The sequence below is a fragment of the Zunongwangia atlantica 22II14-10F7 genome (assembly GCF_002094855.1).
Classification (GTDB): Bacteria; Bacteroidota; Bacteroidia; order Flavobacteriales; family Flavobacteriaceae; genus Zunongwangia; species Zunongwangia atlantica.
In genome coordinates, this window is sequence record NZ_ARYN01000001.1 from 346,029 (window position 1) to 461,371 (window position 115,343).

The window sequence follows — 115,343 nt, forward strand, 5'->3', positions numbered from 1 at the left end:
CATAATCCCCTTCAGCAATAAGATTTTTTACATTAAATTTTGGTGGTACGGCATATTCTACCTGCATCCATTTTCGAATTGTTTCTTTTCCTTCAAGTACCTGATCACCAACAAATGTCCATTTCGAATCTTCTGTACAATAGTTTAAAAAAGCTTCGTGATCGCCATTGCTAATGGCTTCATTTGCTTTTAATAAGATTTCTTTGTTTTCCTTTATCATTTTCAATTCCATTGTGTGAAGAATTTAGTCGGTTGCTATCTAAGAAGGTTACAAATTGATTTTTCCAATATTTTGGATAGAGAGATCACTTCAGAATAAAACAAAAAAAGGCTGGTTAAAAAACCAGCCTAACAACAAATCTAAATTTTGAATAATCTATATTAAAAGATTAGCTTAAAGCTTCTTTTAATTCTTTTGCAGCAGCTGCAGGATCTTCAGCTCCGTAGATTGCTCCCCCAGCTACAGCTACAACAGCACCAGAAGCTTTTACTTTAGCGATACTGTTAATGTTAACGCCACCAGCGATAGAAACAGGAACTCCAGCTTTAGAAGCTTCTTCGATTAACACATCGATAGAGTATCCTGGTTTTGCCTGCTCATCTAAACCTGCGTGTAATTCTACAAATTCTACACCTAGTTTAGAAACTTCCTGAGCACGTTTAACACGGTCTTGTACACCAATAGTATCTACAACTACAGCTCTGTCATATTTTTTTGCAGCTTCTACAGCACCAATAATCGTAGCATCGTCTATAGATCCTAAAATGGTAATGTAATCTGCTCCTGCTTTAAAAGCCATTTCAGCTTCTAGAGCACCTGCATCTGCAGTTTTAAAATCTGCGAAAACTTTTTTATCAGGAAAAGCTTCTTTCATTGCAGTAATAGCGCTAAGTCCTTCACTTTTAATAAGTGGAGTTCCTAGTTCGATAATATCAATATAAGGAGCTACTTTGGTAGCTAGGGCAATAGCGTCTTCTGTTTTAAGCAAATCGATTGCTACTTGTAATTTAGTCATAATCCTCTATGTTTAATTTATGTTCTTCTATTATTAATTTATTCCATGTTAGCGTGCATTTCCCACAATTGCTCGGCGCTACTATCAGATTGCTTCCATAGATATTGGATAAGTGCATCAAATAGTAATAAGAATCCTTGTTCAAAAAGGCTACCTGCGTATTGTTGAGAAATTTTATTAGCATGTTCCTGTTTTCCTGCAGCAGGAATTACAACAGTATAATTTGAAAGTTTTGCTAATGGCGATGCATCGTTTGTGGTAAAACATGCAATTTCAGCTTCGTTTTTGGAAGCCGTTTCTGCGGCATTTAAAATCGATTTTGTAGTACCAGAACCAGAAACAGCAATTAGCAAATCGTTTTTACCAATAGCGGGAGTAGTAGTTTCTCCCACAACATGCACTTTATATCCCAAATGCATTAAGCGCATAGTAGCTGCTTTTACCATAAAACCGGTTCTACCAGCACCAATAAGAAAGATTTGCTTGGCATCTTTTATAGGAGCTTCTAACGGTGCAACACTATTAAAGTTTAAAGCATGATAAAGGTTTATATGCTCGTTTAGAATAATATCGTAAGCAGATTGTATGCTAAGATTTTGGTTGTTTTCACTACTATTACTCATACGAAAATCGTCTTTTAAATAATTCCGTTTGTTTTTGGAGCAGGCAAAATTAGGAGAAGAAAGACCTCTTATTTGTATAAAATCTGGTAGATGTGTGGTACAATTTGCCTAGAGGTGATAAATGTTATGTGAAATTAGCTAGTTTTGTGGTACTTTTTGGAAAGCAGCTGTTTTCAAGAGGCTAAATGATGTAGATTATGCTAAGTAATAAAGTATTATATATTCGAGATTTAATAGATTGTCCTCCTTCTTATCTGGACGATCCTGGGCGTAGGGAGTTTTTTGAGATTGTATGGCTTAAAGATGAAAAGGCTTTGCACGTACCACAGCATTCTTTCCAAACTTTACACGGAGATTGGATTTATCTTATCCCGCCATATCGAGTGCACCAGTTAAATAAAGCGGGTAAAAAAGGTGTTTTACTTTCTTTTAAAAGAGAATTGTTAGAAGACGACCTTAAGGAGTTTTTATTGGATGTCTTCAGGATGTTTAATATCCAGGGAGAATTTTCTTGTTTGCAGGTAACCGAGCAAAGTTCTAAAGGATTAAATTCGATCTATAATTTACTTTCAGAAGAATATCAAAAAGATGAGATGAACCTTTTAATGATAAAAGCATTGCTGAAGGTTTTCCTACTGCAGCTTATTCAGTTAAAGGAACAGCATTTTACACAACACGACATCAACGAAAAGCGTATTTATGAATTTATGCTTTTGTTAGAAAGCCATTATCTAGAAGAGCGCGACACTGCTTTTTATGCTGAACAATTAGGTATTAGTGCCAAAAGATTAAACCAGATTTTAAAGGGAAAATTAGATAAAACCGGGCTGCAATTAATTCATGATCGATTAATTCTTGAAGCAAAACGCCAAATTATTCATAGTGAAAATACGATTAAAGAGATCTCTTTCAATTTAAGATTTAAAGATCGCTCGTACTTCAGTAGATTTTTTAAGCAACATTCTGGCATGACGCCACAAGAATTTCAGGAAAGTGTAAAACGTCATGTGATTCAGCATGAAAATACTTTAATAAGTTAAAAGCTCAGTGCTTTAAAAAGAGATAAAATTATTAAAATGCTGAGGAAATGTAAATTAATTGTTTCTTTTATGCTATTTTAATGTTAAGAAGTTAGAATTCTTTATTTTTGAACCCATACTTTAAAAATTGCTTATGAAGTGTGGTTCACCTTATTCATTAAGGCTATTACTACTTAGTTTTATTTTTTGTCTTTCTCTTAATGGTGCTTTTTCACAATCTAGTGAAGAAAGTAGCAATACTACTTTTCAGGATTGGCGATTTAAATACGGAGAAAAGGGATTTGAGTTTAGATCTGGAGATGATAATTATCTTCTTCAAATCCAGAGTAGATTGCAGTTTAGATTTGCCACACCAAGTGATCGTGATCCCATTAGTTTCGACGATTTTAACGATAATAAAAATAACGTATTTAAAGTAAATAGATCTCGATTAAAAGTTGGTGGGCATGCGTTTAAACCCTGGTTAAAATATTATTGGGAGTACGAACTTGGCCAGTCTAATCTTTTGGATTTTAGAATCATGATCGAGCGTTGGGAATGGCTAAATTTAAAAGTAGGGCAGTGGAAGGTCGAGTTTTCCAGGGAACGAAGAATTAGTAGTGGAGCACAGCAAACTGTAGATCGCTCTATTTTAAATCGTGCTTTTACGGTAGACAGGCAGCAGGGAGTAGAACTTTACGGAAGATTAAGAACAAAAGGCGCTTTAGATTTTAATTACTGGGTTGGTGTATTTACAGGAAGTGGCCGCGGAGCTCGTGAAAACGACGATAGAAACCTAATGTATTTTGGCCGTTTGCAATGGAATATGCTTGGCGAAAATCTAGGTTTTAAAAGTAGCGACCTAAGCATTCACCAAAAACCAGCAGCTATAATTGCGTTAGCCGGAGTTACAAATCGGAGTCAGTATACTCGATTTTCGTCTTCTGGAGGAGGTTTTTTAGAAACTTTTGAAGAATTAAATCCAGGGCAGTATCGTATAAACCAGGCCAATTTAGAAACTGCATTTGTTTACAAAGGCTTTAGTTGGCAATCTGAACTGCACTTAAAAAATATTGATGATCGTGTAAATGCCCAGGAAACTACATTGAACGGTTATTATTTTCAGGCAGGATATTTGGCACATCAATCTATCTCGTGGTGGCCAAAACCTTTAGAAATTGCAGCCCGATACGCCAATTATACGCCTAACACAAATCTTGATTCAAATTTAGACGAATTAACGCTTGCTTTTAACTGGTTCTTTAAAGGGCATCGAAACAAATTAACGATGGAAATTTCAGAATTTGATCTTGAAACCGAAGATATGGGGATAAAAGACGAGTTTAGATTTAGAATTCAGTGGGATATTTCGATTTAAATTTTAAGAAAACCCCGCCAATATGCTAAAATTGGGCATTTGAGACCGGAATTTTTCTTGAAATGTCTTTTAAAGTGGAATATTATTTTATTTTCGCCTGTCTAATTAATCTTTTAAATAAAAACAATATGAAAGAATTGGTAGAAAATATCAATGAGACATTTGAAGCTTTTAAAACTGATGCTGAAGCGCAGTTAGAATCTGGAAACAAAGCAGCAGGAACACGTGCAAGAAAAACTTCATTAGCTTTAGAAAAGCTTTTGAAAGAATTCCGTAAAGAATCTATCGCAGCTTCTAAAAAATAAAACCAAAGCCTCTCTTCCGAGAGGCTTTTTTCTTTCCTTGGTTTGCTAAGATTATAAGTTTCTACGAACTTTTTTATAGATAATCTATTGCAAACTTTTAATAATCTTAAGTTCTTTTTTTACCTGAAAACCAATAAGAGTTGCCAAAGCGATAAAAGTAAGTATAGAGGAAATTAAAATATAGGTGTAAAATCCGCCTGAAAGCTGTTGCTTAAAAATGGGAAGTAATAAAACAAACCCAAAAATATAAGTAGCAAATAATAGCGGCGTCCATAGGTAATGGATAATCTTTCTAGACTTGTAGTAACTTATCAGTTGTTTGTTAAAGTGATTCATACTTTGGTGAAGCGGGAAACCAGCTTTTTTAAAACCGCTTAAATATTCCATCATGATTCTAATACAAATGCAGCCAATCATAAGGCCTAATCCCCAAAATGCTCGAGTATTTTTATATGCTGAAACATACACAAAAAACGCAATTAAGATAAGTACGGTAATTCCCAAAACAACTTTAGAAATTTGTTGTTTACGCGCTATATTTTTCGATTTTGCAATAATAACTTCGATATTTTTAGGTTGAGATGGCGTTTTATGTTGTTGCCATTGGTCTTTTATATGTTGAAAATCATTCATTTTTTACACATTTTGAAAGTTGATCTTTAATTCTATGAATTCTGGTTCTTACTGCTGAATGATTTATTCCAATAACTTCAGCAATCTCCTTTTGTGGTAAGCCTTCCAGTTCTAATAAGATGATCGATTTATTTTCTGCGGAAAGTTTATCGATGCAGCGGTACATACTGGCAAATTGATTTTCGATTTCAGAAACTTCTGAAGCTTCGTTGCTTGCAATTTCGATTTTTAAAGATTTATTCTTTTTCTTCCGCAGTTCCTGTAAACAGGTATTTACCGTAATTCGATAGATCCAGGTCGAAATATTAGAATCTCCTCTAAAATCTTTTAAATACTGCCATACTTTAATAAAAACCTCTTGCGCCATATCCTGGGCCAAAGCTTCGTTACCACTAAGATAGCCTAAGCAAAGCCGAATCACTTTTGGGTAATTTTCATCATAAATTTTCTGAAATTTCAGCTTTTTACTCATTGGTATCTAAGGCGATTTTAATTTGATCGTTTAACCATTCCGGCTGATCGTACATTATAAAATGCATCGAATTTTCAGCAAAATTAAGCGTATAGTCTTTTAAGTTTTTGTACTGGTTTTTATAATTTTTCTCAGCAGCTTCTTTTCCGTAGGGAAGATTGGCGGCAAGAATATAAACCGGAATATCAATATTCGATAATTTTTGGCGTAAATCTAATTTCAAGAGATCGGTATAGCCATAAACATAGGTTTTACGATCGGCTTTTAGCATATCTACAGCGATCTTTTTCTGGCCCTCAGGATCTATACTCATATTTTTAGCCATTTGGTGGGCCATTGCTTCAAAATCTGTTTCGCTCATACTTAGTAATTGCTTATTGTAAGGCGAATCATATTGTATAGCATCGCTATCGTAATCTGGAAACATCAAAGCCCCCATGGCAGGTAAAGCATCTATCAAGATTAATTTATTAATATTTTTATCTTCTGAAGCGAGCCACAAACCCAAAGTACCACCCATACTATGACCTAAGATTGTAAGATTTTTAAGTTCATTTTTTATGATATAAGCTTCAAGATCTTTTTTAATTGTTTCCAGCCATTGGGTTTGGATCGGCGTTACATCTCCAAAACCGGCAAAGGTAAAAGCGTGTATCTGGTAATTTTTAGCAAGTGTTGGGATCATTTCGGCATAAACATTTGCTGTGCTACTAAAGCCGGGAAGTAATAAAATTGGTTGGCCTTCACCGTAAACATCTACTTTAAAGCTATTTTGTGCTGTAAGTTGAACGCTGGCTAAAAATGCAAAAAGGCAACATATTGTTTTGAAATTTTTCATTATTCTTGGATTTAAAGTTTGCCTTTAGATGCATAAAATTGATAATGTTACGTGGTAAATTCAATAAAAACGAAAAAAAATGAAAATGCTTTCAGGCTAATGACGGCGGTTCATTTGAAGATTTAAAGTGTGAAAAACACAATTATTAATACGCTATTTTAATGGTTAATTTTTGTTAAATTATTAATAAAAGTATATATTTGACTGTAAGTTATTAATATATGCTTGTTTAGCGCCGTTAAAAGAATTGTTTCTGGTTTAATTTATTCCGATGTTTTTTAGAAAATCAAATAAGCTTGTTATTAGGGACGATTTACATGCCTGGGACTCTCTTAAGGCAGGTGAAACCGAAGCTTTAGGCTATTTTTACGATAAGTATGTAGACGATTTAATTGCCTATGGTTTTTATCTAAACCTGGATAAAGCCAGAACAAAAGATTGTATTCACGATATATTTCTGGATATTTTTAAATATCGCGAATCGATTTCTGGAGTTAACAATACAAAGTCTTATTTAATTAGTTGTTTCCGAAGAAAAGTTTTTAAAGACAAAAAACATCTAAGGATTATTCATATTGGAGAGAATAACCCAGATATCATCCATCGCCAAATCGAGGCAGAACAACCTGTAGAAAATAAGATTATTCATTTAGAATCTGAATCTCAGCAATTTTCTCATTTTAACTCGGCTTTAAGCACACTTACAGATTATCAGACGCGAGTTTTAGAGATGAAATTTAAAGAAAATAAGAGCTACACTGAAATTGCTGAAGAGTTAAACATCTCGGTAGAATCGGTTAGAACACAACTTTACCGGATTCTTAAAAAACTAAGAAAAACCGCAATTATATTGGTAGCCTGCTTAGAATTTATCTTATAAGCTCATTTTACTGGCGCCGCCAGAGGGTATAATGCTCTGTGGTTTGCCTCGAAATTGAAAATTTATTTCCAACGAATGCCTTAAGGGCTTACCCCCAAGGTATTTTACCAATCTAATTACTTCAAAAAAAGATGACCGAAATTATACAATTTCAGTCTGTATTTTATGAGCCATTTTCTGGTGTCATATAGCCAGTTTTCCTTAAAAAAACCTTCAATTTTCTTATAATTTCGATAGCTTTCTAAAGCTTTCTTTTTGTGAATTTCATTTTTATAAGCTTACCAAAATTAAAATTTCATAAAAAAAATAAAATATTTTGTCTATGCTTTTAAATAATGGCGCTCTATTATAATACAGCACCCATAATCTAACATTGTTTAAATGAAAAAGAAATCAAATTTTTTCTTTTCAGAAGAAGAAAAGGAAACTTTAAAACGAGATATAATAGGTTCGGCCGAATCTGTTAAATCGAGGGAGCGGAATGCAAAAATTAAAAAAGTTTTTGGGTATGCGGCTGTTGCATGTGTAATAGGAATAATAGCTACAATTTTTTATTCCAGAATTCCAGAAAAAACAGGTTCAGATATCGAACGTTTTGTACAGGAAAGTAGTGAAGGTGTAAATTTTAAATCAGATCAGGTAACCATTCTTTTAGAAGAAAATCAAATAAATTTAAGTGAGGATTCTACCGAGGTTGCTTATTCTGCAAACGGAGATCAATTAACCCTTGGTAACGGAAAGTCTATTCAGCAAAATGTAAATTCTAAGAATAAGTCAGTATTTAATACGATCATCGTTCCGTATGGAAAACGTGGAAAATTAACATTGTCTGATGGTACACAGGTTTGGTTAAATTCTGGCTCACGATTGGTATATCCTTTGGTTTTTAGTGAAGATAAAAGAGAAGTATATCTGCAGGGGGAAGCAATTTTTGATGTAGCGCATAATAAAGAAAAAGCTTTTAATGTACTTTCAGATAATCAGGAAATTTCTGTTTTAGGAACTGTTTTTAATGTTTCTGTATATCCAGGAGATGATGAGCAGCAAACAGTGCTTAAAGAAGGTAGCGTTGTGGTAACATACAAAGAAGAGAAAAAGCAGCTACAAATGGTACCAGGAGATTTTTCTGAATATAATATTAAAAGCAAAAAGATTACAACGAGAAAAGTAGATCCAGATGTTTATTTTTCATGGAGAAATGGAGAGTTAACCCTTAATAGAACAGATCTAAGTAGTATCATAAAAAAGCTTTCTAGATATTATAATGTAGAGATTTTGATTAAAAATGAAGATCTGCAAAACGAAACATTTTCAGGAAAATTAGATTTAAAAGAAACCTTAGGGGATGTTTTAAATACGATAAAGAATACCAGTGAATTTCAATACGAATATAAAAACAATGACACACTAGTGATTAATCGATAAAAACTAAAACTATGAAGTAAACCATTACCAGCAAAAAAATGGCCACAGGTGCGCCAACACCGTATGGCCGTAAAAACAACTGCCTTAGGGCAATAGTATTAATCTAAATGCAAAAATATGAATTTTTTAACTGGATGTACGTTAGAGAAATCTAAACTTTCCATTCTAAGCATCAGCATGTTTATTATGAAATTAATTTTTACGCTAATTTTTGTAGGACTAACTACACTGAATGCTAAAAACACTTATTCTCAAAATAAGATTGATATTGAAATATATCAGGGAACTTTAAAGGAAGTTTTTCAGCAAATAGAAAAAAATACCGAGTTTATTTTCTTCTATAAAGATGGAACCTTACCTGAAAAAGATAAGTTTACAATTAGCAAGAAGGGAATAGCGCTGAATAAATTTTTAGATGATTTATTAGCCAATTATTCTGTTGGATACAAAATAGACGATCGCCAGGTTACGGTGTATAAAAAAGTAACCGAAAATAAAGAAAAAGCGATTCCACAATTCACAGTTTCAGGAACAATTATAGATGAGACTGGCTTACCCTTATCTGGGGCAACTGTAGTAGAAAAGGGAACAACAAATGGTACACAGGCAGATTTTGATGGTAACTTCTCTATAGAAGTTGCAAATGAAAATGCAACATTAGTGGTGTCTTTTGTGGGTTATGCTACTCAGGAAGTTTTAATTGGAGGTAAAAGCGAAATCGATATAGTTCTAAAGGAAGACACCGCTGCTTTAGACGAGGTTGTAATTGTTGGTTATGGTGTTCAAAAGAAAGAGACGCTTACAGGAGCCGTTTCTGGAGTTGGAGGAGAAGAATTAGCCCAGGCACCAGTAACCAACATTAGCCAGGGAGTTGCGGGTAGAATCCCGGGTGTTGTGGCTATATCTAATGGTGGTGAGCCTGGTTATGATGGCGCAACACTACGTGTTAGGGGGTTAAGTACTTTTGGAAATGCGGCACCTTTGGTTGTTGTAGATGGAGTACCTGGTAGATCCTTAGAGCGAATAGACCCAAGTACGATTAAAAATGTTTCTGTACTTAAAGATGCATCTGCCGCAATTTACGGTGCGCAGGCAGCAAACGGGGTTATTCTTGTTACTACAAAGAGAGGAAAAGTAGGCGCTCCTAATATTCAGTTTTCATACAATCACGGGATTGCTAAACCAACGGTAATTCCAGATATGGCTAATGCTGCTGAATATGCAACCTTATTGAACGAGGTAGATGATTATAACGGTATTGATAGAAGGTTTACAGATGAACAAATCCAACTTTATCGTGATGGTTCAGATCCTTGGAGATACCCAGATACAGATTGGTATGATGCTACTTTAAAACCATGGTCTGCACAAACCTATGGAAATGTATCTATAAACGGAGGTACAGAAAAGATGAATTATTTTGTAAGTCTTTCGCACAGATATCAGGATGGATTTTATAGAAATAGTGCAACCAATTATAATCAGTACGACCTTAGAACAAACCTGGACTTCAACATCAACGAATATCTGGATGTTTACATAAATACAACCGGACGTTTTGAGGATAGAAATTATCCAACCAGAACAGCCGAGAATATTTTTAGAATGCTAATGCGTTCGCGACCTAATTCCCAGGCTTATTGGCCAAACGGGATGCCAGGTCCAGATATCGAATACGGGGATAACCCGGTTGTGATTTCTACAGATGCTACGGGATATAGCCGTGATAAGAGATATGTATTTAATTCAGATTTTGGCGTTAATTTAAAAATTCCTGGTGTAGAGGGATTAACCTTTAAAGGAAATGCTTCTATCGATAAGAATTTTAGATTCGATAAAGATTGGGTAACACCATGGTATTTATATACCTGGGATCAGCAAAGTTTAGATGATGACGGGAATCCTTTATTAACAAGAGGTAAAAAGGGTTATGACGATCCTAGATTAACTGAAACTATGGATGATTCTCAGCGAATTTTACTACGTGGTATTTTTGATTATACAAAAACTTTTGGAGAAGATCATGATGTAAATGTTCTCGCTGGTGTAGAACGAATTACTAACAAAGGAGATTCTTTTTGGGCGTATCGTAGATACTTTTTATCTGACGCCATAGATCAGTTATTTGCTGGTGGACGTGATGAAATGAATAATTCTGGTTCTGGTTTTGAAGAGGCTCGTTTAAATTACTTTGGAAGAGTAAACTATGCATTCAGTGAAAAATATTTAGCTGAATTTGTGTGGAGATATCAGGGATCTTACATTTTTGAAGAGTCTGGTAGATTTGGATTTTTCCCTGGTGTATCTTTAGGTTATGTAGTTTCTAAGGAAAACTTTTGGGAAGATGCTGTTCCTTTTATCAGTTTTGCTAAGATTAGAGCATCCTGGGGACAAACTGGTAACGATGCTATAAGTCCGTTCCAGTATTTAGCTAATTATAATTTAAATAATCTGCTATATATTAATAACGGAGGTAATACACAAAGCCAGGCACTTTACGAAGGAGTAATTCCTAATAGAAATGTAACCTGGGAAACTGCAACGCAAAAGAATATTGGTTTAGATTTAGATTTTCTAGAAGGTGATCTTTCGCTAACTGTAGATTATTTCCATTACTTAAGAGAAGATATTCTTTGGGCCAGAAATGCTTCAGTTCCTAATACCACAGGATTATCACTTCCAGACGAAAATATTGGTAGATCTCAAAACCAGGGATTCGATTTCAATATAGATTATCGAACTAATATTTCAGATCTACGTTTAAATATTGGATTAAACGGTGTGTATTCTAAAAACGAGATTTTGTTCTGGGATGAACCACAGGGAAGGCCAGAATATCAGCAATCTACAGGAAGACCAATTGGCGCTGGATTATATTATAATGCAATAGGAATTTTCCAAACTCAGGAAGAGATAGATAACTACCCACACTGGGAAGGAGCAAGACCGGGAGATATCATTTTTGAAGATTATAATGATGATGGAGTTATCGATGGTAATGATAGAGTTAGATACGATGCCAGTAGAGTTCCTACCTTCACAGGAGGTTTAAATATCTCATTGGATTATAAGAATTTTGATTTGGCTGTTCTTCTTCAGGGAGCTGCAGGAGGTTACTTCTATGAAACAACAGAATCTGGTGATTTTGGTAACTATTTACATAGTTTTTATGATGATCGTTGGACGGCAGAAAACCCTAGTAATGAACATCCAAGAACTTATAATAGAAACGGAGAATATTGGGTAAATCAACAAAATACCTACTGGTTGCATAAATCAGATTATATCCGTCTAAAAAATATTGAATTAGGATATACCTTACCAGAGTCTGTAACTAATTCGATTTTAGTGAAAAACTTTAGAGTTTATCTAAGTGCCTTTAACTTATTAACGTATAGCCCGCATATCGAAGATTACGATCCAGAGAGCACCAGTGGTTCAGGTTATAACTACCCGTTAAATAAAGTAGTAAACGTAGGTGCAAGCATAAATTTTTAAATAGAATATTATGAAAAGAATAAAACTATTAATACTCTCATCTGTTTTGTTATTAATGTCCTGTAGTGAAGACTTTTTAGAAGTTAAACCACTAGGGCAATATTCAGATGCAGCAGTTTGGACAGATGCCGCTTTAGTGAATGCTTATGTAAATGATATTTATCTTGGCCAGCAATACGGTTTTCAATTAGAAATGTTAGCTTCTCTTAGTGATATTTCGATGACTAAAAGGGCAGAGGTAAATCCTATTTTAAATAGCGAGATTAGCCCAAGTTATGTTAGTATTTTAGATCCTGCTCACTGGCTTACCAGTTTTAGAAATATTACATGGAATAACCTTTACGATAATATTCGTTCTTGTAATGTGTTTTTTGAAAGAATGGCAGAGTCTGAATTAGAGGGCGAAGAAGTAGATCGATTAGCAGGTGAAGTACATTACTTAAGAGCAAATTTCTACTACTGGCTTATGAGTTTTTATGGAGGTGTGCCAATCGTAGATAGAGCATACGGGCCAGATGACGATTTTATGATCGCTAGAAATACTTTTGAAGAAACCGTAAATTTTATTGTAGCAGATTTAGATGCTGCAGCGGCAGCTTTACCACTTTCAGGGGATAAAGCCCGTGCTACAAGAGGCGCAGCACTAGCATTAAAATCCAGAGTTTTACTTTATGCAGCTAGTGATCTTTTTAACTCTAACGCCACTTGGACAGATGGTTATGCTAATCCAGAATTAATTGGGTACACTGGTGGTTCTCAAACACAGCGTTGGCAGGCGGCACAAGATGCAGCGAAAGCTGTTATCGATTTGGGAGTTTATAATTTATACGGAGGTACCAGTCCTGCTTCACCAGAAGAAGCAAGAGAAAATTACATCAATCTATTTTTAAATAATGGAAATGAAGAGGATATTATGATCAGCTTCTATGATGATATTAACGACGGAGACTGGCAGGCACCAAGCCCTGGTAGATTTTACGGTCCAAACGGTTATCATAACTGGGGTAACCACACACCAACACAGCAACTTGTAGATTCTTACGAAATGATCGACGGAAGCGAGTTTAGCTGGAATGGCCCAGAGGCCGAGAATCCTTATGAAAATCGAGATCCTCGTTTTTATGCAAGTATTTTATATGATGGTGCAGATTGGAGACAACGCCCAGATGATGTGATCGCTGCAGATCCTGAAGGTATCGTGCAAACCGGTTATTTTGAAAATGCAGACGGAAGTTTTACCGCAGGTTTAGATACAAGACAAAGCCCTATCGAAGATTGGAATGGGACATACACAGGTTATTATTTAAGAAAGTTTATCGATCCTTCGATCGACCATCAATATGAAACGCAACGTTTGCCATGGCGCCAGATTCGTTATGCTGAAGTAATTTTAAACTATGTTGAAGCAAGTTTGGAACTAGGTCAGGAAGCTGAAGCAAAAACATATTTAAATATGATTCGTAATCGTGCAGGAATGCCAGAGGTTCCTGCAGGTGAATCTGGAGAAGCTTTAATGGATCGTTATCGTAACGAAAGAAAAGTAGAACTAGCTTACGAACAACATCGTTATTTTGATATAAGACGCTGGATGATTGCCCCACAGGTAATAGAAAACGTTGAAGGTATTAGAATCGAACACCAGTATGCTAGTGACGATATAGACTACGAAATTATTCAGGTTCAAAATAGAAACTGGCAAAATAAATCTTATTTATTACCAATTTTATTAGATGAAATGAATAGAAATGATCTTTTAATCCAAAACCCCGGATATTAGTTTTAAGTTAGTTTAAGTGAATTTCTAGAATAGTTCCATTTTTTCTGAATCGCTTGATTTCAGTTAAATGGAATTATTCTTTTTTTGCAAAAACCAAGTTTAATTAACCAATAAAATAAACCAATGAATTTTAATAAAACTGCTGTTTTTCTGGCCTTAAGTATTTGTAGTTGTTTTCAACTATTCGCCCAGCAAACAGAAACGATATACCTCTCTGGTACCGATAAAGATCATCGCGTAGATTGGGATTTTAAAATTGATAAAGGTCGTAAAAGTGGAGAATGGTCTAAGATTGCCGTTCCTTCAAACTGGGAGCTCGAAGGTTTTGGGATTTACACTTACGGTCATGATTGGCGAAGACTACGACCAGAATCTGCCGCTATTGGCCAATATAAGCATCAATTTTCTGTACCAAAAGAATGGAAATCACAAACGATCGAGCTTGTTTTCGAAGGAGTGATGACAGATACCAAAGTTATGGTAAACGGTAAATTGGTTGGGCCGGTTCACCAGGGCGGTTTCTATCGATTTAAATATGATATTACCAGCTTTTTAAAGTTTGGCGAAGAAAATTTGCTTGAAGTTGAGGTTAAAAATGCTTCAGATAATGATACTGTAAATAGAGCTGAAAAAGATGCCGATTTTTGGGCGTTCGCCGGAATTTACAGACCTGTTTACTTAGAAGTAAAACCGAAAGAATATATAGATCGTGTAGCGATCGATGCAAAAGCCGATGGTTCTTTTAAAATGGATGTTTTTACTGAAAATATTAAAAAAGGAAGAACTATTGAAGCTAAGATTAGCGATTTAGAAGGACAATTTTTAGGAAGTGTTTTTTCTGCTGAAGCAGATAGAAAGTTAGAGAAAGCTACATTAAACTATCAGACTGAAAATCCACAATTATGGTCTCCAGAATTTCCCAATCGTTACCAGGTTGAAGTAAGCCTGAAAGATGGTGATAAGGTTTTGCATAAGATCACTCAAAAATTCGGATTTAGAACGGTAGAGTTAAAAGCCAAAGATGGTTTTTATGTAAATGGTGAGAAAGTGAAATTTAAAGGTGTAAACCGCCATAGTTTCTGGCCATCTTCAGGGCGTTCAGCAAGTAGAGCGCTTAGTATTATGGATGTCGAGTTGATGAAAGACATGAATATGAATGCGGTTAGAATGTCGCATTATCCACCAAGTCAGCATTTCTTAGAAGTTACTGATTCTCTGGGGCTCTTTGTAATCAATGAGCTTACCGGTTGGCAGAATGCATATGATACCGAGGTTGGAAAAAAGTTGGTAAAAGAATTAATTATTCGAGATGTGAACCATCCTTCAATCGTGATTTGGGCCAACGGAAACGAAGGCGGTAATAATTACAATTTGCTCGAAGAATATCCAAAATATGATATTCAGGATAGAACCGTAATCCATCCCTGGAATACTTTAGGAGAAACCAATACGCTGCATTATCCTTCTTACGATTATGTTTATAATGCACTTACCAATGGCGATAAAGTGTATTTTCCTACCGAATTTTTACACGGATTGTATGACGGTGGTCACGGTGCTGGTTTAGAAGATTTTTGGAATATTATGCAAGAAAGTCCGTTATCTGCCGGAGGATTCCTATGGGTTTTTGCAGATGAAGGTGTGGTGGGAACAGATAAAGATGGCTTTATTGACGTAAAAGACAAAGAAACCTGGGCGCCAGATGGGATTGTAGGGCCATATCGTGAAAAAGAAGGAAGTTTTTACACCATTAAAGAAATCTGGTCTCCGGTGTATATCGATAAAATGGATATTACGCCTCAATTTGATGGAAAGATGAAACTGGAAAATCGTTACCATTTCACGAATTTATCGGAATGTGAATTTGAGTGGCAACTTATTAATTTTCCAAAACCAAATGCTTCAGAAATCGAAAATGAAATCCAAAAGTCAGGAAAAGCAAAATCACCAGATATTGAGCCAGATCTTACGGGATATCTTCACCTAGATCTTCCAGAAAATTGGGAGCAAAGCGATGCATTATATTTAACTGCCACAGATCCTCATGGTCGTAAGATCATGACCTGGTCCTGGCCGGTAAAATCTCCAGAGGAAACTGCAGAGACTATTGTTTCAGGAACTTCAGAAGCTTCTGCAAGCGCTTCAGAAAAAGATGCAGTACTTACACTTTCAGCAAACGGAGTGGAAATTAGTTTTAATACTGAAAACGGATTAATCACTTCAGTAAAAAATGAAAAGACTCCGGTATCATTTAATAACGGGCCAAAATTAACCGATGAGAATAGTAAATTCAAATCCCTGAAACATTACCAAAAAGGCAATGATCAGGTAGTAGAAATGGAATACGAAGGCCCTATTCGAAAAATGGTGTACACCATGCAGGCCAATGGCTGGTTAAAATTAGATTACTCTTATTTCTTAAGGGGGCGAAAAGATTTTATGGGAATCAATTTCGATTATCCTGAAGAAAAAGTGAAAGGCGTAAAATGGTTAGGAAAAGGACCATACCGAGTTTGGAAAAACCGAATGAAAGGTCAGAATTTTGCCGTACACCAAAAAGATTATAATAATACCGTAACAGGATCTGATTGGGGGTATCCAGAATTTAAAGGATATCACGACAGGATGTACTGGGCGGTTATCGATACTGAAGAATCGCCAATTACCATAGTTTCGGCAACAGATGATGTTTTTCTTCGATTGTTTACGCCAAAGGATTCGAATAACGAAAATACAAATCCGGCCTTTCCTGAAGGAAATATCTCTTTTATGGATGCGATAAGCCCAATTGGAACAAAATTTAAAAAGCCTGCCGAGCTTGGACCACAGAGTCAGCAAACCGAATTTCATCATCGTGATGATCACCAAAGACTATGGGGAGCGACACTATATTTTAATTTTGGAACTAAATAGGTTTCCAGAAAATAATAATTGAAAATCGAAAAAGGGAGGTTTTAGCCTCCCTTTTTTATTGCTTAAAATATCGAATTTCAACTTTATTGGTACCGCCAAAGGCTATAATACCCCGAGACTTGCCCCAAGGTACTTTACTTTTTCTTCTTAAGTATATAAAAATCTCGCATTAATCGGTCCTTATAACCAGATTTTTCAGGATGTACCTGGTTTAGATCGTATTGCTCTATTTTTTGAATAGAATAGTCTGAAAATTCTTCCGTAGAGATCGTATCTGTTACGTTTAGAAGTAATCCAAACTCACTTTCTTCCGGTAAAAAAAGACTGTCGTTTTTAACCAATATTGGTATAGGTTTTCCGTAGTCCCAAATAATTTCAGGGCCAAAAGAATTATATTCATATACCTGAAATTGGTTATTTTTAGCCTGCTTTTTTAATTCAGCAAAAGACTTATAATTTGGATTGTCTATAAAAATATCGATTAGCGGAAATCCAAAAACAATTACCGCACATATAAAACCTACCGTGAGATAAAATATATTAGAAAATCTGTTTTTTCTGAAGTAATAAAATATCGTAATACCAATACCAAAAAGAGCAATAGAGGTAAGGGCATACCATAAATAATAAATTCCGTCTAGATCTAAAATGAAAAACGCAGCGAATGGAAAAGCAATTCCGATGACGGCAATAAGTCCAAAATTGAAATAAACCACCCACTTTTCTTTCATTTTTAAGCCTGAAAAATTACTGAACAGATATTCGATATAAAACGACGTATTTAGCGCCATTGGGATAAGAACCGGCAAAAGATAACGTGATTTTTTTTCAGGAATAATCGATAACAGAATCACTGAAAGTATCGTCCAAAGAATCGCAAATTTGTAAGCTTTTTTATTGCTGACTCTGTTTTTTAAATACGGATAAAGTAATGCCACGAAAGACGGAATCGTCCAGATACCGCTTTGTGTAAAAAAGCTCCAGTAGTAATAAAATGGGCGAATATTATAACTTCCCCAATTAGCTGCTTCGTCTTTGGTGATTTCTAAAAATGCTACAGGATCGGCTAATCTTACGTAAACAAACCACCATAATCCTACTCCTAAACCAAGCACTAGAAAAACGACTAAAGCGCCCCATTTTTTTCTAAAATCCTGAAATTTATAAACAATTGCATAAGCTATTACAAAAGGTAAAAGCAATGCGTAAAGCGAAACAGGACCTTTACTAAGTATCGAAAAACCAAAGAAAATTCCGGCAAAAATAACGTTACGCCATAACTTTCTTTCGTCTCTAAAAAACTGAAAAAGGAAATAAATAGTCACCATCATAAAGGCATGCGTAAAAATATCCCATTGGCCGTTTCTACCAGAAAAGATGATGTAAAAAGAACTTACGGCAATAAGTGAAGCCATAAATGCCTGTTTGCGGGTAATATTTATTAATGCTGAAAATTTATATAGCGAAACGGCGAGTAATGTTGCTGCGCAGGCGGCAGGCAATCGTAAAGCCCATAGATTTTCTATTCCAAATATTTTTGCTGAAATTGCCGTTAGCCACGTAGGCAATGGCGGTTTTTCATAACGTGGGATGTCGTTTAAGGTAGTAAGAAGCCAGTGATTTAGATTCAGCATTTCTCTGGCCGAGCCAAAGTTGCGGGCTTCCATAATATTTACATAAATGGCATCCAGATTAAAAAAAAATATAAGAATACAAATACCAACAAGGGCAAGCAGATATCTATGAAATTTAGGTTTCATTTAATTGTCGTTTAGACTTTTGGCTTAAGATAATATTTCTTACGTAAACTACACTTCCAAAAATATGTCCTGTAAATAAAACAGGATCTTTTCTAATAATGGCGTAAATTAAAATAAGACTGGCGCCAATTAAACTTAAAATCCAAAACCCTAATGGGAGTAAGCTTTCTTTTTTCTTTTCAGAATAAATCCATTGATAAAGAAACCTAAGATTAAAGATTATTTGCGCAACAGTGCCAAGTAAAACCAGCCAGATGGGGATGCTTTCGTTACCAAAGAAGCGTTGTAAATCTAAGGTACCGTTGTTGTAGTTGTAAAGTACTACAAATGCGGGAAAAATATAAATGAAAAGCTGAAAAATACGCTTCATTTTATCCCATTCTCCCTGTAATTGTAAATTCCGAATATAAATATAATAGGTGATCGCCTGGCCAAACATGATCGAAAAATCATCGCGTAGATCGCCATAAACAAAAAGCAAAAAAGAAGCGACTAAGCTAAATTTCCAGAACAGGCTTGGTGTTAAAACTTTTTTATGTTTTTCAGAAAGGATCCATTGTAAAAGCAGCCTCCCAGAGAAAAGTATTTGTGCAGCAAAACCTATGGTATTTATTAGCCACTGGCTCATGCTTTTTTGGCAACGTTATAATTGATGTATTTTTTCTTCATCCATAGATAAGCAAAACAATCTACTAAAGGACCTAAAAGTCTATTCCATAAATGGAATTTTGCTTTCCCGGCAATTCTTGGGTAGTGTCTTACGGGAACTTGTTTTACCGTTCCGTTTTGCAACATGATCATGGCCGGTAAAAAACGATGTAGACCTTTAAACATTGGGATTCGTTTTGCATAATCTGCTTTGATGATCTTTAAAGGACATCCGGTGTCGTTCATTCCATCATGCGTAAAACTTTTACGAATACCATTAGCGATAAGCGAGGACATATTCTTAACAAAAGAATCTTTACGATCTGCTCGCCAACCCGTAACCAAATCATATTCACCTATATCCTTCATTAAAAGGTTAAAATCTTCAGGATCTGTTTGTAGATCTGAATCGATATAACCAATAAGCGGAGTATCAGCATAATCGAATCCGGCTTTAATAGCAGCACTTAGTCCGCAATTCTTTTCAAAAGAAATAAAATGGAAAGCTTCATTGCGCTCGCAAATTTTTTCGATCATCGATAAACTATTATCTGAAGAACCGTCGTTTACCAATAAGATACAGGTAGGCTTAACTGCAATTTTAAGATATGTTGATAATTGTTGCTCCAGGCGTTCCAGGTTTTCCTCCTCGTTGTAGATGGGAACAACGATCGTAAACTGATATTCCATAGTTTATAAATTGATTGCAAATGTATCTTTTAAAAGAAAAAAATAACAAGGTTATAACAAGAAATATCGTTTTTTAATGATAATCATTGTACTTTGCCGCCGCAAATTTTCAGATTATTGATAATTTTAGACTTTAAATTATGAAAGTTTTGGTTACCGGTGCAGCCGGTTTTATAGGTTCTCATGCTGCTGAAGCATTAAATAAAGAAGGTTACGAGGTAATTGGGGTTGATAATTTTTCAGACTATTATGATGTAAAACTGAAAGAATTAAATGTGGAGAGCCTTTGTAAAAACAATATCAATGTTAAAAAAGTTGATCTTAGAATTGCCGAAGATTATAAGGATTTACCAATAGATTTTGACTTTATAATGCATTTTGCAGCGCAGCCGGGAATTTCAGCAACCAGTACTTTCGAGCAGTATCTACAAAATAATGTGATTGCAACTCAAAATCTAATTGAGTTTGCTCACCAAAATAAAAAACTAAAGCACTTTTTTAATATTTCAACTTCTTCAGTTTACGGTTTAGAAGCTACTTTCCCTGAAGATGCAGCTGCACAACCGGCTTCATTTTATGGTGTAACTAAATTAGCTGCAGAGCAATTGGTGTTAGCTGAATCCAGAGCCAAGCGATTGAACAGTAGTTCACTTCGATTATATTCGGTTTACGGGCCTAGAGAACGTCCTGAAAAATTATATACCAAATTAATCGCCTGCGCTTTTAATAATGAAAAGTTCCCATTATTTAGCGGAAGCGAAAAACATCTAAGAAGTTTTACTTATGTTGGGGATATTTTAGAAGGAATACTTTCAGCAGTAAAAAAACACCACGAGATTAATGGAGAAATTATTAATCTTGGAACAGAAGCCGAATATACCACTCAGGAAGGAATCGACTATGTAGAAGAGCTTTTAGGTAAAAAGATCGAACTAGAGATTAAGCCAAGACGAAAAGGTGACCAATGGCATACACGCGCCAATATCAATAAAGCTAAGAAAATTTTAGATTACCATCCAACCACAACTCTGAAGGATGGTTTACAGCGACAGATAAACTGGTATAAAGCCAATTTTCTATAATTTAGAATACTTTTCTAAAAGCTGCTTTGCAGCGATAAATGGAGAGGTTTTTTTATCGAATATTGCCTGTAATTGTTCTTCTAAAGCTGTTTTTATTTCAGGATTCTGATAAAAAGACTGTTTTAGCTGGTCGTTTATGCTTTGTAAGAGCCAAAACTTGCTTTGTTGCTTTCTATTTTCTTCAAAATAGCCATTTTCTAAGGTCTTTCTTTCGAAAGATCGGATAAGATTCCAAATTTCAGGGATACCCTCATTATATAAAGCACTGCTGAGTAAAACTTCTGGCATCCAACCGCTTTCTTTTGTTGGATAAAGATGTAAAGCTCTTTTAAAATCTAATTTTGCAGTATTTGCGGCCTTTATATTTTCACCATCTGCTTTGTTGATCACAATAGCATCTGCCATTTCCATGATTCCGCGTTTTATGCCTTGTAATTCATCACCTGCACCGGCTAATTTCAGTAATAAAAAGAAATCGCACATACTGTGAACGGTAGTTTCGCTTTGCCCAACGCCAACTGTTTCAATTAAAATCACATCAAATCCAGCGGCTTCACATAGCATAATGCTTTCTCTTGTTTTACGCGCAACTCCGCCAAGAGAATCGCCAGATGGGCTAGGGCGTATAAATGCCATGTCTTCTCTCACCAGATTTTCCATTCGGGTTTTATCGCCCAGGATGCTCCCTTTAGAAATGCTGCTACTGGGATCTACCGCAAGAACCGCTACTTTTTTGCCCAATTTGAGTAAATGACTGCCAAAACTTTCAATAAACGTACTTTTTCCCACGCCCGGAACTCCGGTAATTCCTATTCTTATCGATTTTCCTGCGGAAGCAATGGCGCCTTCGATAATTGCTGAAGCCTGTTCATGGTGAGTTGGATTATTGCTTTCAACCAAAGTGATCGCTTGTCCTAAGGCTGTTTGACTCCCCTGAAGCAGCCGATCTAAAATTTTGGTATGATCCTGTTTTTTCTTACGAAGGGATTTAATTTTTTCCGCAGCGCTAATGCTAACATTTGCTGAAGCAGGAATGCTATGACTCTGGGAGATGGCAGATTTTTTAGAAGGCTTCTTCAAGCTAATACTTATTTATGACAAATTTATGAATACATTTTTTGAATGCGAATTTTACGAATGGTATATTGATAGGGAATAATATTAAACATTCGAAAAAATGAAAACTTTGTATTCAGCTAAGGTAACCACTGAAGGTGGTAGAAAAGGCAGAACCATTAGTGATGATGGAATATTAGATCTACAACTTTCAATGCCTAAAAGCCTTGGTGGTGAAGGTGGAGATTATACAAATCCAGAGCAGCTTTTTGCAGCGGGATATTCTGCATGCTTTGGTAGTGCTTTAGAAATGATCGCTAAAAACTCTAATGTAGATTTAGGGGATTATAGTGTTACCGTAACAATTGATCTTGGGCAAAATGAAGATAAAGAATTAGATCTTTCTGCTGTTTTGGATATTTATATTCCAGATATCGATGTTGAAACTGGAGAAGATTTAATAAATGAAGCTCACGAGGTTTGTCCTTATTCCAGAGCGACAAGAGATAATATCGATGTGACTTTAAATCTTTTGATCGACGAAGATTAATATTCGATAAAAACCGACTTAATTATTTGAAGAGGCTTCTATCGTAGGAGTCTCTTTTATTTTTATAGGCACAGCAACGCTAGTGCGATCCCAGGCCAACGCCATAAAAACAAAATCATTGGCTTGCTCAAAATAGATAGTGAATTGTTCTACCGTTTCCTGTAGATTATTAGAAGGAACTTCAACGATTAGAGCATCAAATTCGGGGTCGCGGTATACTTTTCCATCAAGATCGATTCCCCAGGGATACATTTTATTATTAAAGATAATTTCCCAGCTTTCTTTTTTAGGAACCGTCCACAACGTGTATTCTCCTTTTGCCAATAAACTACCATCTACCATAATGTCCTTGTTGGTTTTAAAAGTGGTAGCTTCGTTAGCGCCAGTACGCCAAACAGAATCGTAGGCTACCAGATTTCCAAAAATTTCACGTCCCTTTTTATATGGCCTGTTATAAAAAACTTCTAAAGTAAGGTCGTTATTGGTGTAAGATACCGTATCCTCTGGGCTGTATGCTTTAGTATTATAGCGAACAACAAAAAATATTACAGCGATCACCAAAAGACTGATTCCTAAAATTTTAAGTAGTAACTTCAGGCTATTATTCATAAGATTATATTTGATCTATATTGGGCAAAAAGCATGCAGATTTTAAAGTATTAAAATAAGGATATAATTAGATTTCTACATTTTTATTCAGAAAAAATATACTTTTTGCAACATAGCGAATTTTGATTCGTCTTTAAAGTGAACAACAACCAATCAAAAAACCATTTTGTTACAACATCAGTTAATAGAAGATTGTAAGAATAACAGCCGCAAAGCGCAGCTTAAGCTTTACAATAAATACTGTGAAGGTATGTATTATATGGCATTACGGTTTATGAACGATACCCAGGAGGCTGAGGATGCGATGCAGGAAGCTTTTATTAAGGCTTTTGCAAAACTGCATCATTTTACCGGAGAGGTCACCTTTGGCGCCTGGCTTAAAAGGATCGTTATAAACAAATGTCTGGATAAGCTTAAAGCTAAAAAGCTAGAACAGGTGGCGATGAACGAGCAGGTTCTTGGAATCGTCGACGAAGAGGAGAACTGGAATGTTAACGACAGCATTACTGTTGAAGACATTAAGCAAGCGATTAGCGAGCTTCCAGAAAAGTATCGCTATCCTTTAATGCTATTTTTAGTTGAAGGATACGATCATGAAGAGATTTCAGAAATTCTGAATATTAGCCAGGTGGCTTCCAGGACGCTGGTTCACCGTGGAAAGAAAAAATTGCAAGAGAAAATCAGGAATCTTGAAGAACAATCGGGAAGAATGAACAGACAAACAAAATTGTAGGTAAGCTGTTTAGCTAACAGAAAACCACACATAAAAATTTGAGATATGGGACAGGATATTAGAAAAATGCTGCAGGAGGATAAAGAAAGCCGAAAGTTTAAAATGCCAGAAGGACATCAAGTGAGATTTGAAGATCGATTGAATAAAGCCTTTCCAGAAAAGAAAAAGTCTGCAGGGCGTAAATGGTTTTTACAGATCGCCGCGATACTTGTGGTAGCGCTTGCAGCGGGAGGATTTTTCTACTTCAATTCGGGTAATTCAGTAGATCCTTATGGAACTCAGGTTGTAGAAACTTCAGAAGAAAATCCTTTAGAAGAGAAAGAAAAGAAAACGGAAAATTCAGCAAAACAATTTCAGCTAAGTGATGTGTCGCCTCAGTATAAAAAGATTGAAGATTATTATATGGCGAGCCTTAATATGGAGTTGGCAAAACTAGATGTGAATAACGAGAACAAGGAACTTATCGATTCTTTTATGAAACAACTGGCAGAGCTGGATAAAGAATACAAAAGATTAAATAACGAATTAAATGAGTTAGGGCCTAATGAACAAACCATCGAAGCCATGGTCGCTAACTTACAGCTTAGGTTAGAGTTGTTGTTCAAACTAAAACAAAAGCTAAAAGAAATTAAAGAATCAAAAGACAACAGTTATGAAAATGCACAAGCTTAATTATATTTTATTATTCCTTTTGGGATGCGCTATTAATGTATCAGTTTCTGCACAGGATATGATGCAACGAAACTATAATGTGAATAGTGATGTTATTGTAGATGTAGATGCTAAGAATACCAATATTATCATTGAAAGTTGGGATAAGAACAGCGTAGCGATCGAAGCTTTTATAAATGATGGTGTTCCGCAGAACGAAGCTACTAAAATGATGGATAGTTGGAAATTAACTACCAATGGGAATAAAAATAAGGTTCAGATCTCATCAAAATCTGATATGAATGTAAATTGGGATGTAGATATTAATGAAGCTGAACTTAACGATGCCCTGGCGCAATTGCCAGAGATTATGGGGCCAATAATGAATAATTTGGTAAATCCAATATTACAGAACATTTCTGAAAATCCTTTGCCTCCAGATCTTTTCGAAAATATGGGAGCTATAAATTTTGATTATGAAGCCTATCAGGAAGAAGGGGATGCATATTTAGAGCGCTACGAAAAGCAGGTGGATAAAAAGTTTGGAAAAGACTTTGAAAAGAAAATGGAAAAATGGGCTGCAAATTTTGAAAAGAACATAGAAGGAAATAGCGAAGAATTCGAAAAAAGTATGGAAGAATGGGGAAATTCTTTTGGAGCCAGCATGGAGAAATGGGGAGAATCCTTCGGAAAAAAAATGGAAGCCTGGGGAAAGAATTTTGAAGAAAAAATGGCCGCTAAAGAAGAAGCGGGTCAAAATATGCCCAACGTGATCGTAATAAATCGTAATAAAGAAGGCACTAAAGCTCAAAAGACAATTAAAATAAAAGCCCCTAAAAATGCACAAATACGCCTTAATGTGCGATATGGTAAGGTAGAATTGGATAATGCAGATAATCTTATGGCAGAATTATCTCACGCTAATTTTAAAGCGAATAGAATCTCCGGGAAAGATACTCACGTTAAGGTTTCGTATACTCCCGTTAAGATCTCAAACTGGGATTACGGAGTACTAAATGCTTCTTATTTACCTAGCTGTGATATTAATGCAGCCAGAAGTATAAAATTGATTTCGAATAGTAGTGACGTAAATATCAATAGATTGAGCGAAGTTGGGATTCTATCTGGAACTTTTGGGAATTTAGCGATCAAAAATTTAGGCGGGAGTTTTAAGAATCTTGATATTACCTTAGAGAATAGTGATCTTAAATTGAAGTTACCACAGTCTGCTTTTAGGTTTAATTATAACGGGAACCAGAGTGATGTAGAGTATCCAGGAACTTTAAAAGTAGATAAGACTTCTTCTTACGATAACGAGATTCTAAAAGGATACTATAAAAGTTCAAATTCTGATGCTCAAATCAGTATTTCAGCAAGATTTAGCGATGTGTTGCTAAATTAGAACGCAAAGATTACTTTTGGCGAAAATGCAATTTATGAAAGCTAATTTCGCTGAATATATTTCCGGGTTAACTGCAGGTTTTACTCCAGTTGTTGGAGGAGATCTTAAACAGGAAGATTTTATTGCCATCGACCTGTCTGCAAATAACCCGGAACTTTTAAAATTAGAGCAACTTTCTTCTGAAGCCTTTTCGGTATTTATAAATCATAATCTTAAAGTGGCTGGTAAAAAGGTCGCTTTTGGTGGTTATAACGAAGTGAGAAAACTTTATCAGCGTAGCCAGCTTTTCAATAAAAATGTAGATGAATTTTTAAACCGAAATATTCATATTGGTTTGGATATTTGGACTGCGGAAGGAACCGATGTGCTTGCGGTTTTAGATGGCGAAATTCACAGCTTTCAGGATAATGCTAATTTTGGCGATTATGGTCCAACAATTATTGTGAAGCATGCGATTGAAGATGAGCAGTTCTATTCACTTTACGGTCATTTAAGCAGAAAGTCATTAGAAAATCTTCAAGTTGGTCAGGAGGTTAAGGCACAGGAAAAAATAGCCGAACTTGGCGCTGCGCAGGAAAATGGTGATTACGCACCACATTTACATTTTCAGATCATTAAAGATCTTCAGGAAAATAAAGGAGATTATCCCGGTGTAGCTTCTAAAAAAGACCTGGATTTCTATCTTGAAAATTGTCCCGATCCTAATTTGTTGCTGAAGATTTAATTTTTAGGAAATTTATTTCTTTTTCCGTTTAGTGATTAATGCTATGACTGCTCCGGTGACGATTCCCATGGCCAGCGCATTAAAAACCTGCATAAAAATATACATTTTCAAGCTATGCATCATTTCGGCATTTTCTGGAGTCATGCCTTGTCTTTCGGAAAGAGTAATCATATTCTGAAGATATTCCGGACTAATAACCGTCACCGCAAAATATTGAATAAGCGGAGTAAGAACGGTAATCACACCCGTTAAAACCACACCGCTTATAAAACCCTGCTGCCATCCAAATTTTTCATTTTGGAAATATTTATCACGCTTTTCTTTTAAAGCTGCGTAGTAAATTAAAAAAGCGATTACCGCAAAAAATAAGGAATAAACTCCCTGTACATCGATATCTTCATCATGCCAACCCATGAATTTTTCAAAAGCGATCCAGATAAGTTGAGCAATCACAAAAGTGACTCCCCATTTAATTTCTACCTTAAATTTTTTCATTGTGGGTAAACATTTTTAGAGAAACAAAAATAAGAAAGCCATTGCTAAGATTGGATAGTTACAGATAGAATTTTGGACTATTGAAGGATTGGTAGGTTAGTTTGTTTTGCGTTGTAACGCTATCTTTTATAGAGATAATTGGAAATACTTTTAAATAAAAAAGCTGCCTTTTGATAAAGACAGCTTTTCTTAGATTCGATCTATAATTTATTGGCACCGCCAAAGGGTATAATATTCCGAGGCTTGCCTCGAAATTAAAAAATTTTTTCTAGAGAATGCCTTGTGGGCTCACCCCGAGGTAGTTTACTAAGCCTTTTTAACGACAACCCATTCGCCACTTTCGATTAGCGGAATTGCCTGCTTATATTTTACAGTTTTATTTTCGCCTTTAGTAACGTGTTTAATAACAACTCTATCGTTACGACCAATTTTTGGCTGCTCACGAGTGATAGTTTCTGTTACCTGTGGACGCTGAGGTTGCTGTGCACCGCTAGCAGCTTGTCCTGCTGCACGGCTTTGTGCTGCACGCTCGTCAAGATTCTGAATTTCTTCTTTGGAAGCTTCAATTTTTTCCTGGCGACGTTTTCTGGCCTCGTGAATATTGGTCATATTTCCTTCAGGAATTTCTCCTTTAAATAGGAAACCAATTACATCACGGTTTACATCTTCTAACATCGCTTTAAATAATTCGAAAGCTTCGAATTTATAAATTAATAAAGGATCTTTTTGCTCGTGTACCGCTAACTGAACACTTTGTTTTAGTTCGTCCATCTTACGAAGATGCGTTTTCCATGCATCATCGATAATGGCTAAAGTGATATTCTTCTCGAAATCCTTGATCAATTGCTCACCTTTTGTTTCGTAAGCTTTTTCAAGATTCGTAACTACCTGAAGTGTTTTTTGCCCATCTGAGAATGGAACCGAAATTCTTTCGAAATTATTGGTTTCATCTTCATAAACCTGCTCGATCACAGGATATGCTCTGGCTGCACTATTCTTCGTTTTTTCCTGATAATGTGCGTAAGCCGCTTTATAAACTTCGCCAGCGATCTTTTGAGAATTCATTTTCCCAAAGTCATCTTCAGAGATTGGCGAACTCATAGAGAAGTAACGAATTAATTCGAATTCGAAATTCTTGTAATCGTTGGCTTGTTTATTCGTTTCAGAAATTAATTCAGAAATATCGAATATCATATTGGCAAGGTCTACACGTAAACGCTCACCAAATAAGGCATGGTAACGACGTTTGTAGATCACTTCACGCTGCGCATTCATCACATCGTCATATTCTAACAGACGTTTACGAATACCAAAGTTATTTTCTTCAACTTTTTTCTGCGCTCTTTCGATAGATTTAGAAATCATCCCATGTTGGATCACTTCGCCTTCTTCAAGACCCATACGATCCATAAGCTTGGCAATTCTTTCAGATCCAAACAAACGCATTAAGTTATCTTCCAACGATACGTAGAACTGAGAACTACCTGGATCTCCTTGTCTACCTGCACGACCTCTTAACTGGCGGTCTACACGACGAGAATCGTGACGCTCTGTACCAATGATTGCTAAACCACCGGCGTCTTTTACTTCTTTAGAAAGTTTAATATCGGTACCACGACCTGCCATGTTGGTTGCGATGGTTACGATACCACCTTTACCAGCTTCAGCAACAATATCTGCCTCTTTTTTATGCAATTTCGCATTTAAGACATTGTGAGGTACATTTCTAAGTTTAAGCATTCTACTTAAAAGCTCAGAAATTTCTACGGAAGTTGTACCAATTAGCACCGGTCTTCCTGCTTTAGAAAGATCGGTTACATGGTCGATTACCGCATTATATTTTTCACGTTTTGTTTTGTAAACAAGATCGTCTTTATCGTTTCTGGCAATAGGTCTGTTTGTTGGAATTTCAACAACATCAAGTTTGTATATTTCCCAGAATTCTCCAGCCTCGGTCACCGCAGTACCCGTCATACCCGAAAGTTTACGGTACATCCTGAAGTAATTTTGAAGCGTTACCGTAGCAAAAGTTTGCGTAGCATCTTCAATCTTTACATTTTCTTTCGCCTCGATCGCCTGGTGTAAACCATCGCTATAACGACGCCCGTCCATAATACGACCGGTTTGCTCGTCTACGATTTTAACTTTGTTATCCATTACCACATATTCGGTATCTTTTTCGAATAGGGTATAGGCTTTTAAAAGTTGGCGAAGGGTGTGAATACGTTCACTTTTTACACTATAATCGCGGAAAAGTTCTTCTTTTTTCTCAGCTTCTTCTTCTTTAGAAAGGCCAGCATTTTCGATTTTGGCGATTTCCATACCAATTTCGGGCATTACGAAGAAGTTAGGATCATCCTGTCCAGAAAGATATTCGATACCTTTATCGGTAAGATCGATCTGGTTATTTTTTTCTTCAATAGTAAAATACAATTCGGCATCAACCTTAGGCATTTCGCGGTTGTTGTCCTGCATGTAATGGTTTTCTGTCTTCTGAAGAATTTGTTTTACACCTTCCTGACTTAAATACTTTATTAAAGCTTTATTCTTCGGAAGTGCTCTGTAAGCACGTAAAAGTTGCAGTCCGCCTTCTTTTTGGTCACCTTCAGCAATTAATTTTTTAGCAGCCTGAAGAAATTCTGTCGCCTTTTTACGCTGAATTTCATAAATATTGGCAACAGCAGGTTTTAACTGATCAAATTCGTGTACATTTCCTTTAGGAATAGGTCCTGAAATGATAAGTGGTGTACGAGCATCATCAATTAAAACAGAATCCACCTCATCGACGATTGCATAATTATGTGGACGCTGTACCAGGTCGTCTGGTGCATGAGACATATTATCTCTTAAATAGTCAAAACCAAATTCGTTATTGGTTCCGTAGGTAATATCTGCATTATAAGCTTTTCTACGTGAAGCCGAATTAGGGCGGTGATAATCAATACAATCTACGCTTAAACCATGAAATTCGAAAATTGGCGCCATCCAGGCACTATCACGTTTTGCAAGATAATCGTTAACTGTTACCAGGTGAACCCCATTACCGGTAAGCGCGTTAAGATAAACAGGAAGTGTAGCCACAAGTGTTTTACCTTCCCCGGTTTGCATCTCTGAAATTTTACCTTGGTGCATTGCTACACCACCAATTAACTGCACATCGTAGTGAACCATATCCCAGGTTACCGGTTTACCGGCAGCATCCCATGAATTGTTCCAGATAGCTTTATCGCCTTCAAGATTCACATAATCTTTATCTGCAGAGATCTCACGATCAAAAGCAGAGGCTGTAACTTCTAAAGTAGGATTGGCTGCAAATCGTTTTGCAGTTTCCTTTACAGTAGCAAAAGCTTCTGGTAAAATTTCATTTAAAACACCTTCTGAAATTTCGTACGCCTTATCTTTAAGTCCGTCGATTTCAGCATAGATATCTTCTTTACGCGTAATATCATCAGATTCTTCAGCTTCTTTTTCAAGATTTTCAATCTGTTGATTTACATCTTTTAAAGCTTCAGATATTTTTGATTTAAATTGTGTAGTCTTAGCGCGAAGCTCGTCCAAACTCAATGCCTCAAAATCTGCTTCGAGCGCTTTAATTTTATTTACAATAGGTTGTATTTCTTTGACATCCTTTTTGGATTTGTCGCCAACAAATACTTTTAATACAGATTCTAAAAAACTCATAGTTTTTCCATTATTAGGGGTTCAAAGGTAAGCAAAAAAAAAGCCTCATTAATAAATGAGACTTTTAACTTTATGCGTACAAATGTGATTTAATATTCATCTTCATTCCACAGATAATCATCATCTGTTGGATAATCCGGCCATATTTCTTCGATAGAATCATAAGAGTCACCTTCATCTTCAATAGCTTGTAGGTTTTCAACTACTTCTAGCGGTGCTCCTGTTCTAATGGCGTAATCAATTAACTCATCTTTGGAGGCCGGCCATGGTGCATCACTTAAATAAGATGCTAATTCTAAAGTCCAGTACATTAGTTAATCGGGTTTTTAATTTCTGCAAAAATAATTTTTTTACTGAAATACCCAAGAAAAAAGTCTGTTTTTTAACCAATATTGTTAAGAACATAAGCAAAAGCGCCAAAAGCTTAGTAAATACGGCAATCTTTCACTTTTAATCTGCTGAATTTCTAGGATTTTTTTGGAATCCATTTAATTTCTTCAGCCTGCAGTTGTTTAGTCAATAGTCGTGCCAGCACGAAGAGGTAGTCAGAGAGTCGGTTTAAGTATTTTAAAACTTCTTCATCAAAAACTTCTTCGTTGTATAGTGCTGTACTTAAGCGTTCTGCGCGCCTGCAAACGCATCTGGCGATGTGACAGAATGACACGCTTTGATGCCCGCCTGGTAAAATGAAATGAGTCATCTCTGGAAGTTCTTCATTCATTCTATCCATTTCGGTTTCTAATAAATGAATATCCTCTTCAGAAATTCGCGGAATATTAAGGCGAGATTTGCCATTTTTTAAGGTTGCTTTTTCTGGATCTGTTGCCAGTATAGAGCCTATGGTAAAAAGTTTATGCTGAATTTCAAGTAAAACTTCCGCAGTAATAGTATCGATTTTTTGATCTCGAATAAGACCAATATGGGCGTTAAGTTCGTCTACAGTGCCGTAACTCTCGATGCGAATATGATGTTTAGGAACGCGGGTGCCACCAAATAATGCAGTAGTGCCTTTGTCTCCTGTTTTTGTATAAATTTTCATTCAGTAATTTTTTCAGAAGAACTTTAAGAAAAGCGAAGTTACAAAGTTAAGGGAGCAATTATTTGGTTTCTTTCTCTTTTTCTTCTTCTTTTTTGCGCGCCTGATATCTACGGCGAAAATCTAAATTTTGGCTTCTTCTTTTTTTTCGTTGCTTGGCGCCCATTGAAAACGCAAGTAATCCAACTGCAATAATGATAAGATAAATATAGGTTTCCTGATCTAGATCGAACACAAGCTTAAGATTCTAAGTTATGCTTACAAAGTTAAGATTTTATAGAAAGCAAATAGCTGTAAACTCTTAGGAGTTTATTTTTGAAATTGAAAAAGTTTTGATAAGTATTATAAAAAATAGCCTATTTGGGAATGCTGAAAAACAGTTCTACTCACTACTCACCATTTCTTTTCTAGTATCACTTTCAATCACTCCGTCACGAAGTCTTATCACTCTGTGCGCGTGCTCTGCAATATCTTCTTCGTGAGTTACCAGAATAACGGTATTTCCGGCTGCATGAATTTCATCAAAAAGATTCATGATTTCTACGGAAGTTTTAGAGTCTAGGTTTCCCGTAGGTTCATCGGCAAGGATGATAGAAGGTTTATTTACTAAAGCTCGTCCCACCGCTACACGTTGGCGTTGCCCACCTGAAAGTTGGTTGGGTTTGTGATCCATACGATCGCCAAGGCCAACATTATTTAAAACCTCTTCAGCTCTCTTTTTACGATCTGCCTTAGAATAACCAGCGTAGATCATAGGTAATGCCACATTATCCAACGCAGTAGTTCTTGGTAAAAGGTTAAACGTCTGGAAAACAAAACCAATTTCTTTATTTCGAACTTCGGCAAGTTCGCTGTCGGTCATCTGGCTTACATCTTTTCCGTTTAAAATATAAGAACCACCGGTTGGTGTATCCAAACATCCCAGTAAATTCATTAAAGTTGATTTTCCTGAACCCGAAGGCCCCATAAATGCTACGTATTCGCCGCGATTTATATCCAGATCGATACCTTTAAGTACTTTTACAACTTCCTGTCCTAAAGGGAAATTTCGAATAATATTTCGAATTTCGATAACCTTATTGCTCATAGAAAATCAATTTATAAAGGTATGACGCTAAGATTTTGTTTTTGTTACAATCTAATTTTAAAATGTTCTTTTGCCTGTTCTTTTCTGAAGAAAACCAAGCCTAAATAAAACGTATCTATCGTAACCTGAACTTTTGGATGTTTCTTGATCTCTTTCCAGGCATCTTCCATTTCTTCGGAAAGGTGAATGTCATCAAAAACAAAAACCGAATCGTTATGCGCAGTTGGCAGCAATGTTTCGAAATACTGAAGTGTAGCCGATTTTTGATGATTTCCGTCAAAATAAATAAGATCGAATTTTGCCGAATTTGAGAAATTAAATAGATACTGCTGAAATTCACCAATTTTGAGTTCAATATTTTTGAACCTGAATTTATCGAATTGCTGTTTGGCGATATTCGCGGTTTCGGGGCAACCTTCTATGGTAGTTAATTTCACGTTTTCTGCGGAAGCAATAGCAGCTGACGCAATTCCTAAACTGGTGCCAAGCTCCAAACAGTTATTTAGCTGAAGATACTGAGTGATTCTGAATAAAATTTTTGACTTTTTTGAAGTAATTCCGGCGACTTTGGCAATTTTAGAGATCTTTCTTTGATTGCTTTTAAAGATTCGGCTACCCGCACCAAAATCGGTTACCGTAATCTCATTTTGGTTATTTAAAAGCTCCTTTTTATAGTTTTTGATTTTGGAATATTCCGCATACTTTTTTTTATCGTAAAAACAATTGGTCACCAGGTCATAAACAAAAGGCGAATGCAGTCCGTGCTGATTTTGTGACGAAAAAAGGAATTTTATATAAGCTTTTAGTTGATGCAAGGTTTAGTTAGAAGTTTATGTTTCAATGATCAATAAACAATGATTATTAATCAATTTTAATTTTTTAGCAGCTACAAAAAATCAGTCTAAAATTATATAATTTCGATTCTTAAGAAGCATCGCTCATTTTCAAATTAATTCAAAATTCAAAATAATATGTTTATACTCTAACAACGAAGTGGTTTTGATCCAAATACTAACTCTCCATTTTCTCCATTAACTCGAACCATCTTTCGGTTTTTGTTTCGATCTGTTGTTCGATATCTTTAAGTTCTAATGAAGTTTTATCGATTTCTTCTCCGCTCATCTCCTCAAGGAATTTTTGCTGTACGGCTTCTTTTTTCTTTTCGAGTTTAGCGATCTCTTTTTCTAATTTTTGATATTCCTTTTGCTCGTTATAGCTCAGTTTTGTTCCTGTGCTACCGTCTTTCCAATCGTTTTTGGAGGTTTTATCGCTGGTTTCTTTCTGCTCTTCAGGAGCATCTAAGCTTCCCTCATAAGCACGGTAATCTGAATAATTTCCGGGGAAATCTTCAATTTTTTGATTTCCGGGGAAAACAAATAAATGATCTACGATCTTATCCATAAAATAACGGTCGTGAGAAACCACCAATAAACATCCTGGATAATCTAGTAGAAAACTTTCTAAGACATTTAGGGTAACAATGTCCAGATCGTTGGTGGGCTCATCTAAAATTAAAAAGTTTGGATTCTGAATCAAAACCGTACATAAATACAAGCGTTTTTTCTCGCCACCACTTAATTTTTCTACAAAATCATATTGCTTTTTACGGTCGAAAAGAAAACGCTCTAATAATTGCTGAGCAGAAATTTGCCGACCTTTTTTAAGCGGAATAAAATCACCGAAATCCCGAATTACATCAATAACTTTTTGTCCCGGTTTTACTTTTATCCCGTTTTGCGTGTAATACCCAAATTTAATGGTTTCCCCAACCACAACTTTACCCGTGTCAGGTTTTAGTTTTCCGGTAAGAATGTTTAAAAATGTTGATTTTCCGGTTCCGTTCTTTCCAATAATCCCTGCACGTTCTCCTTTCTGAAAATTATAGTCGAAATTGTCGAAAAGCGTCTTATTCTCGAAGCTTTTAGAGATGTTATGGAGCTCGACCATTTTACTGCCAAGGCGTTCCATATTAATTTCCAGTTGTACCTGGTGGTCTTTACGGCGTTTAGAAGCTTTGGCTTTTATTTCGTGAAAATCGTCGATTCTGGATTTCGATTTTGTGGTACGAGCCTTTGGCTGGCGACGCATCCAGTCTAATTCTTTTTTAAAAAGCTGCTTTGCTTTTTCGGTATTAGTATTTTCCAGTTCTATTCTGGATTCTTTTTTATCTAAGTAATAGGAATAGTTTCCTTTATAAGTATAAAGCAGACCTTCATCTAATTCTACGATCTCGTTACACACGCGTTCTAAGAAATAGCGATCGTGAGTCACCATAAAAATGGTAAAGTTTTCTTTTCTAAAGAATTCCTCTAACCATTCGATCATATCTAGATCTAAATGGTTAGTAGGCTCGTCCATAATAATAAAATCAGGTTTTTTGAGCAGCATATTAGCCAGTGCCAATCGCTTTTTTTGTCCTCCTGAAAGATTTTTTACTTCTTTTTGTAGATCTTCTAATTTTAGCTGAAAAAGGATTTGTTTATACTGCGTTTCGAAATCCCAGGCCTGTGCTGCGTCCATATCCTCAAAAGCTTTTTGATAAGCTTCAGTATCTGAAGGATTTTCTAAAGCAGCTTCGTAGCGTTTGATAATTTCAAGCGTATCATTTTCCGAAGAAAAGATGGTCTGTTCAATAGTTAAATTTGGATCTAAGTCAGGTTCCTGAGGTAAAAAAGCGGTCTTAATATTCTTACGGTATACTACATTTCCTTCATCGGGTGTGTCAAAACCGGCAAGAATATTTAATAGGGAAGTTTTTCCAGTGCCGTTTTTAGCGACAAAACCAACTTTTTGACCTTCGTTAATTCCGAAGGATATATTAGTAAATAAAACACGTTCGCCGTAAGACTTTGCAATATTTTCTACAGAAAGGTAATTCACAATTGATCAGTTTATCCGCAAATAAAGTTAAATTATCGAGATTGATGTTAATTATTTTATTATTAATCAGCAACAATTATATTTGTTAAAAATTCGTGAAGCTCCCTATGCCGAGATTTTTAGTATTCTTAGTGCTTACACTTGTATTACTGTCGACCTCATGTATCTCTACAAAAAAGTTATCCTATTTACAGGAAGACAAAGCTAGTATCGATAGTATCGTTGAAGTGCACCGTTTAAATAAACCTTACCGGATACAGATAGGGGATCTTCTTAGTATTCGAGTAAAAGCATTAGATCAGGATATCGTTGGGATGTTTAACCCAATAGATGAAGGGAATGCCAATGCTACCGGAGAAGAACGAATGTATTACGATGGTTTTTCTGTAGATGAACATGGAAATATTCGTGTGCCTACTTTAGGGGAAGTTAATGTAATGGGGTATACAGTTGAAGAAATTAGGGAACAAATAGAAGAGCGACTCCTATCCGAATATTTTAAACAGGAAGCGAATATTTTTGTTACTGTAAAACTTGCAGGTATTCGTTATACGACGATTGGAGAAATTGGAGCAGGAAGTAATGTGCTCTATAAAGAGCGAGTGACTATTATGGAGGCTATTGCTAATGCTGGTGGAATTAGCGATGTTGGAAATCGAGAAGATGTAAAAATTTTGAGACAATATCCGCATGGAGAAGAAGTCCATCATATCGATTTGACTAATCTCGACGCTGTTAAAAGCGAATACTATTACATCCAGCCAAACGACTTAATTATTGTAGATCCATTGCCACAAAAATCATTGGGATCTGGAACAACGGGCTTAGAGAGCTTTAGAACTATTGCTACGGTGGTATCCTTATTATCAACATCAATATTGTTATTTACCAGGCTATAATGGCACATGAAGACGATCACATATCAGATGTAGGTTCAACTTTCGATTTTAAGGGATTTGTTCTTAAAGTAATTAGTTACTGGAAATTAATTTTGTTTTCTATCACGGTGAGTTTAGCCGTAGCTTATTATAATAACGTAAGGAAATTACCGGTATATCGTTTACAGAATTTAATCTCTATCAAAGACGATCAAAATCCCTTTTTTACCAGTAATACCAGTTTAACTTTCAACTGGGGAGGAACTTCAGATAAAGTCAATACTGCAATTACTATTTTGGGTTCAAGAACGCATAATGAAGAGGTTGTAGAGAAACTGGGGTTTTATGTAGATTATAAAGAGGATGGAGAATACCAGCGAATAGATGCTTATGGTAGCACACCTTTTGATGTTATCGCAGATACTAGTAAGTTTCAGGCACTAGGTGTGAATTATACCATTCAGGTTGTAGATGAAAATCGTTTTACGATATCTGCTGCTATTCCAGACAATTTTACTGTACAATCTTATGGTTCGAAGGATAAGGAGGGAAGGAGTGTTTCTTTAACAGAATTCAACGAGCAATTCGAATTTGGACAGAAAATAACTACTCCATTTCTCAATGCGGTAGTTAGGCGTAATGAGAATACCCTTCAGGAAGGGAAGAAATTCTACATAAGTTTTTTGAATTTTGATTCTGCCGTTTCCAGATATAAAAATGTTTCTGTGAAGCCAGAGTCTAATGGAGCTTCAGTTTTACAACTAGCTCAGACTGGGAACAATAAAGCAAGAATTGTAGATTATCTTAATGGTTCTGTTAAAGTGCTTAGTGACAATATGCTTGCAAGAAAGAATCTTTTTGCGACCAAAACCATCGCTTTTATTGACAGTAGCTTAAATGTAAAGTCAAGAGAACTAAGATTAGTAGAAAGCGAGCTGAATTCTTACAAGAACGATAATGAGATATTAGATATTTCTGCTGAAAGTCAGCAATTATCCTCAAAATTATTAGAATTAGATTCCAGGAAAGAAGAGATTGCACGTCAATTATCTTACTATAGAACTTTAAAAACCTACCTGGAAACCAGGACAGATTATTCAAATATTCCAGCGCCATCTGTAGCAGGGATTAGTGAAGGTAGTATTTCTTCAGCTGTGGCGAGATTAATTACTCTTGCTGAAGAACGCAGTAATTATCAATATACCTTGAAAGAAGGAGCACCCATTTTTGCTGATATAGATCGACAGATAAATAGTGTGAAGTCTGTTTTACTTGAAAATATAAATAGTTCCAGAGGTCTTTTAGAAGAAGAAATAAGAGAGGTGAATGGGCGTATTTCGAATGCTGAAAAACAGATACGGGAACTACCTAAAGAAGAACAAGACTTACTTAAAATTCAGCGTAAATATAATATTAGTGAAAGTACTTACAATCTTTTTCTGGAAAAGCGGAATGAGGCCGGACTTATAAAAGCTGCAAATGTAAGTGACGTACTTATTATTGATAAAGCGAAAGATATAGGTGGAGGAAAGATTGGTCCTAATACTCAGCTTAATTATGTAATGGCAGTTATGGTTGGGGGTGTTATTCCGCTAACCTTTGTTTTCTTATTAGTTTTCCTTAATACTAATATTCATAATGCCCAGGAAGTAGAACGATTATCTCCCATTCCTATTCTAGGAATGATTGGTAAGAGTAAAATGGATAGTAACCTGGCAGTTTTTGAAAGTCCTAAATCCTCTATTTCAGAAGGTTTTAGGGGACTGCGATCCAGTTTACAGTTTATGTATAAAAAGCAGGGAGTAGAGGGGGCGAAAACATTATTGATTACCTCTTCGGTTTCTGGTGAAGGAAAAACTTTTTGCGCGATGAATATGGCAACGGTTTTTGCTATGAGTGAGCGCAAAACCATCTTAGTAGGTCTCGATTTACGTAAACCAAAGATTTTTGATGATTTTGGACTGAATAACGATCTTGGGGTAAGTAATTATTTGATTCAGGATGCTACTTCGGAAGATATAATTCAAGAAAGTAAAATTCCTTTTCTGGATGTAATAACATCAGGGCCTGTACCTCCAAATCCGTCAGAGTTATTGATGAATGATCAGATGGAATTACTTATACAAGAGCTGAGAAAAAAATATGATTATATCATTTTAGATACTCCACCAATCGGTTTGGTAGCTGATGCATTAAATTTAGTAAAGCATGCAGATGCAACTATTTATATGGTTAGACAGGATTATACGAAAAGAGGAATGCTAGAGTCTATAAACCAGAAGTATGCTAAAGGCGAAATAAAGAATATAAGCTTTGTGCTTAACCATTTTGTGCATAGAGCAAAATATGGCTATGGTTACGGATACGGCTATGGATACGGCTATGGATACGGCTATGGATACGGCTATGGATACGGCTACGGATATAATCGTTACAATAATGGTTATGGAGAGGCTCCATCTACAGCATCGCAGCTAAAAAAATCTTGGACAAAGTTTAAACGAAAGTTTGAGTAATATTTTGAGTAATTAGTGAATAGTAAATAGATTTATTTGTTGTGGATCATAAAGATTTGGATGTTTGGAAAAAGAGTATGGAGCTTGTTGAGCATACTTATAAAATTACCTCAAGTTTTCCTGCAAGTGAAATGTATGGTTTAACAAATCAACTTAGAAGAGCATCGGTTTCCGTTGTATCAAATATAGCCGAAGGATCCGGGAGGAAATTTGATAAAGAATTACTTTATTTTTTGAATGTTTCCTTGGGATCTTTAGCTGAACTTGAAACTCAAATTGAGATAGCATATAGACTTAGTTTTATCTCGGATGTAGAAGATACTTTCCAGTTAGTAACTGAAACACGAAAATTAATAATTGGTTTTAGGAATTATATAAATAAACGCCAAAACACTGATGACTAATCACTAATAACCAATTAACTGAAGCTATGAATGATGAATGGTTATATGAAATTTCGCCTAAGCGTAAATTAATTGATCTTAATTTTAAGGAGATCTGGCGGTATAAGGATCTGTTGGTCTTGTTTGTTAAGAGAGACATAACCACTGTTTATAAACAGACAATTTTAGGTCCGCTTTGGTTTTTTATTCAGCCGTTATTTACTTCAGTTATATATACTTTAGTTTTCAATAACATAGCTAGTGTATCAACTGGAGCCGTGCCTAGTTTCTTATTCAATCTAACAGGTATTACGGCATGGAATTATTTTAATCAATGTTTTACCAGTACCTCAAATACTTTTAATCAGAACGCAGCATTATTTGGAAAGGTCTATTTTCCAAGAGTTATAGTTCCTCTTAGCAAGGTTATCGCCGGATTGGTGAAATTTGGAATACAAATATTGATATTGATTGTCTTTTACTTTTATTTTATTCTCAAAGGAACTTCTATTTTGCCAAATAGTAATATTGTATTATTTCCGGTTTATGTATTGTTAATGGCTCTAATGGGCTTAGGTTTTGGAATGATCATATCAGCAATGACCACCAAGTATAGAGACTTAACGGTGCTTATAGGCTTTGCTACCTCTTTACTTGTTTATATTTCGGCAGTTCCTTACCCTTTAAGTCAGGTAAAAGAGAAAATGCCAGATATTGCCTGGGTTGTCCAATTAAATCCGCTAACTCAAATCATAGAAGGTTTTAGATATATGATTTTGGATGAAGGGATTTTTGATCTAACGTCTTTTGTCTATACTGTTGTAATTAGTGTATTTATCTTTCTGATTGGTTTGATTGTATTTAACAAAACAGAGAAAAACTTTATAGATACGGTATAGACATGAAAGAAATTCCTCTATTTTACTGGTCTTCTATAAAATTCGAAGGCAAACAGAAAGAGAATTACGGTGATCTATTAAGTAAATATTTGATAGAAAAAATATCAGGGAAGAAAGTTAAATGGGTGCACCCTAAAAAGCAGGCCTGGTATAATTATAACAAAAAGAATTTTTTAGGTATTGGAAGTATTCTTGCTCACGCTACTAAAAATAGTATTGTATGGGGGAGTGGTATAATAGATCAAACTCATCCTATTGAGAAAGCAGATTTTAGAGCAGTAAGAGGTCCAAAAACCCGAGCACGACTTTTAGAACTTGGTTTTGATTGTCCAGAAGTTTACGGTGACCCTGCATTGTTGTTGCCGGAATTTTATAGCCCAGAAGTCAGGAAGGATTACAAGATAGGGATTGTTCCCCATTATGTAGATTATCGTGAAGTCAAAAATAAATATGGTAAAGATCCAGAAGTAAATGTAATAGATCTGCTTACAGATAATATAGAAAAAACTACAAAAGAGATTCTTAAATGCGAAAAGATAATTTCGTCCTCCTTACATGGAATTATCGTCGCACACGCCTATGATATACCGGCGGCATTTATAGAGGTTTCTAATAAAATTTTTGGTGATGGTGTTAAATTTCAGGATTATTTTTTATCTGTAGGCATAACAAATGCTACTAAAATGATAATTTCAGATACTGAATTAAATACCTTTGAAGGCGAAAATCTGGAATTTCTATTACCAAATGCTGAGGTATTAAGGAAACGAAAAACTGATCTTCATAATAGTTGCCCTTTTTAAAATTAAGACTTGAAATTATGAGTGTAATTCTAAAGGCTGAAAATATTTCTAAACAATATCGCTTAGGGATTGTTGGTACAGGTACTCTAAGCCATGACTTAAACCGTTGGTGGCATTATATTCAAGGAAAAGAAGATCCTTATTTGAAGGTAGGTGCTGTAAATGATAGGTCCGCTAAGGCAAATGAAGATTATGTCTGGGCGCTTAGAGATATCAATTTTGAGGTCAAAACAGGTGAAGTATTAGGCATTATTGGTAAAAACGGAGCTGGAAAATCTACATTATTAAAATTACTCTCTAGAGTAACATCCCCAACCACAGGAAGCATAAAGACTAAAGGAAGAATTGCTTCTCTTTTAGAAGTAGGAACCGGGTTTCATCCAGAGCTTACAGGTAGGGAGAATATCTATTTGAACGGTGCGATTTTAGGAATGACTAAACCTGAAATCAAAGCCAAAATAGATGAAATAATTGCTTTTTCTGGATGCGAGATGTATATTGATACTCCCGTTAAAAGGTATAGTAGTGGAATGCGTGTTAGGTTAGGTTTTGCAGTTGCCGCGCATTTAGAACCCGAAATTTTAGTAGTTGATGAAGTTTTAGCCGTCGGCGATGCCGAGTTCCAAAAAAAAGCACTTGGCAAAATGCGAGATCTTTCTACCGGTGAAGGTAGAACCGTACTTTTTGTAAGTCATAATATGGCGAGTGTTCAGAATTTATGTACCCGTGGGATAGTTTTGGAGAATGGGGAAATATTTTTCGCGGGTAGAATAGAAGAAGCCATTGGTAATTACCTATCATCAAAGGATCAAAAATTCAGCTTTAGTAGTTCTGGAAGAGTTAAAAAGTCAGATAAAATATGCATTCAAAACCTTAAAATTCTAAATGAATTTAATACTGAAATAGAAACAATTTTATCTGGAGAAACACTATGTTTTGAAATTAGATTGATTGCAGCTGAAAATCTGAATTCATTGCATATAGGCCTGGGATTTTATAGTAATGAAGAAATCCCGCAGTTTCATTGTTCAACAGAAACTTTAAATCAACCTTACTTCAATATTCAAAAAGGAGAAAATACTGTTTATTTAGAAATACCAAAATGGCCTTTAGCTTCAGGAAATTATTATCTTAATATTTATTTGAGATACGAGAATGAAACTATAGATTACATAAAAGAAGCAATTTGGATAAAATCTGAAAAAGGAGATTTTTATAACACAGGTTTTTTACCAAGCTGGAATAAAGGGTTTATGTGCGAATATGAGTGGAAATAGGAAAATATTACATTTTCTATCAGCGTCAGATAGAATAAATTATGGAGATTTACTTTTTCCAATAATTTTTAAAAAGATGTTGGAGATTCATAAAATTGAAGTAGACTTTGATAATTATGGTATTGTAAATAGTGATCTTTCGCATTTTGGCGCGTTGCCAACTAAATCTTATAAAAAATTCCAAGAGGCAGTCAACAAGACTAAAGGTAATATAATTGTTGGTGGTGGAGAAGTTTTCTTTCCTAATTGGAGAACACTTTATTCTTTTATTAACCCATACTATGCATATGTATTAAAATTTAAAATTTTCAGAAAATTAGATCAAAAAATTAATTTGCCTAAAATATTATTGTCTAAACATTCCTCTATAATTCCGTTTGTGCCGATAAAAGGAAGTTCTGAACTTTTTTTTAATTCGGTTGGAGGTCGTTTTTATGGAGAAAGTAAACAGAACGTAATTGTCGCTAATTTGTTGAGAGAGGCTAATTTTATAAGCGTAAGAGATAAAAGAACTAAAGAATCATTGAATACCTACAACATCAATTCCGTTTTAGTGCCGGATTCTGCAATATTGATGTCGGAATTATTTTCATTAAATTTTTTAAAAAGTAAAATTTCTGAAGTTTCGAATTTAGAAAGGAAGAAGTATTTGTTTTTGCAACTTGGAATAAACAAGGGGCCAAAAGAAATAAATGAGTTTGCAAACCAATTATTGAAACAAGCAAGTAACATGGATTTAGATATTATTTTATGTCCTATCGGAATGGCTCCTAATCATGAAGATCATAGAATTTTAGAGGAAATCAATAAAGTATCTAATCGTTTCAAAATGATTATTCCAAGAGATATCTATGATATTATGTACTTGATCGCAAATGCTAAGATTTTTATTGGAACAAGTTTGCATGGAATAATTACCGCTCAAAGTTTCAATATTCCTTTTGTTGCACTTAATAAAAAGATAGAAAAAACTCAGGTTTATATAAACACTTGGATGCCATATTACCAAAATTATATTTTAGATTTTGATGAAATCAATCAATTAGAGATCTTATTAAATAAATGGAATTCTAAAAATTTAGAAGATTATACAAGAGAACAGAAAATGTTAGCAAACAAAAATTTAACTACTATTTTTTCAAAATTAGTTTGAATTGAGCTTTTCCTTTAAAATAAATATAGTCATTGTTACATACAATGGTATTAAATGGATAGACAAATGTCTTCAGTCATGTGGAGATTATCCCGTCATTGTAGTAGACAACAATAGTTCTGACAACACTCTAGGTTTTATAAAAAAAAAGTATCCTACTGTTCATATTATAAAACAAGATAAAAACTTAGGTTTTGGACAGGCTAATAATATAGGTATTTCATATGCTCTTAATCATGGAGCAGATTTTGTTTTTCTGCTTAATCAAGATGCTTATCTTTCAGGAAACTGTCTCGAAAAGTTAATAAAAGTTAAGAGCCGAAATTCAGAATATGGTGTTCTAAGTCCTATTCATTTGAATGGAGAAGGAACACGAATTGATTCCAAATTTTCAAAGTATTTATTAAATAACGAAGATTTTTATTCAGATCATATTTTAAATAAACCTTTGAAGAATGTTTATGATTTTCCTTTTGTAAATGCTGCTGGCTGGTTGATTTCCCGTGAATGCTTAGAGACCGTGGGGGGATTTGATCCTATGTTTTTTCATTATGGTGAAGATGATAACTATTGTCAAAGGTTAAATTATCATGGTTTCAAATTAGGAGTTGTTTCAGAAGTATTTCTAAGGCATGATAGAATTCAAGAAGGCAACCCTATAAATACTAAATCACTTTTATATTTAGAGAGAAGATACAAACTGGAATATGGAAATTTAAAAAGAAACGATTTCGAAATCCAATTCAAACATAAAATTCTAGGATTGAATAAATCAATTTTAAAAAATACTTTATTTTTTAAATTTAAAAAAAGCGCTGAGCTCAGAAAGCGATTAAAGTTAGTTTACAAAATTAAAAATGAAATTGCAGTCAGTAGAAATATAAATGCTGTTGAGGGCGCAAGTTATTTAGAATTATAACGAAAAAAGGTAAACATTTCCGGCGAAAAATAATTTGTCCATTTATGGTACTGTCAAAACAAAATAGATCGAGACTAAAACAAAAGCTGATTCGCTATAGAAGATTCCAACAAAAGAATGCAATACTTATTTTTAGTGAACCAAGAGGAGGAAGTACTTGGCTTATGGAAGTTTTAATGGAAAATCCGAAGGTAATTGTTAATTGGGAACCGTTTCATAAGAATTTCGGAGTTGTACCACGTAGTTTCGAGTGGGGATGGTTAGCTACTAGCAATAATATTAATAAATCTCAATTAATTCAATTTTTGCAAGATGTTATTTCATTTCGTTTTGCTAATAATTGGCTAGTTAAGTATGCATTATTTAAAAGAATATTTACGGCATCTTATGTTCTAACTAAGTTTGTAAGGGCTAATCGAATACTTCAGTTCGTAACTAAGAACTTAAACTTAAATCATAAGCCAATTTATATTTTAAGACATCCAATAACTACATGTATTTCCCAGTTGAAAACTTTCAATAAAATGGAATCATATGAAATGTTTATTCCCTGGTATGAAACGATGCAATTAGCAGATTACGATATTAAGAATAAAAACTTAACTTATTTTTTGGAAAGTTTAGAAACCCCTATCGAACAAAAAGTTGCTTACTGGTGTCTTAATAATAATGATAATATTTGTAAAATAGATTCGAATGATTTTTACACGGTATTTTATGAAGATATCGTTATTAACCCCGAAATAGAATTTGCTAAAATGTTTGAGTCAATTGGTTTAAAAGTATTTGATGGCTTCGAGAAGTTTAATTTTAGGAAAGCAAGTGCAAGTGATTATCAAAAAAATTTTAGAGAAAATCCTGAAGAACAATTAAGAAAATTTCAGAAGTACATTACAACCGATGTTTTAAATCGAGTTCAAGCAATTCTGGATATTTTTGGAATAACTGTTTATTCAGCATTTCATCATTTACCAATTAAAAAATGAATTATTCTTTAATTTCTGTAATAATACCAACATTTAATAGAGGACATCTTTTAGGACAAACGTTGGAATCTATTATATCTCAGGAATATAAATATTGGGAATGTATCGTAGTAGATGATGGATCCAACGATTATACTAGTGAATTAATGGAATTTTATTGTCAAAGAGATTATCGAATTCAGTATCACCATCGTCCTGACCATAAGCTTAAAGGCGCAAATGCATGCAGAAACTATGGATTTCAAATTAGTAAAGGAGAGTTTATAAATTGGTTTGATAGTGATGATTTAATGTTTCCAAATAATTTAAAGAGTAAAATTATAGGGTTTGAAAGTGAATTAGATTTTGTAGTAGGTAACAGTCTAAATTTTACTGAGGATAATATTGAATTTAATAGGCCGTTCGCTCTTGATTATTCAAAACCAATTTCAGTAGAATCTTTTCTTAATTTCGATATTGGGTGGATAACTAATGATGTATTGATAAGAAAGCGAAGTATTCCTATAAGTTTTAATGAAAATTTAAAAAGTGGACAAGAATATAATTTTTTCGTTAGGTATTTACATTTTACAACAAAGGGTAAGTTTTTAAAAAAGGATTTAGCTTATAGAAGAGTTCACCCCAATAGTATCCAATGCAAACTCCTTAACAATAATATAACAAGAATAAGACAGCTATTATATAATGAAATACAGTTAATATATGATCTTAAAGAGCTCGCAAGTAATGATAACTTAAAACGTAGTATGAGAAGGATATTACGCTTGTCTTATGAAATCAGAACATCTAATAAAATTAAAAGTTTAGATTTCGATTTAATTAAGGTGTTATTTGAATTTAACTATTTTATATCCTTGTTTTATTATGTCTTATGGTTACTTATTAACTTAATTAGTGGTAAAGGTTATTTTGCCTTAAAAAAAGCTTTAAAAAAACTGGATGAATAACAGATTATCAATAGTAATTCCATGTTATAACGATGGAAAATATATTGAGCAGGCAATCGACTCTGCTTTGAATCAATCATACTTAAATAAAGAAATTATAGTTGTTGATGATGGATCGGACATGAGAACCAAGAAAATTCTATCTCAAATTAAAGCAAAAGTTGATAAGTTAATCGTTCAGGATAATCAAGGTGTGGGAGCTGCGAGAAATACTGGAATTAGATCTGCTAAAGGAGATTATATTTTGATATTAGATGCTGATGATTATTTTGAGCCAAATTTCGCTAAAGAGGCCATTGATATAGTGAATGTTTATGATGAGGTAAAATTAGTGTCAAGTTGGAGTAGATGGTTTTTAGATAAGGATAACTACAGAATTTTTAGACCTCAAGGTGGAAACTTGCAGGATTATCTATTTCAGAATAGAGCTATGGGATCGGTCTTGTTCAGGAAAGATTGTTGGGAATTGGCAGGAGGTTATGATGAAAAAATGACTGGTTATGAGGATTGGGAATTTTATATAAGATTGCACCAAAATGGTGGATATACTTATATTATTGAAAAGGTATTATTTCATTACAGAAATAAAGCAAAATCTAGAAATAAGAAAGCAACAATCAATAAGAATGAATTGTTAAAATATATTTTTTCTAAAAATCATAAACTTTATAAAGATAATTTTAATGATTTATTAGATTGGTTTTTCTCTTACAATGATCAAACATCCAAATCTATAGAGAAATCTAAGAAGAGTAGTATTATAAAAAAGATAGTTTCAAAATTCAAGTACTTTGCACAGTTAATAATTATCTAAATTACACTAACTGCACTATGATTAAATCCAAATTAAAAAAAATATTAAGCCTTAGTATATTCTCCATATATACAGGATATAAGTTGAAAAAGGTCAAAAAAATCAGGGAAAGAGAACAAAAGTCAGCTTTTAAAGAATACTTGAGTAGAAAGAATATCACAAAACTTCAGATTGGTTCTGGAGAGAATATTATAGAAGGATGGCTTAATACAGATCTAAATTTTAGAGCTAATATAGCTTATCTTGATGCAGGGAATGATTACCCCTTTGAAAATGAAACTTTTGATTTTATTTTTTCAGAACATTTGTTCGAGCATTTAGATGAAAACCAACAATTGATTATGCTATCAGAGTGTTTCCGAATTCTTAAAAAAGGAGGAGTGTTAAGGATAGCGACGCCATCTATCGAATTTTTGTTTGAAATTTATAAAAATCCAGAGAAAACTGAGAATGTAAAGTATATTGAGTGGGCAATGAAACATTCTCCACATCTGAGAGAAGTTCAAAAAATAATGCCAGATAGGAGGTATGATCATATTAGTGTGATAAATCATTTTTTTAAAGCATGGGGACACAAAATGATTCACAATGCAAACTCATTGATAAGTTATGGAACTCAAGTGGGATTCATAAATATTGAAGAAAAGGATGTTGGGAAAAGTGATTTTAAGGAACTCCAAAACTTGGAGAGACATTTTAAATTTATTCCAAAAGAAATGAATGAAAAAGAAACAATGATTTTAGAATTTCATAAAAATTAATTTTCGGGTATTTTGATCTCATAACTAGTAATAAGGATTTGTGAAAATTTTCTAGAAATTTTAAACTTATTCAGAAATGAAGTTTATTGAGAATTACTAAAAAATATTGCTAGAGAATTTTAGATGTAAGTAGATGATAGATAGTGGGCTAGTGTCTATTATAATGGCAACATATAATAGAAGTAAATTTATTAAAGAATCGCTTTTCGCCATACAACAGCAAACCTTTAGTAATTGGGAATGCCTAATTATAGATGATGGCAGTATAGATCACACTGAAAGTGTAGTTAATGATTTTATAATAAAAGATAATCGCTTTCGCTACTTAAAAAGATCAAATAGATATAAGAAAGGGTTACCTGGTTCCAGAAATATGGGGATTGATTTATCTAAAGGCAAGTATATTATTTTTTTTGACGATGATGATATTCCTCACCCAAAAAACTTAGAAATATGCTTAGCACATTTCTTACCAGAAATTTCGTATGTACGTTATTTAAGATCGGTTTTTTATGGAGATTTTAATTATAATTTTTCTGAAAACAAAGAATATGATGTTTCTGTTTTAAACCGATCAGTAATTCAGGACATGGTTATTCAAAAGATTCCTTTTAACTCTTGTCAGGTAATGTGGAGAAAGAAATGTTTTGAAGGAAATAAATTTAATGAAAGCTTAATGTTTGCTGAGGAATGGGAGTGTTACAGTAGAATTTTGATGCAAAAGGAAATCTCAGGAGTATCACTAGAAAAAGTGTTATTCTATGCAAGAAAACATGAAAATTCTAACACTGGCGAATATTTGAGCAAAAATAAACTTCGTTTAAATTCTAAAGAAGAAGCTTGTAGACAAGTAATTTCAAATTTAAAACAAAATGGTTTATTTAATAAAACGGTTCAAAAACACTTTTTGCAGTTAGCCTTTAGGATAGGAAGTTTTAAAGTTCTTTCTCATACTTTGCAAAAAGGGGATTATAATTATTTAGAACAGATCAAATATCTCACAGGTTTCCTTATTTATCCAGTACTAAGGAAGCTAAAATCTTAGCAATCCTTTCTCCAGTTTTTCCATCCCAATATTCAGGAATTCCACCTTTTTTCCAATTCCCTTGTAGCAATTTATTCATCGCATCAGGTATTGCATTTGTATCTGTTCCTATAAGTTCATTAGTACCAATAGAAATGGTTTCTGGTCGCTCGGTATTGTCTCTAAGTGTTATACAGGGAATTTCCATAACTGTAGTTTCCTCAGTAATCCCACCAGAATCTGTAATCACACCTTTAGCATGTTTTACTAGGTAGTTAAATTCCAAATAGCTTAAAGAAGAAATTATATATAGATTTTTAGCCTGAATACCTATAGCTTTTAGTTTTAATGCTGTACGTGGATGTGCAGGGAAAATTAGAGGTAAATCTTTACTACTTTGAATTATTGCTAATAGAGTATTCTTGATATTTTCTTCTTCATCAACATTGGCAGGTCTATGTAAGGTTAAAACTAAAAAACTATTAACAGTTAAGTTAAGGTCTTTCCAAATTTTTGGCTTTTTAAGCTTGGTTTGGAATTTCAGCAAAGTATCTATCATTGTATTTCCAACAAAGAATACTTTATTAGGATCTTTTCCCTGTTTTATTAATAGTTCAGAGGCTTGTCTGGTGGTGGTGAAAAAGTAGTCTGCAATGGCATCAATTAAAATACGATTTACTTCTTCAGGCATAGTCATATCTCCAGATCTAATACCTGCTTCCACGTGAGCGACTTTTACCTGCATTTTTTTTGCTGTAATCGCACAAGCCATGCTTGAAGTTACATCACCTACAACAATGCAAAGATCAGGTAAAAAAGTAGTTGTTAATAGTTCTTCATAGCCCTTCATGATAGCTCCAGTTTGGTAAGCCTGGCTGCCACTACCAATTCCTAAGTTGACGTCAGGTTCTGGGATTTCCAATTGGTCAAAAAAACTATCGCTTAAGTTTTTATCATAGTGCTGTCCGGTATGAATTAATCTAATTTTGAAGCTAGTAGTAAATGCATGCATTAAAGCTGCAATTTTAACAAAATTAGGTCTGGTACCTGCAATGATGTCTATTTGCATTGTGGATATAGTTTTTTCAAATATACTTGAAGTTAATCTAAGCTAGTTTATATATTTGATTTTAGTTTACCAATTTTAATCCTAATGAAAAGAATTTTAGTTATTGCCGAATCAATTGATGTTAACGATAGCAGTGGTACGAAAGGTAGAGTAGCTTTAATAAATAACATGGTTAAAATTGGATATGATGTGCATGTGTTTCATTATACACGGAAGAATATTCAAATTCAAGGAGCTAAGTGTATTGCAATTAGAGAGATTAAATTTAGTTGGAATTACTTTTTTAGTAGGTTAGAAAGACAACTGCGCTACAAATTAAAGATCGATCTACATGAAATCTTTGAGAAGATTTGGGGTTTTTCATTTACATTATTTAATGATAGGGATAGTATTATAAAAGCTATCAAAAATATAGATTTTGATCCCGATTTAGTTTTTACTTTTAGTAAAGGAGGGAGTTTTAGACCACATCATGCCCTTTTAAAATTACCTAATTTGCAGGATAGATGGGTTGCATATATTCACGACCCTTATCCTATGCATTTATATCCTAGACCTTATGCCTGGGTAGAGCCAGGTTATTTAAAAAAATGGAGATTTGTTAAACAAATGTCCGTCAAAGCTGCATACCCAGCATTTCCTAGTGCGTTATTGAAAGACTGGATGGGAAGCTATTTTGCAGAGTTCAGTCAAAGGGGAATAGTAATACCACATCAAATTGATAAAAAAACTATAGAAAGTAAAGAGATTAATATCCTTGATTGGAACTCCAAAAAATTTAATATACTTCATGCTGGTAGTTTGCTTCATGCCAGATACCCAAGAGCTCTATTAGTTGCTTTTGAAACTTTCGTGTCAAGTTTAGATGAAATTTCTCGATCTCAGTGTAGATTAGTTTTTATAGGCAGTGCTAATAATCACAGGCAGGTTTTGCAGGATTTCAGTCAAAGAGTGCCTGAAATAAAATTTTTAGATTATTCGGTACCTTTTGATACTGTTTATAAAATGCAACAGGAAACTTCTGTTAACGTTATTTTAGAAGCGAAGTCAGAGATAAGTCCATTTTTACCTGGGAAATTTCCGCATTGCATTGCAGCTAATAAACCCATATTTTCACTAAGTCCTGCATTAAGCGAAGTAAAAAGATTGTTAGGTGAAAATTATCCTTATTGGGCCGAAGTGGATGACGAAAAGAAAATTTTTCAAATGATTAGAACGGCTTATCAAAATTGGAAAGATGATAAAGGATATTTAAATAGGAGTGATTTGGAAGATTATTTGTCAGAAAAAAAACTCAAAGAAAAAATAGATTCACTGGTTAATTAGATACGATAAACTTACACTTATCAATAATCATATTTAATTGAGTACTTTTAGTTTCTTTCCAAAACGATTTAGGTTTTTCAATAAAATTATTGTAAACAAAGATGCATTTTTCAAGGCGGGATTTATATTCGATATCTGATATCTTCTTGAGATAATGAAATAACTCTTCAGGCGTATTAAATTCAGCATAATCAACAAAACTGTTTTTTGGGAAGATTTTATATATACTATTATCTTCGCCCGCATAATATATAGGTAAACAATAATTCTCTATACTATCCCAAATTTTTTCAGTAATATAATTTTCTGCGATTGTATTTTCAAAACATAGATTAAATCTGTATTTACTTAAAATTTCTTTTTTTCTTTCTACCCAATTTTTATTACGAGAATCTTCTTTAGAAATTCCATTAGGCCAACCTTTTCCATAAATTTCTAAGAATCCGTGCTTATACCCGAATAATGCGATTTCCGATCTTAATTTTATTAAATCAACATTTTTTGAGTTTATGATTAATTTAGAGTGTTTCCCTCCTTCATAAAACGACATTAACGCTACACACTCTTTGTTTTTATTAAGATTAGCCTTTGGGTTTAAAGGCAAGCTATTTTGAAATCGTTTTTTTTGATAAGTAACCTGATTTACAAAAACAGATTTTGTATAAACATTCATTACATGAATCTTAGAAAATAGATGGAATAGCCTAAAACTTTTTTGCTTCGTAGAAACACGTGGTTCATTAGTCCAAATTAAAAACTTCTTGTTTCTAATCACTAAATCTGGGTTTCTTAAAATATGTTTTTCACTTGAAGTAATTATAATCTCTGCTTCCTTAGGTTGCTCTACGAATTTTAAACTTTTATTTAAAAATAAATAATCATTTAAAATGAAATTTTCATCGAAGGGAGTGTATTTTAAAGAATCAAGTTTGTAAACTTTTATCATTTCTAATTTGTTTGTCCTAATTTAGCTATTATTTAAACTCCTATATATTTTGAGAATTTTAATGGTTTCTATTTTTTCTTCCCATTTTTTTAATTGGGTTAAACAATTAGAAAATAGCGGTCATCAAATATACTGGTTGGATGTATATGACTCAAATACCTACATTGAAAAAATTAGTTTTGTAGAACAAATTATAGGTTGGCGATATAAATGGGATTTTAAAGGTCGTAATTATTTAAAAAAAAATCATAAAAAACTTTATCAGAGAATTTCAAAGTTTAACGAACGTGATCTTGAACATTTTTTCGAGAAGAAAGTAAAGGAAATAAAACCAGATGTTGTTCATTCATTTTCTATGCAAAATGCCTGCTATCCTATAAAAAATGTGATGCTTAAATATTCAAAAATCAGATGGATATATTCTGCTTGGGGTAGTGATATGTATTATTACAATCGTATGGGGGCTTTTCTAGAGGCACAAAAAGTTTTAGGTCAAATAGATTTTATGTTTTCAGATTGTGAACGAGATTATAGAATTGCAAACGAAAATTCTTTTAATGGAATTTATTTGGGTAAATTTCCTGGTAGAGGTGGCTATGATGTAAAAAAATATAGCTTGTATCTAAAATCATTTTCTGATAGAAATGTTATTCTTATCAAAGGATACCAAGGAAAACATGGTAGATGTATTGAAGTTTTGAATTCTTTACTTTTAATAAAATCAGAATTATCTAATTTCAAGATTATCGTTTTTGGCGCGTCAGAAGATGTAGTGGATTTTGTGGATAAGTCTGATATAAAAATAAATCTTGATTTAGAAGTTTTTGGGAAAATAAGTCATGATAAAGTAATGGAGTTAATGGGAGCAACTAAAGTTTATATTGGGAATAGCCAGTCTGATGGGATTCCTAATAGTTTGCTAGAGGCCATCGTGATGAATGCTTATCCCATTCAATCAAATCCGGGAGGAGCCACTGAAGAATTGATTAAAGATAAGGTAAATGGAAGAATAATCAATGATCCGTTAGATACAGAACAAATAGCCTTAGTCATCAAAGAAGTAATTAATTATTCATCTTTAGAGTGGGCTATTTCATATAATTCAAAAAATATAAAACCAGAGTTAGAAAGAAAGTTTGTAGAAAAGAAAGTTTTAGAGGCTTATACCAAAGTGGAAAAACTGATTTTTCAATAGGATGATAGTTATCAATACGCCACATATCGAAAAAGATATCAATGAATGTATTGTTTCTTCGGATATCGAATCAAAGAACAGTATTAAAAAATTATGGTTTAAAGTTTCAAATTTCGATGAAAATTTGATCTTAACCGAACATTCTGATGCTTTTGTTATCGGAGTACTTTTTTATGCTCTTGAATGTGGGGAGAATGTTCATGTAAGAGGAAAAATATCTCAAAAGCTATTGCATAATATCAATAATTATCTCATAGATGCACTTTGTTTATCAAATTCTAATTTTAAAAAAATAAAGCTTACATCAGATCAAATATCAGGTAGCAATTTATGCATCCAGGATGTTGCAGCAACTGGTATTTCTTGTGGAGTAGATTCGTTCTCTACATTTTACAGACATTTTCAGGAAGACAAACCATTTAAAATTGAATATTTAACGTTTTTTAATGTTGGTAGTCATGGTGATTTTGGAGGAGAAAAAGCAAGAGGAATTTTTAATGAGCGTTTTGAGCAGGCAAAAGAATTCGCTAAAGATATAAATCTTCCAATAATTAAAATTGATTCTAATTTAAGTGAATTTTTAAAATTAAACTTTTTACAAACTAATACTCTTAGAAACGTAGCTTGTATCCTTTTGCTTCAAAAAGCTATTAAAAATTATTATTTAGCTTCTAAAAACAGATATGATTTTTTTAAGCTAAATCCTAAGGATAATCAGGATTTTGATACTTTACTTCTACCGTTACTATCAACAGAGTCCACAACCATACATTCTGCAGTTTCAAATCTTAAAAGAACGGAACGTACCTTATTTATTTCAGAATTTCCTTTAACGTATAGGCATTTAGATGTGTGTACAAATCCCAATGCTTCCAGTAATAAGAATAATTGCTCTGTCTGCTCAAAATGTATGCGAACACAACTTACTTTTGATCTGTACGGAAGACTAAGCCTTTACGAGCCTGTTTTTCACCTGGAAAAATATTTCGGAATGCGAGATAGCTATATTGCACAAGTGTATAATTCTAGAAATCTAGATCCTTTTAGTATAGATCTATTTGAACTTATTAAGGAAAAGAATGCGTTAAAACCTAAACATATTATACTAGCTAAATATATTGTTTTAAAGAATGCTTATACTGCTATAAAGAAGAATGTCAAGAAAACTCTAAATAGAAAATGATCTCCATAATCTATCCATATCGCAACCGTGATTTAAAACGAGTTCAGCGTTCTTTTGAATCTCTTAAAAATCAAAGTGTTCAGAATTTTGAGGTGTATTTTGTGGATTATGGTAGCGAGCCGGAAACTTCGGTAAAAGTTCAGGAGTTATTTAGCGATTATCCAAGCATAAAATATTCTAATCATGCAACTCGATTTCAACCATGGAATAAGGCAAAGGCTTTAAATTCAGTAATAAAAAAACTAGAAACCAAATTTTGTTTTGTAGCCGATATCGATATGATTTTTCATCCTGAATTTGTAAAGACGGCGATCTCATTACAAAAACCAGAGCAGTCAGTTTATTTTAAAGTCAGTTTTTCTGAGTCGGGAGATAAGCTCGATGGTATTAAGCCAGAAGATTTTGATCAATTTCGTCATAGTGACCATCATGCAACCGGTCTTACTATGTTTTCTGTAAAGGCTTTAAAAAGTATAAACGGATTCGATGAATTTTATCATCTATGGGGAGCTGAAGATACTGATATTCATGTTAGATTAAGAAATGCAGGATTTAAAGTCGAATTCTATGAAGAAGAAATCTTGATGTTACATCAATGGCATGAGAGTTATCGGGTTTCAGAGAAAGCAGGGCTTAATGCGGAATTTCAGATTAAAAATATAGTTCAACTAAATCATCAGCATCTAAAATATGCTGAAGAATATGGTATTACCAAAGTCAACTCAGACGGATGGGGTAAAGTAATGACAGCTAAACAAGAATCAGAATTGTTAAACTGTTCAATAAAAATCAATCTAGATGATGAAAAAAGAACTATTGAAAATCTGATATACGGGATTTTTTCTTCACAATCTGATGGGATTTTTAAAGTGAAAATCTCTGAATCAGAAAATAAGGAAGAATTTAAAAACAGGCTAAAAAAACTGGCAGGTAAAAAGATACCCGAATTTTATACAATGAAAGAAATTAACGATTTGCTTTTAATGCATATCATCTCATTTTATAGGGATCGTCCTTATATTTTTCAGATAGCAAAAGATTTAAAATCAATTACTATAGCTATCGATTTTCGCTAATTTTTGATATAATTTTATATTCTTTTCAGCGATAATTTTAGGTGAGAAGTTTTCCTGAAGATGTTTTCTGGCATTTTCTCCTAGTTGAGTAGCCAGTTGATTATCAGACAAGAGATCTAGGATTTTTTCAGAAAACGCCACATGATCTTTAGGATGAAAAGTAAAACCGGTCTTTCCATCGATCATAATTTCATTTGCCCAACCTATATTCGAACTAATAAATGCTTTTTCTAAGGCCATAGTTTCTAACCAGGTCATAGGGAAAGCTTCAGCAAAACTAGGTAACACAACCACATGTGCTTCCTTGATTAATTCCTGTATTTCATCATAGTTTAAAATACCTCTATAATCCAAATGTCTTAACGCACTTTTAGAAAGTTTTTTCCTGAATAAACTTAAGGTTGATTCTTTTTCAACAATATCAATAACGTCTCTGCCAGCTAAAATAAGTTGAGTTTCAGGATTTTTTTCTATAATTAGATTGAATATTTCTGCTAATTCTAAAACACCTTTTTTCCGAATGATGCTTCCAAAGTATAGAATTGTATTAGGTTTGATGTTCTGGTGATTTGGTATAAAACGATCTAATGGAATTAGGTTATGTATAACTTTACATTCCTTATTTAACTCAAATATTTCATTAGTTTTTCTGCCAACAAAATCACTTACTGCAATTATTGCATCTGCGTTTTTATAAGCTTTTTTTTCAAAAAATCGATTTTTTGCTTTTTGTTTTCTTCCTTCCAGATGGCAAAAATAAGCGTCAGAACCATGCAATTTTAGAATTATCGGGCATTTCAATTTCATAAAGGCTGAAATTCCTGTCCAATCGGGTATTTCTATACAATCAATTTTTTCCTGCTGAATCACAGAATTTAAATAATTCTGCAAATGTTTTCTATAAAAATAAAATCCTCCGAATTTATAGTGGCGTCTTTTAATTTTATAAATTTTCAGATGATCATTTTCAGTAACCGATTTTTCATCCTGATCATAAATAAAAATACTGATTTTAATTCCGGCTTTTAAAAGTGCCTGTGCTAAATGATAGATGCTGGACGCGATGCCACCAGTTGGCTGATTGTTTTCAGGATATTCTGATGTTAAAAAACCTATATGCATTTAGCTAATTTCATTTAAAGCTTTCCAGATTCGCTCTGAACTTTCATTTGCAGGATGCTTGTTTATTTTTCTAAACCATTCGCTTGCTTGCTCTATTGTTTCAATCGTATCTTTTTCTAGAGATTTTAAAATTATAGATTCAATATCACTTTCAGAGTTTATCCAGTAAGCTACTTTTTCAGATGGTTTCGAGCGAAAATGGATATATTTATAAATGCTTCTGGTATCCTTTTTAAGATTCGTTAGATCTGGATTGTAATTTATGTAACCGCAAGGTTTTTTATAACTCACAAAATCGAAGATCATAGAAGATGCTACGTTTATTACCATGAAAGTATTGGCGATAATCGATGTTTGCAATGCTAGATCTTCTTTGGTTGGTAATATAGCATTCCACTGCGATCCTTGTTGCTTCCATAAAGGGTCTATAGAGACAATTTCATTTTTATATTCTTCCAAAAACCGGTCATAGCGGTCTGAAAAATCTACCGGACATTTTCTAAAAATAATTCCGATGTTCTTACCAGAATTATTCAAATTTCTTACTGCTTTTGCAACATCTCGCAAGTATAATTCGTCATGCGGAGCCGTAGTTATATCATCACCAGAATAACACAAATACTGGCGTTCAGCATCTAAATTGTATTTTTTGTAGAAGATAGATTTGGAATCAGCTAAACCTTGAGTAAAGTGTGGTTCAAACTGCGGAGTTCCGGTAACTTTAATTTGTTTTTCTGAAATTTCAGAATAATATTTTATTAATTCTGAAGCCATAAAATCGCTCCAAACAAAATAATAATCAGTTTTAACTACTTTGGTTGCTTTAGGTAAATTATCCCAGGAAAATATAAAAGTAGCCGTAGGTATTCCCAAATCTTTTGCAGCCAGTAAAGGAGCTAAAGCATTTACCGGACGCTGATTGGTACAAAAAACAACATCTGGTTGTTCATTTTGTAAAGTTTCAATGCACTTTTTATATAAGGTCTTTCCTCGTTCGATATTGGCAAATTTTTCCCTAAGTTTTATCAGTTTTTTTTCTCCTGAATATTTCTTAGCTAGGAACTGAACGACTTTCCATTTCAGTTTAGCCTTAAGAGAGTTGAGATTTGGAGGGAATTTGTATTCCTGATAAACGGATTCATTAAATTTTGTAGTAAAATGATCTAATTCGGCCTCAATTTTAGCTCGTTTATACAAATCGGTTAAAAAATGAGGCTTACCTTCCAGTTTTAGCTCATTTAAACCAATTTTCGAAAGTTCAAAAGGCGTTTGATTCCAAAACGTAATATCCCAGCCTTTTTCTTTTCCCAGATTTGTGAAATTGGTGAAAGCAAAGTTGCGAAGTCCCACACCATCAGGTAACAGAATTAAAATTTTTTTACTCAAAATCGTCGAATTTCGATATTAAAAGGGCAGTATTTACCCATTGCCAAATATAAAAACTGTTTTGGTTATTTCCGTTAAGATAGCTTTCCCATTCTCGCTTAAGCGATCTTTGATCAAACCACTCACTAAAAAAAGAATGCTCTAAATGTCCAATTTCAGTAGTAACCCAATCTTTTAAATTGTTTCCAAGCCATTCTCTTTGTGGTGTCTGTAACGGTCTTTTAGGAGCGAAAGAGGTGTTTTTCGGGATAAACTCCGCAGCAATCTGTCTTAAGGTATGTTTTGTTGAATTTCCACATATTTTATATTCATCTTTAGCTGAAAATGCTAATTCAACCAAACGGTAATCCAGAAAAGGTTCTCGAAGTTCTGTACTAAATGCCATCGAAATACGATCGTTAAACCTTAAAGCCCTGGGAAGTTTTGTATAAAAAAGATCACGATATTGTGTATTCTGAATATGGCTTTTAAAAGGTGTAGGATATTCAGGTTGTAGCGCCAAAGCTTGAAATTCTTTTTCAATTACTTCTTTTTTGAAAGCCGAACTTCCTTTTTTTAAGCCTTGAATAGTCTGATTTTGTTGATTTAAGTAATAATCATATCCTGCCCATTGCTCATCTATTCCCTGTCCGTCAAGCAAAACTTTAATTCCTTGTTCTGCAGCATTTTTGAATATTTTAGAATACGCCAATGTTGGGATTCCACCAAAAGGTTCATCTTGATGTTTCGAAATTCTAAGCGCTAAATCTTGAATTTCGTTTACTGAGAGCTTTACTTTTTGCAGAGGTTTGTTAGTTTGCCTTATCATTTCCTCCACCCAGGGCAGTTCATCATACTTTTTATTTCCGGTGTAAAAAGTAAATGCATTAATATCTGCATCTGGCCTAAACTGGTCTACTAAAGCTAAAAGTAAACTACTATCAACACCGCCGCTAAGGTTAAATGCTAAAGGAACATCTGCTCTAAACCGCAATTTAATGCTGTTTTTGAGCAATTCCAGATACTCTTCCTTTAAATTGATTAGGTTTTTTGTAGAATTTCTAGATTTAATTCTTTCCTCGAAATTGTACCATTTTGTAGTCGTTAAAACTTCAGAAGAAAAATCATAATCTAAATAATGCCCTGCTGGTAGTTGTTTTATTCCCGAGTAAAAAGTTTCATCAGGCATCCCGTAGGATCCATATAAAAAATAAGAACTCCAAACTTTTTTATTTGGTGCTGTTCTTTGATGAAGATTTAAAGCTTTTATTTCACTTGAAAATCTGAATTTGTTTTCTTCGGAATAATAAAATGGTTTTACGCCAAATCGATCTCTGGCAGCAAATAACTTTTTATTTTTAGTATCCCAAATCGCAAAACTGAACATTCCGTTTAAAAGCTGAAGACAATCTTTGCCGTACTGAAGATATAAAGCCAAAAGAACTTCGGTATCTGAAACTGTTTTAAAATTATAATCCTGAACTCGACTTTTTAATTCTTTATAGTTATAGATTTCTCCATTAAATGTAAGTATAAATCGACCTGAAGGATCTTTAAATGGCTGATTGGCATTACTGCTGGTATCGATAATTGATAAGCGGTTATGCCCAATACAAGCAAAGCCCTGATCTTCAAAAAAACCGGTATGGTCTGGGCCGCGATGTTTTTGCGCAGCAAGCATTTCTTTTAATTGAAAAGCAGAATTACCCTTGCTTGAAATGATTCCGGCAATACCACACATTACTTCAGCTTTTTAATTAATTCTTCGGCTTTTTTCCAATCTTCCATGGTATCCAAATTTACGTGAGGATCTTCAGTGGTATCTATAAAACCGGTTTTATTTCCGAAGAACGAATTCTGCGCTAAAATGACCTCAGTTTTGGTGATATAAATAGCGCCGTCACGATGATAGGTTTTTGGTAAATCTTGTCTTCTCGAAACGATTTGTTCTCTTTCTACTGTTAGCTCTAAAGTTCCATCATGATCACTAAATGCCCAATAAGGATTATATTCATGTGGAATTTCTCTTACCGAGATTAAACTATCGTAATTGCCAGCTTTAAATTTTGTAATAGCATCATCTATTAAATTTTTTCTGCGGAAAGGAGTAGTGGGTTGCAACAAACAAATAGCATCAATATTTTGGTTGTCTTGTGATAACTTTTGAAGTTGCTCTTTAATTACAGCAATACTGGTAGTATCATCTTGTGCGAGTTGAAAAGGTCTTTTGTAGTTTTCAATAGCATATTTTTCTCCTTCCTGAAGAATTTGTTCATCTTCAGAATTAAGGAAAACTTTAGATAGATAATTACTTTCCAGAGCACTTTCAATCGTAAAAGCGATCAGTGGCTTATGGCCTAAAGTTTTTATGTTTTTACCGGGAATACCTTTACTGCCACCACGGGCAGGAATGATGCCTATTATATTCAAAAATTACAATTAACTATGGGTTTATTTAAATCTCTTTGCTCTTTATTACGAATATAGTCTATAATCATTCCTTGTTCAAAATTCTCGTAAATTTCCTTTAAAATAGAAATATTAAGATCTTTTACTCTTAACTCTTTTCCCGATTTTGGTTGTTTTATTAAGTCAATTTTTCTCGACTTATAATCTTGCAGGATTTTAGGTAGTAATTTTCCGGCTTTTAGAATCACTTTATTGCCAATAGCATGCATATCGTCTTCTACTTCAATTTCTGGTCGAATCTGGCAAAGAATAGCACCGGCATCAACTTTTTCTGAGGCAATATGGATCGTAGCGCCAACGCATTCTGGCTCTTTATAATAAAAAGGAAATAAATTGGTAGCCGATCCTTTATAATAAGGAGAAAGACCTAAGTGTAGATTAATAAACTTGTTAGGGAATAATTCTAGAATATCTTTCTTGATAATGCTCGTGCCAAAAAGAATAATATAATCTGGATTAACCTCTTTTAGTTTTTTTTGAACTAATTCTGAATTAATTTTGCCATGCTCCAGGGATAATAATTCTACATTTTTAGGAAATTCGATGTCTTTGAAAAATTGGTTTTCAGAGTTTTCTCGTAGTTTGAAATGATTTTTCCAAAAAACATCATCTTCGTCATTTAAACCATCATTTTTAGTGATTGAAACACTCTTTTTTTCACCAACAATTAATTGAAGAGAAGTATGTTCAGCTAATTCCTTAGCAATGTATTTGTGACGTTTTGCATCACTGGTAAATAGCACTGTTTTCATACCAATTTCTATAAGTTGGTTTAGAAAATAATTTGTTTTCTTTAAATAGGTTTCCTTTACCTAAAGGAAGATCGTTCGCATCGTATCTTGAAATTAATAATGGATCTTCCTGTAAGTCTGCTGTTAACGCCCTTTCCATAGTAAACCCTATTTTAAAGTCATTTTCTCTGGCAATATTCGAAACTTTTTGACAGGCGCTAAAAGAGCCATAAGGATAGCTTATAGCATCAAGTTTATGACCCAATAAAGAATTAAAAAATAATTGAGAATCTTTCAAATCCTGAGAAATAATCTCCTCATCAAACTCTCCCAAAGGTATATGTTGGTGAGCATGCGATCCCAAATTATGACTTTTGTCTAAATCAATAAGCATATCTCTAGTCATATATAATTCTTCAAAAATTTTGGATTCATCAAAATATTCGTGGAATAGCGGATCGATAAGCGATCCTAATTCTTTGAAATTAAGTTTGAAGTTTAAAAGATATTTTAGCTTAGCTGTATCAGCATCATCATAATTATAATGCTTAATTGCTAATAGATTCTCTTCCGGGGAAAGTTTTGTGGCGGTTCGGCTATTAATAATCTCTGAACTTAGTACCGATCTTAGCAAATGAATTTTATGAACCATTGATACTTTTTGCTCACTGAAATTCCAGCTATTTACAAAAAAAATAAAAGGAATCCCCATTTCATCCAATATGGGTTTTGCGATTTCATATTGTTCTTTTAAGCCGTCATCAAAGGTAATTAGGATATAATTTTTTTGAAGTGGTTGCTCCATTTTTTGCAAAAGCTCAGGTTGACTAATAAATTCTCCATACTTTGATAAAGTTTCCAGTTGCATTTTAAACTGAGAGGGCGTAAAACCAAAAATACTGGGATATTTTGCTTTAAAATCAGTTCTGATATAATGATAATTGCCAACACAAAGCATCTTAATACGTAATTGTTTTGCTGAAACTAAGTTCGGTTTTAGCTAAAATATCAGCTATTTTTTTACCTGCTTCACCATTTCCATAGATATTGGAAGAAGTGAGATTATTTATTTCAATAGATTGTTCAATGGCTAATTTAATTTCAGATTTATTGGCTTCTACATCAATTACATTTTGCGCTCTTAATCTACGGTTTTGGCGATTACCGATATTCACAACCGGTACGCCAAGGTAAGCACATTCCCTAATGCCAACACTTGAATTTCCTATCAGTGTTTTTGAATGTTTCAGAAGTACTAAAAAATCCTGTGGCTCCATATTTTTAAAAAAATGAATATTCTTAGGCTTCATTTTTTCACGATAAGATCTAATTCCGTTACTGGTGCCATCTGAGCCTGCATCTACATTGGGCCAAAACCAAAATGTAGGAAATCCTAATTCATCTACCGCTTCTAAAGTGGCTAAAATTTGATTTTTAGATTCGTGATATTCGGTAGTTACCGGATGTTGCATAACAACAATATAACCATCTTGGAAGTCGATTTCAGGGCCAACACCTCCATATTTTTCAATAGGATTAAAATATAGATCTGAAGCATTAATTTCTCTAGCTAGATCTATCGATGGGCAACCGGTATTGATCACTTTTTCAGGATTTTCTCCTAATTTTATTACACGATCGCGCGCATCGTCGCTGGAAACCAAATGTAAATCTGCCAGTTTTGTATTGGCATGGCGTACTTTTTCATCGATATTCCCGGTAACTTCACCTCCCTGAATATGAACCAATGGAATATTTTGGTAAGAAGCCGCGATAGAGGTAGCAATAGTCTCAAAACGATCTGCAATGGTAACTACGGCATCTGGTTTTAAATTATAAAAAACATTGGTTAATTCCATTAAACCCAATCCTGTAGTTTTAGCCATGGTAGTTGGGTTTTCACCCTCGAGCACCATAAAAACTTTAGAACTTATTTTAAATCCATCTTTCTCTATAAAGTCTACAGCATTCCCATAACGATCTAGCAAAGCAGAACCGGCAATTACCAGCTGTAATTCCAAATCTTGATGCTGGTCGATCGCAGCCAAAGCAGTTTTAATGCGGCTATAAGAAGGCCTTGCTGTTACTACTACGCAAATCTTTCTTTTTTGCATATTTTATTTTTTAGTGCAGACTTTCTTCAGTTAGAAAATCCCATTTTTTTAAAGGCTTTTTCAGTTTTTGTCCTATAATTTCTTCAAATTTTGAAGCATTAATTCCGCAGCCTTTTGGTTTTTTACTCTCTAAATCCTCAAATTTTAAGATATGATTTTCGGGCAGATCTTTATTTACGGCCAAAGATTTCTCGAAAATACTTTTAAGATCTTTAAATTGAGTATTTTCATTTTTATCGATCGGGTGATTTTTGGCTTTTTCGATGGCTTTTATATTTTGAACCATCTCTGCTACCTGATTTATTTCTATTGAAGATGAACTATCTGGGCCAAACATATTTTTATCAAAAACAACGTGAAATTCAAGAATTTCAGCTCCTAAAGCGGTAGCAGCAATGCAGGTGGAAGGATTTGCAGAATGATCTGAAAATCCAACAGGAGCCTGATAACGCTCTTTTAATTCTGAAATAACATTCAGCCCATAATTTTCTGGAGTTGTTGGGTACGAGGTCGTACATTGCAGAATCGAGAACTCAATTTTTTCCTTTTTTAGAAAATCAACTGTTTCGTCAAATTCAGCAAAAGAACTCATCCCAGAACTTAAGATTATCGGTTTGCCGGTTTTAGCAATTTTTTTCAGTAATAAAAAATTATTGACTTCCCCAGAGCCGATTTTGTATCTTTTTACACCTAATTTTTCTAACTGATCTACAGCTAAATTGCTAAATGGTGAGGCCAAAAACTCAAGATTATTCGTTTCGCAGCATTCTTTTAGGATCTGCCATTGCTCAAATGTGAACTCCATTCGTTTCCAGTAATCAAAACGGGTTTTATCTTGTTTGGAAAATTTAATTCTGAAGGGTTCCTGCAAGCTACTTTCAGCTTCTGCAATATGCATTTGAAACTTTACGGCATCAACTCCGGTTTTAGCCAAAGCTTCGATATAACTAATGGCTAAACCAAGACTTCCTTCGTGAGCCTGCCCAATTTCAGCGATGATATACATTTTTATACTTTTAAAACGATATTTATGGCTCCTGCCATTAACTCTTCTTCCGTAAATTTATGATAATCCTGATGCAATTTCAGGTTTTTGAACTTTTTATAGGTTGCGCTGTCTTTTTTGGGAACATCATAATTTAGATATGCCACTTCTAGTCCACATTTTTTAAAAATCTCAAGATACTCGGGAAGTCTTAACCTGTTATGATAATCGAATTTGGTCATTCTTGTCTTCCATTCTTTTTCAGAAAACTTTAAAAAATCCTGCATACTAAGCGAAGCATCCACATATGCCCTATGATCGCTAGGTGAAATTAGATGAACAATCAAGGAGTTTTTGGGCATTTCTGAAGCAAATTTTTTATGCATTAACTCAATGTCCTTCGGAGTAACATGTTCTAAAACATACCTTGAAAAGATAACTTCACTTTCGATTTTAGCTGATTCTATGATATTTTTTTTGGGGAAGTAATGAATGTCTTCAGGTAAATTATAGTCATCTAAAGTAGATAAATCAATATTCGGGTTTGTTTTAGCTACAAAATAGGTGTTGAAATCTTTTATGGTTTCAGCCGAATAATGATCGTATAAGTCGTACGTATAGATCGATTTGGCATTTCCCTGGTATTTTAATAAATATGGCATAACGGGAAGCCATCCGCTACCAATTTCAGTAATGCTTTTGTTATCTAAACTCGAATTGATTTCAGCTAAGATCTTTGAAATAACATTCATCGCTCCAATTCCTCTATTAAGCTTTAAATCGAAATTATTGCTATCCATTTTTTGCTGAATAATATGGTAGCAATAAAATCCCCATTTAGAGGGAAGTTTATCTAAAAAGTAAAGAAGCGAATTTTTGAGCCTGAGTTTTACAGACATTACTTTATTTTTATGGCAAGATAGCAAAGAAGTTTAAAATGGAGTTTTACATTTGCTGAAATAAGAATAGAGATGATTTTTTTAGTTCATAATCAGGCAAAAACTTTAGTTTTCTGTAAGAAAGAAGGGAAGGAGCTTAGCCTAAAAGCCGGAACAATTACTGATGCTTTTTGGGAATTGGCCGAGCTTTGTCCTGAAGAACTAATCATCTGGATGGAAGAAGGGCAACAATCTAATTTTAATAAAGATTCGGTTGCTAAAATCTTTCATCATGATCGTATTATGGCATCTTTTGCCGTAGAAACCCGTTTTTTAGATGATAGAATTGGCTATGTAGATGAATTGCCATTTGTAAATGTTAAGCGAAATGTGCAATACCCAACCTGGCTAATGAGTGCAGACCTTGGCGGTATTAAAGGGAAAGCGCTTTTGAAGTTTCAATCCAGTTTTCAGCAAATAACGGATTTTCAATATCTACTAAATGCCATTGCTAAAATTGGCCAGCAAAATGGGCTGTTTTGTTACAGTGCGCCAGGTTTAGTTTACAAGTTTTCTGATAAAATACAATATACAGCTTCTAATAAGCGGTTATTTCAATTTGTAGCACAGTTTTATAAAAAGCCAAGATTAGCGGTTTTAGGATGGTGTTTTAAAAAGTACGAAAAAGAAAGTTATACCTATTCATTAATTACAGGCTCATTGAAAAAGAGCTTTTTTCAGCAAGAGCTTGATCTTTCAGATATTGAGATAAAATCTTCTAAAACGCAGGATTTGGAAGATACGATTGATGTTGTAATCCCAACGATAGGTAGGCCAGAACATTTGTTGAATGTTTTGGAAGATCTAAAACAACAAACGCTACTTCCAAAAAATGTAATTATAGTAGAACAAAAAGTTGATCCAAAAGAGAAAAGTGATTTCTCCTTTAACTCTGAAGATTGGCCATTTGAAATTCAGCATATTTTTACACATAAAACCGGTGCCTGTAAATCAAGAAACCTGGCTTTGAGTATGGTTTCTTCAAATTGGGTTTTTCTGGCAGATGATGATATTCGATTTAATAATGATCTACTTGAAAATGCGGTCGCAGAATCTAAAGTTTTAGGAGTTGAGGTGCTTAATTTGAATTGTTTACAAAAAGGTGAGAGGAAGATTTATGATGTTATTAAACAATGGGGAGCATTTGGATCAGGAACAAGTTTTTTAAGAACTACATGTATCAAAAATTTAAAGTTTGATGAAAATTTTGAGTTTGGTTATGGAGAAGATATAGATTTTGGTTGCCAATTAAGAAATTCGGGTACAGATATAATTTATCATCCAACTTTTGAAATTTTACATCTTAAAGCTCCCATGGGAGGTTTTAGGCAACAATTGAAGAATGATTGGGAACAAGGAGACTTACAACCAAAACCTTCACCGACGTTTATGAGCTATTTGAAGAAAAACTATAATGATTTTCAAATTTTAGGATATAAAACTGTATTATGGCTCAAATTTTACAAACAGCAGGAAGTAAGGAATCCATTTGTTTATATTTCAGAAATGAAGAAACGTTGGAATTTAAGCGAGAATATTGTGTCAAAGATTTCAGGTAATAATGTTCTTTGAAAGAATGATGAAGTTTAGCCTAATTATTTGTACATATCAAAGACCGGAAGCGCTTTTAAAATTGCTGAAATCTGTTAAGGAACAAACGCGTTATCCCGATCAAATTATAGTTGTAGATAGTTCTTTAGATGAAGAAACAAAACAAACTTTAATAGGAAGTGATTTTAAAAACCTGGAATATTATTTAGTTACTAAAGAAAATAGAGGATTAACCAGACAGCGTAATTTCGGTATTAAAAGAGTAGATGAAAACAGTTTTATAACTTGTTTTCTGGATGATGATGTAGTTTTATTAGAAGATTATTTTGAAAAGTTAATAGAAACTTATAACAAATATACTGATGTCTTAGGGGTAGGGGGGTATATTTTAGACGATAATATTGAATGGGTGAAAACTGAAGAAAATACCATAAATTTTGAGGAATTTGTGTTTGATGGATGGAAACGAAAATTAGGTAGTAGAAATGTATTACGTAAGAAATTAGGATTGTTAAGTGATCAGCCACCCGGATTTATGCCAGAATTTTCTCATGGTCTTTCAATCAGTTTTTTACCACCTTCAGATAAAATCTATCCGGTAGAATTTTTTATGGGAGGAGTTTCTTCATACAGAACAGAGGTGTTTTCTAAAATTCAATTTTCTGAATATTTTGACGGATATGGATTATACGAGGATATGGATTTCTGTTTAAGATTATCAAAATTAGGAGCTCTATACGTAAATACGGCGGCGAAATTGTATCATTACCATGAAGCCTCGGGAAGACCCAATCAGTTTAAATACGGAAAGATGGTTAGCCAGAATGGTAATTATGTCTGGAAAATAAAAAATCCAAATCCTGATTTTTCGGCCAAGTTAAAATATTATAAAATATCTTTTTTGCTAGCTTTTGTTAGGTTGAGTAATGTGATAAATACTCCAAAGAAAAAAGAAGCCTGTACAGAAGCTTTTGGACGTTTTTTAGGTATTTTATTTTCAAATAAATGATAAAGGGAATTAAATCAGATTATCAACGATATAGGGAATACGGAGCAAAGCCTTTTGTTATTATCTTTATGACTCAGGGATTTTGGGCTCTTTTTCAATATAGAATTGCTCATAAAATTTATCAATCAAAAATTCCTGTTCTGAGAAGAATTCTTCTGGTAATTTGTCTTTTTTGGCAGAAATGGGTTGAGATTATCGCCGGTATTTCAATTCCTTTTTCAGTGAAAATTGGGAATGGTTGCTATATTGGGCATTTTGGAAATATAATTATTAATGCAAATACTGTAATAGGTGAAATGTGCAATATTTCGCAGGGAGTCACAATAGGAATAAGTGGGCGAGGAGCTAGTAGAGGAGTGCCGAAAATTGGGAATCGTGTCTACATAGGAGCAAATGCAGTAATTGCGGGAAAGATTGATGTTGGGGACGATTGCGTTATTGGAGCTAATTCTTTATTGAATAAATCGATAGATTCAGGATTAACAGTTCAAGGTGTACCTGCAATTATAATAAATACTAATTCTTCAAAAGGATATATATAATTGAGATTTTTAGTTATATCAAGTGCTCCAACTCTTTTCAAACAAAATAGATATTTTGCTTACTCACCCTATGCTCGAGAACTTAATATTTGGTCTCATTTTGTTAAGGATTTAGAAATTCTTTCTCCAACCGTATATCATAAAAAACTTATTTTAGAAGAGGTGAAAGGAAAACCTAAAGTATTTTCTGTCTCGGTCATAGTTTTTGATTCATTTTTGAATATCATCTTTTCTTTATTTAAGATGCCCATAATTCTTTTCAAGATATTTAGTCGAATGCAGAGGGCAGATCATATTCATTTACGCTGTCCGGGAAATGTTGCACTTTTGGGATGTATTATTCAGATTTTTTTTCCTTCAAAGCCTAAAACAGTAAAGTATGCTGGTAATTGGGATCCCAATTCCAAGCAGCCTTGGAGCTACAAACTTCAGAAAGGGATACTTTCTAATACATTTCTAAGTAAAAATATAAAGGTTTTAGTTTATGGAGAATGGCCAAATCAAACTAAAAATATATTACCTTTTTTTACCGCATCATTTTCTGAATCTGAAGTACAAAATGTTGAAAAGGATTTTACTAATGAGCTGAAATTTCTATTTGTAGGTAGCCTGGTAGAAGGAAAACAGCCACTTTATGCAATTCGTTTGGTAGAAGAATTGAAGAATAAAGGAAGAATTGTTAATTTGAAAATTTTTGGAGAGGGGCCATTAAGACCTGATTTAGAAAATTATATCCAAACTAAGAATCTTAGTACTTACATTACTATTTGCGGAGGTGTTTCATTAGATCAATTGAAGAATGAATATAAAAGATCCCATTTTTCGATTTTACCTTCTAAAAGTGAAGGTTGGCCCAAAGCGGTTGCTGAAGCTATGTTCTTTGGATGTATTCCTGTTGCAACCCGTGTTTCATGTGTGCCTTGGATGCTAAAAAATGGAAAAAGAGGGATTCTTCTTAATGATGAGTTAGAGAATGATCTTACGAAGCTAAAAGAAGTTTTGCAAAATAGTGGGGAATTACAAAAAATGGCTACAGAAGCGATGAATTGGTCTCAGCATTATACGGTTGAATACTTTGAAGAGGAAATTAAGAAGCTATTATGAAAGTTCTACAAATTATAGATTCTTTACATCCGGGTGGAGCCGAAAAAATGGCTGTAAATTTATTCAATGAACTTAATAATAATAAAGATGTAGAAAGTTTTCTCTGCGTAACAAGGGAAGAGGGCTTATTAAAAGATGAAATTGTAGACTTTTCAAAGTATTTATTTCTTAATCGAAAGAAGCTATTAGATTTTAGAGCTTTGCGTTCACTGCATTTATTCATTAAATCAAATAAAATAAATGTGGTACATGCCCATAGTACATCGTATTTTTTTGCCTTTTTGCTCAAATTTTTTCTTAATAAGAAGATTATACTAATATGGCATGATCATTATGGAAATAGTGAATATCTAAAGGATCGAAATTATAATATACTAAAAATATGTTCTAAAAATTTTGACGGAGTTGTTTGTGTTAATCGGCAGCTTTTAAGCTGGAATAAAAAAATGCTTTTAGCACATAATTACGAGATGATCAATAATTTTGTAAGCTTAGTTGAGAGTAGTGAAGATAAATTGACTTTAAAAGGTAAGCAATGTGTCAAAGTAATTTGCGTAGCTAACTTGAGACCTCAGAAAGATCATCATTTGTTAATAGATGTTTTTAACGAGTTTTTTGATAATAAGGAAATTAGTCTACATTTATTCGGAAAGGATTTTGAAGATTCATACAGTGATGATCTGAAAACTAAAATCGAGAAAACAAGGAATATCTTTTACTATGGTTCGCATAAAATTACTAAATCTATACTATCCCAGGCAGATATAGGTATACTGGTTTCAAAGTCTGAAGGGCTTCCTCTGGCTTTATTAGAATATGGGATGGCTGGATTACCTGTGATATGTGCAAAAGTAGGAGAGTGTCCAGAAGTTATTGGTAAATCTGGAATACTGGTAGCACCAGGTGATAAAAAAGATATTTGTAATGCAATTAATACTTATTTTGGGAGTGAAGAACTAAGATTTCAACATGGTGTGGGAATTTATAATCGCGTGTTCCAAAAATTTAGTGCCGAGGTTAATATTTCAAAATTTATTGATTTTTATAAGCAGTGCAGTTAAGTATAGAACAAAATAGAAAGCAATATTTCCAATTGCTATTGCTGCATATTGGGATGGCTTTTGCTATTTATTTATTTAGGCCAATTTCTGTACTCCTTTGTCATGGGATGTTGTTGTTCTGGCTATTTCATATCCTTCAAAAGAAAAATAAGAACAATGAAGCTTTAATGGCGGCTGCTTATATGGCAGGGAGTGAGGTGTATTTTAGGATGACTGATGGGATGATCTTTTATGAGACAGGAAAATATAGTGTTATGCTCTTCTTACTAATAGGTATGTTTTTTAAGGGCACTTCATCTAAAACTGTACCATATTGGTTGTTTATTCTAATGATGGTTCCTGGGATATTGATTTCTGCTATTAATATTAGTTATACAGCTGAATTTAGGAAACTGATAGCATTTAACCTAAGTGGCCCGGTGTGTCTTGGTATAGTGGCAGTTTATTGTTATTATAAAAAGATAAAGAAATCTGATTTTGAGAAGGTAATATTAATGCTCCTTTTACCTCTAATATCAAATATGTTTTATTTGTATCTGTTTACACCGAGCTTAAAAGAATCTCTCATTAATGTGTCTGCGAATTATTCTGCAACGGGAGGCTATGGTCCAAACCAGATTTCTACCATTTTTGGAATGGGATTTTTTTTGATCTGTACCCGACTATTTTTAGTGAAAGATAAATTAATAAACCTTATAGATTTCGCATTGCTTGGTATGATGGCTTATCGAGCAGTTGTAACATTCTCTCGTGGAGGAGTGTTTACAGGCATTATTTGTATAAGTACTTTTCTAATTTTCTATTATTATAAAATGGATAGAAAGTCCAGATCTGCCGTTTTTAGAAAAATTCTGTTTATTGTAGCGGTTGGTCTAGGGGTTTGGACGTTTAGTTTAGTTAAAACTTATGGATTGATAAGCAATAGATATACTAATAAAGATGCCTCGGGTAGATTAAAGGAGGATATAACGACTGGAAGATCCGAATTGATTACTACTGAATTACATGCGTTTTTGAACCATCCCATTTTTGGTATAGGGGTAGGCAAAGGAAAGGAATATAGAGAAGAACAATTGGGAATAGAGATTGCTACTCACAATGAGATAAGTAGGATGCTTTCAGAACAGGGATTGCTTGGTTTGATCAGTTTATTGATATTAATTTTTGTTCCTGTGGTATTTTGGTTTAAATTCGAGAACAATTATTATTTTTTAGCCTTCTTAGCTTTCTGGTTTTTAACGATTAATCATTCAGCCATGCGAATTGCCTTACCAGCATTCGTATATGGTTTGGCATTACTTTATATAGTAGATGACAAAAAAGATCCTGTATATAGGAAACGACTTGCGAGTAGATAGTTTTACTGCTACTTACATTTCTTTCTTAAGTAAAATGTTAAGGGAAGAAGGGTACAAGGTAAAAACTGCATCAGCAAAAAATAATAAGCTTATCCGTTTGACTGAAATGTTGTGCCTTATCATAAAATTTCATTCAACCACAGATATTGTTCTTATAGACACTTACGGAGCAACTAACTTTTATTATGCTTATCTGGTAGGACGTCTCTGTCAAATGTATAAAATACCTTATGTGCCGATACTGCACGGAGGAAATCTTCCCGAGCGTTTAGATAAAGATCCTAAATTTAGTAAAAACCTTTTTGGAAATGCATATTTAAATATTGCGCCATCAAATTTTTTAAAACATGAATTTGAATCAAGAGGTTTTGATCGTATAAAGCTTATTCCAAATTCAATAGATTTAAGAAATTATCCATTCAAAAATCGAGATAGGTTTTTTCCAAAATTGCTATGGGTACGCAGATTTCAGCATAGATATAATCCTAAAATGGCCATACTTCTTTTAGAAAGATTATTTGCTGAATATGAGGAAGCCGAGTTATGTATGGTGGGGCCTGAAAAGGATGGAAGTATGCAGGATTGTAAACGATTAGCAAAAAGGAAAAATCTGAATGTTAAGTTTACGGGGAAATTAAAAAAGAAAGAATGGGCAGAGCTTGCTAAAGAGTACGACTTTTTTATAAATTCAACCACGATAGATAATACTCCTATTAGTGTTATCGAATCTATGGGACTTGGGCTTCCAATTATTTCAACGAATGTTGGCGGGATGCCTGTGCTTATCGATCATCTTAAGGATGGAGTTTTAGTTGATTCTGATGATTTTAACGCCATGTTTTCAGAAATTAAAAAAATTCTTGAAAATCCAGATATTGGTCAAAAAATGGCTATAAATGCAAGAAAAAAAGCCGAATCTTTTGGTTGGAAGAATGTAAGAAAAGATTGGTTAGAAGTGATTGATAATGTCCGGTAAAAGTATACTTTATTTAGGGAATAAGCTTTCAGATCTAAATTGCACCCCCACTGCAGCAGATATTTTACCTGGTTTATTAGAAAAAGAAGGTTTTAAAGTCTATTCATTTTCTTCAAAAAGGAATAAGTGCTTACGACTTTTAGAAATGTTGTTCAAAACCTTGGTTCTAGGTTCTAAAGTAGATTGGGTGATCATCGATGTTTATAGCACACAAAACTTTTGGTATGCTTATCTCTGCGGAAAACTTTGTCAGTTTAAAAATGCAACATATATAAATATTTTACATGGTGGTAATCTTGAAAAGCGATTAAAAAAGAAGTACCTTTCATTTTTTAGAAACGCAAAATTTAATATTGCTCCTTCACGATTTCTACTTGCCAAATTTTCATCTTCAGGATTAAATAATTTGAAGTTTATTCCGAATTCAATTCCGTTAAAAGAATATAACTTTAAAATTAGAGAAGAATTTAAACCAAAATTGCTTTGGGTACGTTCTTTTGCTGAAATTTATAATCCCTTTTTAGCTATTCAATTACTCGAAAGTTTATTAAAAGATTATAGTGATGCTGAATTATTTATGGTAGGCCCTAAAAAGGATGATAGTTTCGAAAAATGTATGATGTATGTTGAAAAGCATAAGTTACCTGTACACTTCACTGGAAAACTAGATAAAAAAGCCTGGCATGCACTTTCTAAAGATTGTGATTATTTTATAAATACTTCAAAAATAGATAATACACCGGTTAGTATTGTTGAAGCTATGGCTTTGGGTTTACCGGTTTTAAGTTCAAATGTTGGGGGGATTCCCTTTTTAATAGAAGACCAGGTTGATGGTATTTTATATGAAAATAGAGAACTAAAAGATTTACTTTCTAAAACCATATATTTATTAAAAAATCCTTCTAAATCAACTAATATTAGCTTAAAAGCTCGTCAAAAGGTTGAAAAATTTGATTGGGAAATTGTTAAAAAACTGTGGCTTAATATGTTGTCTTAAAGCACTATATTAGCCTCAGAAATTTTGTTGAAATGGCAGACAAACCCCTACTACATTTCGAAATTTCAGAAAGAAAAATTCTTCTGCGGATTTTGGATGTACTTTTTGTTCTGGCAGCTTTATTTTTGCTAGATGTATTTACAGATTTTAGTTATTTTAGGATAACTAAGGATTTTTGGTATTGGACGGTTTTATTAATTGTTTACCTTAAATTATTTGCATATATCTTTGAGCTTTACGATTTGCAAAAAGCAAGCAAGTTTGATGTCGTCTTAAAAAATACGCTTCTAACAACTTCTGTTACAGTGCTTTTTTTTATGCTTACTCCGGTATTAAGTCCCAGTCTGCCTGGTAATAGATTTCAAATTCTATATTTTTTCTTAACGATAACAATTACGATATTGGTTTGGCGTGCTGCTTATATTTATCTTATAGCTTCTCCAAGATTCAACAAAAAAGTAATTGTTGTAGGTGATAGTTTTGATATTCAGCTTATTTACGAGGCTTTTGTAAAAGCTGATCCTAACTACGAAATTGTAGGTTTTGTTAATACCGATGGAAGAATTGATGTGAGTAATACAAAACTCATTCAGTTTGAAGTTCGTGACCTTCGTAAAGCGGTTAAAAAATACCATATCAAAGAAATTGTGGTAGCCAGTGGTTATAAAACGGGTTTAATGTTGCCACTTTATAATGAATTAAGTTTTTTACTGAATCAGGGTTTTCCTATTAAAGATTATATGCAGGTTTATGAAGATATTACTGCAAGGATTCCGGTTCAAAATGTAGATCACGATTTTTACCGTTATTTTCCATTTAGCCGAAGCAATCAAAATAAGTTTTATCTTTTTGGATTACGTTTTTTTGATATACTTATTTCTATTTTAGGTTTATGTATTGGATTAGTTTTAACTCCTTTTCTTCTTTTAGGCAATATTGTAGGAAATCGAGGCCCTTTATTTTATACTCAGGAGCGAATAGGACAAAACGGAAAGCCTTTTAAAATAATAAAATTCAGAACAATGGTTAAAGATGCTGAAGCTGAAGGCCCTCGTTATGCTGAAAAAAATGATTATAGAACTACTCCCTTTGGGAAATTTATGCGAAGGGCGAGAATCGATGAAATTCCGCAGTTTTTTAATTTGCTAAAAGGAGAAATGAGTCTAATTGGCCCAAGACCAGAGCGACCTGTTTTTGTTCAGGAGTTATCACATTCTATTCCTTTTTACAATATTAGACATGTTATAAAACCCGGACTAACCGGTTGGGCACAAGTAAAAGGTGATTATAGCGGAGAAGAAGCCGGAGCATTAGAGAAACTGCAATATGACCTTTTTTATATAAAACATCGTAGTCTTTTTTTGGATCTAAATATTATTCTGAAAACCTTAAGTACAGTACTTTCTATGCGCGGACAGTAAGTTTTTCAGAATTTTAAAAAGAGTGAATAGAATATAGACTATAAGTAATTGGAATCTTGAATTTTTTGAAAGAATTTTTCTTCGTTTATGATTTAAAATCTTCTGAATTCTAATTTTCTTAAACCTTAAAAATACTTGCTTCGCTTAAAGCCTACAATAGCAAATAAGAAAATAAATAGTGCCAAAAACTTCGAAATTCGGGCTATATAATCTCCATGCTCTGTATAAAAAGTGATGCGGTTATTAAGAAAAATGTCACCAGAGAGTGTTCCGCGTTTTTCATAACCTAATTGATGGCGAACTTCTCCAATAGGAGTAATAATTTCTGAAATTCCGGTATTTGCACTTCTTGCCACCGATCTTCGGGTTTCAATAGCTCTTAGTTTCGCATAACTTGCATGTTGGCGATGTCCTGCCGTATTTCCCCACCAGGCATCATTAGTAATAATGCTTAAAAATTGAGCCCCATTTTTCACATATCCCGTTACATATTCACCATAAATCGATTCATAACAAATTATTGGAGCGGTTTTGATACTATCTTTAATGTTGAAAACATTGCGCTCTGGCTGCGTGGTTTTCATCGCTACAGTTCCGCCTAAATCGATCATTACATCGCCTAAAATTGGCTTTAAAATGTGTTGATAAGGGAAGTTTTCTACGCCAACAACTAATTTTGATTTATGATAGATTTGGTTCTCTGAAAAGTTATTGATTAGGAAGGCCGAGTTGTAATCGTTAAACCAGTCATTTGCTCTTAGTTTATTGGATTGTGGGCCTACTTTAGAAGAATCTGAAAAACGTTCGTAAAATGAAGCTCCACCAAGAAAGCTTAAATTAGGCTGAAGCGATGCGATTTGTCTTCCGAAAAAAGCAGCTTCAGAATTATCGAATCTTGGCAATACTGTTCCGTCTGCAAATACTGTTTCAGGGGCTAAAACAATAGCCGTAGAATCTGTAATGTTCTCCTCACTCATATTCAGCAATAAATCACCGATCTTTGTATCGTTTGTATTGTACTTTTCAGTGTAAGGATTAATGTTTGGTTGTAAAATTAATGCTGTGATTTTTTCTTTAGGCATTTCATAATTCCATAAAATAATATAAGATGCCAGGATAGGAAAGCCAACCAATAAAGTCGATTTTAAGGCCGCTCTGTATAAAATCCCAGGTTCTTTAAATTCAGAATAAGAAATTATCGCCTTAAATATGATAAAGTTAATAAGCAGTATCCATAGAGTGCCACCAAAAGTGCCAGTGAATTCGTACCATTGTACCAAGTTGATATATTCAGAAAAAGCATTTCCCAAATTTAACCACGGCCAGGAAAACTCCCAACCAAGGTGAATTTTTTCAAAAACGATCCAAAAACTAATAAAGAAACTTGCAGAGGATTTAAATCCGGTTCGTTTTGCTACAATGTGATAGATTAGAAAAACTATTGACATTAGGAGTGAATTGGCCAATACTGCAAATGCACCACCAAATGGGGTGGAAAAATAAATCCAATAGGTGGTTAGTAGATTCCATATGAAAAATGCCAGATAAGAAATCCCAAAAACTTTCCATTTAATAAATTTAGCTTTAGAATTTCGAATATTAAATTCAGCCAAAAGTAGAGGAGCAAAACCAAAAAACAATAAAAGCGGAAAGCCATTTACAGGCCAACCAAAAGCAAGTAAAAGTCCGCTTAAAATGGCTAAAATAAAGTTTTTCATAAGGTTTTATTTTCTTAGCTGATTGCCATCTAATATTGGTGGTTTCAGCACAGCAAAATTGCTTTTGGTTTCAGAATCCAAAAATAATAAACTCAGTTGCGAAAAAAGGTTTTAAGGAAATTTTATTAGACATTGAAGTGTAAATACCTATTTTAGTTGCTTTGAAATTAAATCAATCAATGAAAAAACATATTCCTAATCTTATAACGCTTTGTAATTTATTTAGTGGAAGTATTGCCGTGATTTTTGCAGTTCAGGGAAATCTGGTTGCCGCTGCTTTTTTTGTGGCACTGGGAATATTTTTCGATTTTTTTGATGGTTTGGCGGCCAGAGCACTAAATGTGAAAAGTGATGTTGGTTTGCAATTAGATTCTCTTGCCGATGTTGTGACTAGTGGTGTCGTACCGGGAATTGTGATGTGTCAGCTTTTTACACTGGCTTTGCCTGGTGAAGTGGAAGTGAAACAATGGACGGCAGATTCTAATTGGTTAGAATTTACCTTTAATCCTTTAGCTTTATTTGGTCTTTTAATTATTTTAGGATCAGCTTTTAGGTTGGCTAAATTTAATGTAGATGATCGTCAAACCGATTCCTTTATAGGTCTTCCAACACCTGCAAATGCTTTGTTGATCTTGTCTTTGCCTTTAATTTTGACTTTTCAGCCGAATAGTTTCGCCACAGATTTAATTTTAAACGAATGGTTTTTGGCGGCTTTAACTATTGTAAGTGTGATTATTCTTAATGCTGAATTACCATTGTTTGCACTAAAATTTAAAAATTGGGGATTTAAAGGAAATGAAATTAGATATATTTTCCTTATCCTTTGTGTGGTGTTGATTGTACTTTTTCAGTTTTTAGCTGTACCTATGATTATATTGAGTTATGTATTACTATCTGTAATTAAATCCTGAGTATTTATTTATCGATTTTGTATTTATCAATTAATTCTAATTCTTTATTTAAAGAAGCAGCGCTTATAAATACAGTATTTGTAAATGGCCAAGATTCCAATTTACTTTTCTTAATAAAGTTCTTTTCAAGTTTAGAATACCATTTAGAACCTATTTTCTTATTAGTGAAATAAGATTGGAATTTTTTGAAGTTAGTTTCGCTGGTATAAGCTTTAACCCAATTATACGAGGGTAAAACTCTATATCTTAAATTTGAATTCTTTTTGCTGATAATTCTTTTAACTAATAAACTATCGATATAACTTCTAGTCCCCCAGATAATAAACTTTAAAAATTTTGGGGCTTTTTGTGATACAAATGGAGCTTGGCTAGTTGGAAGAGTCCGCAATTTTTTTGTAGTGCTATTGGAATTAAGCATGGCGTCCATTAGCCTATTGCTTATTCTAAGATTTGGGTGAATATTACTTGTTTCTCTAAGGATTTTCATTCCCATTGTAGGAGATATAGAAGTAAATTTTTGATTGCAAAGTGTAATTTGATTGTTCATTCCGCTTCTAGCGTGGGTAAACCATTTAAATAGTTCCTCATACAATTCTATATATGGTAAATTATGATCTGAGATTCTATCAAAAATTTCATTTAAATCTTCCATTAAATTTTTGTGTAAATCTTCTATGGCAATTTTGAAATTTGAATTTTCCAGAGAAATGGGTTGATAGAAAAACATGAACCTTTTAATGATTTGGTTTTTCCAATCTTGAAAATCATCTTTAGAGCTTTTCGTAAATTGGAAATTTTCTTTCCAAAGTTGTGTTTTTAAGAAAGTACTTTTGGAGATATTTTTTAAATTAAACTTTCCAATGTTTCTTGCAGGGATAGATTCGCACATATCACCAATTAGCAAAAATTCTTTACATTTTGGTTTAATGTTTTCAAGTATTGCTAACCAATTTGTAATAAAAACGCTTTCAGTCTCTAGAGTGTATTTTTCAAGTGTTTTAGGCTTAGGGAATATATATTGTTCATCATCGAAGTTTATGAAAATTGCACCTTTCACCTTAGCTAGTTTTTTCGCTAATTTTGTTTCATAATATTTATTACTTCCGTAAGTAAGGCAATTTAAATTTTGGCTTGATACAGTTGAAAGCAAAATTCTACTATCAAGTCCGCCACTTAAAGCTAAATAAATTTCACTGGAATTCTGATTTAAAATTTTTAACTCATCGGTGATTAACTTGTGCAAACGCTTGCTCTCTAACGATAAATTTGAATTTGGATCGCCTAAGTTAGCATACAAACTATTATCAAATTGATGAGTTTTATTCGCTTTAGAAAAAGTGAGTTTTTCTCCGGGCAGCAACCTTTTGACCCTTTTTAAAATAGTTCTACTACCAAGGTTACTTAATTCTGGGCCTACGAGTCTTTGATAAATGCCTACTTCATCTTTTTCAAAATTAAAAAGCCAGCCAAGACATAAAATACTATTCGATACTATAATGTCTAAATTTTTATTTTTCGAATAGTATAAAGGATATGGTCCTACAGGATCATTACATATTATTAATTGATTTGTTGTCTTATGGATTACGCTGATTGAGAAAGAACCAGAAAAGTTTTCAGCTATTGGCCAATTATAGATAATATTTTCTATGCATTTGTAATTATCAGTTTTATTTTGGTCTTTATAATTTTCGTGATCAATTATATAACCATCTACAAAAGCAAAATAGTCTTGGTGTTCTATAACAGTAATTCCCTTTTCGTAAATTAAATAAAAATCATTAATAGTTTTTAGCTCAAACTCTAAAGGCAGCTTGGTTAATGATTCTTTTGATATAGGATTTTTAGAAATTAAATATTTCAATTTTGAATTACTGAAAAAGTTTTTTCTTTCTTAGTTCGAAGTTTTGCCCAAGGTATACTTTACGCACCATTTGATCTTCAGCAAGTTCTTCAGGGATACCGTGTTTAAGGATACTTCCTTCAAACATTAGATAGGTTCTATCTGTAATTGCAAGGGTTTCCTGTACGTTGTGATCTGTGATTAAAATCCCAATATTCTTGTTTTTTAGTTGCGCAACTATTCGCTGGATATCTTCAACGGCAACCGGGTCTACACCAGCAAAAGGTTCATCTAAAAGAATAAATTTAGGATCTGTGGCTAAGGCACGAGCAATTTCAGTACGTCTTCGTTCCCCACCACTTAAAAGATCTCCACGGTTAGTACGTATATGATTAAGTCCAAATTCTTCAATTAAGGATTCCATTTTCATGTGTCTTTCTTTCTTAGAAAGCTTGGTAAGCTGAAGAACGCTCATAATATTATCTTCGATACTTAATTTTCTAAATACCGATGCTTCCTGTGCTAGATAGCCAATCCCATGTTGTGCTCTTTTGTACATGGGGAAGTTTGTAATATCTTCTTTATCCAAAAAGATATTACCACTATTAGGTTTAATAAGCCCAACAATCATATAAAAAGAAGTAGTTTTTCCAGCACCATTAGGCCCTAAAAGACCTACGATTTCACCCTGGTTAACCTCAAGGGAAATTCCTTTTACAACTTTTCTTCCTTTATATTGTTTGATAAGATTGTCGGCTCTTAACTTCATGCTTCAGGTTTAATACAGTTTAAATATAAATTATACCGATTTATTTTTCGGTATTCATTTCTTCTAAAGATTCCCAGTATTCAAAAGCTCTTCTTAAATGAGGGATAACGATAGTACCACCAATAAGAGTTCCTATACTTAAGGTTTCCATCACTTCTTCGCGTTTTAAACCTTCATTGAAACTGCTTTCTAAATGGTATTTTACGCAATCGTCACATCTTAGTACCAATGATGCTACAAGCCCTAAAAGTTCTTTAGTTTTTTTATCTAAAGTTCCTTCAGAAAAAGCATTGGTGTCTAGATTAAAAATACGTTTTAGAACTTTATTATTCTCTCCTAGAATTTTATCGTTCATTTTTTGGCGATACGAATTGAATTCGTCAACCTGATTGATCATAGCTTAACTTTTTTCTGTAATTTCTTTTTTATAAATGATCTTCGAGATAATGATACTTACTTCATAAAGTATAAGTACCGGAACAGCAACGATAATCTGGCTTACAATATCTGGCGGAGTGATTACCGCAGAAATAATAAGCACAATTACCAGTGCGTATTTTCTATAAGTTTTTAAAAACTGAGGTGTTACTACACCAACTTTTGTAAGGAAATAAATAAGAATAGGAAGCTCAAAGATAAGGCCCGTTGCAATTACCGAAGCTCTTACCAAGCTTATATAACTACTTAAGTCAAATTCATTTAAAACCAATTCACTCACCTGATATTTTCCCAGGAAGTTAATAGAAAGGGGTGTTACCACGTAATATCCAAAAAGTACACCTAAAAAGAACAAAAACGAGGTAATAAAGATAAAACCTTTAGCATGTTTACGCTCATTTTCGTGCATTGCCGGTGCTACAAACTTCCAGAATTCATAGATTACAAATGGGAAGGCAATAATAAAACCAGCGGTAATCGATGTCCATACGTGTGCAGAAAACTGCCCGCCCATCGTTCTACTTTGTATAGTGAATGGTAATTCTTCAAAACAAAATCCGCCATCGATACCAACCATTTCAGATAATTGGCAAAGCATACTGTACGACCAGAAATCACCTTTACTTGGCCCAAAAAGAAGGACGTCAAAAATAAACCCCTTAAGCAAAAATGCTACAGTCGCAGCAATAACAACGGCAAGAACAGATCGTATTAAATGCCATCTTAATTCTTCAAGATGATCTAAAAACGACATTTCTGGTTCTTCATGTGGCTGGCCTATTTTTTTCATTATAAAATTCCTTCTCTTATTAAATTATGAATATGAACCACACCACTAAACTTTCCGTCTCTAGTAGCCAGCAGTTGTGATATTTTATTTTCCTCTAAAAGATCCAAAGCCTGGGTAGCCAAGGCTTCTTCATCTATACTTTTGGGAGAGGTACTCATAATATCACCTGCAGTTAGATTCTTAAATTCGTCATTATTCTTTAACATTCTACGAATATCACCATCGGTTATTATACCAACAATTTTATCATTTTCCAAAACTGCGGTTACACCCAACATATTTTCAGAAATAACAATAATCGCATCGGTTACGGTTGTTTCTGGAGAAACACTTGGTTTCATATTTTGGGCAGCAATATCCTTAACTCGCAAATATAGTTTTTTTCCTAGACTGCCGCCGGGATGATATTTTGCAAAATCTTCACTAGAAAAGCCTTTAAGTTCTAATAAACAAATGGCCAGTGCATCGCCTATAACCAGTTGAGCTGTAGTGCTTGTTGTAGGAGCAAGATTGTTTGGGCAGGCCTCTTTTTCAACAAAAGAATTTAAAATATAATCTGCAGATTTTCCTAAAAAGGAATCTCTGTTAGAGGTAATAGCAATTAAAGTATTATGGAAATCCTTTATAAAAGGAACCAAAACTTTAATCTCTGGGCTATTGCCACTTTTACTAATACAAATAACAACATCGTCTTTTTGTATAATCCCAAGATCACCATGTATTGCATCTGCGGCATGCATAAAAATGGCTGGTGTACCTGTAGAATTTAAAGTAGCCACAATCTTACTTGCAATTACGGCGCTTTTTCCTATTCCGGTAACGATTACCCTGCCTTTAGAATTGTAAATATTTTCTACCGCTTCTACAAATTCATTATCAATAAGATGTTCTAAATTTGCAATCGCTTTAGCTTCAATTTTTACAGTTTCTTTTGCGACGTTTAAAATTTTTTGCTGAAGTTTCAAATTTTGAAATAATTAAGGATTGCAGATACTAAAGAAATATGTATATTTAGATGTGCAAATGTATGTAAAATTGTAACACAATTGAATGAGTTTGACTGAAATTGATTTACATAAACAATTGAAGAAATATTTTGGTTTTAGCCAATTTAAAGGTCTTCAGGAGGATGTTGTTGCTAGTATCGTACACAAAAACGATACTTTTGTAATAATGCCAACAGGAGGAGGTAAATCCCTATGCTACCAGCTACCTGCGTTAATTGAAGAAGGAACAGCAATTGTAGTATCACCCCTAATCGCCTTAATGAAAAACCAGGTAGATGCCATTCGAGGAATTTCTTCAGAATATGGTGTTGCCCACGTTTTAAATTCTTCACTAAATAAGACTGAAGTAAAACAGGTAAAGGAAGATATCATCAATGGTGTAACCAAGCTTCTATACGTAGCGCCAGAATCCCTTACTAAAGAAGATTATGTTGATTTTTTAAAAGCACAGAAAATATCTTTTTTAGCTATAGACGAAGCGCATTGTATTAGCGAATGGGGACATGATTTTAGACCAGAATATCGAAATTTAAGGCATATTATTAAACGTATTGGAGAAAATATTCCAATTATCGCTTTAACTGCCACTGCTACACCAAAGGTGCAGGAAGATATTCTTAAAAACCTAGGTATTCCTAAAGCAAAAACTTTTAAGGCAAGTTTTAACCGTCCTAATTTATATTATGAAGTAAGGCCTAAAACAAAAAATGTTGATGCCGATATTATTCGTTTTGTAAAACAAAATAGTGGTAAAAGCGGGATTATATATTGTCTTAGCCGTAAAAAGGTAGAAGAGCTTGCCCAAACCTTACAGGTTAATGGTATTAATGCAATTCCTTATCACGCAGGTTTGGATGCTAAAACAAGATCTAAACATCAGGATATGTTCTTGATGGAAGAAGTAGATGTTGTGGTAGCCACCATCGCGTTTGGGATGGGAATCGATAAACCCGATGTTCGCTTTGTAATTCACCACGATATACCTAAAAGTATCGAAAGTTATTACCAGGAAACTGGTAGAGCTGGTCGTGATGGAGGTGAGGGACATTGCCTTGCTTTTTATGCTTATAAGGACATCGAGAAGCTAGAGAAGTTTATGAGTGGTAAACCTGTTGCAGAGCAGGAGGTAGGCCATGCCTTGCTTCAGGAAGTTGTGGCTTATGCAGAAACATCTATTTCTCGTAGAAAATTTATTCTTCATTATTTTGGTGAAGATTTCGACGATGAAACAGGAGATGGCGCTAAGATGGATGATAATGTGCGTAATCCTAAGAAGCAACACGAAGCTAAAGAAGAATTAGAACTTCTTATAAATGTGGTAAAGGAAACTAAAGAGCTTTATAAATCTAAGGAAGTTGTTAAGACACTTATTGGAAAAAGCAATGCCTTGATTTTATCACATAAAACAGATGCGAACCCACTTTTTGGAAAAGGAAAAGATAAAGACGAAAGTTTTTGGATGGCACTTACCAGGCAGGCACTTGTGGCTGGATATTTAAGAAAAGATATCGAAACTTATGGCGTTATCAAGCTTACTGAAAAAGGAGAGGATTTCCTTAAGAATCCTGAGTCTTTCATGATGACGCACGATCATATTTTTGATGAAAATACAGATAATGCTGCCATTACAGCCAAAGCTTCATCTGGAGTCGATGATAAATTGGTAAGCATGCTTAAAGAATTGCGTAAAAAAGTTGCTAAGAAAAATGGAGTGCCGCCTTTTGTTGTTTTTCAGGATCCTTCTATAGACGACATGGCGCTTAAATATCCTATAGATCTCAAAGAACTTGGGAATATTCATGGTGTTGGTGAAGGAAAAGCTAAGAAGTACGGGAAAGAGTTTGTAGACTTTATTGCCAGATATGTAGAGGATAATGATATTATTAGACCAGATGATCTTGTTGTAAAATCTACTGGTGCTAATAGTGCATTGAAGCTTTTTATTATTCAGAGTATAGATAGAAAGTTACCTTTAGATGATATTTCATCGGCTAAAGGAATGGAAATGCCTGAATTTATTAAAGAAATGGAGGCGATTGTCTATAGCGGTACAAAACTTAATATCGATTATTATCTTGAAGATATTTTAGATGAAGACCAACAGGAAGAACTTCATGAATATTTTCTTGAAGCTGAAACTGATAAAATAGAAGCAGCACTTGAAGAATTTGATGGAGATTATGACGATGAAGAACTTCGTTTATACCGAATTAAATTTATAAGCGAAGTAGCAAACTAAAAGCAATTAAAATATGTTAGAAAATCCGACTAAAAAACAAGCGTTAACATTACTAATTTTAGGTTTGTCGTTATTGGTAATTAGCGTAGTTTCAGTAAAAGTTGAAATATTTACAGACTTGCTAAGAGGTTTTTTTAATGGAGTAGCTGTAGGGTTTTTAATATTATCGCTTATTGCTTTTACAAAGAATAAAAAACTTCAGAAGAAGTAATTATCTATAGATTATAAAAACAAAAAAAGCCTTTTTGAATATTCAAAAAGGCTTTTTTTGTATCTAATCTTTAGCAGGGTTACTTCCCGCCGTTGGCTTGTAAATCAGCAATGCACAGTGGTCCCATTTCTGGAACAGTACCACGAACCTGGTTTATAATACCGCTACCAAATTCTAAAGAAGCTCGCATCAAACAATTTTCTTCAGTGCAATGGCCATTATTGTCATTGTCTTCGTGATCGCTTTGCAGTTCAGTACCTACATTTACCAAACCAAATAAATGCCCAAATTCGTGATTTAGAACAGCTGTTTCTATCACACTTTTACTGGGGGCATTAGCTCTTGCGGCAAATCTGTTTATCGTTTCTCCATAAATTACCATCGACGTGTTTCTATACGCAGATCCTAAAACATATCTTGTTTCAGTGTCATTTTCGTTACTTCCATCAGCAAAATAAATATAGACGCTTATTTCGTCACCAACGTTAAAGGTACTTCGTTCCTCATCTTCAATGTCTACAATTTCTTCTATTTCAAAAGGAGCTAAGCCTGAAGATGCAACTTCGCGATAAGTAATAGAAATGCCATCTGGTTTGTAAGTCCTTTCTTCTAAAAATGCCTGAAAATTTTCCATTGCTGCCGTTGTTGGCTGAAATCCACTCACAAATAACACCTCGATATTCATCGAAGTATAATTATTGTCGCTTAAAAGATCGTTGGCCGAATCGCCTAATCCCTGTTGATTTAAAGTGCGATCGATTACCGGTGTGTCGTCTGTTGGATCGTCCCCACCATTGCCATCGCTAGAACAAGAGGTAATCGCTACAAAAAGGAATAGTGTATAAAAATACTTGTAAAACTTCTTCATTTAGAATATAATATGGTGTTCAAATTTAATCATTTTTAAGCGTAAGTTTTGCTAAATAATCGTAGTGCTCGCCTTCAACGATTAATTCGCAATTAAAATTGTGCTTTTCGGCTGCTAATTTAAGCAAATCGAAATCTAAATATAACCATGGGAAATAATCAGATTTTTCTCCTTTATAGCTTATGCAAAAATCGATCTCTCCTATATACTTACGATCTAAATCGTCGTTTGGTTCTTCTTCGTCTTCAAGAAAACTAAGATCTGATGAATCAATTAAGATTTGTCCGCCAGGTGTCAGCATTTCTTTACAAATACTTAGAAAATTGTCGGTATTAATTAGATTACCAATAATCCCGGTACCATTCATTAAAAATAATAAGGTGTCAAATTGCCCATTTTCAGCATAAAAATCTTTTACTTCAGCATTGGTTACTCCTCGTTCTTTGGCGATCGCAATTGCCCCTTCAGAAGTGTCAATAGCTTTTACTTTTATATCTTTTAGCTGAAGATAAAGCGCATGGCTTCCTGTACCACAGCCTACATCAAGTACACTTCCGCAGGCAAGTTTTAAAGCTTGTTTCTCGGTAATGGGCATTTCAGAAAAATCCCTAAAAAGGTATTTTATAGCAATCTCATCATCATCAAAATCTGGTGAATGCACCGTAATAGGGGTCTCATCTTTTTCGAAATAATAGGCTTTCATTGCCATTCCGAAGATATCTTTTTCCTTCATAATCTATTATCTTTGCGGCATGCAGGAAATTTTAAACGAGCTGCCGGGAAAGGCCAAAGATAAGCAGAAGGAAAATAAAAAGTTTTTTTCTAAGCTAAAGAAACGACCACCTAAAGATTTAGACGTTAAAATGCAGCAATTGCATGAAGAAGAGTTTGCCAGAACCAATTGTTTAGACTGTGCAAATTGTTGTAAAACAACCGGGCCACTTTTTACCAATAAGGATATAGAGCGTATTAGTAAGTTTTTAAAGCTGAAACCACAGCAGTTTATCGATCAATATCTTAGAATAGATGAAGATAAAGATTATGTGTTGCAAAATGTACCCTGTACTTTTTTAGGGCACGATAATTATTGTTTGATTTATGATGTGCGTCCAAAGGCCTGCCGCGAATATCCGCATACTGATAGAAAAGACTTCCATAAAATATCGAATCTTACTATAAAGAATACGGTAATATGTCCTGCTGCTTATAATATTGTAGAAGAAATGAAACACCGAATTAAAGTTTAAATTCGGGGATTCTAATTATAATTTTTCTCCAATAAATCGAAGTACAGATCCTGTGCCGTTATGGTATAAGCCTTCGTTTAGTGCAATGGGTTTTTCCTCGAGAAGATCGACTTTAAAATCTTTAAAATCCCGCTGAATTTCTGATTTAGAAAATAAAGTTTCCTGGTCTCTGGGGCCACCAACATTAGGATTCTCATTTCTAAATTTAAGGTGGTTTTCACCAAAACCTTCAAAAATAATATGGCCGCCGGGTTTAAGCAGTTTTATTAAAAAAGCATGATATTTTTCACGAATATTGGCTGGGAAATGAGCGTAGATCAAAGTGATCACATCAAATTGTTCAGGTTTAAAACCAAGTTCGGGTAAATTACCAATTCTATAATCGATAGTTGACTGAGTCGATTTTGCAAGTTTTTGCGCCTTATTTTTAGCAGCCGTACTAATGTCGAAAGCAGCTACGTCCCAGCCATGTTTAGCGGCAAAAACAGCATTTCTGCCTTCGCCTTCAGCACCAAATAAAATTTTACCGGTCTTAAAATTTTTCAATTGTTGCGCTAAAAAGGTATTGGGTTCTACTCCGTAAGCATAATCTTCTTTATTAAAACGATCTTCCCATCGCTGTAGCCAATCATTTTCCATAGCGCTTTTAATTATTCGTATAACAGATATTTTTCACGTTTCTTTTTAAATGCTACTAAGCCATCTTGCCATGTTGCTCTAATTTCTTCTTCGCTTAATCCGTTTTCAATTTGTTGCTGAAGTTTTTTGGTGCCGGCCAGTTTAGTGAAAAAACCATTGAAAAATTCGGCTTTATTTTCGGTGTTATTGTAAGCTTTTATTAGCCATTCTAAATTAAGCTGATCTAAATGATCGGTTTCGCTAAGATCTTCCCCAAAGCATTCTTTATCTAAATGTTTAGGATTTTTAGCGCCTTCCATCGACTTTGGTGTGTAGCTATACGAAAAGGCTTCATCATTTAAAAAAGGAGAGCCAAAAACCTGAAATTGTTTATTGGTTCCGCGTCCGGCGTTCACATTAGTACCTTCAAAAAAGCACAGGCTAGGATAAAGATTTATAGATTTATCGTTAGGTAAATTAGGCGAAGGTTTTACTGGTAAGCTGTACTTTTTTTGATGATTGTAATTACTCATTTTAATGACTTCTAAATTACAACTAATCCCATTTTTTAACCAGTTTTCGCCATTGATCATTTTTGCATACTCACCCATTGTTAGTCCGTGTACCGTTGGGATTGGATGCATACCTACAAAACTTTTGTATTCTTTTTCTAAAACTGGCCCATCTACATAATGCCCATTAGGATTTGGCCTGTCGAATACTAATAGCTGAATATCATTTTCGGCACAGGCTTCCATAACATAATGTAGAGAAGATATATAAGTATAAAAACGCGCACCTACATCCTGCAAATCAAAGATCAAAACATCAATATCTTTAAGCTGCTCGGGTTTTGGTTTTTTATTATTTCCGTAGAGAGAAACCACTGGTAAGCCAGTTTTTGGATCTTTTCCATCTTCAATTTTTTCGCCGGCATCTGCTTTCCCTCTAAAACCATGTTCTGGAGCAAAAACTTTTTTAAGATCTACGTTTAGCGCTAAAAGCGAATCAACCAAATGAACAGATTCTTTATTTTTATTCAGGATTAATGAAGATTGATTTCCTACAACGCCCACTTTTTTACCATGAAGCATAGACATATAGAGTTCTGTTCTATTTGCGCCAACCACGATATCTTCTATAATTTCTTCAGAAGAATTTACATTATCCTGTTTCTTAGTAGAAGAAACTTCGGTTTTATTTTTATCGGCTTCAATGTTTCCGCAGGAAAGAATTGCAATAAGACTGAATAAAAATGTACTTTTGAATAACCGGTTAATCATATAATTGTAGATCTTGAATTTCGAACTATTTGTAGTTAAGCGTTTAATAAACGCAAATAAAGATAAAAGTAGTATTTCCTCGCCTATTATAAAAATTGCAATCACAGCAATTGCAATTGGGGTAATTATGATGCTGGTTTCTTTTGCTACTGGTTTGGGATTACAGGAAAAAATTAGGGGTAAAATTGCTGCTTTTAATGGCCATATTATTGTAACTAATTATGATAACAACAATAGCGAAGTTACACTAGAGCCTATTTCTAAAGACCAGGATTTTTATCCAGAATTTAATAACGTAAACGGAATAACACACATCCAGGCCACAGCTACCAAAGCCGGAATTATTAGAACAGCCGATGATTTTGAAGGCGTTATTGTAAAAGGTGTTGGAGACGATTATAACTGGTCTTTCTTTAAAGATTTTTTGGTTGAAGGAAAATTACCCAATTATTCATCGAATCTTAATGATGAGGTTTTAATTTCAAGATATCTTGCCAATCGACTTCATCTAAATATTGGCGATCGAGCACCTACTTACTTTCTAAGAGAAGGCCGCGAACGCCCTCTTGTACGTGGTTTTAAAATTGTTGGGATTTATGATTCGGGTTTTCAGGATTTTGATGAATTATATCTTATCGCAGATCTTCGCCATATCCAAAAACTAAATGCTTGGGAAGATAATGAGATTGGTAATTTTGAAATTTTTATCGACGATTTTGATCAGTTAGAAGAAAAATGGAACGAGGTTTATCTTAATACGGGTTCCTTTCTAGATGCAAAACATATTGGCCAGAAATACTATAATATTTTTGAATGGCTTTCTCTTTTCGATTTTAATATTGCCTTAATTATTGGGATTATGATCCTGGTTGCCGGTATAAATATGATTACTGCTCTTTTAGTACTTATTCTAGAACGCACCCAAATGATTGGAATCTTTAAAGCTTTGGGAACCCAAGATTGGTCAATTAGAAAGATGTTTTTATACAATGCAGGTTATCTAATTTTGCTTGGTTTGTTTTGGGGGAATGTCATTGGTTTGGGAATACTATTTATTCAGAAGCATTTTAAGCTTATACCTTTAAACGCTGAAAATTATTATGTAAGTGAAGTGCCAATTTACTTAAGTTGGGATTATATCTTGGCAGTTAATGTTGGAACGCTTATCCTTTGTATGCTAATGTTGCTAATTCCGTCGATGATCATTTCTAAAATATCGCCGGTAAAATCTATAAAATTTGAATAAAGTTTGGCGCGTTTAATTCCTCAATGCTCGCTTCGGAATTAATAATGAATTTCCTATTTATACTTCTAGGGTTTGCAGCGAGGATATTGATTTTAAATTATCAAGTAAAATTTATCGAAACTTAACAGCTAAGATTGTAAAGTTTTGCAAGCAATTTTTTCAAAGAGTTTTAATTGCTACGGAAGGAATCTTTTTTATTATAGAAAGCTAAAAAAGATAGATAAGGCAAGTCTTCCTATAATTTTCGAAGAGTATAGGTTTTAGTACTATCTGTTTCAATACGTTCAATATTAGGATTCTTCCAGGAAAGAACATTGTCTGAAATACTAAATTCCTCGTTATTCAGGATAATTAAAGAATCATTTTCACTCCATCGAAATTGGCCAATTTCAGTCTTAATTTCTCCTGGAGTATTATCATTTTCGTTATAATTCTTAATAATTCTATACGAACCGTCTTCTTTCAATTCAAGTTTAACAATTATCCCTTTGCAATCGATACATGGTAAGGTAACCTGGTAATTGCCGGTATAATCCCATTTTTCTTTAGGGCTTTTATCCTGCCATTCGGTTTGCGAATCCTGTTTGTTATCCTTTTTCTCATCCTGGCAGGAAACATTAAATAGTAGTGTGGTAATTACAAGAAATATAACCTGTTGTGCAATAAAATTCCTCATGATTTTTTCGCGCAAAAGTATATTGATTTTCAGAATTTAAAATCTAAAAAATTACTAAAATTTCACCCTAAGTTTTAATTTTTCTTAAACAGAATTATCCTTTTGGAATGCCTACATTGTGAATTCAAAAAAAATGCATGACCTACGCCGAAAATATTCTGGAAACCATAGGAAATACGCCTTTGGTAAAAATGAACAAAATCACTGCTGAAATCGATGCGCTGGTGCTGGCCAAATATGAAACTTTTAATCCGGGGAATTCTGTTAAAGATCGTATGGCTTTAAAGATGTTGAAAGAAGCTGAAGCAAATGGATTAATAAAACCAGGTGGAACTATAATTGAAGGAACCAGCGGAAATACCGGGATGGGGCTTGCACTTGCTGCGATCGTAAAAGGATACAAAATGCTTTGTGTTATGTCTGACAAACAGAGCAAAGAAAAAATGGACATTCTTAAAGCGGTTGGAAGTGAAGTAATAGTTTGTCCCACCGATGTAGCACCAGACGATCCAGAAAGTTATTATTCGGTTGCCAAGAGAATGGCTAGAGAAATTCCAAATTCGTGGTATGTAAATCAATATGATAATCTTGCCAATTCTAAAGCGCATTACGAAAGTACCGGCCCAGAGATCTGGAAACAAACCGATGGAAAGATTACCCATTTCGTGGTTGGAGTAGGCACCGGAGGTACAATTTCTGGAGTGGGTAAATATTTAAAGGAGCAAAACCCAAATATCAAGATCTGGGGGATTGATACTTATGGTTCGGTATTTAAAAAATATCACGAAACTGGCGAATTTGATGAAAACGAAATCTATCCTTATGTTACTGAAGGTATAGGAGAAGATATTTTGCCTAAAAACGTAGATTTTAGTGTGATCGATGGTTTTACAAAGGTAACCGATAAAGATGCCGCAATCTACACACGTAAACTGGCCAGGGAAGAGGGATTCTTTTTAGGGAATTCTGCCGGAGCAGCGGCCAAAGGTTTATTACAATTAAAAGAACATTTTACAAAAGACGATGTTGTGGTTGTTTTATTTCACGATCATGGCAGTAGATATGTTGGTAAAATGTTTAATGACGACTGGATGAAACAACACGATTTTTTATAGAAAATCGGTTTACCCTATACCATCCACATTTAGCCAAAAACTACGGCTAAAATTACAAACGGAATAAAGACTGAATTATAATTTAATCTAATTATTATTATGAGAAGAAATTACATTACCTGTCTTTTATTAATTCAATGCTGTTTAACTTCATTATTTGCACAAAACGATTCCAAATTTCAGGTTTCGGTAGCAACTACAAATCCATCTCAGGAAATCAATGATGCTGAAGCAGTAGTAAAAGTAAAGGGAGGAAAACCACCTTATCAGTATAAGTGGAGTCAAAAAGAAACACCTTTAGATGCTAAAAAGGCAACAGGTTTTATTGAAGGTTTAGAGCAGCAGGTCACCGTAACCGATGCAAACGGGGAAGAAGTACAAAAAACCTTTAAGATAGAAGCAAGTTCTATAACCGAGAAAGTGAATAGTCGCGCACAACCTGCAGTAGATTTTTTAGAAGGAATATTATTTTGGGATCCATTCGAGCCTTTAGGGCTTTATGATCCTGTGGTGTATACAGATGAGCGTCCAATTTTAATTCCTGAATTTGATGCGAAAACCGATCAAAAATATACACTGAAAGATTGGTTGATTGCTGAAGGAGATAAAATCGAAGAAGGTGATAAAATTGCTGTAGTTCAAAAAGGAGGAGAAAAGGAAATTCCGGTTTACGCACCGGCAGAAGGAACTCTAAATTATAGTGTAGATAAAGGTGCCGTGATTTTTAATCCTGAAGATAAAGAAGATGTAATTGAGCAAAATGCGCATCAAGTTGCCATGATCACTTACGATTCTCCCCAGCCTGTTTTACATCCTAATGGAGAGGTTCGTAAAAATTCTATTCCTTTTATTGTGATCTGGTTAATCCTGGGAAGTATATTTTTTACGTTTCGTCTTGGGTTTATTAATGTGCGAGGATTTACACATTCTATAGATTTAGCGAAAGGGAAATATGATAACCCAGATGCTCCTGGGAGAATTAGACATTTTGAAGCGATGACAACTGCAGTTTCTGCTACTGTTGGTTTAGGGAATATTGCCGGGGTAGCTGTAGCAATTTCGCTGGGAGGAGCTGGAGCTACTTTTTGGATGTTTATTGCCGGATTTTTTGCAATGTCTTTAAAGTTTGTAGAATGTACCCTTGGTGTGAAATATCGACATATTAATGAGGAGGGCCGAATTTTTGGTGGGCCCATGAATTACCTGCGTTACGGTCTTGAGAAAAGAAATATGAAAACCGCTGGTAAAGTGCTTGCCATTGTATTTGCGGTTTTAGGTGTTGGAGCTTCTTTTGGAGGTGGTAATATGATCCAGTCTAACCAGGCATTTAAAATTGTTTCAGATCAAATTCCTTTTTTAGAGGGTAACGGGTTTTGGTTTGGATTAGGTTTCGCCGTTTTGGTTGGGATTGTGATTATTGGCGGAATTAATAGTATCGCCAAAGTAACCGGTAAAGTAGTGCCTTTTATGGCAATTGTTTATATTTTAGGATGTTTTGTGGTTATAGGAACCAATATCGAAAATATTGGAAATGCATTTCACGCGATTGTAGATGGAGCATTTTCGGCTAGTGCCCTTAAAGGAGGTTTTGTAGGAGTTTTAATTGTAGGATTGCAACGGGCAGCTTTTTCTAGTGAAGCCGGCGTGGGATCTGCAGCAATTGCACATAGTGCTTCTAAAACTAAAAATCCAATTGCAGATGGTTTTACATCTTTAGTAGAACCTTTTATAGATACTATGGTGGTATGTACCATGACGGCTTTAGTATTAATTTTTACAGGAATGCACGAAGTTGACAGTATGGGCGGTGTAGAACTTACAGCCGATGCTTTTGGTAGTGTGATTTCCTGGTTTCCTGCGGTGCTTGCTTTCGCTGTTTTCTTGTTTGCTTTTTCAACAATGGTTTCATGGTCGTACTACGGGATGCGATCCTGGACATATCTTTTTGGTAGAAGTAAAAGATCTGAATTAATTTATAAAATCATGTTTCTTTTATTTGTGGTAGTAGGAGCTTCAGCAAGTTTAGGTGCTGTGCTAAGTTTTTCAGATATGATGATTTTAGCCATGTCTTTTCCTAATATTATTGGGCTTTATGTAATGTCTTCTGAAATTAGGGGAGATCTAAAGAATTATATGAAACGTCTAAGAAATAACGAGATTTTTATTAATCCTAAATTTAAAGAAGCAGATTAGCTTCAGCTAAAAAATGATAAGAAAAATATTGATTTTGGGCATTTTCACGCTAAGTTTTTCCTGTAAAGAATTTTCAGAAAAAGATAAAAATAATAGCGAAAATCAACAAAATATAGAGGTGATTTCTACGGAAGAAAATACTGCCTCACAGAAAGAGGATAGTTCCGAAGAAATTTCAGCATTAATAAAAGTAAAAACACCAGAAGAAGGGGCGGTGATCAATTCTCCGCTCCAAATTTCTGGAAAAGCTAAAGGCTTTTGGTTTTTTGAAGCAGATGCGCCTGTGAAATTACTGGATAAAAACGATAATCTTATTGCTGAAACTTATATCCAGGCCACCGGTGATTGGATGATCCAAGATTGGGTAAATTTTGAAGGAAATCTTCAGTTTGAAATCACAGATCAAAAAAGTGGATTTTTAGTTTTTGAACGTGCAAATCCTTCAGATTTAAAGCAGAATGACAGGCAATATAAAATTCAGGTTAATTTTGCTCGATAACCTAAAATAAAGTCTGTGTTTTTTAATAAATGTTTAGAATCTTGCTTTAGGGAAGTTTGCTTATTATAGATACTTTTAAATCAAAAAATAAATGATAAAATATTTACATTATTTAGTGCTGGCTACTTTAATTTTTACCGGTTGTAGCACATCTTCTACGCTTACTGAAAATACTGCTAAAAGTCCCGAAGATGAACCTAATCAGGCTAATGGAAATGAAGCAAAATATAGTTACCTGGCACTGGGAGATTCTTATACAATTGGAGAAAGTGTAGAAGAATCGGAACGTTGGCCTGTGCAGTTAACCAAAGAATTGCGAGAGCGTGGTTATGCAATGGCAGCCCCAAAAATTATCGCTAAAACCGGTTGGACAACGGCCGATCTTATTGCGGGGATAAATCGCGAAATAGAAGTGCAGCGTGATTTTGATCTGGTTTCTATTTTAATTGGTGTGAACAACCAATATCAAAATAAGCCCATTACAGAATATGAAGAAGAACTTCGAGAAATCTTTAGAAAAGCGATAAATCATTCTAAAAAGATGGAAGCTGGTGTTTTTGCTGTTAGTATTCCAGATTATGGAGTAACACCTTTTGGAGCTGCGAATGGGGATAAAATTGGTCGGGATATCGATGCGTTTAATGAGGTTTTTAAACGAGTAGCGCAAGAATTTAATGTGAGTTTCTATAATATTACCCCAATTTCTAGAAGAGCTGCAGATAATCTAGAGCTAATTGCAGATGATGATTTGCATCCAAGCGGTGTAATGTATCGTTTGTGGGTAGAACATTTTATGCTAAATGTCGTTGAAAAATTACCTCAGGAATAACGAATTTCGGTTTTTATATTTTTGATTTTTAAATTCTTAAAAGATTCTTCCTTAACTTTAGAAGGTGCGGGAAGAATTTTTACATTATATATGGCAATTTCAGAAGTTTAATAAAACCGAGCTGAAGACAGCTGCAGGCGAAAGCTTAGAAATTTTTCATCCAGGAACGTATAATATTGATAGTGGTCCAGATTTTTTTGCTGCCAAGTTGAAAATCGGCGATCAGCTTTGGGCAGGTAATGTAGAAATTCATTTAAAATCTTCAGATTGGTACGCGCATCATCACGAAACAGATTCGGCTTACGATAATGTAATTCTTCATGTAGTTTGGGAGCACGATGTAGAGGTTTTTAGAAAGGATGAATCTGTAATTGCATCGCTAGAACTTAAAGAAAAAATTAATCCTGAAATTCAACAAAATTACCTTCAATTATTTTCGCAGTCTAAGGAATGGATTAATTGCGAAAAATTCTTCCCAAATTTTAATGATTTTGATATTGAAAGTTGGTTAACCCGTCTGTATTTTGAACGTCTTGAAGAAAAGACAAATCTCATTTTTGACTTGCTAAAACAAAGTAACAACGACTGGGAAGCAGTCTTGTTTAAATTGATGGCTAAAAATTTTGGGCTAAATAAAAATGGGGATGCTTTTTTAGAGCTGGCCAGGGCTATAGATTTTGAAATTATCCGGAAACTTTCTCAAAATCAGTTTCAATTAGAAGCGGTACTGCTGGGGCATGCTGGTTTATTAGCTGATGATTTTGAGGATACTTACTTTAAATCATTAAAATCTGAGTATCATTATCTTAAAAAGAAATTTAAATTAGGCGAGCCAATAGCGGTAAAGCCTTTATTTTTTAGGCTACGGCCAGATAATTTTCCAACAATACGATTAGCTCAGTTAGCAGCGATTTTTGCTAAATCTACTTCAGTTTTTTCAGGACTTAGTAAAGCAAAGTCAAAGAAAGAAATCTATCAGTTTTTTAATGTAGAGGTTTCAAATTACTGGCAAACACATTATAACTTCCGTAGTAAACACAATCCAAAACCAAAACGACTTTCTAAATCTTTTATCGATCTTTTAATTATTAATAGTATCGTGCCTTTGCAGTATGCTTTTGCAAAATCACAGCATAGAGAAGAAGAAACTTATCTGGATCTTATTTCTGAAGTTGGTTTAGAAAGTAATAGTATAGTTGAAAATTTCCAGAAATTAAAGCCTAAGTTGTTTACAAATGCGATGCACTCCCAATCACTTTTGCAGCTAAAATATTCATATTGTGATGTTAATCGTTGTTTAAAATGTGCTTTAGGAGCAAAGTTTATAAAAGGGAAATATTAAGTATATTTGCCGCGTGAAAAGAAACTTTTACAATTTGCGATACTATTTAGAACGTAATGGATTTTACGTGTCTTCACGTCTTGCAGATAAAATTGGGATGCGAGCAAAAAGCGTTAGGCTATTCTTTATTTATGTGACGTTTTTTACTTTTGGGATTGGCTTTGCGGTGTATTTAACCCTGGCCTTTTGGTTAAAACTTAAAGATCTTGTTTATACAAAACGAACTTCGGTATTCGATCTTTAGCGCTAATCTTTTAAAATATAGGGGGGTAATTAATAATTTTGTTAAGATTCATTAACAAAACCTTGACATTTTAACGACCAAAAATTTGAAATAGCCTATTTTTTTAGCATCTTGCTGAGCGGAAAAAACAAATCTAAATTAAACACTAATCTGTATATGAGAAAGTACTTACTTTCAATGTTATTGCTGCTTCCTGTAGCGTTACTTCAGGCACAGGATCTAGAAGTAAAAACAAAAGTCGGAAACCCCACAAATAAAATTAACGACGGATTTATAGACGTTGAAGTAACCGGAGGAACCCCACCTTACACTTATAAATGGTCTGATCAAGACACTCCACTTAGTTCTTCGAAAGCTGAAGGACTTACTGAAGGTGTACCTTATACGGTTGTGGTTCAGGATAGTGATGGAAATACGGCTACTGTTGAGGCCAGAGTGAAGGCTGAAGCAATTACTGAAAAATTTAATGGGACATTTACACCAGCTGTTGAGGGATTAACAGCTGTTCTTTTTTGGGATCCATTTGCCGCTATTGGTATTTACGATCCTATAGTTTATGCTGATGTAAAAAATGTTGAAACTCCGGGTTGGAGTGCAGATGTTCAGGATAAATTTGTATTAAAACAATGGTTAATTGAAGAAGGAGCGCATATTACAAAAGGTGATCAAATTGCTGTTGTAACTTCTAGCAATAATGGCGATGTACCTGTTTATGCACCTGCTTCTGGTACTTTAGAGTATCTTGTGAAAGAAGGAGGTAGTATCTTTGATTACCAAAAAACTGAAGATTTAATTGAAACTGGAGCTCACTTTTTAGCGAAGATCGAGTATGATGAGCCGGTAATTTTAACGCATCCTAATGGTGATCCTCAATCACATCCAATTCCGTTTATCGTAATTTGGTTGGTATTTGGAGCGGCTTTCTTTACCATTAAAATGGGCTTTATTAATATTAGAGGATTTAAACACTCTTTTGAACTTGCCAGAGGAAAATATGATGATCCTGATGCACCAGGTACAATTACACACTTTCAGGCTTTAGCTACTGCGGTTTCTGCAACTGTTGGTTTAGGTAACATTGCTGGTGTGGCCGTTGCGGTTTCACTTGGTGGTGCCGGGGCAACTTTCTGGATGATTGTTGCTGGTTTACTGGGTATGTCTTCTAAATTCGTAGAGTGTACACTTGGTGTAAAATATAGACATATTAACTCTGAAGGTCGTGTTTTTGGAGGACCAATGAACTACCTGCGTTACGGTTTAGAGAAGCGTAACATGAAAAGTTTTGGTCGTTTCCTTGCAGGTTTCTTTGCAATATTAGGTGTCGGTGCTTCTTTTGGAGGAGGTAACATGTTCCAGGCTAACCAGTCTTTCGAAATTCTGTCTGGGCAATTTCCAATGTTAGAAGGAAACGGATTTTGGTTCGGTATTATCCTGGCAGTTCTTGTAGGAGTTGTAATTATTGGAGGTATTAATAGTATTGCAAATGTTACCGGTAAAATTGTACCAATTATGGCTGCAGTTTATATTGTTGGTGCTTTTGTAGTTATTGGAATAAACATAGAAAATATTGGTCCTGCATTTACTGCAATCTGGGACGGTGCTTTTAGCCCATCTGCATTAAAAGGTGGTGTTATCGGGGTATTAATCGTAGGATTCCAAAGAGCGGCATTCTCTAACGAAGCCGGTGTAGGTTCAGCTGCGATTGCACACAGTGTTGTAAAGACAAATAACCCACCATCTGAAGGTTTTGTAGCTTTATTAGAGCCATTTATTGATACCGTTGTAGTTTGTACGCTAACTGCGTTGGTATTAATTTTTACAGGAATGCACGAGGTAGAAGGCGTTGGAGGTACGCAATTAACTTCAGATGCTTTTGCTAGTGTGATCGACTGGTTCCCTTACGTACTTTCTGTAGCAGTATTTTTATTCGCATTTTCAACTATGATCTCATGGTCTTATTATGGGATGCGTGCATGGACTTTCCTTTTTGGAAAGAGCACAAGAACTGAATTAATCTATAAGGTATTTTTCTTAGTTTTTGTTGTAATAGGAGCTTCTATTAGTTTAGGTGCGGTACTGGATTTCTCTGATATGATGATTTTATCAATGTCTTTCCCTAACATTATTGGTCTTTATATAATGAGTGGAGAAGTAAAAGACGATCTTCGAGAGTACTTTAGAAAGTTAAAAGCTGGAGAGTTATTTACCAAAGATGGTAAGCCAAAGACCACTATGCAATAAAAGCTTAGTATAAACATATAAGTATGAATTACTGGAAATCCCATTTCGTTTTCAATAAAAGTGAACGGAATGGGATTTTTATTTTATTCATTCTTATTGTAGTTCTTCAAATTATATATTTTAGTTATCCTTTTTTTATTGCTGAAGAGATTACTTCTGAAAAATTGAATCCTGAAATTCAACAATTTCAGCATAAATTAGATAGTTTAAAACAGGCGAGTACTAAAAAAGATACTATTTATCCATTTAATCCTAATTATCTTACAGATTTTAAAGCGTATAGCCTAGGAATGTCTGTAAATGAAATCGATAGATTGCTGAAATATCGATCTGACGGTAATTGGATTAATTCTACTGAAGATTTTCAAACTATAACGGGTGTTTCAGATTCGGTTTTGTATAAATTATCACCTCATTTTAAATTTCCGCAGTGGGTTGCAAAAAATAAAACCTCAAATTCTATAAAATCGCCATCTATTTTAAAACTAGATATTAATTCGGTTTCAGCAGAGCAACTTCAGCAGGTAAATGGAATAGGAGAGGTGCTTTCAAACCGAATAGTGCGTTATCGTTTAAGTATTGGAGGTTATAGAAGTCTAATTCAGCTTAAAGATATTTACGGCCTATCAGGCGAAGTAAGAAAAGAGCTTTTGAAATATTTAGATGAAATTCCCTTTAATTTTGAACGAAAAAATATAAATACAATAAGAGTTTTAGAACTTTCAGAGCTTCCATATTTCGATTATGAATTGGCAAAAGCTGTTATAGACTATAGAAACTTGCATGAAGGTATCCAGTCTATTGAAGTTTTATCAAAAATCGATGATTTTCCTACTTCTAAAATCGATAGAATTCAATTATATTTAAGTTTTAATTGATATATTGTAAAAAAATACTATATTCTTAATTTTAAGTTCATTTTATAAGGTAAATCTAAAAATGAATTTAATTTAGCGGTATTTTTTATCGAATTAGATCGACTATTTTTTACACTACTAAGATTAAATGAATTCCATGTATTTTACTGAAGAGCATGCTCTATTCAGAGAGAGTTTTAAAGAGTTTTTACAAAAGGAAGTAGTTCCGCACATTGATAAATGGGAAGAAACGGGGACTATCGACAGGTTTATTTGGGAGAAATTTGGTGAAATGGGCTATTTTGGTTTGTACCAGCCAGAAGAATATGGAGGATTAAATCTTGATATTTTTTATACCATTATTTTCCTAGAGGAATTACAAAAAATAAATTCTGGAGGTTTTGCAGCTGCAATGTGGGCACATGCATATTTGGCCATGACGCATGTTAAAATAGAAGCTAGTGATAAACTAAAAGAGAAATATCTTACTCCTAGTATTAGCGGGGAAATGATAGGTGCACTTTGCGTTTCTGAACCATTTGGAGGCTCAGACGTTGCCGGAATGAGAACAACTGCAGAGAAAAAAGGAGACACCTATATATTAAATGGCTCTAAAACTTTTATTACTAATGGAGTTTATGCAGATTATTTAGTAGTAGCGGCAAAAACGAGTCCTGAGCTTAAGAGTAAAGGTATGAGTATTTTTATTGTAGATAGAAATGCTAAAGGGGTTTCTGCTTCTAAATTGAATAAGCTGGGATGGAGAGCTTCAGATACAGGAGAGATAGCTTTTGATAATGTTGAAGTTCCGGCAGATCATTTATTAGGAGAAGAGAATAAAGGTTTCTCTTATATCATGCAGCATTTTGCTATGGAGCGATTAATTATGGGAGTAAATGCTCATGCCAGAGCCGAGTTTGCCTTAGATTACGCTATTAATTATATGAGTGAGCGAGAAGCTTTTGGGAAAAAGATTAATGAGTTTCAGGCTTTGCGACATAAGATTGCTGATATGATGAGTGAAGTAACGGTGATTAAGGAGTTTAATTACTCGACAGCTTATAAATTAGGTAATGGGGATTACCCGGTTAAAGAGGCCAGTATGTCTAAGCTTTTAAGTACTAAGATTGCAGATGAAGTGATCTACGGAAGTTTACAAATGTTAGGCGGTTATGGTTATATGGAAGATTATCCGTTAGCCAGAATGTTTAGAGATAGTCGTCTTGGCCCAATAGGTGGCGGCACCTCTGAAATTTTGCGAGAAATTATCGCCAAAATGGTGATCGATAAAAAAGAATATAAGGCACCTATAAAAGAGGTTTTTAAATCTTAGGGCATTTTGGCGAAAATAATCCTAAGATTATCGCCAAAATGGTGATCGATAAAAAAGAATACAAGGCACCTATAAAAGAGGTTTTTAAATCTTAGGGAATTTTGGCGAAAATAATCCCAAGATTATCGCCAAAATGGTGATTGATAAAAAGGAATACAAGGCACCTGTAAAAGAAGTTTTTAAAAAAGTTTAGAATAAAATAAAATATTAGTTGGCTGTAAGGAAATAAGGATTATCTTTGCAGCCTAATTTTCAAAGAAAGGAGGTGGATCTATGTTAATAATACCAGTAAAAGACGGAGAAAACATTGATAGAGCGCTAAAGCGTTTTAAGCGTAAATTCGATAAAACAGGAACAATGCGACAACTAAGAAGTCGTCAGCATTTTACAAAACCGTCTGTAGAACGTAGGGCGCAAGTGCAAAAAGCGCAGTATATTCAGCACCTTAGAGATCAGGAAGATATCTAGTATTTCCTTTCTTTTTTAAGTATGAATGTATGCAAGGAAGCCCTGCTTCTTTGGTGAAAATATAACTGTTGGTGAGTAAAGTTTTTTAACTTTGTTTATCAACAGTTTTTTTATGTCCCTAAATCAGTTTAAAGATTATCTTTATTTAGAGAAGAATTATTCACTTCATACCATTAAGGCTTATGAAGCAGATATAGTTTCTTTTCAGGAATATCTTTTATTGGAGTTTGAAGTTTCTCATCTAAAAGAAGTTAATTATTCTCAGGTACGCAATTGGATTGTTAGTCTTTCAGAAAATAATATTTCTAATAGAAGTATTAATCGTAAAATTTCTTCATTAAAATCTTATTATTATTTTTTGCAGAAAGTGGGGGAGCTTTCAATTTCACCTTTGCAGAAACATAGGCCTTTAAAAATAGCCAAAAAAGTGCAGGTACCTTTTTCTGAAAAAGAGGTTGCAAGTGTTTTGGGTGTTATCGATACTAATAATTTTGAAGGACTAAGAGATAAAGCGGTAATTGAATTGTTTTATTCAGCTGGTTTGCGGCGCATAGAATTAATAAATCTTAAATTAGAGGATCTTGATCTTGTTGGCTTAAATATTAAAGTCTTAGGGAAGAGAAATAAAGAAAGATATTTACCGTTATTAAATAGTGTAGCGAAGACGATTGAGTTGTATTTGCAAGAGCGAAGCCGTGCCACGTCTAATGTTATAGATTTTCCTTATTTATTTGTCTCTTCTAAAGGAGATAAAATGAGTGAAAGTCTTGTTTATAGAATTATAAATACTTATTTTAGTAAGGCGTCGGTTAAACTAAAGAAAAGTCCTCATATATTACGACATTCCTTCGCGACGCACTTATTGAATGAAGGAGCTAACTTAAATGCTGTAAAAGAGTTGTTAGGGCATTCTAGTCTTGCGGCAACTCAGGTTTATACGCACAATAGTATAGCAGAGCTTAAAAATATTCATAAAAATGCTCACCCTCGCAACAATAAGAACTAGCTTAACCTTTTGTTTAATTAAATTTTTGATGTTATGAAAGTAAACGTGCAATCTGTAAACTTTAACGCAGATCAGAAGCTGATTAGTTTTATTCAAAAGAAAATGGATAAACTGGAGAATTTTTACAGCAAGGTTATTTATGCGGATGTTTTTTTGAAAGTTCAAAAAACCAGTGATAAGGAAAATAAGATTACAGAAATTTTGCTAAGTATTCCTGGTGGGGATATGATGGTAAAAAAAACATGTAAAACCTTTGAAGAGTGTGTGGATGAGTGTGTTAACTCGTTGCAACGTCAATTAATTAAAAGAAAAGAGAAGTCTAAAGCTTATGCTTAGAAAAAAAATCTCAAAAATATGTTTTGAGAACTAAATAATTTATATACATTTGCAGTCCGTTAGAAATAGCGGACTTTTTTATTGTAAAAAGGAAGTGTTGCCGATGTAGCTCAGCTGGCTAGAGCAGCTGATTTGTAATCAGCAGGTCGTGGGTTCGAGTCCCTCCATCGGCTCTTGAAATTTTGAATCTGAAAGCTTTGGTTTATCTAATTCGTTAAGGATTAATGAACTAAAATTTTTTCAAAAAATTTTTGAAAAAAGCTTTGGATGGTGCTGTAAAATTACTTTAATTTGCAGCCGTTTTGATACCATCATAAAGCTGGCCTTCGGGTTGTAGTTCTATGAAATAATGGTATAGTAATTTTGAGGGGAGATACTCAAGCGGCCAACGAGGACAGACTGTAAATCTGTTGGTTTTTACCTTCGCAGGTTCGAATCCTGCTCTCCCCACTTAAAATGAAACAGCTTAATTTATTTTAAGTTTTGTTTCTTCTAGGCGGGAGTAGCTCAGTTGGTAGAGCGTCAGCCTTCCAAGCTGAATGTCGCCGGTTCGAACCCGGTCTCCCGCTCAACAAAATTATTAAATGAGATCAATAATATCCGTAAGCTATTAGTAGCTTATGGTTTTTGTTGTTTAAAACAATTTGGTAGCAAGGCTATCTTTGTTTGCCGACGTAGCTCAGGGGTAGAGCGCTTCCTTGGTAAGGAAGAGGTCACGAGTTCAATTCTCGTCGTTGGCTCTGGTTTAGTATAAAATTGAACACTAATATATAACTAAGATTAAATAAGTATTAATTATGGCAAAGGAAACTTATGATCGTTCCAAACCGCACTTAAATATCGGTACGATTGGACACGTAGATCACGGAAAAACTACTTTAACAGCAGCTATTACTAAGGTGTTAGCTGACGCTGGATATTCTGAAGCTAGAGCTTTCGATCAAATCGATAACGCTCCTGAAGAAAAAGATAGAGGTATTACTATTAACTCTTCTCACGTAGAGTACGCGACTGCAAACCGTCACTATGCTCACGTTGACTGTCCAGGTCACGCCGATTACGTAAAGAACATGGTAACTGGTGCTGCTCAGATGGACGGTGCTATCCTTGTTGTTGCTGCGACTGATGGTCCTATGCCACAAACTCGTGAGCACATCCTTCTTGGACGTCAGGTAGGTATTCCAAGAATCGTTGTGTTCTTAAATAAAGTTGACCTTGTAGATGATGAGGAGCTTCTTGAGCTAGTTGAAATGGAAGTAAGAGATTTACTTTCTTTTTACGAGTATGATGGAGATAATGGTCCTGTAATTTCTGGATCTGCTTTAGGTGCTTTAGAAGGTGACGATAAATGGACTCAGTCTGTTTTAGATCTTATGGAAGCTGTTGATAACTGGATTGAACTTCCTCAGCGTGATGTTGATAAGCCTTTCCTTTTACCAATCGAAGATGTATTCTCTATTACTGGTCGTGGTACTGTTGCAACTGGACGTATCGAAACTGGTGTTGCTAACACTGGAGATCCTGTAGAGATCATTGGTATGGGAGCTGGAAAATTAACTTCTACTATTACTGGAGTTGAGATGTTCCGTAAAATCCTTGATAGAGGTGAAGCTGGAGATAACGTTGGTATCCTATTAAGAGGTATCGAGAAAACTCAGATCTCAAGAGGTATGGTAATTACTAAGCCTGGGTCTGTTACTCCTCACGCTAAATTTAAAGCAGAGGTTTATATCCTTAAGAAAGAAGAAGGTGGACGTCACACTCCATTCCATAATAACTACCGTCCTCAGTTCTACGTACGTACGACTGACGTGACAGGAACTATTAACCTTCCTGAAGGAGTAGAGATGGTAATGCCAGGTGATAACCTTACTATTACTGTAGAATTGATTCAGCCTATTGCAATGAATGTTGGTCTACGTTTCGCTATCCGTGAAGGTGGTAGAACTGTAGGTGCTGGTCAGGTAACTGAAATTTTAGACTAATTATAGTTTGAACATATAAGGTATCCTGTGAAAAGCAGGATACCTTCTCTTTATCTTACGGGTTTAGCTCAGTTGGTAGAGCACTGGTCTCCAAAACCAGGTGTCGGGAGTTCGAGCCTCTCAACCCGTGCAAATACTTTAAGAATGGCAGGAATTGTGAATTATATATCAGAGTCTTATAACGAATTGAAAAACCATGTTACCTGGACAAGTTGGCCTGAAGCTCAAAGGCTAACAATTCTCGTAGCAGTTTTTTCTATTATTTTCTCATTAGCTATATGGGGTGTTGATACTTTATTTAACACTGTGATTGAGGGATACTTTGAATGGGTAAAATCATAATTTAGTTATGGCAGAGGTAAAGGATAAAAAATGGTATGTAGTTCGTGCCGTAAGTGGACAGGAAAATAAAGTAAAAGATTATATAGAGCGTGAAATTTCCCATATGGGTATGGAAGATTGGGTGGATCAGGTTTTAGTTCCAACCGAAAAAGTTATCCAAATTAGAAATGGGAAGAAGATTAATAAGGAGAGAGTGTATTTTCCTGGATATATTATGATTCAGGCTAATCTTGGAGGTGAAATTCCACATATTATTAAGGGAATTAATGGTGTTATTGGTTTCTTAGGTGAAACTAAGGGAGGAGATCCTGTGCCATTGAGACAGTCAGAGGTTAATCGTATGCTTGGTAAAGTAGACGAATTATCTGTTAAGACTGATAATGTGGCTATTCCGTTTACATTAGGAGAGACTATTAAAGTTATAGATGGTCCTTTTAATGGTTTTAATGGTACCGTTGAAAAGATTAATGAAGAAAAGCGTAAGCTTGAAGTTATGGTTAAGATTTTTGGTAGAAAAACACCATTAGAACTTAGCTATATGCAAGTAGAGAAAATATAATTGTTACAAATTTTTTGATAGTTTTTTATTTGCTTCCACTCTAATAAACTATCTTCTAAAAATGTAAAAAATGGCAAAAGAAGTAAGTAAAGTTGTAAAACTACAAGTTCGCGGAGGTGCTGCTAACCCTTCACCACCAGTTGGACCTGCTTTAGGTGCTGCCGGAGTTAATATCATGGAATTTTGTAAACAATTCAATGGTAGAACTCAGGATAAACAAGGTAAAGTATTACCGGTAGTAATTACTGTTTATTCTGATAAATCATTTGATTTTGTTATCAAAACTCCACCAGCAGCAGTACAGCTAATGGAAGCAGCAAAAACAAAGAAAGGTTCAGGAGAACCAAACAGAAAGAAAGTAGCAAGTGTATCTTGGGATCAGGTGAAAACTATTGCTGAAGATAAAATGCAAGATTTAAATGCATTTACAATCGAATCTGCAATGAAAATGGTCGCTGGTACAGCTCGTTCTATGGGTATAACAGTAAAGGGTGATGCACCGTTTTAATCCAAAAAGAATTTAGAAAATGGCAAAGTTGACTAAAAAACAAAAAGAAGCTCAATCTAAAATCGAAAAGGGTAAAGCCTATACGGTTGCTGAAGCTTCTGCTTTGATCAAAGAAGTTTCTAGCGAGAGCTTTGACGCTTCTGTGGATTTAGCGGTTCGTTTAAATGTAGATCCTCGTAAAGCCAATCAAATGGTAAGAGGAGTTGTAACATTACCTCATGGAACTGGTAAAGATGTGAAAGTTCTTGCTTTAGTAACTCCAGATAAAGAAGAGGAAGCTAAGAATGCAGGGGCAGATTATGTTGGTCTTGACGAATACCTAGATAAAATTAAAGGTGGTTGGACAGATGTAGATGTAATTATCACTATGCCTAGCGTAATGGGTAAATTAGGTCCTTTAGGACGTGTTTTGGGTCCAAGAGGTTTAATGCCAAACCCTAAAACTGGTACAGTTACTATGGATATCGCTAAAGCAGTATCTGATGTTAAAGCTGGTAAAATCGACTTTAAGGTTGATAAAACTGGTATCGTACATGCAGGAATTGGTAAGGTATCTTTTAACCCAGAAAAAATCGCTGGTAACGCAAGAGAATTATTAACTACGCTTGTAAAACTAAAACCTCAGGCAGCAAAGGGTGTATACATTAAAAGTATCCACATGTCCAGTACAATGGGGCCTGGTGTAGCTATTGATACAAAAAGGTTTACTGAGCAATAATTAGGTATTATGACAAGAGAAGAAAAATCAAAAGTAATAGAAGATTTAACTGCCCAGTTAGCTGATACTTCAACTATCTATATTGCAGATATCTCAGGTTTAGATGCCGGAACAACCTCTAATTTACGTAGAGCTTGTTTTAAAGCTAATGTAAAACTTGCGGTAGTTAAGAATACGTTACTTACTAAAGCAATGGAAGCTTCAGATAAAGATTTCGGAGATCTTCCTACTACTTTAAAGGGTAACACCTCGATAATGATTGCTGAAACTGGTAATGCTCCAGCTAAAGTGATCAAAGAATTCAGAAAGAAAAACGAAAAACCAATTCTTAAAGGAGCTTTTATTGATGAAGCTATTTATGTTGGAGATGAGTACTTAGAAGCTCTTTCTAATATTAAATCTAAAGAAGAGGTTATTGGGGATATTATTGGATTACTTCAATCTCCTGCTAAAAATGTTGTTTCTGCACTTAAATCTAGTGGAGGAAAAATTGCAGGAATCCTTAAGACACTTTCAGAAAAAGAGGACTAGTATAGTACGCACTTTTTAATAAATATAACTTTTACAAAAATTTTAAAACGATAGAAAATGGCAGATTTAAAAGAATTCGCAGAACAATTAGTTAACTTAACAGTTAAAGAAGTTAATGAGTTAGCTGATATATTAAAAGAAGAGTATGGTATTGAGCCTGCAGCTGCAGCTGTAGCTGTTGCTGGTGGTGCTGCTGCTGGTGGCGATGACGCTGCTGAAGAGCAAACTGAATTTGACGTAATTCTTAAAGCTCCAGGAGGATCTAAATTAGCTGTAGTTAAGTTAGTAAAAGAATTAACAGGTCTTGGACTTAAAGATGCTAAGGAATTAGTTGACGGTGCTCCAAAACCAGTTAAGGAAGGAGTTTCTAAAGATGAAGCAGAAGCTTTAAAATCTCAATTAGAAGAAGCAGGAGCTGAGGTTGAGCTTAAATAAGCTTGACGAGAGCAATATTATTTAGGTTTAGACCTCAGGATTTACTCCTGAAGGTCTAAACCCTTTTTGCGTATATAGAGCTAAGGCTTTTTCGCAACCATTTTTTATATAAATTATAATCCGTCCATTGATGTTAGCAAAGCAAACTGAAAGATTTAGTTTCTCTTCTGTAAAGAACAGACCTGATTATCCAGATTTTTTGGATATTCAGATCAAGTCTTTCCAGGATTTCTTTCAATTAGAAACAAAATCAGAAGAGCGGGGAAATGAAGGTCTTTATAATACCTTCCTTGAAAACTTCCCAATTACGGATACCCGTAACCAATTTGTATTAGAATTTTTAGATTATTTTGTAGACCCACCAAGATATTCTATTCAAGAGTGTATTGAGCGTGGTCTAACTTATAGTGTGCCTTTAAAAGCAAGGTTAAAACTATATTGTACGGATCCGGAACATGAGGATTTTGAAACCATCGTACAGGATGTTTATTTAGGAACTATTCCTTATATGACTCCTAGTGGGACTTTTTGTATTAATGGAGCAGAGCGTGTTGTAGTTTCTCAGCTTCACCGTTCTCCAGGAGTATTCTTTGGACAATCTTTCCATGCAAATGGAACAAAATTATATTCTGCCAGAGTAATTCCTTTTAAAGGATCTTGGATAGAATTTGCTACCGATATTAATAGCGTTATGTACGCTTATATCGATAGAAAGAAAAAATTACCTGTAACAACTCTTTTCCGCGCAATTGGATTTGAACGCGATAAAGATATTCTTGAAATATTTGATCTTGCAGAAGAGATTAAAGTTTCAAAAACAGGTCTTAAGAAATATTTAGGTAGAAAGTTAGCTGCTCGTGTACTTAATACATGGTACGAAGACTTCGTAGATGAGGATACAGGTGAAGTAGTGTCTATCGAGCGTAACGAGATTGTTTTAGATCGTGATACTGAATTAGATAAGGATCACATAGAAGAGATTCTAGAAACAGGTGTTAAAACAATTCTTCTTCATAAAGAAGATAATTCTACTGGTGATTATGCAATTATACATAATACACTTCAAAAGGATCCAACAAACTCAGAGAAAGAGGCAGTAGAGCATATCTACCGTCAATTACGTAACGCTGAACCGCCAGATGAAGAAACTGCTCGTGGAATAATTGATAAATTATTCTTCTCAGATCAGCGTTATAGCTTAGGAGAAGTTGGTCGTTATAGAATGAACAAAAAACTTGGTCTTGATGTAGCTATGGATAAGCAGGTGCTTACCAAAGAAGATATCATTACCATTGTAAAATATTTAATAGAGTTAATTAACTCTAAAGCTGAGATTGATGATATCGATCACTTATCAAACCGTCGTGTTAGAACTGTAGGAGAACAGTTGTCTCAGCAATTTGGTGTTGGTCTTGCGCGTATGGCTCGTACTATTCGTGAAAGAATGAATGTTAGAGATAATGAGGTATTTACACCTATCGATCTTATTAATGCAAAGACATTGTCTTCTGTAATTAATTCATTTTTTGGTACCAACCAGCTTTCTCAGTTTATGGATCAAACAAACCCATTAGCTGAGATTACGCATAAACGTCGTCTTTCAGCCTTAGGACCTGGAGGTCTTTCAAGAGAGCGTGCTGGATTCGAGGTTCGTGACGTTCACTATACTCACTACGGAAGATTATGTCCTATTGAGACTCCTGAAGGTCCAAACATTGGTCTTATTTCTTCACTTTCTGTATATGCGAAAGTAAATGGAATGGGATTCATTGAAACACCTTATAGAACTGTTGAAGATGGTAAAATCAATATCTCTGAAGAGCCTATTTATTTAAGCGCTGAAGAAGAGGAAGGAAAGAAAATTGCTCAGGCAAACATTCCTTTAGGAGAAGATGGAACTATCGATACAGATAAAGTTATTGCTCGTATGGAGGGTGACTTCCCGGTTGTAGATCCAAAAGAGGTTCATTATACCGATGTTGCACCAAACCAGATTTCATCAATTTCTGCATCATTAATTCCTTTCTTGGAGCATGATGATGCGAACCGTGCATTGATGGGATCTAACATGATGCGTCAGGCAGTTCCATTATTAAGAGCAGATTCTCCAATCGTAGGAACAGGATTGGAAAGACAGGTAGCTACAGATTCTCGTGTATTAATTAATGCCGAAGGAGAAGGAGAAGTAGAATATGTAGATGCGCAAAAGATTACAATTAAATACGATCGTACTGAAGAAGAAAGAATGGTAAGTTTCGATTCAGATTCTAAAACTTACGATCTTATTAAATTCCGTAAAACTAACCAGGGAACGTCTATCAACCTTAAGCCTATTGTAAGCGTTGGTGATAGAGTAACTAAAGGGCAGGTATTATGCCAGGGTTATGCAACTGATAAAGGTGAATTAGCGCTTGGACGTAATATGAAAGTTGCCTTTATGCCTTGGAAGGGATATAACTTTGAGGATGCGATTGTAATTTCAGAAAAAGTTGTAAGAGATGATATCTTTACTTCTATTCATATCGATGAGTATTCTTTAGAGGTTCGTGATACTAAATTAGGTAACGAAGAGCTTACTAATGATATTCCTAACGTATCTGAAGATGCTACTAAGGATCTTGATGAGCACGGTATGATTAGAGTTGGTGCTGAAGTGAAGCCTGGAGATATTCTTATTGGTAAGATCACTCCAAAAGGAGAAAGTGATCCTACACCAGAAGAAAAACTTCTTAGAGCAATCTTTGGTGATAAAGCAGGAGATGTTAAGGATGCTTCGTTAAAAGCTTCACCATCATTAAGTGGTGTGGTAATTAACAAGAAGTTATTTGCTCGTGCAATTAAAGATAAACGAAAGAGAGCACAGGATAAAGAAGATGTTGCAGTTTTAGAGAAAAAGTACGAAGCTAAATTTGCTGTACTTAAATCTCAATTAGTAGATAAATTATTTGCTATCGTTGGTGGAAAAACAGCTCAGGGTGTACAAAATGATCTAGGAGAGGAAGTATTACCAAAAGGTAAGAAGTATACATTAAAGATGTTAAATTCTGTAGATGATTATACTCACCTTACTCAGGGAATCTGGACAACAGATGATCATACTAATGCACTTGTAGCAGATCTTCTACACAATTATAAAATTAAAGAGAACGATCTTCAAGGTAACTTAAGAAGAGAGAAGTTTACAATCTCTGTAGGGGATGAGCTTCCTTCAGGTATCTTAAAACTTGCTAAAGTTTATATCGCTAAGAAACGTAAGCTTAAGGTGGGTGATAAGATGGCAGGACGTCACGGTAACAAAGGTATTGTTGCTCGTATTGTACGTCAGGAAGATATGCCATTCTTAGATGATGGAACTCCGGTTGATATTGTATTGAACCCACTTGGGGTACCTTCTCGTATGAACATTGGTCAGATTTATGAAACTGTTCTTGGATGGGCAGGTCAAAAATTAGGTAAGAAGTATGCAACACCAATTTTTGATGGTGCATCTTTAGACAAGATCAATGAATTAACAGACGAGGCAGGAATTCCACGTTTTGGTCATACTTATCTATTTGATGGTGGTACAGGTGAGCGTTTTGATCAAAGAGCTACAGTAGGTGTTATTTATATGCTGAAATTAGGTCACATGATTGATGATAAAATGCATGCTCGTTCAATTGGGCCATACTCTCTTATTACTCAGCAACCACTTGGTGGTAAAGCTCAGTTTGGAGGTCAGCGTTTTGGTGAGATGGAGGTTTGGGCTCTTGAGGCATACGGTGCTTCAAGTACCTTAAGAGAAATCTTAACCGTAAAATCTGATGACGTGATAGGAAGGGCTAAAACTTACGAAAGTATCGTTAAAGGAGAGCCTATGCCAGAACCAGGATTACCAGAATCTTTCAATGTATTGATGCATGAGTTGAAAGGTCTTGGACTGGATTTAAAATTAGAAGAATAAAACACTGCTTTTTCGGAGCGGGTCTAACCGCTCCGATTTTTCAGTATTTTCACAATAATTAGATAGCAGCATTTATTATGGCTAGAAATAATGATAAGAATACAGTACAGAGATTTAATCAAATCTCTATCGGTTTAGCTTCTCCAGAGTCTATCCTCGCAGAATCTCGTGGTGAAGTTCTTAAGCCGGAAACTATCAATTATCGTACGCACAAACCAGAGCGTGACGGATTGTTCTGTGAGCGTATTTTTGGTCCTGTTAAGGATTACGAATGTGCCTGTGGAAAATATAAGAGAATACGTTACAAAGGGATCGTGTGTGACCGTTGTGGTGTAGAAGTAACAGAGAAGAAAGTTCGTAGAGACCGTGTTGGGCACATCAATTTGGTAGTTCCTGTAGCTCATATCTGGTATTTCCGTTCTTTACCAAATAAAATTGGATATTTACTAGGTCTTCCTTCTAAGAAATTAGATATGATTATTTACTACGAGAGATACGTGGTAATTCAGCCTGGTAATGCTAAAAATGAGAATGGAGATCCTTTAAAGAAAATGGATTTCTTAACTGAAGAAGAATATTTAAATATCTTAGATGAACTTCCTCAGGAAAATCAATATTTAGAAGATACCGACCCAAATAAGTTTATCGCTAAAATGGGTGCAGAATGTCTTATTGAAATTCTTAGAAGAATCGATTTAAATGAACTTTCTTATGAATTAAGACATAAAGCAAATAACGAAACTTCTAAGCAGCGTAAAACTGAGGCTTTAAAACGTCTTCAGGTTGTAGAGGCACTTCGTGATGCAAATAAAAACCGTGAGAATTTACCAGAATGGATGATCATGAAGGTTATCCCGGTAATTCCACCAGAATTAAGACCTCTTGTACCTCTAGATGGTGGTCGTTTCGCAACTTCAGATCTTAACGATCTTTATAGAAGGGTGATTATTCGTAACAACCGTCTTAAGCGTTTAATGGAAATTAAAGCTCCAGAAGTAATTTTACGTAACGAAAAACGTATGCTTCAGGAATCTGTAGATTCATTATTCGACAACACAAGAAAGTCTTCAGCAGTAAAAACTGATTCTAACCGTCCGCTTAAATCCCTTTCAGATTCGTTAAAAGGTAAGCAGGGACGTTTCCGTCAAAACTTACTTGGTAAGCGTGTGGATTATTCAGCACGTTCGGTAATCGTTGTTGGGCCAGAACTTAAAATGTTTGAGTGTGGTCTTCCTAAAAATATGGCGGCAGAACTTTACAAGCCTTTTGTGATTAGGAAACTAATCGAAAGAGGTATTGTAAAAACAGTAAAATCTGCGAAAAAGATTATAGATAAAAAAGAGCCAGTAGTATGGGATATCTTAGAAAATGTTCTTAAAGGACATCCTGTATTGCTAAACCGTGCTCCTACGCTTCACCGTCTTGGTATTCAGGCATTCCAGCCAAAACTTATCGAGGGTAAAGCAATACAATTACACCCATTAGCATGTACGGCATTTAACGCCGATTTTGATGGGGATCAGATGGCGGTACATTTACCACTTGGGCCAGAGGCTATTTTAGAAGCGCAATTATTAATGTTAGCTTCTCATAATATTCTTAACCCAGCAAATGGTTCTCCTATTACAGTACCTTCTCAGGATATGGTTCTTGGTCTTTATTATATGACCAAACTTAAGAGATCTACTGAAGAAGAGGCTGTACTAGGTGAAGGATTAACTTTCTATTCTGCTGAAGAAGTTGTGATCGCTTACAACCAGAAGAGAGTAGATCTTAATGCGCCAATTAAAATTAAAGCGAAAGATTACAACGAAGAAGGAGAATTAGTTTACCAAATTATCGAATCTACGGTAGGTAGAGTTTTATTTAACGAAACTGTACCTGAAGTAGCAGGATATATTAATGAGGTACTTACTAAAAAATCACTTCGTGAAATTATTGGTAAGATTCTTAAATTAACCAGTGTTCCTGAAACTTCAGAATTCCTTGATAAGATTAAATCTCTTGGATATGGATTCGCTTTCCGTGGTGGATTGTCTTTCAGTTTAGGTGATATTATTATTCCTGCTGAAAAACAAACAATGATCGACGAAGCGAATGAGCAGGTAGAAGGTATTATTGGTAACTATAACATGGGTCTTATTACCAATAACGAGCGTTACAACCAGGTAATTGATATCTGGACTTCTACAAATGCCGGTCTTACTGAATTAGCGATGAAGCGAATTCGTGAAGA

General features: G+C 34.2%; 107 protein-coding genes and 5 tRNA genes (2 of these 112 cut by a window edge). 71 read left to right on the forward strand and 41 right to left on the reverse strand.

Annotation, left to right across the window (positions count from 1 at the left end; genetic code table 11):
• From IIF7_RS01410 to hxlB, 3 genes are all read right to left on the reverse strand, one after another.
• Nucleotides 1–232 carry the 5' portion of a nuclear transport factor 2 family protein gene (locus IIF7_RS01410; RefSeq protein ID WP_245801473.1) on the reverse strand. 128 nt of this gene lie to the left of the window's left edge, so 232 of the gene's 360 nt are visible here — the first part of the coding sequence; the start codon lies at nucleotides 230–232; its stop codon lies beyond the left edge, outside the window.
• A gap of 157 nt (nucleotides 233–389) precedes the next feature.
• Nucleotides 390–1,016 carry a 3-hexulose-6-phosphate synthase gene (gene hxlA, locus IIF7_RS01415; RefSeq protein WP_084839875.1) on the reverse strand — a complete coding sequence of 209 codons (627 nt, stop codon included), beginning with the start codon at nucleotides 1,014–1,016 and terminating at the stop codon, nucleotides 390–392.
• A 38-nt stretch (nucleotides 1,017–1,054) separates the two neighbouring features.
• Entirely contained in the window at nucleotides 1,055–1,639 is a 585-nt protein-coding gene (hxlB, locus tag IIF7_RS01420; RefSeq protein ID WP_084839876.1) for a 6-phospho-3-hexuloisomerase, read from the reverse strand.
• A 197-nt stretch (nucleotides 1,640–1,836) separates the two neighbouring features.
• Here hxlB and IIF7_RS01425 point away from each other — a divergent pair, with 197 nt between their 5' ends.
• From IIF7_RS01425 to IIF7_RS01435, 3 genes are all read left to right on the forward strand, one after another.
• A complete protein-coding gene (locus IIF7_RS01425) occupies nucleotides 1,837–2,679 on the forward strand; it encodes a helix-turn-helix domain-containing protein (protein WP_084839877.1) in 843 nt (280 codons plus the stop codon).
• Between the two features lie 133 nt (nucleotides 2,680–2,812).
• Nucleotides 2,813–4,036, forward strand: coding sequence for an OprO/OprP family phosphate-selective porin (locus IIF7_RS01430; RefSeq protein ID WP_084839878.1), 1,224 nt, complete (start codon nucleotides 2,813–2,815; stop codon nucleotides 4,034–4,036).
• Between the two features lie 128 nt (nucleotides 4,037–4,164).
• Nucleotides 4,165–4,341: a histone H1 gene (locus IIF7_RS01435; RefSeq protein WP_084840059.1), complete on the forward strand. Its 177-nt coding sequence runs from the start codon at nucleotides 4,165–4,167 to the stop codon at nucleotides 4,339–4,341.
• A gap of 84 nt (nucleotides 4,342–4,425) precedes the next feature.
• Here IIF7_RS01435 and IIF7_RS01440 read toward each other — a convergent pair whose 3' ends face one another.
• From IIF7_RS01440 to IIF7_RS01450, 3 genes are read right to left on the reverse strand one after another with little or no spacing between them, the layout of a single operon-like run.
• Nucleotides 4,426–4,974: a hypothetical protein gene (locus tag IIF7_RS01440; RefSeq protein WP_084839879.1), complete on the reverse strand. Its 549-nt coding sequence runs from the start codon at nucleotides 4,972–4,974 to the stop codon at nucleotides 4,426–4,428.
• Complete coding sequence (locus IIF7_RS01445) at nucleotides 4,967–5,446, reverse strand: RNA polymerase sigma factor (RefSeq protein WP_084839880.1); 480 nt, start codon at nucleotides 5,444–5,446, stop codon at nucleotides 4,967–4,969. Before IIF7_RS01445 ends, IIF7_RS01440 begins: the two co-directional genes overlap by 8 nt.
• The gene (locus IIF7_RS01450; protein WP_084839881.1) at nucleotides 5,439–6,284 is read right to left on the reverse strand and encodes an alpha/beta fold hydrolase; all 846 of its coding nucleotides are present in this window, start codon (nucleotides 6,282–6,284) and stop codon (nucleotides 5,439–5,441) included. Before IIF7_RS01450 ends, IIF7_RS01445 begins: the two co-directional genes overlap by 8 nt.
• 271 nt (nucleotides 6,285–6,555) lie before the next feature.
• On the opposite strand from IIF7_RS01450, the gene IIF7_RS01455 reads away from it, so the two are divergent.
• The 5 genes from IIF7_RS01455 (at nucleotide 6,556) to IIF7_RS01475 (ending at nucleotide 16,777) form a co-directional block, all read left to right on the forward strand.
• Nucleotides 6,556–7,164 carry an RNA polymerase sigma factor gene (locus IIF7_RS01455; protein ID WP_084839882.1) on the forward strand — a complete coding sequence of 203 codons (609 nt, stop codon included), beginning with the start codon at nucleotides 6,556–6,558 and terminating at the stop codon, nucleotides 7,162–7,164.
• Between the two features lie 381 nt (nucleotides 7,165–7,545).
• Complete coding sequence (locus IIF7_RS01460) at nucleotides 7,546–8,589, forward strand: FecR family protein (RefSeq protein ID WP_084839883.1); 1,044 nt, start codon at nucleotides 7,546–7,548, stop codon at nucleotides 8,587–8,589.
• Nucleotides 8,590–8,706: 117 nt separating this feature from the next.
• The gene (locus IIF7_RS01465; protein WP_245801474.1) at nucleotides 8,707–12,087 is read left to right on the forward strand and encodes a TonB-dependent receptor; all 3,381 of its coding nucleotides are present in this window, start codon (nucleotides 8,707–8,709) and stop codon (nucleotides 12,085–12,087) included.
• Between the two features lie 10 nt (nucleotides 12,088–12,097).
• Nucleotides 12,098–13,864, forward strand: coding sequence for a RagB/SusD family nutrient uptake outer membrane protein (locus tag IIF7_RS01470; RefSeq protein WP_084839884.1), 1,767 nt, complete (start codon nucleotides 12,098–12,100; stop codon nucleotides 13,862–13,864).
• A 123-nt stretch (nucleotides 13,865–13,987) separates the two neighbouring features.
• On the forward strand, nucleotides 13,988–16,777 hold the full coding sequence (locus IIF7_RS01475) for a glycoside hydrolase family 2 TIM barrel-domain containing protein (protein WP_139801246.1): 2,790 nt from the start codon (nucleotides 13,988–13,990) through the stop codon (nucleotides 16,775–16,777).
• 134 nt (nucleotides 16,778–16,911) lie between these two features.
• Here the strand turns inward: IIF7_RS01475 and IIF7_RS01480 are convergent, their stop codons facing one another.
• Genes IIF7_RS01480 through IIF7_RS01490 form a run of 3 tightly spaced genes read right to left on the reverse strand, consistent with a single transcriptional unit; the run spans nucleotide 16,912 to nucleotide 19,875 of the window.
• Nucleotides 16,912–18,537, reverse strand: coding sequence for an ArnT family glycosyltransferase (locus IIF7_RS01480; RefSeq protein WP_245801475.1), 1,626 nt, complete (start codon nucleotides 18,535–18,537; stop codon nucleotides 16,912–16,914).
• Nucleotides 18,527–19,165: a lipid-A-disaccharide synthase N-terminal domain-containing protein gene (locus tag IIF7_RS01485; protein ID WP_084839885.1), complete on the reverse strand. Its 639-nt coding sequence runs from the start codon at nucleotides 19,163–19,165 to the stop codon at nucleotides 18,527–18,529. Before IIF7_RS01485 ends, IIF7_RS01480 begins: the two co-directional genes overlap by 11 nt.
• A complete protein-coding gene (locus IIF7_RS01490; protein ID WP_084839886.1) occupies nucleotides 19,162–19,875 on the reverse strand; it encodes a glycosyltransferase in 714 nt (237 codons plus the stop codon). Before IIF7_RS01490 ends, IIF7_RS01485 begins: the two co-directional genes overlap by 4 nt.
• A gap of 140 nt (nucleotides 19,876–20,015) precedes the next feature.
• On the opposite strand from IIF7_RS01490, the gene IIF7_RS01495 reads away from it, so the two are divergent.
• Nucleotides 20,016–20,957 carry an NAD-dependent epimerase/dehydratase family protein gene (locus IIF7_RS01495; protein WP_084839887.1) on the forward strand — a complete coding sequence of 314 codons (942 nt, stop codon included), beginning with the start codon at nucleotides 20,016–20,018 and terminating at the stop codon, nucleotides 20,955–20,957.
• Here IIF7_RS01495 and meaB read toward each other — a convergent pair.
• A complete protein-coding gene (gene meaB, locus IIF7_RS01500) occupies nucleotides 20,952–22,037 on the reverse strand; it encodes a methylmalonyl Co-A mutase-associated GTPase MeaB (protein WP_084839888.1) in 1,086 nt (361 codons plus the stop codon). The genes IIF7_RS01495 and meaB overlap by 6 nt on opposite strands.
• Nucleotides 22,038–22,134: 97 nt before the next feature.
• On the opposite strand from meaB, the gene IIF7_RS01505 reads away from it, so the two are divergent.
• Entirely contained in the window at nucleotides 22,135–22,563 is a 429-nt protein-coding gene (locus IIF7_RS01505; RefSeq protein WP_084839889.1) for an organic hydroperoxide resistance protein, read from the forward strand.
• Between the two features lie 18 nt (nucleotides 22,564–22,581).
• Here IIF7_RS01505 and IIF7_RS01510 read toward each other — a convergent pair whose 3' ends face one another.
• Entirely contained in the window at nucleotides 22,582–23,172 is a 591-nt protein-coding gene (locus tag IIF7_RS01510) for a DUF2911 domain-containing protein (RefSeq protein ID WP_084839890.1), read from the reverse strand.
• Nucleotides 23,173–23,338: 166 nt separating this feature from the next.
• On the opposite strand from IIF7_RS01510, the gene IIF7_RS01515 reads away from it, so the two are divergent.
• From IIF7_RS01515 to IIF7_RS01530, 4 genes are read left to right on the forward strand one after another with little or no spacing between them, the layout of a single operon-like run.
• Complete coding sequence (locus IIF7_RS01515; protein ID WP_084839891.1) at nucleotides 23,339–23,905, forward strand: RNA polymerase sigma factor; 567 nt, start codon at nucleotides 23,339–23,341, stop codon at nucleotides 23,903–23,905.
• Nucleotides 23,906–23,950: 45 nt separating this feature from the next.
• The gene (locus IIF7_RS01520) at nucleotides 23,951–24,577 is read left to right on the forward strand and encodes a hypothetical protein (RefSeq protein ID WP_084839892.1); all 627 of its coding nucleotides are present in this window, start codon (nucleotides 23,951–23,953) and stop codon (nucleotides 24,575–24,577) included.
• Nucleotides 24,558–25,958, forward strand: a complete 1,401-nt coding sequence (locus IIF7_RS01525) for a hypothetical protein (protein ID WP_084839893.1) — start codon at nucleotides 24,558–24,560, stop codon at nucleotides 25,956–25,958. The genes IIF7_RS01520 and IIF7_RS01525 overlap by 20 nt, the downstream gene beginning before the upstream one ends.
• Nucleotides 25,959–25,983: 25 nt before the next feature.
• A complete protein-coding gene (locus IIF7_RS01530; protein ID WP_084839894.1) occupies nucleotides 25,984–26,682 on the forward strand; it encodes a peptidoglycan DD-metalloendopeptidase family protein in 699 nt (232 codons plus the stop codon).
• A gap of 12 nt (nucleotides 26,683–26,694) precedes the next feature.
• On the opposite strand, the gene IIF7_RS01535 is transcribed toward IIF7_RS01530, so the two are convergent.
• From IIF7_RS01535 to IIF7_RS01565, 8 genes are all read right to left on the reverse strand, one after another.
• The gene (locus IIF7_RS01535) at nucleotides 26,695–27,177 is read right to left on the reverse strand and encodes a DUF4199 domain-containing protein (RefSeq protein ID WP_084839895.1); all 483 of its coding nucleotides are present in this window, start codon (nucleotides 27,175–27,177) and stop codon (nucleotides 26,695–26,697) included.
• Nucleotides 27,178–27,483: 306 nt separating this feature from the next.
• Nucleotides 27,484–30,858, reverse strand: a complete 3,375-nt coding sequence (secA, locus tag IIF7_RS01540) for a preprotein translocase subunit SecA (protein WP_084839896.1) — start codon at nucleotides 30,856–30,858, stop codon at nucleotides 27,484–27,486.
• 89 nt (nucleotides 30,859–30,947) lie between these two features.
• Nucleotides 30,948–31,169, reverse strand: coding sequence for a DUF2795 domain-containing protein (locus IIF7_RS01545; RefSeq protein WP_084839897.1), 222 nt, complete (start codon nucleotides 31,167–31,169; stop codon nucleotides 30,948–30,950).
• Nucleotides 31,170–31,324: 155 nt separating this feature from the next.
• Nucleotides 31,325–31,897, reverse strand: coding sequence for a cob(I)yrinic acid a,c-diamide adenosyltransferase (locus tag IIF7_RS01550; protein ID WP_084839898.1), 573 nt, complete (start codon nucleotides 31,895–31,897; stop codon nucleotides 31,325–31,327).
• A 58-nt stretch (nucleotides 31,898–31,955) separates the two neighbouring features.
• The gene (locus IIF7_RS20790; protein WP_176218879.1) at nucleotides 31,956–32,129 is read right to left on the reverse strand and encodes a hypothetical protein; all 174 of its coding nucleotides are present in this window, start codon (nucleotides 32,127–32,129) and stop codon (nucleotides 31,956–31,958) included.
• Nucleotides 32,130–32,276: 147 nt separating this feature from the next.
• A complete protein-coding gene (locus IIF7_RS01555) occupies nucleotides 32,277–32,981 on the reverse strand; it encodes an ABC transporter ATP-binding protein (RefSeq protein WP_084839899.1) in 705 nt (234 codons plus the stop codon).
• A gap of 44 nt (nucleotides 32,982–33,025) precedes the next feature.
• Nucleotides 33,026–33,796, reverse strand: coding sequence for an O-methyltransferase (locus IIF7_RS01560; RefSeq protein WP_084839900.1), 771 nt, complete (start codon nucleotides 33,794–33,796; stop codon nucleotides 33,026–33,028).
• A gap of 196 nt (nucleotides 33,797–33,992) precedes the next feature.
• On the reverse strand, nucleotides 33,993–35,861 hold the full coding sequence (locus tag IIF7_RS01565) for an ABC-F family ATP-binding cassette domain-containing protein (RefSeq protein WP_084839901.1): 1,869 nt from the start codon (nucleotides 35,859–35,861) through the stop codon (nucleotides 33,993–33,995).
• A 107-nt stretch (nucleotides 35,862–35,968) separates the two neighbouring features.
• Here IIF7_RS01565 and IIF7_RS01570 point away from each other — a divergent pair, with 107 nt between their 5' ends.
• The 13 genes from IIF7_RS01570 (at nucleotide 35,969) to IIF7_RS01630 (ending at nucleotide 49,242) form a co-directional block, all read left to right on the forward strand.
• Entirely contained in the window at nucleotides 35,969–36,760 is a 792-nt protein-coding gene (locus IIF7_RS01570) for a polysaccharide biosynthesis/export family protein (RefSeq protein WP_176218880.1), read from the forward strand.
• Nucleotides 36,760–39,255: a polysaccharide biosynthesis tyrosine autokinase gene (locus IIF7_RS01575; RefSeq protein WP_084839902.1), complete on the forward strand. Its 2,496-nt coding sequence runs from the start codon at nucleotides 36,760–36,762 to the stop codon at nucleotides 39,253–39,255. Before IIF7_RS01570 ends, IIF7_RS01575 begins: the two co-directional genes overlap by 1 nt.
• Nucleotides 39,256–39,296: 41 nt before the next feature.
• On the forward strand, nucleotides 39,297–39,659 hold the full coding sequence (locus IIF7_RS01580) for a four helix bundle protein (protein WP_084839903.1): 363 nt from the start codon (nucleotides 39,297–39,299) through the stop codon (nucleotides 39,657–39,659).
• Between the two features lie 26 nt (nucleotides 39,660–39,685).
• The gene (locus IIF7_RS01585; RefSeq protein WP_084839904.1) at nucleotides 39,686–40,537 is read left to right on the forward strand and encodes an ABC transporter permease; all 852 of its coding nucleotides are present in this window, start codon (nucleotides 39,686–39,688) and stop codon (nucleotides 40,535–40,537) included.
• A 2-nt stretch (nucleotides 40,538–40,539) separates the two neighbouring features.
• Nucleotides 40,540–41,340 (forward strand): polysaccharide pyruvyl transferase family protein, encoded by an 801-nt coding sequence (locus IIF7_RS01590; protein WP_084839905.1) that lies wholly within the window; start codon nucleotides 40,540–40,542, stop codon nucleotides 41,338–41,340.
• Nucleotides 41,341–41,357: 17 nt separating this feature from the next.
• Nucleotides 41,358–42,617: an ABC transporter ATP-binding protein gene (locus IIF7_RS01595; protein ID WP_084839906.1), complete on the forward strand. Its 1,260-nt coding sequence runs from the start codon at nucleotides 41,358–41,360 to the stop codon at nucleotides 42,615–42,617.
• Nucleotides 42,604–43,770 carry a polysaccharide pyruvyl transferase family protein gene (locus IIF7_RS01600; protein WP_084839907.1) on the forward strand — a complete coding sequence of 389 codons (1,167 nt, stop codon included), beginning with the start codon at nucleotides 42,604–42,606 and terminating at the stop codon, nucleotides 43,768–43,770. Before IIF7_RS01595 ends, IIF7_RS01600 begins: the two co-directional genes overlap by 14 nt.
• 1 nt (nucleotide 43,771) lies before the next feature.
• Nucleotides 43,772–44,689, forward strand: a complete 918-nt coding sequence (locus IIF7_RS01605) for a glycosyltransferase family 2 protein (RefSeq protein ID WP_245801476.1) — start codon at nucleotides 43,772–43,774, stop codon at nucleotides 44,687–44,689.
• 44 nt (nucleotides 44,690–44,733) lie between these two features.
• A complete protein-coding gene (locus tag IIF7_RS01610; RefSeq protein ID WP_084839908.1) occupies nucleotides 44,734–45,675 on the forward strand; it encodes a sulfotransferase in 942 nt (313 codons plus the stop codon).
• Nucleotides 45,672–46,622, forward strand: a complete 951-nt coding sequence (locus IIF7_RS01615; RefSeq protein ID WP_084839909.1) for a glycosyltransferase family 2 protein — start codon at nucleotides 45,672–45,674, stop codon at nucleotides 46,620–46,622. Before IIF7_RS01610 ends, IIF7_RS01615 begins: the two co-directional genes overlap by 4 nt.
• On the forward strand, nucleotides 46,615–47,436 hold the full coding sequence (locus tag IIF7_RS01620; RefSeq protein ID WP_084839910.1) for a glycosyltransferase family 2 protein: 822 nt from the start codon (nucleotides 46,615–46,617) through the stop codon (nucleotides 47,434–47,436). The genes IIF7_RS01615 and IIF7_RS01620 overlap by 8 nt, the downstream gene beginning before the upstream one ends.
• 17 nt (nucleotides 47,437–47,453) lie before the next feature.
• Nucleotides 47,454–48,197, forward strand: a complete 744-nt coding sequence (locus IIF7_RS01625) for a class I SAM-dependent methyltransferase (protein WP_084839911.1) — start codon at nucleotides 47,454–47,456, stop codon at nucleotides 48,195–48,197.
• 163 nt (nucleotides 48,198–48,360) lie between these two features.
• Nucleotides 48,361–49,242: a glycosyltransferase family 2 protein gene (locus IIF7_RS01630; RefSeq protein WP_245801477.1), complete on the forward strand. Its 882-nt coding sequence runs from the start codon at nucleotides 48,361–48,363 to the stop codon at nucleotides 49,240–49,242.
• Here the strand turns inward: IIF7_RS01630 and wecB are convergent.
• Entirely contained in the window at nucleotides 49,208–50,290 is a 1,083-nt protein-coding gene (gene wecB / locus IIF7_RS01635) for a non-hydrolyzing UDP-N-acetylglucosamine 2-epimerase (protein WP_084839913.1), read from the reverse strand. The genes IIF7_RS01630 and wecB overlap by 35 nt on opposite strands.
• An 84-nt stretch (nucleotides 50,291–50,374) precedes the next feature.
• On the opposite strand from wecB, the gene IIF7_RS01640 reads away from it, so the two are divergent.
• Nucleotides 50,375–51,616, forward strand: coding sequence for a glycosyltransferase family protein (locus IIF7_RS01640; RefSeq protein ID WP_084839914.1), 1,242 nt, complete (start codon nucleotides 50,375–50,377; stop codon nucleotides 51,614–51,616).
• Here the strand turns inward: IIF7_RS01640 and IIF7_RS01645 are convergent.
• Nucleotides 51,609–52,562, reverse strand: coding sequence for a glycosyltransferase family 10 domain-containing protein (locus IIF7_RS01645; RefSeq protein ID WP_084839915.1), 954 nt, complete (start codon nucleotides 52,560–52,562; stop codon nucleotides 51,609–51,611). The two genes, IIF7_RS01640 and IIF7_RS01645, sit on opposite strands and share 8 nt — an antisense overlap.
• Before the next feature lie 49 nt (nucleotides 52,563–52,611).
• Between IIF7_RS01645 and IIF7_RS01650 the strand changes: the two genes are divergently transcribed.
• Genes IIF7_RS01650 through IIF7_RS01660 form a run of 3 tightly spaced genes read left to right on the forward strand, consistent with a single transcriptional unit; the run spans nucleotide 52,612 to nucleotide 56,016 of the window.
• Nucleotides 52,612–53,757, forward strand: a complete 1,146-nt coding sequence (locus tag IIF7_RS01650; protein WP_245801478.1) for a glycosyltransferase — start codon at nucleotides 52,612–52,614, stop codon at nucleotides 53,755–53,757.
• A gap of 1 nt (nucleotide 53,758) precedes the next feature.
• Nucleotides 53,759–54,940, forward strand: a complete 1,182-nt coding sequence (locus IIF7_RS01655) for a hypothetical protein (protein WP_084839917.1) — start codon at nucleotides 53,759–53,761, stop codon at nucleotides 54,938–54,940.
• The gene (locus IIF7_RS01660; RefSeq protein ID WP_084839918.1) at nucleotides 54,937–56,016 is read left to right on the forward strand and encodes a glycosyltransferase family 2 protein; all 1,080 of its coding nucleotides are present in this window, start codon (nucleotides 54,937–54,939) and stop codon (nucleotides 56,014–56,016) included. The genes IIF7_RS01655 and IIF7_RS01660 overlap by 4 nt, the downstream gene beginning before the upstream one ends.
• Here IIF7_RS01660 and IIF7_RS01665 read toward each other — a convergent pair.
• The 9 genes from IIF7_RS01665 to IIF7_RS01705 form a co-directional block, all read right to left on the reverse strand.
• Nucleotides 55,987–57,138 (reverse strand): glycosyltransferase family 4 protein, encoded by a 1,152-nt coding sequence (locus IIF7_RS01665; protein ID WP_084839919.1) that lies wholly within the window; start codon nucleotides 57,136–57,138, stop codon nucleotides 55,987–55,989. The genes IIF7_RS01660 and IIF7_RS01665 overlap by 30 nt on opposite strands.
• Nucleotides 57,139–58,524 carry a glycosyltransferase family 28 protein gene (locus tag IIF7_RS01670; RefSeq protein WP_084839920.1) on the reverse strand — a complete coding sequence of 462 codons (1,386 nt, stop codon included), beginning with the start codon at nucleotides 58,522–58,524 and terminating at the stop codon, nucleotides 57,139–57,141. It lies immediately after the preceding gene.
• Nucleotides 58,517–60,244 carry an asparagine synthase (glutamine-hydrolyzing) gene (gene asnB, locus IIF7_RS01675; RefSeq protein ID WP_084839921.1) on the reverse strand — a complete coding sequence of 576 codons (1,728 nt, stop codon included), beginning with the start codon at nucleotides 60,242–60,244 and terminating at the stop codon, nucleotides 58,517–58,519. Before asnB ends, IIF7_RS01670 begins: the two co-directional genes overlap by 8 nt.
• Nucleotides 60,244–60,933, reverse strand: coding sequence for an acylneuraminate cytidylyltransferase family protein (locus IIF7_RS01680; protein WP_084839922.1), 690 nt, complete (start codon nucleotides 60,931–60,933; stop codon nucleotides 60,244–60,246). The genes asnB and IIF7_RS01680 overlap by 1 nt, the downstream gene beginning before the upstream one ends.
• Nucleotides 60,930–61,724: a formyltransferase family protein gene (locus IIF7_RS01685; protein ID WP_084839923.1), complete on the reverse strand. Its 795-nt coding sequence runs from the start codon at nucleotides 61,722–61,724 to the stop codon at nucleotides 60,930–60,932. The genes IIF7_RS01680 and IIF7_RS01685 overlap by 4 nt, the downstream gene beginning before the upstream one ends.
• Nucleotides 61,699–62,508, reverse strand: coding sequence for a polysaccharide deacetylase family protein (locus tag IIF7_RS01690; RefSeq protein WP_176218881.1), 810 nt, complete (start codon nucleotides 62,506–62,508; stop codon nucleotides 61,699–61,701). Before IIF7_RS01690 ends, IIF7_RS01685 begins: the two co-directional genes overlap by 26 nt.
• A 154-nt stretch (nucleotides 62,509–62,662) precedes the next feature.
• Nucleotides 62,663–63,817 carry a UDP-N-acetylglucosamine 2-epimerase gene (gene neuC, locus IIF7_RS01695; protein ID WP_084839925.1) on the reverse strand — a complete coding sequence of 385 codons (1,155 nt, stop codon included), beginning with the start codon at nucleotides 63,815–63,817 and terminating at the stop codon, nucleotides 62,663–62,665.
• A gap of 10 nt (nucleotides 63,818–63,827) precedes the next feature.
• Nucleotides 63,828–64,823, reverse strand: coding sequence for an N-acetylneuraminate synthase family protein (locus IIF7_RS01700; protein ID WP_084839926.1), 996 nt, complete (start codon nucleotides 64,821–64,823; stop codon nucleotides 63,828–63,830).
• 2 nt (nucleotides 64,824–64,825) lie between these two features.
• A complete protein-coding gene (locus IIF7_RS01705) occupies nucleotides 64,826–65,701 on the reverse strand; it encodes a hypothetical protein (protein ID WP_084839927.1) in 876 nt (291 codons plus the stop codon).
• 72 nt (nucleotides 65,702–65,773) lie between these two features.
• On the opposite strand from IIF7_RS01705, the gene IIF7_RS01710 reads away from it, so the two are divergent.
• From IIF7_RS01710 to IIF7_RS01750, 9 genes are all read left to right on the forward strand, one after another.
• Nucleotides 65,774–67,312, forward strand: a complete 1,539-nt coding sequence (locus tag IIF7_RS01710; RefSeq protein WP_084839928.1) for a glycosyltransferase family 2 protein — start codon at nucleotides 65,774–65,776, stop codon at nucleotides 67,310–67,312.
• A gap of 4 nt (nucleotides 67,313–67,316) precedes the next feature.
• Nucleotides 67,317–68,300 carry a glycosyltransferase family 2 protein gene (locus IIF7_RS01715; protein WP_317041863.1) on the forward strand — a complete coding sequence of 328 codons (984 nt, stop codon included), beginning with the start codon at nucleotides 67,317–67,319 and terminating at the stop codon, nucleotides 68,298–68,300.
• On the forward strand, nucleotides 68,297–68,842 hold the full coding sequence (locus IIF7_RS01720; protein WP_084839930.1) for a serine O-acetyltransferase: 546 nt from the start codon (nucleotides 68,297–68,299) through the stop codon (nucleotides 68,840–68,842). Before IIF7_RS01715 ends, IIF7_RS01720 begins: the two co-directional genes overlap by 4 nt.
• A gap of 276 nt (nucleotides 68,843–69,118) precedes the next feature.
• Nucleotides 69,119–69,946, forward strand: coding sequence for a glycosyltransferase family 4 protein (locus IIF7_RS01725; RefSeq protein WP_084840065.1), 828 nt, complete (start codon nucleotides 69,119–69,121; stop codon nucleotides 69,944–69,946).
• Nucleotides 69,943–71,007 (forward strand): glycosyltransferase family 4 protein, encoded by a 1,065-nt coding sequence (locus IIF7_RS01730; RefSeq protein ID WP_084839931.1) that lies wholly within the window; start codon nucleotides 69,943–69,945, stop codon nucleotides 71,005–71,007. The genes IIF7_RS01725 and IIF7_RS01730 overlap by 4 nt, the downstream gene beginning before the upstream one ends.
• Nucleotides 70,998–72,365, forward strand: coding sequence for an O-antigen ligase family protein (locus tag IIF7_RS01735; RefSeq protein ID WP_245801479.1), 1,368 nt, complete (start codon nucleotides 70,998–71,000; stop codon nucleotides 72,363–72,365). Before IIF7_RS01730 ends, IIF7_RS01735 begins: the two co-directional genes overlap by 10 nt.
• Nucleotides 72,319–73,341 (forward strand): glycosyltransferase family 4 protein, encoded by a 1,023-nt coding sequence (locus IIF7_RS01740; RefSeq protein WP_176218883.1) that lies wholly within the window; start codon nucleotides 72,319–72,321, stop codon nucleotides 73,339–73,341. Before IIF7_RS01735 ends, IIF7_RS01740 begins: the two co-directional genes overlap by 47 nt.
• Nucleotides 73,331–74,338, forward strand: coding sequence for a glycosyltransferase family 4 protein (locus tag IIF7_RS01745; RefSeq protein ID WP_084839933.1), 1,008 nt, complete (start codon nucleotides 73,331–73,333; stop codon nucleotides 74,336–74,338). The genes IIF7_RS01740 and IIF7_RS01745 overlap by 11 nt, the downstream gene beginning before the upstream one ends.
• A 32-nt stretch (nucleotides 74,339–74,370) precedes the next feature.
• Nucleotides 74,371–75,759 carry a sugar transferase gene (locus tag IIF7_RS01750; RefSeq protein WP_084839934.1) on the forward strand — a complete coding sequence of 463 codons (1,389 nt, stop codon included), beginning with the start codon at nucleotides 74,371–74,373 and terminating at the stop codon, nucleotides 75,757–75,759.
• Between the two features lie 125 nt (nucleotides 75,760–75,884).
• Here the strand turns inward: IIF7_RS01750 and lnt are convergent, their stop codons facing one another.
• Nucleotides 75,885–77,477, reverse strand: coding sequence for an apolipoprotein N-acyltransferase (gene lnt / locus IIF7_RS01755; RefSeq protein WP_084839935.1), 1,593 nt, complete (start codon nucleotides 77,475–77,477; stop codon nucleotides 75,885–75,887).
• 179 nt (nucleotides 77,478–77,656) lie between these two features.
• On the opposite strand from lnt, the gene IIF7_RS01760 reads away from it, so the two are divergent.
• Nucleotides 77,657–78,388, forward strand: a complete 732-nt coding sequence (locus tag IIF7_RS01760) for a CDP-alcohol phosphatidyltransferase family protein (protein ID WP_084839936.1) — start codon at nucleotides 77,657–77,659, stop codon at nucleotides 78,386–78,388.
• A 4-nt stretch (nucleotides 78,389–78,392) separates the two neighbouring features.
• Here IIF7_RS01760 and IIF7_RS01765 read toward each other — a convergent pair whose 3' ends face one another.
• Genes IIF7_RS01765 through IIF7_RS01785 form a run of 5 tightly spaced genes read right to left on the reverse strand, consistent with a single transcriptional unit; the run spans nucleotide 78,393 to nucleotide 83,193 of the window.
• Nucleotides 78,393–80,252, reverse strand: coding sequence for an asparagine synthetase B family protein (locus IIF7_RS01765; RefSeq protein WP_084839937.1), 1,860 nt, complete (start codon nucleotides 80,250–80,252; stop codon nucleotides 78,393–78,395).
• Nucleotides 80,253–80,259: 7 nt separating this feature from the next.
• Entirely contained in the window at nucleotides 80,260–81,000 is a 741-nt protein-coding gene (lptB, locus tag IIF7_RS01770) for an LPS export ABC transporter ATP-binding protein (RefSeq protein ID WP_084839938.1), read from the reverse strand.
• Nucleotides 81,001–81,040: 40 nt separating this feature from the next.
• Nucleotides 81,041–81,397 (reverse strand): carboxymuconolactone decarboxylase family protein, encoded by a 357-nt coding sequence (locus tag IIF7_RS01775; RefSeq protein ID WP_084839939.1) that lies wholly within the window; start codon nucleotides 81,395–81,397, stop codon nucleotides 81,041–81,043.
• 3 nt (nucleotides 81,398–81,400) lie between these two features.
• On the reverse strand, nucleotides 81,401–82,228 hold the full coding sequence (gene tatC, locus IIF7_RS01780; RefSeq protein WP_084839940.1) for a twin-arginine translocase subunit TatC: 828 nt from the start codon (nucleotides 82,226–82,228) through the stop codon (nucleotides 81,401–81,403).
• A complete protein-coding gene (locus IIF7_RS01785; protein WP_084839941.1) occupies nucleotides 82,228–83,193 on the reverse strand; it encodes a KpsF/GutQ family sugar-phosphate isomerase in 966 nt (321 codons plus the stop codon). The genes tatC and IIF7_RS01785 overlap by 1 nt, the downstream gene beginning before the upstream one ends.
• 85 nt (nucleotides 83,194–83,278) lie before the next feature.
• On the opposite strand from IIF7_RS01785, the gene recQ reads away from it, so the two are divergent.
• Nucleotides 83,279–85,474 (forward strand): DNA helicase RecQ, encoded by a 2,196-nt coding sequence (gene recQ / locus IIF7_RS01790; RefSeq protein ID WP_084839942.1) that lies wholly within the window; start codon nucleotides 83,279–83,281, stop codon nucleotides 85,472–85,474.
• Between the two features lie 13 nt (nucleotides 85,475–85,487).
• Entirely contained in the window at nucleotides 85,488–85,685 is a 198-nt protein-coding gene (locus IIF7_RS01795; RefSeq protein WP_084839943.1) for a hypothetical protein, read from the forward strand.
• A 79-nt stretch (nucleotides 85,686–85,764) separates the two neighbouring features.
• Here the strand turns inward: IIF7_RS01795 and IIF7_RS01800 are convergent, their stop codons facing one another.
• Both IIF7_RS01800 and IIF7_RS01805 read right to left on the reverse strand, forming a co-directional pair.
• The gene (locus IIF7_RS01800; RefSeq protein WP_084839944.1) at nucleotides 85,765–86,553 is read right to left on the reverse strand and encodes a hypothetical protein; all 789 of its coding nucleotides are present in this window, start codon (nucleotides 86,551–86,553) and stop codon (nucleotides 85,765–85,767) included.
• 25 nt (nucleotides 86,554–86,578) lie between these two features.
• The gene (locus IIF7_RS01805) at nucleotides 86,579–87,286 is read right to left on the reverse strand and encodes a class I SAM-dependent methyltransferase (protein WP_084839945.1); all 708 of its coding nucleotides are present in this window, start codon (nucleotides 87,284–87,286) and stop codon (nucleotides 86,579–86,581) included.
• A 19-nt stretch (nucleotides 87,287–87,305) separates the two neighbouring features.
• Here IIF7_RS01805 and IIF7_RS01810 point away from each other — a divergent pair, with 19 nt between their 5' ends.
• Nucleotides 87,306–87,800: a YkgJ family cysteine cluster protein gene (locus IIF7_RS01810; protein WP_084839946.1), complete on the forward strand. Its 495-nt coding sequence runs from the start codon at nucleotides 87,306–87,308 to the stop codon at nucleotides 87,798–87,800.
• Between the two features lie 15 nt (nucleotides 87,801–87,815).
• Here the strand turns inward: IIF7_RS01810 and IIF7_RS01815 are convergent, their stop codons facing one another.
• Entirely contained in the window at nucleotides 87,816–88,439 is a 624-nt protein-coding gene (locus tag IIF7_RS01815) for a class I SAM-dependent methyltransferase (RefSeq protein ID WP_084839947.1), read from the reverse strand.
• A gap of 11 nt (nucleotides 88,440–88,450) precedes the next feature.
• Entirely contained in the window at nucleotides 88,451–89,701 is a 1,251-nt protein-coding gene (locus IIF7_RS01820; protein WP_084839948.1) for an exo-beta-N-acetylmuramidase NamZ family protein, read from the reverse strand.
• Nucleotides 89,702–89,714: 13 nt separating this feature from the next.
• Here IIF7_RS01820 and IIF7_RS01825 point away from each other — a divergent pair, with 13 nt between their 5' ends.
• Nucleotides 89,715–90,947, forward strand: a complete 1,233-nt coding sequence (locus IIF7_RS01825; protein WP_084839949.1) for an ABC transporter permease — start codon at nucleotides 89,715–89,717, stop codon at nucleotides 90,945–90,947.
• A gap of 235 nt (nucleotides 90,948–91,182) precedes the next feature.
• Here the strand turns inward: IIF7_RS01825 and IIF7_RS01830 are convergent, their stop codons facing one another.
• Nucleotides 91,183–91,623: a copper resistance protein NlpE N-terminal domain-containing protein gene (locus IIF7_RS01830; RefSeq protein WP_084839950.1), complete on the reverse strand. Its 441-nt coding sequence runs from the start codon at nucleotides 91,621–91,623 to the stop codon at nucleotides 91,183–91,185.
• Between the two features lie 137 nt (nucleotides 91,624–91,760).
• Here IIF7_RS01830 and IIF7_RS01835 point away from each other — a divergent pair, with 137 nt between their 5' ends.
• The 26 genes from IIF7_RS01835 to rpoC all read left to right on the forward strand — a co-directional run.
• Nucleotides 91,761–92,738, forward strand: a complete 978-nt coding sequence (locus IIF7_RS01835) for a PLP-dependent cysteine synthase family protein (RefSeq protein ID WP_084839951.1) — start codon at nucleotides 91,761–91,763, stop codon at nucleotides 92,736–92,738.
• A 99-nt stretch (nucleotides 92,739–92,837) separates the two neighbouring features.
• Nucleotides 92,838–94,931, forward strand: a complete 2,094-nt coding sequence (locus IIF7_RS01840; protein ID WP_084839952.1) for an amino acid carrier protein — start codon at nucleotides 92,838–92,840, stop codon at nucleotides 94,929–94,931.
• 13 nt (nucleotides 94,932–94,944) lie between these two features.
• On the forward strand, nucleotides 94,945–95,430 hold the full coding sequence (locus tag IIF7_RS01845) for a Gmad2 immunoglobulin-like domain-containing protein (RefSeq protein ID WP_084839953.1): 486 nt from the start codon (nucleotides 94,945–94,947) through the stop codon (nucleotides 95,428–95,430).
• Between the two features lie 91 nt (nucleotides 95,431–95,521).
• Nucleotides 95,522–96,259 carry an SGNH/GDSL hydrolase family protein gene (locus tag IIF7_RS01850; RefSeq protein WP_084839954.1) on the forward strand — a complete coding sequence of 246 codons (738 nt, stop codon included), beginning with the start codon at nucleotides 95,522–95,524 and terminating at the stop codon, nucleotides 96,257–96,259.
• Between the two features lie 64 nt (nucleotides 96,260–96,323).
• A complete protein-coding gene (locus IIF7_RS01855; protein ID WP_084839955.1) occupies nucleotides 96,324–97,601 on the forward strand; it encodes a DUF2851 family protein in 1,278 nt (425 codons plus the stop codon).
• Between the two features lie 13 nt (nucleotides 97,602–97,614).
• On the forward strand, nucleotides 97,615–97,845 hold the full coding sequence (locus IIF7_RS01860; RefSeq protein ID WP_084839956.1) for a PspC family transcriptional regulator: 231 nt from the start codon (nucleotides 97,615–97,617) through the stop codon (nucleotides 97,843–97,845).
• Nucleotides 97,846–98,001: 156 nt separating this feature from the next.
• Nucleotides 98,002–100,086, forward strand: coding sequence for an amino acid carrier protein (locus IIF7_RS01865; protein ID WP_084839957.1), 2,085 nt, complete (start codon nucleotides 98,002–98,004; stop codon nucleotides 100,084–100,086).
• Nucleotides 100,087–100,109: 23 nt separating this feature from the next.
• Nucleotides 100,110–100,964, forward strand: coding sequence for a ComEA family DNA-binding protein (locus IIF7_RS01870; RefSeq protein ID WP_084839958.1), 855 nt, complete (start codon nucleotides 100,110–100,112; stop codon nucleotides 100,962–100,964).
• A gap of 127 nt (nucleotides 100,965–101,091) precedes the next feature.
• Complete coding sequence (locus IIF7_RS01875) at nucleotides 101,092–102,276, forward strand: acyl-CoA dehydrogenase family protein (RefSeq protein ID WP_084839959.1); 1,185 nt, start codon at nucleotides 101,092–101,094, stop codon at nucleotides 102,274–102,276.
• 273 nt (nucleotides 102,277–102,549) lie between these two features.
• On the forward strand, nucleotides 102,550–102,744 hold the full coding sequence (gene rpsU / locus IIF7_RS01880) for a 30S ribosomal protein S21 (protein WP_013070650.1): 195 nt from the start codon (nucleotides 102,550–102,552) through the stop codon (nucleotides 102,742–102,744).
• A gap of 112 nt (nucleotides 102,745–102,856) precedes the next feature.
• Nucleotides 102,857–103,750 (forward strand): tyrosine-type recombinase/integrase, encoded by an 894-nt coding sequence (locus IIF7_RS01885; protein WP_084839960.1) that lies wholly within the window; start codon nucleotides 102,857–102,859, stop codon nucleotides 103,748–103,750.
• Nucleotides 103,751–103,783: 33 nt separating this feature from the next.
• A complete protein-coding gene (gene hpf / locus IIF7_RS01890; protein ID WP_084839961.1) occupies nucleotides 103,784–104,086 on the forward strand; it encodes a ribosome hibernation-promoting factor, HPF/YfiA family in 303 nt (100 codons plus the stop codon).
• A 99-nt stretch (nucleotides 104,087–104,185) separates the two neighbouring features.
• A tRNA-Thr gene (locus tag IIF7_RS01895) sits at nucleotides 104,186–104,259 on the forward strand.
• 194 nt (nucleotides 104,260–104,453) lie between these two features.
• A tRNA-Tyr gene (locus IIF7_RS01900) sits at nucleotides 104,454–104,536 on the forward strand.
• 46 nt (nucleotides 104,537–104,582) lie between these two features.
• Nucleotides 104,583–104,655 (forward strand) — tRNA-Gly (locus tag IIF7_RS01905).
• Between the two features lie 99 nt (nucleotides 104,656–104,754).
• Nucleotides 104,755–104,826: transfer RNA gene (locus tag IIF7_RS01910), tRNA-Thr, on the forward strand.
• A gap of 57 nt (nucleotides 104,827–104,883) precedes the next feature.
• On the forward strand, nucleotides 104,884–106,071 hold the full coding sequence (tuf, locus tag IIF7_RS01915) for an elongation factor Tu (protein WP_084839962.1): 1,188 nt from the start codon (nucleotides 104,884–104,886) through the stop codon (nucleotides 106,069–106,071).
• Between the two features lie 57 nt (nucleotides 106,072–106,128).
• A tRNA-Trp gene (locus IIF7_RS01920) sits at nucleotides 106,129–106,201 on the forward strand.
• A gap of 14 nt (nucleotides 106,202–106,215) precedes the next feature.
• Complete coding sequence (gene secE, locus IIF7_RS01925) at nucleotides 106,216–106,413, forward strand: preprotein translocase subunit SecE (protein WP_084839963.1); 198 nt, start codon at nucleotides 106,216–106,218, stop codon at nucleotides 106,411–106,413.
• Nucleotides 106,414–106,420: 7 nt separating this feature from the next.
• A complete protein-coding gene (gene nusG, locus IIF7_RS01930; protein WP_013070655.1) occupies nucleotides 106,421–106,972 on the forward strand; it encodes a transcription termination/antitermination protein NusG in 552 nt (183 codons plus the stop codon).
• Between the two features lie 70 nt (nucleotides 106,973–107,042).
• Entirely contained in the window at nucleotides 107,043–107,480 is a 438-nt protein-coding gene (gene rplK, locus IIF7_RS01935; protein ID WP_084839964.1) for a 50S ribosomal protein L11, read from the forward strand.
• Nucleotides 107,481–107,499: 19 nt separating this feature from the next.
• Nucleotides 107,500–108,198, forward strand: coding sequence for a 50S ribosomal protein L1 (gene rplA, locus IIF7_RS01940; RefSeq protein ID WP_084839965.1), 699 nt, complete (start codon nucleotides 107,500–107,502; stop codon nucleotides 108,196–108,198).
• A 9-nt stretch (nucleotides 108,199–108,207) separates the two neighbouring features.
• On the forward strand, nucleotides 108,208–108,729 hold the full coding sequence (rplJ, locus tag IIF7_RS01945; protein ID WP_084839966.1) for a 50S ribosomal protein L10: 522 nt from the start codon (nucleotides 108,208–108,210) through the stop codon (nucleotides 108,727–108,729).
• A 57-nt stretch (nucleotides 108,730–108,786) separates the two neighbouring features.
• Nucleotides 108,787–109,164, forward strand: a complete 378-nt coding sequence (rplL, locus tag IIF7_RS01950; RefSeq protein ID WP_084839967.1) for a 50S ribosomal protein L7/L12 — start codon at nucleotides 108,787–108,789, stop codon at nucleotides 109,162–109,164.
• Nucleotides 109,165–109,294: 130 nt separating this feature from the next.
• On the forward strand, nucleotides 109,295–113,107 hold the full coding sequence (gene rpoB, locus IIF7_RS01955; protein WP_084839968.1) for a DNA-directed RNA polymerase subunit beta: 3,813 nt from the start codon (nucleotides 109,295–109,297) through the stop codon (nucleotides 113,105–113,107).
• A gap of 77 nt (nucleotides 113,108–113,184) precedes the next feature.
• Nucleotides 113,185–115,343, forward strand: the 5' portion of a protein-coding gene (gene rpoC / locus IIF7_RS01960; RefSeq protein ID WP_084839969.1) for a DNA-directed RNA polymerase subunit beta'. Its footprint extends 2,143 nt past the window's final position; 2,159 of the gene's 4,302 nt are visible here — the first part of the coding sequence; it begins with the start codon at nucleotides 113,185–113,187; its stop codon lies off the right edge, out of view.

Excerpts from the sequence above, each read along its gene's own strand:
- hxlA (WP_084839875.1), bottom strand. The coding sequence starts at position 1,016 with ATGACTAAATTACAAGTAGCAATCGATTTGCTTAAAACAGAAGACGCT.
- hxlB (WP_084839876.1), bottom strand. The coding sequence starts at position 1,639 with ATGAGTAATAGTAGTGAAAACAACCAAAATCTTAGCATACAATCTGCT.
- IIF7_RS01425 (WP_084839877.1), top strand. The coding sequence starts at position 1,837 with ATGCTAAGTAATAAAGTATTATATATTCGAGATTTAATAGATTGTCCT.
- IIF7_RS01430 (WP_084839878.1), top strand. The coding sequence starts at position 2,813 with ATGAAGTGTGGTTCACCTTATTCATTAAGGCTATTACTACTTAGTTTT.
- IIF7_RS01435 (WP_084840059.1), top strand. The coding sequence starts at position 4,165 with ATGAAAGAATTGGTAGAAAATATCAATGAGACATTTGAAGCTTTTAAA.
- IIF7_RS01440 (WP_084839879.1), bottom strand. The coding sequence starts at position 4,974 with ATGAATGATTTTCAACATATAAAAGACCAATGGCAACAACATAAAACG.
- IIF7_RS01445 (WP_084839880.1), bottom strand. The coding sequence starts at position 5,446 with ATGAGTAAAAAGCTGAAATTTCAGAAAATTTATGATGAAAATTACCCA.
- IIF7_RS01450 (WP_084839881.1), bottom strand. The coding sequence starts at position 6,284 with ATGAAAAATTTCAAAACAATATGTTGCCTTTTTGCATTTTTAGCCAGC.
- IIF7_RS01455 (WP_084839882.1), top strand. The coding sequence starts at position 6,556 with ATGTTTTTTAGAAAATCAAATAAGCTTGTTATTAGGGACGATTTACAT.
- IIF7_RS01460 (WP_084839883.1), top strand. The coding sequence starts at position 7,546 with ATGAAAAAGAAATCAAATTTTTTCTTTTCAGAAGAAGAAAAGGAAACT.
- IIF7_RS01465 (WP_245801474.1), top strand. The coding sequence starts at position 8,707 with ATGAATTTTTTAACTGGATGTACGTTAGAGAAATCTAAACTTTCCATT.
- IIF7_RS01470 (WP_084839884.1), top strand. The coding sequence starts at position 12,098 with ATGAAAAGAATAAAACTATTAATACTCTCATCTGTTTTGTTATTAATG.
- IIF7_RS01475 (WP_139801246.1), top strand. The coding sequence starts at position 13,988 with ATGAATTTTAATAAAACTGCTGTTTTTCTGGCCTTAAGTATTTGTAGT.
- IIF7_RS01480 (WP_245801475.1), bottom strand. The coding sequence starts at position 18,537 with ATGAAACCTAAATTTCATAGATATCTGCTTGCCCTTGTTGGTATTTGT.
- IIF7_RS01485 (WP_084839885.1), bottom strand. The coding sequence starts at position 19,165 with ATGAGCCAGTGGCTAATAAATACCATAGGTTTTGCTGCACAAATACTT.
- IIF7_RS01490 (WP_084839886.1), bottom strand. The coding sequence starts at position 19,875 with ATGGAATATCAGTTTACGATCGTTGTTCCCATCTACAACGAGGAGGAA.
- IIF7_RS01495 (WP_084839887.1), top strand. The coding sequence starts at position 20,016 with ATGAAAGTTTTGGTTACCGGTGCAGCCGGTTTTATAGGTTCTCATGCT.
- IIF7_RS01505 (WP_084839889.1), top strand. The coding sequence starts at position 22,135 with ATGAAAACTTTGTATTCAGCTAAGGTAACCACTGAAGGTGGTAGAAAA.
- IIF7_RS01510 (WP_084839890.1), bottom strand. The coding sequence starts at position 23,172 with ATGAATAATAGCCTGAAGTTACTACTTAAAATTTTAGGAATCAGTCTT.
- IIF7_RS01520 (WP_084839892.1), top strand. The coding sequence starts at position 23,951 with ATGGGACAGGATATTAGAAAAATGCTGCAGGAGGATAAAGAAAGCCGA.
- IIF7_RS01525 (WP_084839893.1), top strand. The coding sequence starts at position 24,558 with ATGAAAATGCACAAGCTTAATTATATTTTATTATTCCTTTTGGGATGC.
- IIF7_RS01530 (WP_084839894.1), top strand. The coding sequence starts at position 25,984 with ATGCAATTTATGAAAGCTAATTTCGCTGAATATATTTCCGGGTTAACT.
- IIF7_RS01535 (WP_084839895.1), bottom strand. The coding sequence starts at position 27,177 with ATGAAAAAATTTAAGGTAGAAATTAAATGGGGAGTCACTTTTGTGATT.
- secA (WP_084839896.1), bottom strand. The coding sequence starts at position 30,858 with ATGAGTTTTTTAGAATCTGTATTAAAAGTATTTGTTGGCGACAAATCC.
- IIF7_RS01545 (WP_084839897.1), bottom strand. The coding sequence starts at position 31,169 with ATGTACTGGACTTTAGAATTAGCATCTTATTTAAGTGATGCACCATGG.
- IIF7_RS01550 (WP_084839898.1), bottom strand. The coding sequence starts at position 31,897 with ATGAAAATTTATACAAAAACAGGAGACAAAGGCACTACTGCATTATTT.
- IIF7_RS01555 (WP_084839899.1), bottom strand. The coding sequence starts at position 32,981 with ATGAGCAATAAGGTTATCGAAATTCGAAATATTATTCGAAATTTCCCT.
- IIF7_RS01570 (WP_176218880.1), top strand. The coding sequence starts at position 35,969 with ATGCCGAGATTTTTAGTATTCTTAGTGCTTACACTTGTATTACTGTCG.
- IIF7_RS01575 (WP_084839902.1), top strand. The coding sequence starts at position 36,760 with ATGGCACATGAAGACGATCACATATCAGATGTAGGTTCAACTTTCGAT.
- IIF7_RS01585 (WP_084839904.1), top strand. The coding sequence starts at position 39,686 with ATGAATGATGAATGGTTATATGAAATTTCGCCTAAGCGTAAATTAATT.
- IIF7_RS01590 (WP_084839905.1), top strand. The coding sequence starts at position 40,540 with ATGAAAGAAATTCCTCTATTTTACTGGTCTTCTATAAAATTCGAAGGC.
- IIF7_RS01595 (WP_084839906.1), top strand. The coding sequence starts at position 41,358 with ATGAGTGTAATTCTAAAGGCTGAAAATATTTCTAAACAATATCGCTTA.
- IIF7_RS01600 (WP_084839907.1), top strand. The coding sequence starts at position 42,604 with ATGAGTGGAAATAGGAAAATATTACATTTTCTATCAGCGTCAGATAGA.
- IIF7_RS01610 (WP_084839908.1), top strand. The coding sequence starts at position 44,734 with ATGGTACTGTCAAAACAAAATAGATCGAGACTAAAACAAAAGCTGATT.
- IIF7_RS01615 (WP_084839909.1), top strand. The coding sequence starts at position 45,672 with ATGAATTATTCTTTAATTTCTGTAATAATACCAACATTTAATAGAGGA.
- IIF7_RS01620 (WP_084839910.1), top strand. The coding sequence starts at position 46,615 with ATGAATAACAGATTATCAATAGTAATTCCATGTTATAACGATGGAAAA.
- IIF7_RS01625 (WP_084839911.1), top strand. The coding sequence starts at position 47,454 with ATGATTAAATCCAAATTAAAAAAAATATTAAGCCTTAGTATATTCTCC.
- IIF7_RS01630 (WP_245801477.1), top strand. The coding sequence starts at position 48,361 with ATGGCAACATATAATAGAAGTAAATTTATTAAAGAATCGCTTTTCGCC.
- wecB (WP_084839913.1), bottom strand. The coding sequence starts at position 50,290 with ATGCAAATAGACATCATTGCAGGTACCAGACCTAATTTTGTTAAAATT.
- IIF7_RS01640 (WP_084839914.1), top strand. The coding sequence starts at position 50,375 with ATGAAAAGAATTTTAGTTATTGCCGAATCAATTGATGTTAACGATAGC.
- IIF7_RS01645 (WP_084839915.1), bottom strand. The coding sequence starts at position 52,562 with ATGATAAAAGTTTACAAACTTGATTCTTTAAAATACACTCCCTTCGAT.
- IIF7_RS01655 (WP_084839917.1), top strand. The coding sequence starts at position 53,759 with ATGATAGTTATCAATACGCCACATATCGAAAAAGATATCAATGAATGT.
- IIF7_RS01660 (WP_084839918.1), top strand. The coding sequence starts at position 54,937 with ATGATCTCCATAATCTATCCATATCGCAACCGTGATTTAAAACGAGTT.
- IIF7_RS01665 (WP_084839919.1), bottom strand. The coding sequence starts at position 57,138 with ATGCATATAGGTTTTTTAACATCAGAATATCCTGAAAACAATCAGCCA.
- asnB (WP_084839921.1), bottom strand. The coding sequence starts at position 60,244 with ATGTGTGGTATTGCCGGAATCATTTCAAGCAAGGGTAATTCTGCTTTT.
- IIF7_RS01685 (WP_084839923.1), bottom strand. The coding sequence starts at position 61,724 with ATGAAAACAGTGCTATTTACCAGTGATGCAAAACGTCACAAATACATT.
- IIF7_RS01690 (WP_176218881.1), bottom strand. The coding sequence starts at position 62,508 with ATGGAGCAACCACTTCAAAAAAATTATATCCTAATTACCTTTGATGAC.
- neuC (WP_084839925.1), bottom strand. The coding sequence starts at position 63,817 with ATGCAAAAAAGAAAGATTTGCGTAGTAGTAACAGCAAGGCCTTCTTAT.
- IIF7_RS01700 (WP_084839926.1), bottom strand. The coding sequence starts at position 64,823 with ATGTATATCATCGCTGAAATTGGGCAGGCTCACGAAGGAAGTCTTGGT.
- IIF7_RS01705 (WP_084839927.1), bottom strand. The coding sequence starts at position 65,701 with ATGTCTGTAAAACTCAGGCTCAAAAATTCGCTTCTTTACTTTTTAGAT.
- IIF7_RS01710 (WP_084839928.1), top strand. The coding sequence starts at position 65,774 with ATGATTTTTTTAGTTCATAATCAGGCAAAAACTTTAGTTTTCTGTAAG.
- IIF7_RS01715 (WP_317041863.1), top strand. The coding sequence starts at position 67,317 with ATGATGAAGTTTAGCCTAATTATTTGTACATATCAAAGACCGGAAGCG.
- IIF7_RS01720 (WP_084839930.1), top strand. The coding sequence starts at position 68,297 with ATGATAAAGGGAATTAAATCAGATTATCAACGATATAGGGAATACGGA.
- IIF7_RS01725 (WP_084840065.1), top strand. The coding sequence starts at position 69,119 with ATGCAGAGGGCAGATCATATTCATTTACGCTGTCCGGGAAATGTTGCA.
- IIF7_RS01730 (WP_084839931.1), top strand. The coding sequence starts at position 69,943 with ATGAAAGTTCTACAAATTATAGATTCTTTACATCCGGGTGGAGCCGAA.
- IIF7_RS01740 (WP_176218883.1), top strand. The coding sequence starts at position 72,319 with ATGACAAAAAAGATCCTGTATATAGGAAACGACTTGCGAGTAGATAGT.
- IIF7_RS01745 (WP_084839933.1), top strand. The coding sequence starts at position 73,331 with ATGTCCGGTAAAAGTATACTTTATTTAGGGAATAAGCTTTCAGATCTA.
- IIF7_RS01750 (WP_084839934.1), top strand. The coding sequence starts at position 74,371 with ATGGCAGACAAACCCCTACTACATTTCGAAATTTCAGAAAGAAAAATT.
- lnt (WP_084839935.1), bottom strand. The coding sequence starts at position 77,477 with ATGAAAAACTTTATTTTAGCCATTTTAAGCGGACTTTTACTTGCTTTT.
- IIF7_RS01760 (WP_084839936.1), top strand. The coding sequence starts at position 77,657 with ATGAAAAAACATATTCCTAATCTTATAACGCTTTGTAATTTATTTAGT.
- lptB (WP_084839938.1), bottom strand. The coding sequence starts at position 81,000 with ATGAAGTTAAGAGCCGACAATCTTATCAAACAATATAAAGGAAGAAAA.
- IIF7_RS01775 (WP_084839939.1), bottom strand. The coding sequence starts at position 81,397 with ATGATCAATCAGGTTGACGAATTCAATTCGTATCGCCAAAAAATGAAC.
- tatC (WP_084839940.1), bottom strand. The coding sequence starts at position 82,228 with ATGAAAAAAATAGGCCAGCCACATGAAGAACCAGAAATGTCGTTTTTA.
- recQ (WP_084839942.1), top strand. The coding sequence starts at position 83,279 with ATGAGTTTGACTGAAATTGATTTACATAAACAATTGAAGAAATATTTT.
- IIF7_RS01795 (WP_084839943.1), top strand. The coding sequence starts at position 85,488 with ATGTTAGAAAATCCGACTAAAAAACAAGCGTTAACATTACTAATTTTA.
- IIF7_RS01800 (WP_084839944.1), bottom strand. The coding sequence starts at position 86,553 with ATGAAGAAGTTTTACAAGTATTTTTATACACTATTCCTTTTTGTAGCG.
- IIF7_RS01805 (WP_084839945.1), bottom strand. The coding sequence starts at position 87,286 with ATGAAGGAAAAAGATATCTTCGGAATGGCAATGAAAGCCTATTATTTC.
- IIF7_RS01810 (WP_084839946.1), top strand. The coding sequence starts at position 87,306 with ATGCAGGAAATTTTAAACGAGCTGCCGGGAAAGGCCAAAGATAAGCAG.
- IIF7_RS01815 (WP_084839947.1), bottom strand. The coding sequence starts at position 88,439 with ATGGAAAATGATTGGCTACAGCGATGGGAAGATCGTTTTAATAAAGAA.
- IIF7_RS01820 (WP_084839948.1), bottom strand. The coding sequence starts at position 89,701 with ATGATTAACCGGTTATTCAAAAGTACATTTTTATTCAGTCTTATTGCA.
- IIF7_RS01830 (WP_084839950.1), bottom strand. The coding sequence starts at position 91,623 with ATGAGGAATTTTATTGCACAACAGGTTATATTTCTTGTAATTACCACA.
- IIF7_RS01835 (WP_084839951.1), top strand. The coding sequence starts at position 91,761 with ATGACCTACGCCGAAAATATTCTGGAAACCATAGGAAATACGCCTTTG.
- IIF7_RS01840 (WP_084839952.1), top strand. The coding sequence starts at position 92,838 with ATGAGAAGAAATTACATTACCTGTCTTTTATTAATTCAATGCTGTTTA.
- IIF7_RS01845 (WP_084839953.1), top strand. The coding sequence starts at position 94,945 with ATGATAAGAAAAATATTGATTTTGGGCATTTTCACGCTAAGTTTTTCC.
- IIF7_RS01850 (WP_084839954.1), top strand. The coding sequence starts at position 95,522 with ATGATAAAATATTTACATTATTTAGTGCTGGCTACTTTAATTTTTACC.
- IIF7_RS01865 (WP_084839957.1), top strand. The coding sequence starts at position 98,002 with ATGAGAAAGTACTTACTTTCAATGTTATTGCTGCTTCCTGTAGCGTTA.
- IIF7_RS01870 (WP_084839958.1), top strand. The coding sequence starts at position 100,110 with ATGAATTACTGGAAATCCCATTTCGTTTTCAATAAAAGTGAACGGAAT.
- IIF7_RS01875 (WP_084839959.1), top strand. The coding sequence starts at position 101,092 with ATGAATTCCATGTATTTTACTGAAGAGCATGCTCTATTCAGAGAGAGT.
- rpsU (WP_013070650.1), top strand. The coding sequence starts at position 102,550 with ATGTTAATAATACCAGTAAAAGACGGAGAAAACATTGATAGAGCGCTA.
- IIF7_RS01885 (WP_084839960.1), top strand. The coding sequence starts at position 102,857 with ATGTCCCTAAATCAGTTTAAAGATTATCTTTATTTAGAGAAGAATTAT.
- hpf (WP_084839961.1), top strand. The coding sequence starts at position 103,784 with ATGAAAGTAAACGTGCAATCTGTAAACTTTAACGCAGATCAGAAGCTG.
- tuf (WP_084839962.1), top strand. The coding sequence starts at position 104,884 with ATGGCAAAGGAAACTTATGATCGTTCCAAACCGCACTTAAATATCGGT.
- secE (WP_084839963.1), top strand. The coding sequence starts at position 106,216 with ATGGCAGGAATTGTGAATTATATATCAGAGTCTTATAACGAATTGAAA.
- nusG (WP_013070655.1), top strand. The coding sequence starts at position 106,421 with ATGGCAGAGGTAAAGGATAAAAAATGGTATGTAGTTCGTGCCGTAAGT.
- rplK (WP_084839964.1), top strand. The coding sequence starts at position 107,043 with ATGGCAAAAGAAGTAAGTAAAGTTGTAAAACTACAAGTTCGCGGAGGT.
- rplA (WP_084839965.1), top strand. The coding sequence starts at position 107,500 with ATGGCAAAGTTGACTAAAAAACAAAAAGAAGCTCAATCTAAAATCGAA.
- rplJ (WP_084839966.1), top strand. The coding sequence starts at position 108,208 with ATGACAAGAGAAGAAAAATCAAAAGTAATAGAAGATTTAACTGCCCAG.
- rplL (WP_084839967.1), top strand. The coding sequence starts at position 108,787 with ATGGCAGATTTAAAAGAATTCGCAGAACAATTAGTTAACTTAACAGTT.
- rpoB (WP_084839968.1), top strand. The coding sequence starts at position 109,295 with ATGTTAGCAAAGCAAACTGAAAGATTTAGTTTCTCTTCTGTAAAGAAC.